General features: G+C 69.5%; 74 protein-coding genes and 4 pseudogenes (1 of these 78 running past the window's edge). 33 read left to right on the forward strand and 45 right to left on the reverse strand.

The annotated features are described in order from the left end of the window. Positions 1–516: 516 nt before the first annotated feature. Together NE236_RS25825 and NE236_RS25830 are read right to left on the reverse strand one after the other, a co-directional pair. Entirely contained in the window at positions 517–1,005 is a 489-nt protein-coding gene (locus tag NE236_RS25825) for a hypothetical protein (RefSeq protein WP_252844732.1), read from the reverse strand. 251 nt (positions 1,006–1,256) lie between these two features. After that, the gene (locus NE236_RS25830) at positions 1,257–1,994 is read right to left on the reverse strand and encodes a class I SAM-dependent methyltransferase (protein WP_252844733.1); all 738 of its coding nucleotides are present in this window, start codon (positions 1,992–1,994) and stop codon (positions 1,257–1,259) included. Between the two features lie 198 nt (positions 1,995–2,192). Between NE236_RS25830 and NE236_RS25835 the strand changes: the two genes are divergently transcribed. From NE236_RS25835 to NE236_RS25880, 9 genes are all read left to right on the forward strand, one after another. Then, positions 2,193–3,410, forward strand: coding sequence for a nucleotide disphospho-sugar-binding domain-containing protein (locus NE236_RS25835; RefSeq protein ID WP_252844734.1), 1,218 nt, complete (start codon positions 2,193–2,195; stop codon positions 3,408–3,410). Next, positions 3,392–4,777 carry an NDP-hexose 2,3-dehydratase family protein gene (locus NE236_RS25840; protein ID WP_252844735.1) on the forward strand — a complete coding sequence of 462 codons (1,386 nt, stop codon included), beginning with the start codon at positions 3,392–3,394 and terminating at the stop codon, positions 4,775–4,777. Before NE236_RS25835 ends, NE236_RS25840 begins: the two co-directional genes overlap by 19 nt. An 89-nt stretch (positions 4,778–4,866) precedes the next feature. Then, positions 4,867–5,925, forward strand: a complete 1,059-nt coding sequence (locus tag NE236_RS25845) for a glucose-1-phosphate thymidylyltransferase (RefSeq protein WP_252844736.1) — start codon at positions 4,867–4,869, stop codon at positions 5,923–5,925. Next, on the forward strand, positions 5,922–7,817 hold the full coding sequence (rfbB, locus tag NE236_RS44650; RefSeq protein ID WP_308209158.1) for a dTDP-glucose 4,6-dehydratase: 1,896 nt from the start codon (positions 5,922–5,924) through the stop codon (positions 7,815–7,817). Before NE236_RS25845 ends, rfbB begins: the two co-directional genes overlap by 4 nt. 8 nt (positions 7,818–7,825) lie before the next feature. Then, positions 7,826–9,667, forward strand: a complete 1,842-nt coding sequence (accA, locus tag NE236_RS25860; RefSeq protein ID WP_252844737.1) for a carboxyltransferase subunit alpha — start codon at positions 7,826–7,828, stop codon at positions 9,665–9,667. A 9-nt stretch (positions 9,668–9,676) separates the two neighbouring features. Continuing rightward, positions 9,677–10,186 carry an acetyl-CoA carboxylase biotin carboxyl carrier protein gene (locus NE236_RS25865; RefSeq protein WP_252844738.1) on the forward strand — a complete coding sequence of 170 codons (510 nt, stop codon included), beginning with the start codon at positions 9,677–9,679 and terminating at the stop codon, positions 10,184–10,186. An 11-nt stretch (positions 10,187–10,197) separates the two neighbouring features. Beyond that, positions 10,198–11,556 (forward strand): acetyl-CoA carboxylase biotin carboxylase subunit, encoded by a 1,359-nt coding sequence (locus NE236_RS25870; protein WP_252844739.1) that lies wholly within the window; start codon positions 10,198–10,200, stop codon positions 11,554–11,556. Positions 11,557–11,558: 2 nt separating this feature from the next. Further along, the gene (locus NE236_RS25875; protein WP_252844740.1) at positions 11,559–12,608 is read left to right on the forward strand and encodes an NAD-dependent epimerase/dehydratase family protein; all 1,050 of its coding nucleotides are present in this window, start codon (positions 11,559–11,561) and stop codon (positions 12,606–12,608) included. After that, entirely contained in the window at positions 12,605–12,895 is a 291-nt protein-coding gene (locus NE236_RS25880) for an antibiotic biosynthesis monooxygenase family protein (RefSeq protein WP_252844741.1), read from the forward strand. Before NE236_RS25875 ends, NE236_RS25880 begins: the two co-directional genes overlap by 4 nt. Positions 12,896–12,980: 85 nt before the next feature. Here NE236_RS25880 and NE236_RS25885 read toward each other — a convergent pair whose 3' ends face one another. Continuing rightward, on the reverse strand, positions 12,981–14,009 hold the full coding sequence (locus NE236_RS25885; RefSeq protein WP_252844742.1) for a sigma-70 family RNA polymerase sigma factor: 1,029 nt from the start codon (positions 14,007–14,009) through the stop codon (positions 12,981–12,983). 151 nt (positions 14,010–14,160) lie between these two features. On the opposite strand from NE236_RS25885, the gene NE236_RS25890 reads away from it, so the two are divergent. Together NE236_RS25890 and NE236_RS45220 are read left to right on the forward strand one after the other, a co-directional pair. Next, positions 14,161–14,739, forward strand: coding sequence for a dihydrofolate reductase family protein (locus tag NE236_RS25890; protein ID WP_252844743.1), 579 nt, complete (start codon positions 14,161–14,163; stop codon positions 14,737–14,739). 244 nt (positions 14,740–14,983) lie between these two features. After that, positions 14,984–15,202: pseudogene (locus tag NE236_RS45220) on the forward strand (MFS transporter); the annotation flags it as partial. Positions 15,203–15,291: 89 nt separating this feature from the next. Here the strand turns inward: NE236_RS45220 and NE236_RS25895 are convergent. The 4 genes from NE236_RS25895 to NE236_RS25910 all read right to left on the reverse strand — a co-directional run bounded on the left by NE236_RS25895 (position 15,292) and on the right by NE236_RS25910 (position 18,781). Further along, on the reverse strand, positions 15,292–15,507 hold the full coding sequence (locus tag NE236_RS25895; RefSeq protein WP_252844744.1) for a transposase: 216 nt from the start codon (positions 15,505–15,507) through the stop codon (positions 15,292–15,294). Positions 15,508–15,570: 63 nt separating this feature from the next. Then, positions 15,571–16,818, reverse strand: a complete 1,248-nt coding sequence (locus NE236_RS25900) for a class I SAM-dependent methyltransferase (RefSeq protein ID WP_252844745.1) — start codon at positions 16,816–16,818, stop codon at positions 15,571–15,573. 164 nt (positions 16,819–16,982) lie between these two features. Further along, positions 16,983–17,759 (reverse strand): ABC transporter permease, encoded by a 777-nt coding sequence (locus NE236_RS25905; protein WP_252844746.1) that lies wholly within the window; start codon positions 17,757–17,759, stop codon positions 16,983–16,985. Continuing rightward, entirely contained in the window at positions 17,756–18,781 is a 1,026-nt protein-coding gene (locus tag NE236_RS25910) for an ATP-binding cassette domain-containing protein (RefSeq protein WP_252844747.1), read from the reverse strand. Before NE236_RS25910 ends, NE236_RS25905 begins: the two co-directional genes overlap by 4 nt. A 241-nt stretch (positions 18,782–19,022) precedes the next feature. Here NE236_RS25910 and NE236_RS44655 point away from each other — a divergent pair, with 241 nt between their 5' ends. Continuing rightward, positions 19,023–20,210, forward strand: coding sequence for a nucleotide disphospho-sugar-binding domain-containing protein (locus tag NE236_RS44655; protein ID WP_252844748.1), 1,188 nt, complete (start codon positions 19,023–19,025; stop codon positions 20,208–20,210). Between the two features lie 10 nt (positions 20,211–20,220). On the opposite strand, the gene NE236_RS25920 is transcribed toward NE236_RS44655, so the two are convergent. From NE236_RS25920 to NE236_RS25940, 5 genes are all read right to left on the reverse strand, one after another. After that, positions 20,221–20,688, reverse strand: a complete 468-nt coding sequence (locus tag NE236_RS25920; RefSeq protein ID WP_252844749.1) for a MarR family winged helix-turn-helix transcriptional regulator — start codon at positions 20,686–20,688, stop codon at positions 20,221–20,223. 212 nt (positions 20,689–20,900) lie between these two features. Then, positions 20,901–21,314, reverse strand: coding sequence for an ester cyclase (locus tag NE236_RS25925; protein ID WP_252844750.1), 414 nt, complete (start codon positions 21,312–21,314; stop codon positions 20,901–20,903). A gap of 57 nt (positions 21,315–21,371) precedes the next feature. After that, the gene (locus tag NE236_RS25930; protein WP_252844751.1) at positions 21,372–22,523 is read right to left on the reverse strand and encodes a cobalamin-independent methionine synthase II family protein; all 1,152 of its coding nucleotides are present in this window, start codon (positions 22,521–22,523) and stop codon (positions 21,372–21,374) included. Next, a complete protein-coding gene (locus NE236_RS25935) occupies positions 22,520–23,386 on the reverse strand; it encodes a class I SAM-dependent methyltransferase (protein WP_252844752.1) in 867 nt (288 codons plus the stop codon). Before NE236_RS25935 ends, NE236_RS25930 begins: the two co-directional genes overlap by 4 nt. Before the next feature lie 115 nt (positions 23,387–23,501). Continuing rightward, a complete protein-coding gene (locus tag NE236_RS25940) occupies positions 23,502–24,551 on the reverse strand; it encodes a ketoacyl-ACP synthase III family protein (protein WP_252844753.1) in 1,050 nt (349 codons plus the stop codon). 151 nt (positions 24,552–24,702) lie between these two features. On the opposite strand from NE236_RS25940, the gene NE236_RS25945 reads away from it, so the two are divergent. The 3 genes from NE236_RS25945 to NE236_RS25955 all read left to right on the forward strand — a co-directional run bounded on the left by NE236_RS25945 (position 24,703) and on the right by NE236_RS25955 (position 31,941). Next, positions 24,703–25,671 (forward strand): acyltransferase domain-containing protein, encoded by a 969-nt coding sequence (locus tag NE236_RS25945; protein WP_252844754.1) that lies wholly within the window; start codon positions 24,703–24,705, stop codon positions 25,669–25,671. An 8-nt stretch (positions 25,672–25,679) separates the two neighbouring features. Beyond that, on the forward strand, positions 25,680–31,610 hold the full coding sequence (locus NE236_RS25950) for a type I polyketide synthase (RefSeq protein WP_252844755.1): 5,931 nt from the start codon (positions 25,680–25,682) through the stop codon (positions 31,608–31,610). Between the two features lie 70 nt (positions 31,611–31,680). Then, positions 31,681–31,941, forward strand: a complete 261-nt coding sequence (locus NE236_RS25955) for an acyl carrier protein (RefSeq protein ID WP_252844756.1) — start codon at positions 31,681–31,683, stop codon at positions 31,939–31,941. Between the two features lie 144 nt (positions 31,942–32,085). Here NE236_RS25955 and fabG read toward each other — a convergent pair whose 3' ends face one another. Then, on the reverse strand, positions 32,086–32,865 hold the full coding sequence (fabG, locus tag NE236_RS25960) for a 3-oxoacyl-ACP reductase FabG (RefSeq protein WP_252844757.1): 780 nt from the start codon (positions 32,863–32,865) through the stop codon (positions 32,086–32,088). Position 32,866: 1 nt separating this feature from the next. Beyond that, positions 32,867–33,310, reverse strand: coding sequence for a nuclear transport factor 2 family protein (locus NE236_RS25965; protein WP_252844758.1), 444 nt, complete (start codon positions 33,308–33,310; stop codon positions 32,867–32,869). A 177-nt stretch (positions 33,311–33,487) separates the two neighbouring features. Between NE236_RS25965 and NE236_RS25970 the strand changes: the two genes are divergently transcribed. Continuing rightward, positions 33,488–34,429: an aromatase/cyclase gene (locus NE236_RS25970; protein ID WP_252844759.1), complete on the forward strand. Its 942-nt coding sequence runs from the start codon at positions 33,488–33,490 to the stop codon at positions 34,427–34,429. Positions 34,430–34,492: 63 nt separating this feature from the next. On the opposite strand, the gene NE236_RS25975 is transcribed toward NE236_RS25970, so the two are convergent. The 3 genes from NE236_RS25975 to NE236_RS25985 all read right to left on the reverse strand — a co-directional run bounded on the left by NE236_RS25975 (position 34,493) and on the right by NE236_RS25985 (position 38,290). After that, the gene (locus NE236_RS25975; protein ID WP_252844760.1) at positions 34,493–35,761 is read right to left on the reverse strand and encodes a ketosynthase chain-length factor; all 1,269 of its coding nucleotides are present in this window, start codon (positions 35,759–35,761) and stop codon (positions 34,493–34,495) included. Next, the gene (locus tag NE236_RS25980) at positions 35,758–37,017 is read right to left on the reverse strand and encodes a beta-ketoacyl-[acyl-carrier-protein] synthase family protein (protein WP_252844761.1); all 1,260 of its coding nucleotides are present in this window, start codon (positions 37,015–37,017) and stop codon (positions 35,758–35,760) included. Before NE236_RS25980 ends, NE236_RS25975 begins: the two co-directional genes overlap by 4 nt. A gap of 358 nt (positions 37,018–37,375) precedes the next feature. After that, positions 37,376–38,290, reverse strand: a complete 915-nt coding sequence (locus NE236_RS25985; protein WP_252844762.1) for a LysR family transcriptional regulator — start codon at positions 38,288–38,290, stop codon at positions 37,376–37,378. Positions 38,291–38,669: 379 nt separating this feature from the next. Here NE236_RS25985 and NE236_RS25990 point away from each other — a divergent pair, with 379 nt between their 5' ends. The 3 genes from NE236_RS25990 (at position 38,670) to NE236_RS26000 (ending at position 40,123) form a co-directional block, all read left to right on the forward strand. Further along, on the forward strand, positions 38,670–38,963 hold the full coding sequence (locus tag NE236_RS25990) for a UBP-type zinc finger domain-containing protein (RefSeq protein WP_252844897.1): 294 nt from the start codon (positions 38,670–38,672) through the stop codon (positions 38,961–38,963). A 153-nt stretch (positions 38,964–39,116) separates the two neighbouring features. Next, positions 39,117–39,572, forward strand: a complete 456-nt coding sequence (locus NE236_RS25995) for a universal stress protein (RefSeq protein WP_252844763.1) — start codon at positions 39,117–39,119, stop codon at positions 39,570–39,572. 290 nt (positions 39,573–39,862) lie between these two features. Next, positions 39,863–40,123 (forward strand): hypothetical protein, encoded by a 261-nt coding sequence (locus NE236_RS26000; protein ID WP_252844764.1) that lies wholly within the window; start codon positions 39,863–39,865, stop codon positions 40,121–40,123. Positions 40,124–40,143: 20 nt separating this feature from the next. On the opposite strand, the gene NE236_RS26005 is transcribed toward NE236_RS26000, so the two are convergent. The 3 genes from NE236_RS26005 to NE236_RS26015 form a co-directional block, all read right to left on the reverse strand. Then, entirely contained in the window at positions 40,144–40,500 is a 357-nt protein-coding gene (locus NE236_RS26005; RefSeq protein ID WP_252844765.1) for a hypothetical protein, read from the reverse strand. A 153-nt stretch (positions 40,501–40,653) separates the two neighbouring features. Continuing rightward, on the reverse strand, positions 40,654–40,899 hold the full coding sequence (locus NE236_RS26010) for a lipopolysaccharide assembly protein LapA domain-containing protein (RefSeq protein WP_252844766.1): 246 nt from the start codon (positions 40,897–40,899) through the stop codon (positions 40,654–40,656). An 812-nt stretch (positions 40,900–41,711) separates the two neighbouring features. After that, a complete protein-coding gene (locus NE236_RS26015) occupies positions 41,712–41,873 on the reverse strand; it encodes a hypothetical protein (protein ID WP_252844767.1) in 162 nt (53 codons plus the stop codon). A 435-nt stretch (positions 41,874–42,308) separates the two neighbouring features. Here NE236_RS26015 and NE236_RS26020 point away from each other — a divergent pair, with 435 nt between their 5' ends. Next, positions 42,309–42,953 (forward strand): DUF5994 family protein, encoded by a 645-nt coding sequence (locus tag NE236_RS26020; RefSeq protein WP_252844768.1) that lies wholly within the window; start codon positions 42,309–42,311, stop codon positions 42,951–42,953. Positions 42,954–43,072: 119 nt separating this feature from the next. Here the strand turns inward: NE236_RS26020 and NE236_RS26025 are convergent, their stop codons facing one another. The 3 genes and pseudogenes from NE236_RS26025 to NE236_RS26035 form a co-directional block, all read right to left on the reverse strand. Continuing rightward, complete coding sequence (locus NE236_RS26025) at positions 43,073–43,453, reverse strand: hypothetical protein (RefSeq protein WP_252844769.1); 381 nt, start codon at positions 43,451–43,453, stop codon at positions 43,073–43,075. A gap of 544 nt (positions 43,454–43,997) precedes the next feature. Beyond that, entirely contained in the window at positions 43,998–44,249 is a 252-nt protein-coding gene (locus tag NE236_RS26030; RefSeq protein ID WP_252844770.1) for a hypothetical protein, read from the reverse strand. Positions 44,250–45,259: 1,010 nt separating this feature from the next. Then, positions 45,260–45,436, reverse strand: a pseudogene (locus NE236_RS26035) (tyrosine-type recombinase/integrase); the annotation flags it as partial. Positions 45,437–45,578: 142 nt separating this feature from the next. Here NE236_RS26035 and NE236_RS44660 point away from each other — a divergent pair. Both NE236_RS44660 and NE236_RS26045 read left to right on the forward strand, forming a co-directional pair. Then, positions 45,579–46,256, forward strand: a complete 678-nt coding sequence (locus NE236_RS44660; protein ID WP_252844771.1) for a pentapeptide repeat-containing protein — start codon at positions 45,579–45,581, stop codon at positions 46,254–46,256. Positions 46,257–46,502: 246 nt separating this feature from the next. Further along, positions 46,503–46,703 (forward strand): hypothetical protein, encoded by a 201-nt coding sequence (locus NE236_RS26045; RefSeq protein WP_252844772.1) that lies wholly within the window; start codon positions 46,503–46,505, stop codon positions 46,701–46,703. Positions 46,704–46,723: 20 nt separating this feature from the next. Here the strand turns inward: NE236_RS26045 and NE236_RS26050 are convergent, their stop codons facing one another. Further along, positions 46,724–47,785, reverse strand: coding sequence for a hypothetical protein (locus tag NE236_RS26050; protein WP_252844773.1), 1,062 nt, complete (start codon positions 47,783–47,785; stop codon positions 46,724–46,726). 381 nt (positions 47,786–48,166) lie between these two features. Next, on the reverse strand, positions 48,167–48,658 hold the full coding sequence (locus tag NE236_RS26055; RefSeq protein ID WP_252844774.1) for an FBP domain-containing protein: 492 nt from the start codon (positions 48,656–48,658) through the stop codon (positions 48,167–48,169). 71 nt (positions 48,659–48,729) lie between these two features. Between NE236_RS26055 and NE236_RS26060 the strand changes: the two genes are divergently transcribed. Together NE236_RS26060 and NE236_RS26065 are read left to right on the forward strand one after the other, a co-directional pair. Then, a complete protein-coding gene (locus NE236_RS26060) occupies positions 48,730–49,299 on the forward strand; it encodes a TetR/AcrR family transcriptional regulator (protein WP_252844775.1) in 570 nt (189 codons plus the stop codon). Positions 49,300–49,390: 91 nt separating this feature from the next. Next, on the forward strand, positions 49,391–50,548 hold the full coding sequence (locus NE236_RS26065) for a GDSL-type esterase/lipase family protein (RefSeq protein ID WP_252844776.1): 1,158 nt from the start codon (positions 49,391–49,393) through the stop codon (positions 50,546–50,548). Positions 50,549–50,592: 44 nt separating this feature from the next. Here NE236_RS26065 and NE236_RS26070 read toward each other — a convergent pair whose 3' ends face one another. The 6 genes and pseudogenes from NE236_RS26070 to NE236_RS26095 all read right to left on the reverse strand — a co-directional run. After that, complete coding sequence (locus tag NE236_RS26070) at positions 50,593–51,591, reverse strand: ABC transporter substrate-binding protein (RefSeq protein ID WP_252844777.1); 999 nt, start codon at positions 51,589–51,591, stop codon at positions 50,593–50,595. Positions 51,592–51,593: 2 nt separating this feature from the next. Beyond that, a complete protein-coding gene (locus NE236_RS26075) occupies positions 51,594–52,388 on the reverse strand; it encodes an ABC transporter permease (protein WP_252844778.1) in 795 nt (264 codons plus the stop codon). Continuing rightward, complete coding sequence (locus NE236_RS26080) at positions 52,385–53,143, reverse strand: ABC transporter ATP-binding protein (RefSeq protein WP_252844779.1); 759 nt, start codon at positions 53,141–53,143, stop codon at positions 52,385–52,387. The genes NE236_RS26075 and NE236_RS26080 overlap by 4 nt, the downstream gene beginning before the upstream one ends. A 111-nt stretch (positions 53,144–53,254) precedes the next feature. Continuing rightward, the gene (locus NE236_RS26085; RefSeq protein WP_252844780.1) at positions 53,255–54,613 is read right to left on the reverse strand and encodes an ADP-ribosylglycohydrolase family protein; all 1,359 of its coding nucleotides are present in this window, start codon (positions 54,611–54,613) and stop codon (positions 53,255–53,257) included. Positions 54,614–54,732: 119 nt separating this feature from the next. Further along, positions 54,733–55,722: a LacI family DNA-binding transcriptional regulator gene (locus NE236_RS26090; RefSeq protein WP_252844781.1), complete on the reverse strand. Its 990-nt coding sequence runs from the start codon at positions 55,720–55,722 to the stop codon at positions 54,733–54,735. A gap of 180 nt (positions 55,723–55,902) precedes the next feature. Then, positions 55,903–56,001 (reverse strand): annotated as a pseudogene (locus NE236_RS26095) (DNA-binding response regulator); the annotation flags it as partial. Between the two features lie 143 nt (positions 56,002–56,144). On the opposite strand from NE236_RS26095, the gene NE236_RS26100 reads away from it, so the two are divergent. Both NE236_RS26100 and NE236_RS26105 read left to right on the forward strand, forming a co-directional pair. Then, positions 56,145–56,309, forward strand: a complete 165-nt coding sequence (locus NE236_RS26100) for a hypothetical protein (RefSeq protein ID WP_252844782.1) — start codon at positions 56,145–56,147, stop codon at positions 56,307–56,309. A gap of 203 nt (positions 56,310–56,512) precedes the next feature. Continuing rightward, the gene (locus NE236_RS26105) at positions 56,513–57,292 is read left to right on the forward strand and encodes a COG4705 family protein (protein ID WP_252844783.1); all 780 of its coding nucleotides are present in this window, start codon (positions 56,513–56,515) and stop codon (positions 57,290–57,292) included. Between the two features lie 246 nt (positions 57,293–57,538). On the opposite strand, the gene NE236_RS26110 is transcribed toward NE236_RS26105, so the two are convergent. Next, positions 57,539–57,697 (reverse strand): hypothetical protein, encoded by a 159-nt coding sequence (locus NE236_RS26110; RefSeq protein ID WP_252844784.1) that lies wholly within the window; start codon positions 57,695–57,697, stop codon positions 57,539–57,541. Between the two features lie 39 nt (positions 57,698–57,736). On the opposite strand from NE236_RS26110, the gene NE236_RS26115 reads away from it, so the two are divergent. Beyond that, positions 57,737–58,003, forward strand: coding sequence for an SDR family NAD(P)-dependent oxidoreductase (locus tag NE236_RS26115; protein WP_252844785.1), 267 nt, complete (start codon positions 57,737–57,739; stop codon positions 58,001–58,003). Between the two features lie 160 nt (positions 58,004–58,163). On the opposite strand, the gene NE236_RS26120 is transcribed toward NE236_RS26115, so the two are convergent. Beyond that, a complete protein-coding gene (locus NE236_RS26120) occupies positions 58,164–59,084 on the reverse strand; it encodes a LysR family transcriptional regulator (RefSeq protein WP_252844786.1) in 921 nt (306 codons plus the stop codon). A 141-nt stretch (positions 59,085–59,225) separates the two neighbouring features. Here NE236_RS26120 and NE236_RS26125 point away from each other — a divergent pair, with 141 nt between their 5' ends. From NE236_RS26125 to NE236_RS26135, 3 genes are all read left to right on the forward strand, one after another. Beyond that, entirely contained in the window at positions 59,226–59,720 is a 495-nt protein-coding gene (locus NE236_RS26125) for a flavin reductase family protein (RefSeq protein WP_252844787.1), read from the forward strand. Beyond that, the gene (locus NE236_RS26130) at positions 59,717–60,010 is read left to right on the forward strand and encodes an acyl-CoA dehydrogenase family protein (RefSeq protein ID WP_252844788.1); all 294 of its coding nucleotides are present in this window, start codon (positions 59,717–59,719) and stop codon (positions 60,008–60,010) included. Before NE236_RS26125 ends, NE236_RS26130 begins: the two co-directional genes overlap by 4 nt. Positions 60,011–60,605: 595 nt before the next feature. Further along, positions 60,606–61,985 carry a ricin-type beta-trefoil lectin domain protein gene (locus NE236_RS26135; protein WP_252844789.1) on the forward strand — a complete coding sequence of 460 codons (1,380 nt, stop codon included), beginning with the start codon at positions 60,606–60,608 and terminating at the stop codon, positions 61,983–61,985. A gap of 90 nt (positions 61,986–62,075) precedes the next feature. On the opposite strand, the gene NE236_RS26140 is transcribed toward NE236_RS26135, so the two are convergent. The 4 genes from NE236_RS26140 to NE236_RS26155 form a co-directional block, all read right to left on the reverse strand. Next, positions 62,076–64,592 carry a beta-glucosidase gene (locus NE236_RS26140; protein ID WP_252844790.1) on the reverse strand — a complete coding sequence of 839 codons (2,517 nt, stop codon included), beginning with the start codon at positions 64,590–64,592 and terminating at the stop codon, positions 62,076–62,078. Beyond that, positions 64,589–64,762 carry a hypothetical protein gene (locus NE236_RS26145; protein ID WP_252844791.1) on the reverse strand — a complete coding sequence of 58 codons (174 nt, stop codon included), beginning with the start codon at positions 64,760–64,762 and terminating at the stop codon, positions 64,589–64,591. Before NE236_RS26145 ends, NE236_RS26140 begins: the two co-directional genes overlap by 4 nt. 109 nt (positions 64,763–64,871) lie before the next feature. Next, positions 64,872–66,431 carry a glycoside hydrolase family 30 protein gene (locus NE236_RS26150; RefSeq protein ID WP_252844792.1) on the reverse strand — a complete coding sequence of 520 codons (1,560 nt, stop codon included), beginning with the start codon at positions 66,429–66,431 and terminating at the stop codon, positions 64,872–64,874. A gap of 587 nt (positions 66,432–67,018) precedes the next feature. After that, positions 67,019–67,219, reverse strand: coding sequence for a hypothetical protein (locus NE236_RS26155; RefSeq protein ID WP_252844793.1), 201 nt, complete (start codon positions 67,217–67,219; stop codon positions 67,019–67,021). A 78-nt stretch (positions 67,220–67,297) separates the two neighbouring features. Here NE236_RS26155 and NE236_RS26160 point away from each other — a divergent pair. Continuing rightward, positions 67,298–67,528, forward strand: a pseudogene (locus NE236_RS26160) (hypothetical protein); the annotation flags it as partial. Here NE236_RS26160 and NE236_RS26165 read toward each other — a convergent pair. Both NE236_RS26165 and NE236_RS26170 read right to left on the reverse strand, forming a co-directional pair. Continuing rightward, positions 67,518–68,372 carry a hypothetical protein gene (locus NE236_RS26165; protein WP_252844794.1) on the reverse strand — a complete coding sequence of 285 codons (855 nt, stop codon included), beginning with the start codon at positions 68,370–68,372 and terminating at the stop codon, positions 67,518–67,520. The pseudogene NE236_RS26160 and the gene NE236_RS26165 overlap by 11 nt on opposite strands. 27 nt (positions 68,373–68,399) lie before the next feature. Continuing rightward, on the reverse strand, positions 68,400–68,738 hold the full coding sequence (locus NE236_RS26170) for a hypothetical protein (RefSeq protein WP_252844795.1): 339 nt from the start codon (positions 68,736–68,738) through the stop codon (positions 68,400–68,402). Positions 68,739–68,855: 117 nt separating this feature from the next. Between NE236_RS26170 and NE236_RS26175 the strand changes: the two genes are divergently transcribed. After that, positions 68,856–69,035 (forward strand): hypothetical protein, encoded by a 180-nt coding sequence (locus NE236_RS26175; protein WP_252844796.1) that lies wholly within the window; start codon positions 68,856–68,858, stop codon positions 69,033–69,035. A gap of 502 nt (positions 69,036–69,537) precedes the next feature. Here the strand turns inward: NE236_RS26175 and NE236_RS26180 are convergent. Next, the gene (locus NE236_RS26180; protein ID WP_252844797.1) at positions 69,538–70,521 is read right to left on the reverse strand and encodes an aldo/keto reductase; all 984 of its coding nucleotides are present in this window, start codon (positions 70,519–70,521) and stop codon (positions 69,538–69,540) included. Between the two features lie 570 nt (positions 70,522–71,091). Between NE236_RS26180 and NE236_RS26185 the strand changes: the two genes are divergently transcribed. Next, positions 71,092–71,256, forward strand: a complete 165-nt coding sequence (locus NE236_RS26185; RefSeq protein WP_252844798.1) for an SRPBCC family protein — start codon at positions 71,092–71,094, stop codon at positions 71,254–71,256. Between the two features lie 363 nt (positions 71,257–71,619). Here NE236_RS26185 and NE236_RS26190 read toward each other — a convergent pair whose 3' ends face one another. The 5 genes from NE236_RS26190 to NE236_RS26210 form a co-directional block, all read right to left on the reverse strand. Further along, complete coding sequence (locus NE236_RS26190) at positions 71,620–73,809, reverse strand: ATP-binding protein (RefSeq protein ID WP_252844799.1); 2,190 nt, start codon at positions 73,807–73,809, stop codon at positions 71,620–71,622. An 85-nt stretch (positions 73,810–73,894) separates the two neighbouring features. Further along, a complete protein-coding gene (locus NE236_RS44665; protein ID WP_252844800.1) occupies positions 73,895–75,223 on the reverse strand; it encodes an RICIN domain-containing protein in 1,329 nt (442 codons plus the stop codon). A gap of 78 nt (positions 75,224–75,301) precedes the next feature. After that, a complete protein-coding gene (locus NE236_RS26200; RefSeq protein ID WP_252844801.1) occupies positions 75,302–78,379 on the reverse strand; it encodes a hypothetical protein in 3,078 nt (1,025 codons plus the stop codon). A 235-nt stretch (positions 78,380–78,614) separates the two neighbouring features. Continuing rightward, positions 78,615–79,349, reverse strand: a complete 735-nt coding sequence (locus NE236_RS26205; protein WP_252844802.1) for a type VII secretion system-associated protein — start codon at positions 79,347–79,349, stop codon at positions 78,615–78,617. 103 nt (positions 79,350–79,452) lie between these two features. Then, positions 79,453–115,343 carry the 3' portion of a WXG100-like domain-containing protein gene (locus tag NE236_RS26210; RefSeq protein ID WP_252844803.1) on the reverse strand. Its footprint extends 14,479 nt past the window's final position, so 35,891 of the gene's 50,370 nt are visible here — the last part of the coding sequence; its start codon lies off the right edge, out of view — the gene reads right to left on this strand; its stop codon occupies positions 79,453–79,455.

The raw sequence follows: 115,343 nt of genomic DNA on the forward strand, positions 1-115,343 counted from the left end.
ACGGCAGCCCTTGTGAAGGAACACGAGTCTTGGCGGACCCGGGAACCCCTACAAGGGCTGCACCCATATCACCAGCCGAAACGCCGACGCTTGCGCCGAAGGTCAGACTCCTAACCGAACGGCATTGGGACTAGGCCGCGACGATGCAGTCTGCATATCGGGACCAGGCGAACGACCATGACAGCTTCGCCGAAATGTTCTCCGCGGGGACCGAGAACAGCCTCGTACCTGCTCCCACGCCTGGTCGGCCAGCAGCTTCGCCCTCACATCCGACCGCTTGGAGGAGTTCTTCGCGAACACCTCCCTGCGCCGCAGCATCCTGTGGACGTGCTCCAGCACGCAGAAGGCGTACGCCCCAACACAGCCGCAGGCCAGGACCCTCACGCCCTTGACGGGTCTATCATGATTTAGGTTATTCACCTTTTTGGTCTAGTAGTTGATGGCTGGTCTGGTTGGCCTACACTCGTCCGGCGGTGAGGCGGCAGTCGAACGAATGTAGGCGGAAGAGCCCTATTCTCAGCGGGTGTTGAGCGAACCCCTGGTTCGGCGGCGGGCCGGGGTGAACAAGCCGGGGACCTCCTCGTCCAGCCAGCCGCGTTCCACCAGCCGCTTGAGCTTCGACCGCGTGCCCTCGGTCTTCCCGGTCTCGGCCGGCAGCCCGATCCTGGGCACGATCTGCTTGGCGCGGACCGGCCCCGGGGCATCGGCCACCACTTCCACGATGTCCCGGTAGACCTGCGGGAGCACCTCCGACGTCATCCCGGGTTGCCAGTTCGGCACCGTCAACACCCCGATGACCTGGCGCTCGGCCTCCGCATACGCATCCGTCACCCCCACCACGGCAGACATCTCACCGGGCTCCACCGGCACCCCGGCCACCTCCGGCGCCATCCCGGCAAGCACTTCGGCGACCGTCTCCCGCGTGTTCCGCAGACGCTCCAGCACCTCTCGAGCAGCACCCAACTTCCCGGACAACTCAGCGAGTTCGGCTTCCAGCTCCTCCACCCGCACCCGGGCAGCCGCCTCGCGGGCGCCTCCAACTCCTCGAACAGCGAGCCCATCCCACTCCTCTCCCGCTCCCACGGTAGAGACGAACGGCCTCGCGCACAGCCCCGATCAGCGTTCCCCCAGCTCAACCCTTCCCTTCAACGGAACCGTGGGTGCCGGATGCGAACCGTGGCTGAGACTCCGTCCACATCGCCGCCCCCCGCCCGGGGCTTCGGGCGGAGGGCGGCACGGCAGAACGGCGTCCGGGCTCAGACCCGGCAGGCGAACGCCATGAAATAGGGGTCCACCGACACGTCGAGCACCTCGGGAAAGATGTCGTCGAGCAGTCCCCGGATGTCCTTGCTGGTGCGCAGCTGCGTCCGGTATGCGCCGGTGTTCAGCCGTCCACCCGACGCCCTGACCATGACGGCGGTCGCGAGGAACTGGGCCGTCCGGTTGAAATGCCCGACAGTGCCGTACCGGCATCGCTCGAACTCGTGGAACCGGTCCAGGATCAGGGCGTTACCGATGAACACGCCGCCGGGCTTGACGAAGGAGCGCAGCCGCTTGAGAACGTCCTTGACGTCGCCGAGGTGGTGGATCGCGTCGACGCAGACGACGAGGTCGGACCTTGCCAGCCCGTGGTCGGCCCAGAAGTCCCCCTTGATCAGGGTCAGGTCGTCGTGGCGGACTTTCTGCCGCGTCCGCTCGAGGCCCTGCTCGGAGATGTCGAGCGCGGTGATGCTCGAAACCTTGGTGAGCTCGGCGGTGAGCCGGGTGAATTCTCCGGTGCCGCACGCGAACTCCACGGCCGTCTCCGCATCCTGGGCGTATTTCTTGAAATATTCGCTGATGGTCGACTTCTGGTGTTCGAACTCGGCGTTGAGATCGGGATGCCGCTCGGCGGCGTCGCGGTCCCAGAAACGGTTCGCCCAATAGGCATTGCCGTTCGGTGGAATGCCGCGCAGAAGCATCTGCCCGGTCCGTGCCATGGCCTCGGCCAACATCGGGCCCCCTTCGTGCGGTTCGGCTGAAACGGCAACAGATTTGTTCGCCGGGATCGAGCATCGCTCAAGTTCCGCTCGGACCGGACGGGTGGAGCGGTTCTCGAGGAAATCTCAACTGGCCGCGAAGAACCTGGGAGGACTCCTCCGGTGGTGCCAGCCGGCATCCGAGGTCGATGGCGGAACAAGGGGTCTGAGCCGATGCGTGTTCTGTTCGTCACCTGGTCGGTCAGCGGGCATTTCAAGCCGCTCGTGCCGCTGGCGTGGGCGCTGCGCTCCGCCGGCCACGAGGTGCTGGTGGCCAGCCATCCCTCGTTCATGGGAACGGTCACCGAGGCCGGCCTTCCCGGGCTGCCTGTGGGCGCTGACGTCGATCTGCAGGCCCAGATAAGGAAGAACATGACGGCCGGGAGCAGGCAGGAGGAGACCGACGCCGAACGCGCCGCCCGGCAACAGCGCAGCCTGGCGCTGCGCCCCATGGTGCACAGCGCCGAGGCGATGGCGGGCGACCTGCTCGACCACGCCCGCGCGTGGCGGCCCGACCTGGTCGTGTACGAGCCCCTGGCCTTCGCCGCGCCTCTGGTCGCCCGCGCGCTGGGGATCCCCGCGATCCGGCACATCTGGGCGGTCGACTTCACGGCCGGCATGCCGACGATCGAGCGGGATCACCTCGGCGAGCTGTTCGACCGGTACGGGGTGACCGCGATCGGCGCGGTCGGGGACCTCACCCTCGATCCCTGCCCGCCGAGCCTGCAGATCGTCGACGGCCTGCCACGTCAGCCCATTCGCTGCATCGCCTACAACGGCCCGACGGTGCTGCCCGCGTGGCTGCGCGACCGGCCGAAACGCCGAAGGGTCTGCGTCACCTGGGGGAACTCGGCGGTGGAGGTCGGTCCTGCCGACACGTTCATGGCCCCCCAGGTCGTCGCCGCGCTCGGCGGGCTCGACGCCGAGGTGGTGGTCGCGGCGAATGCCGCGCAACTCGGCCGCTTCACCGATGTGCCCGACAATGTCGCGCACATCGGTCCCGTGCCGCTGAGCCTGCTGCTGCCGACGTGCGCGGCGGTCGTCCACCCCGCGGGCGGCGGCACGGTGATGACGGCGGTGACCGCGGGGGTACCGCAACTCACCGTCCCCTTCATGCCGGACACGAGCCTCAACGCCCGCCACGTCAGCGCCCTCGGCGCCGGGCTGCATGTGTGGGGCGAGGAGTTCACGGGCGATGCCGGAACGACCGCGCGGGATCTGGCGGACGCCGCGGTACGGCTGCTCGACGACCCGGCCTTCGGCGAGGCAGCGGCCAAGCTGCGCGACGAGGCGCTCCGGATGCCGACCCCGGCCGAGGTCGTTCCCGTGCTGGAAGGGCTGGCGCACGGACGGCCGGACGGGGAGAGTGCCGCATGGGCGGCCGGCCGGTGAAGGCCGGTACCCGCGGGATGTCGCGCCGGGAGTTCCAGGACTGGTTCGCCGCCCAGGCGGCGCGGAACCCGTTCGGCGTACGGCGCATTCCCTTCGAGGAGATGACGGGCTGGGGCTTCGACCGTCGGACGGGAAACCTCGTCCACGACAGCGGCCGGTTCTTCTCCGTCGAAGGCGTCGGCGTACGGGACGACTCCCGGCCGGCGCGGTGCTGGTCGCAGCCGATGATCGTGCAGCCGGAGATCGGGATTCTGGGCATCCTGGTGCGCAGGATCGACGGCGAGCCGTACTGCCTGATGCAGACCAAGATGGAGCCGGGCAACGTCAACGGCCTGCAGCTGTCACCCACCGTGCAGGCCACCCGCAGCAACTACACGCGGGTGCACCGCGGCAGGACCACCCGCTACCTGGAGTACTTCGTCCGGCCCTCGCCGGGCCGGATCGTCGCCGACGTCCTCCAGTCCGAGCAGGGCACCTGGTTCTACCGCAAACGGAACCGGAACATGATCGTCGAGATCGACGAGGACGTTCCGGTCCAAGAGGGGTTCTGCTGGCTCCCGCTGGAGCGGATCCTGGATCTGCTCCAGGTGGACGACCTGGTGAACATGGACGCGAGGAGCGTGCTCTCGGCGCTCGGCCGTCCCACCGGCGCGCGTCGGGGACCCGACACCGAGTTCGGCGAGGCCCTGGCCCGTTCGGCGGAGGGCCAGGGCGAGGTCCGCTCGATGGTCGAGGTGCTGAGCTGGTTCACCGACGCCAAGGCCAGACGCGAGCTGCAGGCGGGCCGGATCCCGCTCAACGAGGTCTCCGGGTGGCGGCTGCGGCCCGACCGGATCGTCCACGAGACCGGCAAGTACTTCAGCGTCATCGCGGTCGCGGTCGAGGCCGCGGGGCGCGAGGTGCACCGCTGGACCCAGCCGCTCATCGCGCCGCAGGCGCCGGGGATCGTCGCGTTCCTGGTCAAGCGGTTCGGAGGAGTCCCGCACCTGCTCATGCGGGCGGGATGCGAGCCCGGCTACCTCGACGTGGTCGAGATGGGGCCCACGGTCCAGTGCACCGAACTGAACTACCGCGACCTGCCCGAATATGAGAGGCCGCCCTTTCTCGACTACGTGCTCGCGGCGGCGCCCGAACGCATTCGCTATTCGGCCGTCCTGTCAGAGGAAGGGGGGCGTTTTTATCATGCGCGCAACCGCTACCTGGTCGTGGAGAGCGACGACGACTTCCCTTCCGAGATGTCGGCTGATTACTGCTGGATGTCCGTGCGCCAGTGCCGTGCCCTCCTGGCGCACAGCCACTACCTGAACATCGAGGCGCGCAGCCTGCTGGCCTGTATCCATTCCTTGACCTCGGGTGGACCGAGGTGAGCCGCGCGGCCGGCGCCCGCGAACCCGCCACCGACAAGGAGATGTGACATGGTCACCAGTTCGCATATCCCGATCCCCCAGGATTCGCCATGAAGGCCCTGGTCCTCTCGGGCGGCACGGGAACCAGGCTGCGGCCCTTCAGCCATTCGCTGGCCAAGCAGCTCATACCCGTGGCCAACAAGCCCGTCCTGTTCTACGGGCTGGAGGCCATCGCGGCCACGGGCGTCCGCGAGGTCGGGGTCGTCGTGGGCGAGCGCGGCGAGCAGATCCAGCGGGCGGTCGGAGACGGAGCCGCGTTCGGCCTCCGGGTCACCTATATCCCCCAGGACCGGCCCGCCGGCCTCGCCCACTGTGTGCTGATCGCCGAGGACTTCCTGGGCGACGACGACTTCATCATGTACCTCGGCGACAATGTCTTCCTCTCGGGCATCCAGGAGTTGACGGACGCCTACGACGCCGTACGGCCCGACGCGATGATCACCGTGCAGAAGGTCGCAGACCCGGCCGAGTACGGTGTGGCGGTCAACGACGCGAACGGCCGGGTGCGGCGGCTGGTCGAGAAGTCGCGGGACTCGGTCAGCGACCTCGCGGTGGCGGGGGCCTACGTCTTCTCGCCCGCCGTTCACCGCGCGGTGCGCGCGATCCCCCCGAGCGTCCGCGGCGAACTGGAGATCACCGACGCCCTGCAGTGGATGGTCGACCGGGACCTGCGGGTCCACTCCCACCGCTACGACGGCTACTGGAAGGACACGGGCAAGGTCGCCGACCTCCTCGACTGCAACCGCGCGGTCATCGGCGCGCTCGAGCCGTGCATCGCCGGCACGGTGGACCGGCGGAGCAGCGTCAGCGGACCCGTCGTCGTCGGGAAGGAGGCCGAGGTCGTCGGCTCGAGCCTGATCGGCCCGCTGATCGTCGGAGCGGGGTCCACGGTGCGCGGGAGCACCGTCGGCCCGCACACCACGATCGGCACGGGCTGCCTCGTGGAGGACAGCACGGTGGCCGACTCGGTGCTGCTGGACGGCGCGCGGCTCAGCGGCGTGGGCCACCTGCGGCACTCGCTGGTCGGCAGGGACGCTTGGCTGACGTCGGAGCCCGGCGCACACCGCCTCGTGGTCGGTGACGACAGCCGGGTGGTGATCGGCGCATGAGAGTTCTCGTGACCGGAGGGGCGGGCTTCATCGGCTCCAACTACGTGCGCGAGATCCTCGGCGGGCGGTTCGACGGGTGGGAGGAGGCCGAGGTCGTCGTCGTGGATCGCCTCAGCTACGCCGCCGCCCTGACCAACCTGCCGCTGGACCATCCTCGGCTCACGCTCGTCGAGGCGGACGTCGGCGACCCCGAACCGCTCCTGAGCCTGTTGCGGGGATGCGACGCCGTGGTGCATTTCGCGGCGGAGAGCCACGTCGACCGTTCACTGCGGGGCGCGCGCCCGTTCGTGTTGAGCAATGTGCTGGGCACGCAGAACCTGCTCGAATGCTGCCTTCGGACGGGTGTGCCGAAGATCCTCCATGTTTCGACGGATGAGGTCTACGGCAGCATCGCGGAGGGGAACTGGGACGAGGAGCAGCCGCTGCTCCCCAACTCCCCGTACGCCGCGTCCAAGGCGGCCGCCGACCTGTTCGCGCGCGCCTACCACCGCAGCCATGGCGTCCCCGTGGTGATCACCCGCTGCTCGAACAACTACGGCCCGTACCAGCATCCGGAGAAGGTGATCCCGCTCTTCATCACCAACCTGCTGTCGGGCCGCGACGTGCCGCTGTACGGGGACGGGCTGCACCGCAGGGAGTGGCTGCACGTCACCGACCACTGCCGAGGCGTCCACCTCGCGCTGGAGAAGGGCAGGCCCGGCGAGATCTACAACCTGGGCGGGGGGACCGAGCTCACCAACCGCGAGCTGACCGGACGTCTGCTGGAGTTGTGCGGTGCGGGCTGGGACAGGGTACGGCCGGTCGCCGACCGGCAGGCGCACGACCGCAGGTACGCGGTCGACTTCGGCAAGGCCCGCCGGGAACTGGGCTTCGAGCCGCGCGTCGGCTTCGACGAGGGTCTGACCGACGTGGTGCGGTGGTACCGGGACAACCGCGCATGGTGGGACCGGACCAGGTCGCCGTCCGAGTCCCGTCCGCGGCGCGCCGCTCCCCGTACGGGCAGGCGGCCGGCGGTCGTCGGCGCTTCGGGGTTCATCGGCTCCAGACTGCTCGACCGGCTCCAGGGCGAGGGCCGGGAGGCCGGTGCGATCGTCCGCGGCACACCCCTGGTCTCCGCGGGGGGCCCGCACTCCGAGGTGCGCGACGCCGAGATCGTCTACTACCTCGCGACGAGCGTGAACCCCGCCATCGCCGAGGACCGTCCCGATCTGGTCGCCGCGGACCAGGACGCCTTCGAAGGGCTGCTGGACGCTCTGGCGGATCTGCGAAGGCCACCGCTGGTCGTGCTGACCGGCTCCGGCGGCGCGGTCTACGATCCGTCCCGCCCGCCGCCCTACGACGAGCGGACGCCCACCCGTCCGCGCTCGGCCTACGGCAAGGCCAAGCTGGCGCTGGAGAAGGCGCTGCTCGAGCGGGCTCCGGCCGTTCCCGGCCTGGTGCTGCGGCTCGGCAATGTCTACGGGCCGGGCCAGCGGACCGGCACGGGCCAGGGGGTCATCGCCCACTGGCTGGAGTCGATCGCCGACCGCCGCCCTCTGCGGGTCTACGGCGACACGGACGTCCTCCGGGACTACGTGTACGTGGACGACGTGGTCGACGTGCTGGCCTCCATACGCCGGGGAGAGACGTCCGAGCCCGTCGTGAACATCGGCTCGGGAGAGGGAGTGTCACTCAACGAGCTGCTCCGCGTCGTCTGTTCGGTGGTCGGCGAGCGCCCCGCCGTCGAGGCCCGGCCCCCCCGTGCCTTCGACCGGCGGGACGTCACGCTCGACGTCCGGCTCGCAGCCGAACTGGGCTGGCGACCGCGCACCTCACTGGCCGCGGGGATCGCTTTCACCTGGCGCGAGATGCTGGCGGAGCTCGCCTCCGGCGCGGGCAGGGGGCTCGGATGAGCGGCGCGGTGACCACTCGGGCGAACGTCCGGGCGAACGGGGCCTGGCTGCGCTGTCATGGCTGCGGCGAGCCGATCTACGCCAAGGCCTACGCGCGCAACCTGGCCGTGTGCCCGATGTGCGGGTGGCACGGCAGGCTCGACGCCAGGCGGCGGATCGAGAGCCTGATCGATCCCGGCAGCGCGAAGTACCTGGACCCGCCCGGCACCGTCGACGACCCGCTGGCCTTCCACGACACCAGGCCGTTCACCGAGCGCCTGGCGGAGGCCCGCGCACGGACGGGCCTGGACGAGGCCGTTCTCGGCGCTTCCGGGACGATCGGCGGCATCCCCGTCGTGGTGGCGGCGATGGATTTCGGCTTCCTCGGAGGCAGCCTGGGGATCGCCGCGGGGGAGACGATCGTCCAGGCGGCCGAGACCGCGCTGCGCGACGGCGCAGCGCTCGTCCTGGTCACCGCGTCCGGCGGGGCGCGCATGCAGGAGGGGCCACTGGCGTTGATGCAGATGGCCAAGACCACGCAGGCGTTGGCCGCCCTGGACGAGGCCGGGCTCCTGACGATCACGGTCGTCAGCGACCCCACCTACGGCGGCGTGGCCGCGTCCTTCGCCGCGCAGGCGGACGTCATCGTGGCCGAGCCCGGCGCGCGCATGGGCTTCGCGGGTCCGCGGGTCATCGAGCAGACGGTCGGTCAGAAGATCGGCGAGGACTTCCAGACGGCCGAGTCACTGCTGGCCCGGGGGCTGCTGGACGACATCCAGCCGCGGCACCGGCTGCCGGGCTTCCTGGAGCGGCTCCTGACGGTCTGGCACACCGCGTTCACCCGGCGCGCGGAAGGTGAGCCACAGGCGGACGTCGAGCCGCCCGTGGAACCCGGCCCGCCCGCGAACGTCGGGGCGCGGGCGGACCGCGAGTCGTCCGCCGGCGCCGGGCCGCCGGTGGACCACGGGCCGTTGGGGGACCGCGAGCCGCCCGCACCTTCGTCCGGCGGCCGGATCGTACGGAACGCGGATGACCTCGCGGACAAGGACCCGTGGGAGACCGTTCGGCTGGCGCGGAGGCTGGACCGCCCGACCACGCTCGACTACGCCGCCATGATGCTGACCGGCTTCGTCGAACTCCACGGGGACCGGGTCGCCGAGGACTGCCCCGCGGTCGTGGCGGGCGTCGGCCTGCTCGCAGGACTGCCCGTGGCCCTGGTCGGCCATCAGAAGGGCCACGACGCCGGGGAGTTGTCGGCGCGGCGGTTCGGCATGCCCGCGCCCGCCGGCTATCGCAAAGCGGCGCGGCTGATGCGCCTGGCGGCCAAACTCGGCATCCCCGTGGTCACGCTCATCGACACTCCGGGCGCGCATCCGGGCCCGGAGGCCGAGGCGGGCGGCCAGGCGGCGGTGATCGCCGCCGTTCTCCGGCTGATGTGCGAGCTGAGAGTGCCGATCGTCAGCGTGGTGACCGGCGAGGGCGGCAGCGGCGGAGCACTGGCCCTCGGTGTCGCGGACCGGGTCTACACGATGGAGCACGGCTTCTACTCCGTGATCAGCCCGGAGGGGTGCGCGTCGATCCTGTGGCGTGACGCGGGCGCGGCGGCACGGGCGGCCGCGGTGCTGCGTCTACGGGCCGGGGACCTGCTGCGCCTGAGGGTGGTGGACGGTGTGATCCGCGAGCCCGGCGGCGGCGCGCACCGGTCGCCGGCCGAGGCGGCCGGCGCGGTCGCGGCCGCGCTGGCGACCGCGCTGCGCCAACTCCGCCGTATCGGACCGTGTGAACTGGTCGCCTCCAGGCGCGCCAGGTTCCGAAGCTTCGGCCTGCGTCCCGAGCCGCGAACGGCACTAACGGCTCACGAGGAAAGGTAGGGATCGGCGATGACCGTACCGGCCGCGTTCCAGGTGCCGGACTCCGCTGACGTTCCGGGCTCCTCTGAGGAGGCGGACCCCCTGGAACGGCTGCTGGGCGCCGTGCGGCACCACGTCGAAGGGCTCAACGGTCCCGGAATGCCGGCCCTGAGACGGCTTCGGGTCGCCTCCGGCGCGGTCAGCGTCGAGATCGAGTGGGACCCGCTCCAGGACGTGGTCCCGCCCGTGGCAGAGCCGGTGGACGCGCCGGACCCGCTCGGTGAGGTCTCCGGCCTGCTGACCGTCCGGGCTCCCGCGGTCGGCACCTTCTACCGTGCCCGCGAACCCGAAGCACCTCCGTTCGTCGAGGTCGGCGACATCGTCCAGGCGAACGCACAGGTCGGCATCCTGGAGACGATGAAGTTGATGAGCGCCCTCAACGCCGAGCGGGCCGGGCGGATCATCGAACTGCCCGTACCCGACGGGGCGCCGGTGGAGTACGACCAGGTCCTCGCCGTCATGGAGCCGGTGGGCGAATGACCGTCCCGCCGATGATCTCCTCCGTCCTGGTCGCCAACCGGGGGGAGATCGCAGTACGGATCATCAGGACGTGCCGGGAGATGGGCATCCGCACCGTCGCCGTCCATTCCACCGCCGACCGCGACGCGGCGCACACGCGACTGGCCGACGAACGGGTGCACATCGGCCCCGCCCCCGCCAGGCGCAGCTACCTGAATCCCGCGGCCATCCTGGCGGCGGCTCAGCACACCGGCGTCGAGGCCGTTCATCCCGGCTACGGCTTCCTGTCGGAGGACCCGGACTTCGCCGAGATCTGCGTGGACCACGGGCTCATCTTCGTCGGACCTCCGGCGCCGGTCCTGGCCGACCTCGGCGACAAGGCACGGGCCCGGGAGATCGCGTCGAAGGCGGGGCTTCCGGTGCTGCCCGGCGGCGGAACCGCCGTCGAGGACGTCGAACGGGCCAGGCGGACCGCCGACGACATCGGTCATCCGGTCATCGTGAAGGCCGCGGCCGGTGGCGGCGGACGCGGCATGGCGGTCGTCGACCGGCCCGAGGACTTCTCCCGGGTCTTCGAGGAGACCAGGGCGACCGCGCGGAACCTCTTCGGCGATCCTCGCCTCTACGTGGAACGGTTTCTTCCCGCCGCCCGGCACATCGAGGTCCAGGTGCTCGTGGACGCGTACGGCACCGGCGTCCACCTGGGCGCGAGAGACTGCTCGATACAGCGGCGGCGGCAGAAACTCCTGGAGGAGACCCCGCCGCCGGGCCTGCCCGCCGACCTGATCGAGCGGATGGGCGCCGCGGCGCTGCGGGCCGCGCTCGCGGTCGGTTACGAGGGCGCGGCGACCTACGAGTTCCTCGTCGACGAGGACGGCGCCTTCTACTTCATGGAAGTGAACTGCCGGATCCAGGTGGAGCACCCGATCACCGAGATGGTGACCGGCATCGACATCGTCCGCGAGCAGCTGGCCATCGCCTCGGGACGGCCGCTGCCCGAGTCCATCCTGCGTTCCGCGCCCCGAGGGGTCGCTATCGAGTGCCGCATCAACACCGAGGACCCGGTCCGGGGCTTCCTGCCCACCGCCGGCGCCCTGACCGACTTTCAGGCACCGGGCGGGCCGTTCGTCAGAGTGGACACTCACGCCGAGCCCGGCATGACCGTCACCGCCGACTACGACCCCCTGCTCGCCAAGATCATCGTTTGGGGGCCGGACAGGGAGACGGCGATCGACCGCATGGGGCGCGCGCTGCACGAGACGCGGGTGGCGGGAGCGGGCCTCTCCACCACGCGCGACTTCCTCGCCGAGGTCCTCACCGATCCCTGCTACCGGCACGCCGCCCACACCACCGCGTTCGTGGACGACAGAGCACACCGAAGATCGGAGTGAGCATGCGCATCCTGGTGACCGGAGGATCCGGATTCATCGGCGGGGCCGTCGTCGCGGCCCTGCTGGAGGCCGGACACGAGATTCGCGTCCTGGACCGGCGGGCCCCGGACACCGCCGACAGAGCCGGGCCGCCGGGGGCGGCCGTGGAATTCCGTCAGGCGGACATCGTGGACGAGACGGCGGTGACGAGCGCGTTGCGGGGCATGGACCTGGTCTGTCACCAGGCCGCGATGGTCGGCCGCGGGCAGGAGATCCTGGACGCCCCTCGCTTCGCGTACAGCAACGACCTCGGCACTGGGGTGCTGCTGGCGGCCATGACCAGGGCAGGGCTGGGCAGGCTGGTGCTGGCCAGCTCGGTCGTGCTCTACGGCGACTGCCGCTACTCCTGCCGCGAGCACGGCCGGGTCAGGCCGCCCCGCAGGGAAACCGCCGATCTGGAGGCGGGTCGCTTCGAGCCGCGCTGCCCTCAGTGCGGCTCCGAGGTGGTCGCCTCGGCGGTCGAGGAGGACGACCTCCCGGATCCGCCGAGGAACGTCTACGCCGTCACCAAGCTGGCGCAGGAGCTGTTGGTGTCCGCGTGGGTCCGGGAGACCGCCGGCGTCGCCGTGGCGCTCCGCTACCACAGCGTCTACGGGCCGGGCATGCCCTTCGACAGCCCGTACTCCGGTGTGGCGGCGGCCTTCCGGACCGCCGTCGGAAAGGGCCTGTCACCACGCGTGTACGAGGACGGCCTGCCGCGAAGGGACTTCGTCCACGTGCGGGACGTGGCGGCGGCCAACGTCGCCGCCCTCGACTGGACCGAGCCGGGCTTCCACCCCTTCAACGTCGCATCCGGCGCGCCGCACAGCATCTACGACCTCGCGCTGGCGCTCAGCCGGGCCGTCGGCGGACCTCCGCCCACCGTGACGGGCGAGTACCGGGTCGGTGACGTGCGGCACGTCTTCGCCTCACCGGCGAAGGCCGCGCGTGGGCTGGGCTGGCGGGCCGCCATCGACTTCCCGACGGGAACCAAGGAGTTCGCCACCGCATCGATGCGAGGGACCACCAGGTGATCGTCTTCGTGAACAGGTTCACCGTGCACGGGCCCCTCGACGAATTCGAGCGGGCGTTCGCCGAGACCGCGGCCTTCTTCGCGGGATGCCCCGGGTTCATCTCCCATCGGCTCGTACGCTCCACCGGAGACCCCCGGCTCTACGTGAACATCGCCGAATGGACCGACCAGGGTGCGCTGCGCGCGGCCACCGAGCGACCGCCGTTCCAGGAGCACGCCGGGCGACTGCGCGCGCTGGCGTCCTCGGATCCGCAGTTCTTCGAGACGGTGGCCGAGCGGCGCCCCTGACGAGCCCTACCGAGCGCCGTGCCCTCGACGCGCCGCCCCGTTTGCGGCAAGAACCTATGTAATGATCTGCCAGATTCGTACAGATTTACCCCAGCTTCCGGAGGCGAGGGAGCGATCGCGGTAGCCCGAACGATGGGAGCACGCTGTTTTCGAAGCGGGTCATGGCGCAGATCCGGTCGCCGGTGAGGGTGAGGACGAACAGGCCGGTCCCGTGGCGGATGCCGGTGGGGGCGCGCAGGTAGGCGCCGAACGCCGGCTGGCCGTTGGCTCGCGTCGGTACGAGGTCGAATCTCCGGCCCAAGCCGAACATGCGGGCGCAGAAGCCGGCCACGACGTCCCAGCCCTGGTATTCGAGGGGCAGCGGTGGCATGGACATGAAGACGTCGTCGGTCAGAAGGGCCAACAGCGCGTCGATGTCGGCCGTCTCCCAGGCGTGGACGAACTTCGCCACGATCGCATCCTCGGCGGACGAGTCGGCGGCGGGAGGCGGTTCACGGTCGGCGACCGTGAACCGTCGGCGCCGCAGGCCGGCGCGCGCCCGTTTGAGGGCGCTCTTGACCGATTCGACGGTCGTGTCCAGCATGTCGGCCACCTCGTTGGCGTGGAATCCGAGGACGTCGCGCAAGATGAGCACGGCGAGCTGGCGGGGCGGCAGGACCTGAAGCGCGGTCACGAAGGCCAGAGAGATCGATTCGGTCTGCTCGTAGCGGGCCTCCGGGCCGAGGTGCAGATTGATCGCACCTTCGAGGAGAGCGTCGGGATATGGCTCGAGCCAGACGACTTCGCCGAGCCGGGTCGGCTCGGGCGGTTGAACCCCGGGGATGTCCCACTCCTTGGCCGGGCGTCGGCTGGCCGAGCGAAGCGCGTCGAGGCACCGGTTGGTGGCGATCCGGTAGAGCCAGGTGCGGATCGAGGCGCGGCCGTCGAACCCTCCGAGACCCCGCCAGGCGGCCAACAAGGTGTCCTGGAGGACATCCTCGGCGTCCTGGAACGATCCGAGCATCCGGTAGCAGTGCACCTGTAGCTCGCGGCGGTGCGGCTCGGTCAGCGCTCGGAACGCCTCACCGTCCCCAGCCCGCGCCCTGCTGATCAGGTCGGCTCTCACCAACTCCACTCTCGCCACCTCTCTTGTGCACCTTGTCGCGCTTCCATCCTGTATGGACGCCGGCCGAGGGGCGAACGGGGCGGTTGATGAGCGCCCCCTTTCCCGACGTCGCGGCGTCTCGATCAGTGGTAGCCGACAACGCCAACAAGGGAGAACCGGCATGGGAAAGATCGTCATCAGCGAGACCGTCTCGCTCGATGGAGTCATCCAGGACCCGACCGGTGAGGAGGGCTTCAGGTTCGGCGGCTGGTTCGACCCAGCCACGGCGGACCGTGAAGCGTGGGCCAAGGTCCTGACCGACGAGGCGCTGGGCGCCGAGGCGCTGCTACTGGGTCGACGGAGCTACGAGTACTTCGTTGCGCGGGGATGGGTTTCCCGGAGTGGCGAGTGGGCGGACAGGTTGAGAAGCCTGCCCAAGTACGTCGTGTCCTCGACCCTCGAAGATCTCGACTGGAACAACTCAACGGTCCTGAAGGGCGAGGTGGTGAACGATGCCTCGAAGCTGAAGCAAAAGGTGAACGGGGACATCGTCGTCTATGCAAGCGGCCGGCTCGTGCCCACACTCATGGAGCACGACCTCGTCGACGAGTTGCGGCTGATCGTCTACCCGGTCGTGGTCGGGGCCGGCGAGCGCCTCTTCGGCGAGACCAGCGACCAGAAACCCATGCGCCTGCTTGGCACCCGCACCGTCGGTGACGGCCTCGTCCTCCTCACCTACCAATCCGTCCGGGACGCCTAGCTACCGCTGCGTCGGCTCGGCCGGCGAGCGCCTCCTTGGGGTCACCGCCCTCCGCCCTGCGCGCCTCACCACGCCCGCAGGGCGGAGGCGCTTGCCCCGACGACAGGCCCGCCCGGTTCGCACAGTCTGCCCATGGGCGGCCTGAACGCACACCGACATCACCGCCACTTCGAGAGGGCATCGCCAATGACGATGACAAAAAAGGCAGCGCTGGGTGCTCGCGCTGACATCGACGGCATCGCTGATGATATTGCTGGATGGGCTGGTCGTCACCACTGCCCTACACGCGATCGCGCTGGCTCTGCATGCCTCCATTGCCGATCTGGAATGGACCGTGAACGCTTACACTCTGCCCTTTGCCGTGCTGCTCATGGCCGGCGCGGCCCTGGGCGAACGATACGGCCGCAGGCGAGTCCTGGTGGGTGGACTGGCCCTGTTCGGGATCGCCTCCGCCGGTTGTGCGCTGACACCGAGCCTCACTGGCTGTTCGTCACATACACCGCGACGCTACGGCCAAAACGCCTCCGTCCGAGCCTGTGACCTGCGCGTTGTTCACCGGCTCCCGTCCGTACGGTCCGCCGCCTCAGGCGCGGTCCAGGGAACGGGCACCGTGGCCGCCACCACGGCGGCGACGAGGTCGAGGTGGGAGTTCATGTCCAGCTCGAACCGGCCGTAGGGGTTCACATGCGTCCAGAACAACGGGGACAGGGCCCGCCGGTCGGCGTCAGTGAGGCGGTCCTGCGGCTGGCGGATCGCGTCGTAGTGCACATCGCGGTTGTCCTCGAAGTCCGGCGGCAGATCATCCTCCGTCGAAGGCGTTCACCCTGGCGATCAGGCCTGCGCTCGGTCTCCGACGACGTCGATCTCGGGCAGGGGAAAGACCATCCGGCCGCCGCCCGCCAGGTAGTCGCGCTCGCGTTCCAGGAAACCCTGCCGGTGGATCCATGGAAGGACGAGCATCTGGTCGGGGTTCATGTCCTTTGCCTCCGACTCCGACACAATGGGGATCATCGTCCCCGGCGTGAAACAACCCGCTTTGTCCTGATTCACCTCGCCGATGCACGGCAGGTCGTCGGCGCCGATGCCGCAGAACTGCAGGATGACGTTCCCCTTTGTGGAGGCGCCGTATCCCAGCGAGAGCATTCCCGCCTTCTTCGAGGCGTCGAGGAAGTCACGAAGCCGGTCGCGCCGCTCGTAGGCCCGTTTGGCGAAGGCCTCGTACGGCGCCGGCGTGTCCAGGCCCGCCGCCGACTCCGACGCCCGGATCCGGGCCAGGCTCGCCTCGTCCGGTCGATGCCGGGAACCGGTGCGAGCCAGGATCACGCACAGGCTTCCTCCATAGACCGGACCGAGCTCGGCCTCGATGACGGTGAGGCCGGCCCGCTCGGCCATCCACTCGATCTGCCGCAGCGTGTAGTACTCCAGGTGCTCATGGCAGACGACGTCGTAGGCCGTACTGTCCAGCGCGGCAGGCAGGTAACTCTGCTCCAGCATCCAGACGCCGTCGTCGGCGAGGACGTCACGGACGTCGCGCATGAAGGTCATCGGCTCGGGCAGGTCGTAGAACATCGCGATCGATGTGACCGCGGTCGCCCGCCGGTCCCCGAACCGAGCGGTGAACGCCTCTTCGGAGAAGAAGTCGGGGATCAGCTCGGCGTCCGCCGGATAGCGGTCGAGGAAACGGGCGCCGACGGGATCGACCCCGACCCGTGTGGGTCCGCTGTCGTAGGCGCCCAGCAGCGTACCGTCGTTGCTGCCGATATCGAGCACGAGGTCGCCGGGGCCGGGGGCCACCCTCCGCGTGATCGCGTCCACCTTCGCGGCCAGGTGATCGACCATGAACGGCCGGATGCCCGAGCGGTAGCCGTAGCCCTCGTTGTACATCAGAGCGAGGTCGGCCGTGTGGCGGAGCTGGACGAGGCCGCACCCCGAGGGCGAGCACTTCACCAGTTCCAGGGGCACCTCGGGAACGCTCTCGTCCGGTGTCCGGGGAAAGACTCCCGTGAGCGCTTGCGGCCCCAGGTCCAGCAGCGGCAGCAACTCGCGGTTGCCGCAGACGCGACAGGCATCAATGATCATCTGTTCTCCCTCGGCGCGGGCGCGAGGCCGGCTGTTCCCGCAACGCGCTTTGGTCGAGAGCCTGTCGCTCCGGCCTTGAGAAGAGATCGATTCCGGATGCAGGCACGAGCCGGCCCGATGCGGCCGGGGCGGCAGGCCGACCCGGGCCGCATCGGGCCGGTGCGCTACACCGATCTGCGGTAGGCGCCGAAGGCGGCCGTGCCGAGCAGGGTGGTCACCACGGCGAAGGCCACGGTGAGTCCGACGTTCAGGAACACGTGCCCCCATTGGGGGTTGCCCGCCAGGGCCTCCCGCCCGCCCGACACCGCCCAGTTGACCGGGTTGACGCGTGCGATGTCCCGGATCCAACCCGGGACGAGCTCCAGCTTCATGAAGGCCGACGACAGGTACGTCAGCGGCATCAGGAGGAGTTGGACGACGCCGATGACCGATTCCCGCCGGCGCGTGGTGAGCGCGACGGCGTTGGAGAGCCCGGCGATGCCGACTCCGAGGGCGGTGGCCGCGACGAGCAGTACGAGCGCGCCGAGCGGACCTCCCGAGTACCGGGCGCCGAGCACCAGGCCGAGGACCAGGATGATCCCGCACTGCACGAAGACCACCGCGGCCTGTTCGACCAGCAGCCCGCCGAGGATCGCGCCGCGTCGGACGGGCGAGACGAGCATCCTGTCGATGACGCCGGTGTCCAGATCGGCCAGCACGGTCATGCCGCACAGGCCCGCCGAGAACATGGCCGTCATCACCACGATGGCGGGGGTCAGGAAGCCGATGTAGGACCCGCCGCCGAATCCGGGGATCTCCACGATCCGTTTGAACAGCGCGCCGAAGAGCACCAGCCAGATGATCGGCTGCAGGAGCGCGCTGAGCACCCAGATCGGCTGGCGGATGGCGGTGCGCGAGTACCGCTGCGTGACGTACCAGGTGTGGGCGAGTGCGGTCGTCATCGCGGCCCCCCGACGGTGGTGCCCGAGTGGTCGTAGGAATGGCCGACGTACTGCAGGTAGACGTCGTCCAGGGAGGGACGGGAGATCGTCGCCGAGATCACGGGCACGCGGTACCCGTCCAGCACGGCGAGTATCACGGGCAGTGCGGTGGCACCGTGGTCGACCTGCGCTCTGAGCTGCGTCTCCTCGACCGAGAACGCCCGCACGGCCTCGAGCTGCTCCAGTTCGGCCGAGAGCAGAGCGGGCAGTTCACTCGTGCCGAGCTCGATCTGGACACTGTCGCCCAGGAGCCCGGCCTTCAGCTCCTCGGGAGTGCCCTCCACGACCAGCCTGCCGCGGTCGAGGAGCGCCAGCCGATCGGCGAGCCGGTCGGCCTCTTCCAGGTAGTGCGTGGTCAGGAGCACCGTCAGCTCCTCCTGTTCCGACAGGGCCTGGATCTCCTGCCACATGTCGGCACGGGCCTCAGGGTCGAGCCCGGTGGTCGGCTCGTCGAGGAACAGGATGCGGGGGCGGTGGATGAGCCCCATCGCGATGTCTAATTTGCGGCGCATCCCGCCGGAGTAGGTCCTGGCGGCCCTGCCGGCGGCCTCCGTCAACCGGAAGCGTTCGAGCAGTTCGGTCGTGCGCAGTCGCGTCGTCTTCGCGCCGAGGCCGTAGATCCGGCCCTGCAGCTGCAGGTTCTCGACGGCCGTGGAGGCGCCGTCCACACCGGATCGCTGCGCGACGACGCCGATGACCCGCCGGATCTCGTCGGCCTCGCGGATCACGTCGAACCCCGCGACGAAGGCGTCGCCCTCTGTCGGCCTGCTGAGAGTGGTGAGGATCTTCACGGTGGTCGACTTCCCCGCGCCGTTCGGGCCGAGCAGCGCGAAGATCGTGCCGGGGGCCACGGTGAAGCCGAGCCCGTCCAGCGCCTTGACTCCGCCTTTGTAGACCTTCATCAGGCCTCCGGCGGCGATGGCCGCGCCCCGGGCCCGGTCGCGCACCGTCGCCGTGCCGAGACGCACCCTCTCGGTGCTCACGACCGCGCTCCGCATGGCGGCCGAAGGGAGAGAAAGATCATGTCGGGTCCTCTTTCGCGTTCGGTTCCGTCGGGGCCCACGGGGCCCACGGATAGTGACAGAGATGCTGGCACCTTGTAAGAACTCTGTCAACTTATAAGAAGCCTGTCAACATGCCAGAGCGTCTGTTATATGCCGGTTCGAGTTGGCCTTGAGTGCGACGGCGCAGACTCCGAGCGTCAGCCCACCCGATTGGAGAACCGTGAACGCGACCGGCCAGGACTCCCCGACCGTCGGATCCGCACAGCGCATCCTGATCACCACCTCGCCCGGCGCCGGACATCTGTTCCCGATGGTGCCGCTGGCGTGGGCCCTGCGGACGGCGGGCCATGACGTCCTGGTCGCCACGCCCGAGTCCTTCGTCGGCGAGGTGCTCACGACCGGGCTGCCCGCCATCGCCAGCAGCGGCCCCGTCCGCATGGGGGAGATGATGTCGCCGGGCAAAAGACGGCCCCCGATCCGCCACCAGGGGCCGGGGTCGGAACACGTGGGGCGCGGCTTCGGCAGGCTCGGGGCGTTCACTCTCGCGGGGACCGAGGCGATCGTGGACGGCTGGCGGCCCGACCTGGTCATCAGCGAGACCAGCGAGTACGCCGGTCTCATGGTGGCCGCCTCGCGCGGAATCCCCGTCGTCCGGCACGGATGGGGGCTGGCGATCACGCCCGAGGCCGACCGCTTCGCCGCCGACCAGCTCGCCGACGATCTCGCCCGCCTCGGCCTCGACGCACTGCCGGCGCCGACCATGGAGCTCGACGTCTGGCCGTCCAGCCTGCAGCTGCCCGCCTCCACCGCCACCGACCGGGTGCGCTACATGCCCTACAACGGCGCGCGCACGGTGTCAGGGCGGCTGCTGCAACGCGGGCCCCGCCCCCGGCTCTGCCTGACGCTCGGCACGACCGTGCCCCGGGTCCACGGCGCCGAGCTGCTGCTCCGCCTCCAGCGCGCGCTCGCCGCCCTGAACGTGGAACTGGTGATCGCGATCTCCGACGACCTGGCGCGCGAGCTGGACCCGCCGGGCGGCGACGTCCTGGCGGTGTCCTGGCAGCCCCTCGCGCTCGTGCTGCCCAACTGCGACCTGGCGGTCCACCAAGGCGGCGCGGGGACGACGCTGACCTCGCTGGCCGGCGGCCTGCCCCAAGTGATCCTGCCGCACATGGGAGACCAGTTCGACAATGCCGAACGGGTGGCCGAGTCCGGCGCGGCGATCCGAATCCCCCGCGCCGAGATCTCACCCGAGAGCGTCACGGACGCGGTGGTCGCCGTCCTGGAAGATCCCGCCTTCGGTGAACGCGCCCGTGCCCTCAGGGACGAGATGAGACGGGAGCCCACCCCCAAGGCGCTGGTCCCCCGGATCGAACGGCTGTCGGAGCGCGCCTTCGTCGACCGGTGAGACGGGTCGCCTACCGGGCGTCGCGCCTGGCGGCGACCTCGATCTCCTTGGCACTCTGCCGAATGCGCAGGAGGCTCGCCAGGAGGTCCTCACGCGCGGTGGGCGGCAACCCGGCCATCAGATCGCTCTCGACCACGGCCGCCAACCGCCAGGCCTCGGCGATCGCCTCCTTACCGCGCTCGGTCGGGAACAACTGCATGACCCGGCCGTGCACCGGATGCGGTGAGCGGTAGAGCATGTCGAGCTGTTCGAGCCGGTTCACGGCATGCGCCGAGCTCTGCGGTTTGACGCGGGCGCGCCTGGCGAGGTCGGCGGCGGACAGCCCCGGCTCCAGGGCGATGAACGTCAACGCCCCGAACAGCGTCATCGACAGGCCGAGCGACGAGAGATGCGTGTCGAGCGCCTGCTCCACCGCGTGCTGCGCCTCCCACAGCGCACGGGAAATCAGCGACTCGGGAGAAATGCTCTCTTCGCGCACAGGCAGAGGTTAGCAACTTGGAACGGCGGGACCGGTTCCGCTGGTTCACGGCGAACGCCTTCGTTACGCCGGCGTGGTCGCTCCATTCACGCGGTGCCGCCGTACGGCGGCCACCGCACGATCTCCGCTCGTCATCACGAACGATGATCATGCGGTGGCCGTGTCCGTTCTCCGGCGCTCCACCGGCCGGATCGCGATCTGCGGCCGGGGCCTCAGGCCGCCTTCGGAAGCCCGAGCTGCCGCAGGACCCCCAGATCGTCCCGCCAGTCCCGGTGGTACTCGACCTTCCCGTCCACGATCTTGCACAGGTGGAGCTGCTCGGCGTAGAAGGCGCGGCCGGTCGCGGGCCAGCCCACGAGGTCTCCGGTGTGCCTGCCGCTCATCACGACCCGGACGAAGAGCACAGGTCCGTTCTCGATGACCTCCAGCTCCTCGAAGTGCAGTTCGGAGAAGGCGTTGTGCAGCCAGGCGACGCAGTTGGCGAAGTGCTCGGGTCCGCGGGAGTCGGTCCGCTCCAGCGCGTCGGGGTTGAAGTAGCCGGGGTGGATGTACTCCTGGGCGTCGTCGATCTTGCCCGTCTTGTAGCCCTCGAACATGCGGCGCACGGAGGTGAGGCCGTCGCTCATCGGGATCTCCCTTTCCTGTCGTGTCGTTGGTTCGGCGAGCCGATGACCGGTCCGGCCTCAGCCGCCGGTCCAGTAGTGGTGACTCGCGAGCTTCGCCCCTTCGGAGACGACTCCGAGCTTGGCCCACGCGATCTTGGGGTCGACCAACGGCACCGCGGCGAAGGAGGCGAAGCCGCAGTCGGTCCCGGCGATGACCCGTTCGGGTCCCACCACGTCGGCGTACCGCCGGATCCGCTGCGCGACCAGCTCCGGGTGCTCGATGTAGTTGGTGGTCGTGTCCACCACGCCGGGCACGAGCACTTTGTCGTCGGGCAGATCGACCTCGGTGAAGATCTCCCATTCGTGCTCGTGCCGCGGGTTGGCGGCCTCGACGCACAGTCCCGCGGGCCGGGCCCGCAGTACGAGGTCGATGATCTCGATGAGGGGGAGGTCGTGGTGGTGCGGCCCCTCGTAGTTGCCCCAGCACACGTGCATGCGCATCCGGTCCGGGGGGATGTCCCGCGTGGCGTGGTCGATCAGCTCGACGCGCCGGGCGACCTTGTGCCGGAACTGCTCCAGCGTCGTGCCCCGCTCAGACTGTTCCCATCCGGCGGCCAGGTCCGGGCAGTCGAGCTGCAGGAGGAATCCGGCCGCCACGATGGTGTCGTACTCCTCCTTCATCGCGTCCGCCAGGGCCGCCAGGTACTCCGACTCGGACGGGTAGTACCGGTTGGGCATGAACATCTCGATCACGCCGGGCGAGGCCGCGGTCATGAACACGTCGGCGACCTCGCGATCGGCCGTCGCCGCCTTCAGGCCGGCCAGGTCGCGGTCGAGGGACTCGCGCCCCGCGTAGGACACCGGACCGTCGCACGAGGGCTGCGCCAGCGTCCTCGCCAACTCGGGATCGCCGAACTGACGGCGGGCGTATTCGGGAAACTCTTCGACGGCGCGTCGGGTGCGCCGTTGCGGCGGACCTCCGAAGCCGGTGAGACGCTGGGTCACGTAGCCCACATAGCTGGGCTTGGCCATCTCACCGTCGTTGACGACGTCCAGGCCCGCGTCGATCTGGGCCTGGACGATCGTGGTCACCGTCGTCGTCAGGTCACGCGGGTGGGCCTCGGAACCCGCTCCGGTCCCTTCCGCGGCGTTCTCCCCATCCGCCGACGGGTTCGGACGAGGCAGGCTTCCTACGTGGGTGGCCAGGAACCGGCCTCGGCTCACCTTCATCGCCGTCCCTCCCGCTCGGCCAGCACGTACCGGACGGGCGTCTCGATTCGGATACGTCCCTCGGCGTCCCGCTCGGCCTCGAGCGCGGCGACGATCCTCTCCTCCAGCCGTCGCGTGGGATCGGGCGACAGCCATTGCCAGAGCAGGCGCATACCCTGGGTGTGCGACCAGGCCACCCAGTCACGGCCCGACGAGACGTCCATGGGGACCACCTCGTCGAGGATGCGGACCTCGCGGAATCCCGCCCCCCTGAGCGTTCCGACGATGTCGGACTCATCCTGCAACCAACCGCTGACCCGCCTGGCGACGGCTCTCGGCCGCCATTCGTCGGGGATTTCGGAGAGGAAATCGTCGGTGATTATCTCGGTGAACATCGGGGGCAGGAACGGAAAGGTGTCCTCGGTGAATATCGGGCTGGTGAAAGCCAGCCTTCCGCCTGGGATGAGGAGCCGGGCGTAACGCGGCAGAACCGAGGCCGCCTCCGGCAGGAAGATGATGCTGAAACTTCCCGTCACCACGTCGAATGATGCCTCTTCGAACTCGGGACGCTCCGCGTCCATCAGCCTGACCTCGACCTGCCCGAGTCCGCGTTCCAGGGCCTCCCGGCGAACGTGCTCCACCATCCCCGGAGCGATGTCGATGCCGACGGCCTTTCCGGAGCTCCCCACGACCTCGGCCGCCGGGAAGAGGCAGGCGCCCCGGCCGCAGCCGACGTCGAGCACCCGCTCGGTCGCCCGGGGAGCGGCCAATTCGACGAGCCGGCGCCCCATCGGGGAGAAGAACTCCACACCGCCACGGTCATAACTGGGCGCGGCGCGGTGGAATGTCTCCACCACTTTTCCCTTGTATTCCCTGGTATCCATAACCCTTCCTCAAGGTCTGCCACCGAACCTAAGAGAGTTCCCTATAATCCGGCTAGAGTTCCGCTGCACGATCGGGCTCTTGGCGTCCTGTGCGGCCGTGGTCCGCTTCCGCGTTTCAGAACGGCCGATCCGGTCGCCGGGGCGCGCGGTCGGGTCGCCCGGTCATCTCGATCACCGCGGCGGACCAGGTGAATCCGGATCCCACGCCGGCCAGCATGCAGGTCTGCCCGGGAAGCAGCTTTCCGGTCGCCACGAGATGGTCCAGGCCGGCGAACTGGTCCCCGGCGCCCAGGTGACCGGTGCGGCTTCCCCACGCCCAAGTGGTGCGGTCGGGATCTATTCCAAATGGTTCGAAGAAATGCGTCTTCATGCGGGTGCGCCCCATGTTCGGCAGCACGAACCAGTCGATTCTCGAGAACGCGACTCCGGCATCCGCCGCGGCCCGTTCGAACGCCTGGCGTTGTCCGGACTCGATGCGCCGCAGCAGCGTCTCCAGCCCGATCTCACCGGCGACTCCGGCGGCGTGCGTGCTCAGGTTGATCGGTGCCCGCGCGCTGAGGGGCGCGTCACCGAACGGGTCGTCGCCTCGGCCGATCGTCTCCAGGGCCGGGTCGGAGACGGTCGCCAGGCCGCGGACCACGGCGTACCCGCCGGTCGCCGACAGCACGACGGCGGTCCCGCCGTCTCCGCAGATCGTGCTCGGGTCGGTGCGCCACCTGTCATACCCGGGAAGGCAGAAGCGATCGGCCGTGGTGATCAGGGCGGCGACGCGTTCGCGGTCCGCCAGCAGGTAGGCGGACGCCAGTTCCAGCGCGGCCAGCCCCCCGTTGGACAGCTGCCGCACCTCCATCGCCGGGCATCGGTTGTCCAGCGCGAAGCGTTGGACGTAGGAGGCAGGGGCCCACATGTCGTGCCCCTGGTAGTACGTGGCGGCGTGCAGCACGAGAGCGATGTCCTGCGGATCACACCTGGCCTGGTCGAGAGCGGAACGGGCCGCCATGACCGCCATTTCCGGGGCCGACTCCTTCGTCGCGACACAAACGGAGACCGTTCCCGTGTTCCAGACCCGCCTGCGCTCGCACAGCCCCGCACGTCCGGCCTCATCAACGGTCATGGGCTCGGGCAGCCATGTTCCCGTACCCGCGATATAGAGGCTCTCCGGCATCACTTTTCCTTCCCTCGCGCCACCCGGGCACGTCGCCCCACCGTAGAAGTTTCAGCGCGCCCATTCGAGGGTCACTCAAGGCCGGGTCGAGCAGAAAAGGCTTGAATCGTGCCCCGTAGGGCCTTCAATTCGGACGAACGAAGGAACGACGATGCCGAAGGTTGCTCTGCTCTTCCCGGGACAGGGTGCGCAGTACCCCCGGATGGCGGCGGGCCTTTACGAGCACTACGAGCCTTTTACCGCGATCATGGATCGGGCATTCGAGTCGCTCGGAAGGGCCGGCGACGGCCTCCGTGCCGCGTGGCTCTCCGACGGGCCAACCGAACCGTTCGACGATGTCACCCACGCGCAGCCGCTGCTGTACGCCATCGACTACGCGCTCGGCAGTCTCATGCTGAGCTGGGGTGCCGAGCCTGTCGCGCTGCTGGGCCACAGTGTCGGCGAGATGGCGGCGGCGACCTTGGCGGGGGTCTTCGGTTTCCCCGACGGGATGCGGCTGATGCGCGACCGCGTCGAGCAGTTCGCGAACACTCCGGTGGGCGGGATGCTGGCGGTCGCGGCGTCCGCCGCGGACGTCGAACCGCACCTGATCGGCCAGGTCGCGGTGGCCGCGGTCAACGCGCCGCGGCAGATCCTCGTGGCGGGCCCGCGCCGGGAACTCGCGGAGGTCGAGCGCACGCTGCGGGAGAAACGGTTCACCTGCAAGGCGGTGCGCGCCCGTCAGGGATTTCACAGCCCGGTGGTGGACGCCGCCGCGGCCCGCTCGGTCGACGCCTGGCGGTCGGTCGGCCTCTCCCGCCCACGCCGGCGCGTCTACTCGTCTCAGCTGGGAGCCGTTCTTCCACCGCACCTCGCCGTGGACCCGCTCTTCTGGGCCCGGCAGCCGGCCGTCACCGTGTGGTTCTGGGAGGCGCTGGGGCTGATGCTCGACGAGCACGAAGAACTCATCCTGGTGGAGGCCGGGCCGGGACAGGGGCTGAGCGCCATCGCCCGCCGGCACCCGGCGGTCAGGTCGGGCCAGAGCCGTGTGGTGCCCCTGCTGCCGGCGCGTCCCGGCCCGCCGCAGGCGGATCGCGAGGCGGTACGGCGGGCGGCCGCGCAGATCGGCGCGGCGGGGTGACGCCGGTCGTGGACATCGTGTCGTCCGGCGAACACGCCATCGCCGTCATCGGAATGTCCTGCCGATTCCCCGCGGCCCCGGACACCGCCTCTTTCTGGCGGCTGCTGTGGTGCGGCCAGGACGCCATCGCCGAACCGCCCGAAGCACGGCGGCTCGGCGGCCCGCCCGGCGCCTTCCTCACCGACGTCGAGGGCTTCGACGCCGAGTTCTTCGGCATTCCCCCGCGTGAGGCCGCCATGATGGACCCGCAGCAGCGGCTGATGCTGGAGTTGGGCTGGGAGGCCGTCGAGGACGCGCGCATCCGGCCCGACCGGCTCGCGGGAAGCAGAGCAGGTGTCTTCGTCGGGGCGATGGCGACCGACTACGCGGCCGTCGTCCGCGCTCAGGGTCCGGGTGGCAGCACTCCGCACACGTTCACCGGCCTGAGCCGTGCCGTCATCGCCAACCGCCTCTCCGATTTCCTGGGGCTGTGCGGGCCCAGTCTCACCGTCGACACCGGACAGTCCTCATCGCTGGTGGCGGTCCAGATGGCCGTCGAGAGCCTGCGCCGCGGCGAGTGCGACCTGGCCATCGCGGGCGGGGTGCACCTGGACATCACCGCGGAGTCCACCGCCGACTCCGTGGCGTTCGGCGCGCTTTCACCGGACGGGCGCTGCTTCACCTTCGACGCGCGGGCCAACGGCTACGCGCGCGGGGAAGGCGGCGGAGCCGTCGTTCTCAAGCCGGCCGCCCAGGCGATCGCCGACCGCGACCACGTCTACGCGGTGATCGTCGGCGCCGCGGTCGGCGCGGGATCCGGCCGGACCCTGACCACGCCGAGCGAGTCGGCTCAGGAGGACGTTCTCCGCAGGGCGTACGAGCAGGCGAACATCGACCCGTCCACGGTCGACTACGTCGAACTGCACGGGACGGGAACGAAGGTCGGGGACCCGGTGGAGGCCGCCGCCCTCGGCGCGGTTCTCGGCGCGGGCCGCCCGCCCGGCCGTCCACTGCTGGTCGGATCGGTGAAGACCAACCTGGGACATCTCGAGGGCGCGGCGGGGATCGCGGGCCTCATCAAGACCTGCCTGAGCGTCTCCCACCGGCGTCTTCCCCCCAGCCTCAACTTCACGCGGCCGAACCCCGGCATCCCGCTGGACGAGCTGGGGCTGCGCGTCGTCTGCGAGCCGACCGACTGGCCCTCCTGGCCGTCGGCCGGCGGTTCGCCGTCGGCGGGAGTGTCCTCGTTCGGGATGGGCGGAACCAACTGTCACGTGGTCCTGTCCGCGGCTTCGCCGCGTCCGCTCTCCGAACCCGGGAATTCCGCGCGCCCGGTGCCCTGGATGGTCTCCGGCGCGTCCCCGCAGGCTCTGCGGGATCAGGCGAACCGCCTCGCGGATCACCTGGCGGCCGGGCCCTCGCACGACCCGGCCGACGTCGCGTACTCCCTGGTCGCGACCAGGAGGGTCTTCGCCCATCGGGCCGCGGTGGTCGCCGAGCGGACCGGTGACCTGGTCGCGGGGCTGCGTACGATCGCGTCCGGGGGCGCCGCGACTCCCGACGGGCCTGGCATCGTGCGGGGGCGGCCGGTCTCCGGCGGACTGGCGTATCTGTTTCCCGGGCAGGGCGCCCAGCGGACCGCCATGGGCCGCGCCCTGCACGCGGCGTTTCCCGCGTTCGCGGAGGCGTTCGACGCCGTGTGCGCCGAGGCCGACGCCGCTCTGGGCCGCTCGCTGCGCGAGATCATCTGGTCCGGGGAGGCCGATCTGCTGAACCAGACGCGATACGCCCAGCCGGCGCTGTTCACGGTGGAGGTCGCGACCTACCGTCTGCTCGAATCCTGTGGCGTGCGCCCGGACATGGTGGCGGGACACTCGGTGGGCGAGATCGCCGCCGCCCACGTCGCCGGGGTCCTCTCCCTGCGCGACGCGGTGGAATTCGTCGTGGCCCGAGGCTCCCTGATGCAGGGTCTCCCGCCCGGCGGCGGCATGATCGCGTTGGAGGCGACAGAAGAGGAGGTCCGGCCGTTTCTGCGGCGAGACCGGGTGGCGCTCGCCGCGATCAACGGCCCGACCTCGGTCGTCGTGTCCGGGGACGCGGCCGAGCTGGCCCGGATCGCCGAGCGCTTCCGCCGGAGATCGCGCCGGGTCCGGCCGCTCGCGGTGAGCCATGCCTTTCACTCGCCGCTGATGGACCCGGTGCTACCCGAGTTGCGCGCCGTCGCCGGCCGGTTGACCTTCCACCCCGCCGATGGCGTCCTGCTGATGTCCGGCGTCACGGGTCGGCCGGCCGCCGACCCGGACCTCCGGTCGCCCGGCTACTGGGCGACGCACGCCCGTGAAGCGGTCCGGTTCGGCGACTGCGTCGCCGCCCTGCATGCCGCCGGTGCGCGCGTCTTCGCCGAGTGCGGTCCCGGCCACGCACTGACCCGGGCGGCCGGGCAGAACGTCCCGGTCTCCGGCTCGGCCTTCCTGGCCGGCGCCGATTCCGAGCGCGAACTGGTCACCCTGCTGGCCGCACTGCACACGCACGGCGGAGAGCCGGACTGGCAGACCGTCCTGGGCGCCGGGCGGCGCACCGTCGGGCTCCCGGCCTATCCCTTCCAGCGCCGACGGCACTGGGTGGACACGCTGTACCAGAGTCCGGCTCCCGAGCCCGCCGGGGCGCCCCGCGTGCTCGACCTGTCGGGGGACGCCGTCGCCGACCTGGTCGCCGAGCACAGCGCCGCCGTGCTCGGTCACCGGGACGCCGCTTCGGTGGACGAGGCCACCCCGTTCAACGACCTGGGCATGGATTCCCGGATGGCGATGGAACTGCGGGACCGGCTGTCCGCGGCGACCGGCCTGGACCTGCCGGCGACGCTGTTGTTCGACCATCCGACCCCTGCCACGCTCGCCGCGTTCCTGAAGACCGCGCGGGCCGCCCCATCGGAGCCCGATCCGCGGCCCGCGCCCGCCGCTCCGTCCGGGGAGCCCGTTGCGATCGTGGCGATGGGCTGCCGTTATCCGGGCGACGTTCGTTCGCCGGGTGACCTGTGGCGCTTGGTGGACCAGGGCGCCGACGCCATCTCGGACTTCCCCGCGAACCGGGGCTGGGATCCGGGAGGCGGCGGGGCGGTCACGCGCCGCGGCGGCTTCCTGCACGACGTGGACCGGTTCGACCCCGGATTCTTCGGCATCAGCCCGCGCGAGGCGCTGGCCATGGACCCGCAGCAGCGCGTCACCCTGGAGATCGTCTGGGAGGCGTTCGAACGGTACGGCCTGGACCCGGCCACTCTGCGCGGTCGGCCCGTGGGAACCTACCTCGGCGCGACGCACCAGGACTACGGGCCGCGCATGCACGAGGGCGCGGGCGAGATCGGCGGATATCTGCTGACCGGAAGCTCGCCGAGCGTGATCTCGGGCCGTGTCGCCTATGCCTTCGGCTTCACCGGGCCCGCCCTCACTGTGGACACCGCGTGCTCGTCCTCGCTGGTGGCGCTGCACCTGGCCGTACGCGCGCTGCGCGATGGCGAATGCACCATGGCCCTCGCCGGCGGGACCACCGTCATGGCCTCGCCCGGCATGTTCGTCGAGTTCGACCGCCAGCACGGACTCGCCCGGGACGGGCGCTGCAAGGCGTTCTCCGCGGACGCCGACGGCACCGCGTGGGCGGAGGGGGCGGGGGTGCTCGTCCTCGAACGTCTGTCGGACGCCCGCCGCAACGGGCATCGGGTGCTGGCACTCGTCGTCGGCAGCGCGACCAACCAGGACGGAACGAGCAATGGCCTGACCGCGCCGAACGGCCGCGCGCAGGAGGCGGTCATCACGCGGGCGCTCGCCGACGCGGGCCTGTCGGGCCAGGACGTCGACGCGGTCGAGGCACATGGGACCGGTACGGCCCTCGGCGATCCGATCGAGGCACAGGCCCTGCTGGCCGTCTATGGTTCCCGGCGGCACGCGGGCCGACCGCTCCGGCTCGGTTCGCTCAAGTCCAACATCGGTCATGCCCAGGCCGCGGCCGGGGTCGGTGGTGTGATCAAGATGGTCGAGGCCATCCGTGCGGGTGAACTGCCACGGACCCTGCACGTTCGCGAGCCGTCCCCGCACGTGGATTGGACGGCCGGTGACGTCGCCCTGCTCACCGAACCGGTCCCCTGGCCCCGGGGGTCGCGTCCCCGGCGCGCGGCCGTATCGTCCTTCGGCATCAGCGGAACGAACGCCCACGTCATCCTCCAGGAGGCGGACCAGGAGGAACCCGAACCCGAGCATTCCGGCGAACCCCCGATGCCGTGGGTACTCTCGGCGCGGGATCGGGCCGGGCTGCGGCGCCGGGCACGCCGGCTCCGGCGGTTCATCCAGGACGACCCGGCGGCCGGCGACGGCGACATCGCGTTCACCCTGGCCGGTCGCGCGGCGCACGAGTGGCGTGCCGTGGTGCTGGGAGAGGAACGCGCCGACTTCCTGAACGGCCTGGACGCCCTCGCCGACGGCACCTCCGCCCCGGGGGTGGTCGAGGGCGGCTCCGTCCGGGGCAGGACGGCCTTCGTGTTCCCCGGCCAGGGTTCCCAGTGGCCGGGGATGGCCGGTGATCTGCTGCGGACCTCCCCCGCCTTCCGGGCCGAGATGGAGGCGTGCGACGTGGCGCTCTCGAAGTGGGCCGACTGGTCACTGATCGACGTCGTCGAGGGCGCCCCGGACGCGGCGTCGCTGTCCCGCGTGGACGTCGTGCAGCCGGCACTTTTCGGGGTCATGGTCTCGCTGGCCGCCGTCTGGCGCTCGCTCGGCGTCGAGCCGGACGCCGTGGTGGGGCATTCGCAGGGTGAGATCGCCGCGGCCTACGCCGCCGGGGCGCTGTCGCTCGACCACGCCGTACAGATCGTCGTACGGCGAAGCCAGTCCCTGGTCAAGGTGGCCGGCACGGGCGGAATGGCCTCCGTCCCGCTTCCCGCCGACAAGGTCGAAGCGGTGCTCGGCCGGTGGCGGGGGCGATTGGAGATCGCCACGGTCAACGGGCCGGCGTCGACCACAGTGGCGGGAGAGCCGGAGGCCCTCGAGGGACTGATCGCCGAGTACGCCGCCGCCGGGATCGACGTACGCCGGATCGACGTCGACTACGCCTCGCACACCGTGGGCATGGAGCCTCTGCGCGCCGACCTGCAGGACGTTCTGGCCGGGATCGAGCCCCGCGAGGGTGACGTGCCCCTGTATTCGACCCTCACGGGGGACCTGCTCGACACCACGACCATGGACGCCGGCTACTGGTACGCCAACCTGCGCGGCACCGTGCGGTTCCAGGCCGCGACGCGGGCGCTGATGGAATCGGGCCACACGCTCTTCGTCGAGGTCAGCCCGCATCCGGTGCTGACGTCCTCGGTCCAGTCGACCGCCGACGAGCTCTCCGCGCGGGTCGTCGCCACCGGGACGCTACGGCGGGGGCAGGGCGGACTCCCCCAGATGCTCAGGTCCGCGGCGTCGGCGTACGTGGCGGGGAGCCCGGTGAACTGGCGCGCGCCGGCTCCGGCCGGGCGGCACGTGGACCTTCCGACCTATCCGTTCGCCCGGGAGCGGTATTGGCTCGACCTCACCTCGGCCGCTCCCCCGCCGGTCGACCTGCCCGGGTCCGAGACGCCTCCCGAGGAGACGGACCAGGAGACCGTGGCCCTCACCGCCCTGCCACCGGCCGACCTCGAGAGAGCCCTGTTCGACCTGGTACGCCGGAACGCGGCGTTCGCCCTCGGCCATCCCGACCCCGAGGAACTCCCCCTCGATCTGGAGTTCCGGGACCTGGGTTTCGACTCCCTCAGCGGGATGGACCTGCGGAACCGGCTGAGCGCGGCCACCGGGCTGCGTCTGCCGGCCGCCCTCATATCCGAGGCACCCACGCCGTCCGCCCTGGTCACGTTGATGCGAGAACGGCTCGGTGACGGCGATGACGACGACTCCGCCCGCATCTCCAGCGGGCCTCGAACGGTCGTTTAGGGCGTCTGTGGATCGTGGATTCGAAGACGTCCGATCTGTGATCACGGAAACGAGCGAAAGGTGCGGAGAAATGGGACAGTTCACGGTGACCGACCTCGTACGCACGATGCGGGCGGCGGCCGGTGAGGACGACTCGATCGACCTGGACGGGGACATCCTGGACCTGGAGTTCGACGAGCTCGGCTACGACTCGCTGGCGATGATGGAGACCGCCAGCGCCGTCGAACGGGAGTTCGGGGTGGAGCTTCCGGAGGAGGACACGGCCGAGCTGACGACGCCACGCGCGTTCGTCGACTTCGTCAACGTACGCCTGGCCGCAGCGGCCCGGTGAGCCCGCCGGGCCGGATGGTTCCCCGTCCTCCCGGAGACCCGGCCGGTGACCGCCGAACACGCCGGAGCGCCGCACGGAGACCGGACGCGCGGGAAACGCCCTCGCCGGGGCCGACCCGGCGAGGGCGTTCGCGTCGGTTCCAGGTCAGTAATTGCCCAGGCCGCCGCAGACGTTGAGCGCCTGGGCCGTGATCGCCGCGGCGCTGTCGGAGACGAGATAACCGGTGAGGCCGGCCACCTCTTCCGGAGTGGTGTAGCGGCCAAGCGGGATCTTGGCGTTGAACCGTTCGAGCACTTCGGCCTCGGAGATCCCCCAGATGCCGGCGTAGCCCGCGCGGACCCGCTCGGCCATCGGCGTCTCGACATAGCCGGGGCAGACCGCGTTGACGGTGATACCCGTCTTGGCCAGCTCGAGCCCCAGCGCCTTCGTCAGGCCGATGACGCCGTGCTTGGAAGCGGAGTACGGGGCACCGAGCACCACGCCCTGCTTGCCGCCGGTGGAGGCGATGTTGATGATCCGGCCGCTGGGCCTGTCGAGCATGCCGCCCGCGGTCAGCACCTCCCGGGTGACGCGGAAGACGCTGCCCAGGTTGGTCTCGATGACGTCGTCCCACGTCTCGTCGTCGATCCGGGCGGTGACGCCGCCGCCGCTGCGCCCGGCGTTGTTGACCAGCACGTCGACGGGGCCGTACCGGTCCACCGCCGCGGCCACGAACCGTTTGATCTCCGCGAGCGAGCGTACGTCGCACGTCGTCCCGTCGACCCGCAGATTCTCGCCGCGGAGCTTGTCGACGGTGGCCGTGAGGTTGTCCCTGTCGCGGGCGCAGATGTAGACCCGCATGCCCAGCTCCGCGAGGGTACGGGTGATCGCCAGCCCGATGCCGGCCGTCGCCCCGGTCACCAGCGCGGTCCTGTCGTCGGTCATGTCAGTTCTCCCCTCCGTCAGCGGCCGCCAGGTCGTCGCGCCGCACCGTGCGGCGGCGCACCCGCAGTGTTCCTTCGTCGCGAACCAGTACGTCCGCGCAGGTGGTGCTCATGTGAACGCTCGCCTGACCGCCCCGTGGGGTGCTGAGGATCAGCGCGTACGTCTGAGCGAACAGAGTGCCGTCCGGGCGTTCGGCGACCTCCAGCATTCCGAGCCAGTGCCGGCGTTGGACGCCGTCCGCCGCCAGTCGCTCGCTCGCCTTGCGGGCCCCCGACTCGATCATCTCCCGGCCGCGGAGCGGCTCCGGGTGGCCGTTGGCGTCGAACACGCCGTCGGGTTCGAATGTCTCGGCCCATTCGGCGACTCGTCCCTCGTCGAGGAGTCGCATCTGCCGGGCGTAGAAGTGGTGGATCTCCTGGTACACCGCTGACCGTTCCTCTGACACGGGGCCCTCCGAATCGCCTCGGTACGCGTTGGCCCCAGTTTCACCCCGCCCGCTTGAGGACGATTAGAGTCCCGCCTGCCTCCGGGAACGCGGCGCTCGAGTCGCCCTTGGCCGAGAGTCGAGCCGGGCCGAAGAGACTGAGAATCCACGCTGTTCCCGTGCAGAAGGGCGACCACCATGCCACCAGTCGGGCGGCATCAGACTCGGAGCGAGATCGATATCGCGGCTCCCGCCGACGTCGTCTACGGGGTCATCGCCGATCCCGTCCGCTGGCCCCAGTTCTTCGCGCCGACCGTTCACGTCGAACGCACCGGGCTCGGTGGCGGCCACGAGCGGCTCCGGATCTGGGCCACGGGCAACGGCGAGGTCCGCAACTGGACCTCCCTGCGGAAGGTCGATCCGGACCAGCGCACGGTCGAGTTCCGGCAGGAGGTGTCCGCGCCCCCGGTCAGGTCCATGGGCGGCACCTGGTCGGTGTCCTCCCTCGGCGACGGTGGCGTACGGCTGGTGCTGCTCCACGATTTCGAGGCCGTCGACGACGATCCCGAGGGCGTCGAGTGGATCAGACGGGCCACCGACGAGAACAGCGGGCTGGAACTCGGCAACCTCAAACGGCTCGCCGAGAGCTGGGACCGCCTCGGCGAACTGGTGTTCTCCTTCGAGGACTCGATCCACATCGACGCCGCACCGGAGGCGGTCTACGGATTCCTGCACGACGCGGGCGAATGGCCGAAGCGGCTCCCGCACGTCGCCGCCATGGAGTTCGACGAAACGCCGGACGGCGTGCAGACCATGGCGATGCGCACCAGGGCGAAGGACGGGTCGACGCACCTCACCGAGTCCGTCCGGGTCTGCTTCCCGGCGCAGCGCATCGTCTACAAACAGGTCGTCACGCCGGCGCTGATCGCGGCGCACACCGGCGAGTGGGTGCTGGAGAAGGTCGACGCCGGAGTCCTCGTGCGTTCACGGCACACGGTGACGCTGAACGAGAAGGCGCTCGACTCGGTGCCCGGGACGGCCGCGACACCGGCCACGACCAGAGAGGTCGTTCGCGACGCGATCGGCGGCAACAGCCGGGCCACGCTCGCTCTCGCCAAGGAGTTCGCAGAGACGGGATGACATACGCGAAGCGAAACGGCGGCCGCCCCCGCAGGGGCGGCCGCCGTTTCTCCGCGGAAGCCCTCAGGTGACGCGCGGGGACGCCGCAAGGACCAGCGCCGAATTGAAACCGCCGAAGCCACGCGCCAGGACCAGCGCGCTCCGCACGAGTGTGCGCCTGGGCTCGCCGCGGACCAGGTCCAGCCGGTCACCGGGCACCGGATCGGTCACATTGGTCATGGCGGGGATGACGCCGTGGCGCATGGTGAGCAGCGCCGTGGCGACGTCCACCGCGGAACCACCGGCGTACAGCCACCCCGTCATCGTCTTCGGCGCGGTGACCGGGACGCCGTACGGGCCGAAGACGGCCGTGATGGCGGCGGCCTCGGCGCGGTCCAGCTCCGCGACGCCGGCCGCGTCCGCGAAGACCACGTCGATGTCGCCCGGGGACAGGGCGGCGTCGGCCAGTGCGAGCCGGATGGCCCGCTCGAGGTTGGGCCCACGCCCCGATCCGGGCTTGGGATCGAAGGTGGTGCCGTAACCGACGATCTCCCCGTACGGCGTGGCCCCACGCCGCCGGGCCGCCTCGGCGTCCTCGACGATCAGGATGGCGCCGCCCTCGCCCGGGACGAAACCGCAGGCGGCGGAGTCGAAGGGCAGATAGGCCCTGGCCGGGTCGGAGCTCCGGCTCATCGCGTGGTTGGCCAGCTGCGCCGCCCAGCCCCACGGGCACATCGCGCTCTCCATTCCACCCGAGACCACGATCGGCAGCCCGTCCCGGACGTATCGCCGGGCGTGGGCCAGGGCGTCCAGGCCTCCGGACTGGCCGTTCACCAGGACGCTGCTGGGGCCGCGCAGGCCGTGTCGGATGGAGATCTGGCCGGTGTTCACGGCGTAGAACCAGGCGAACGACAGGTAGGCGCTCACGCGGCCGTCCCCGCCCCACAACTTCTGAAGTTCGCGCTGGCTGAACTCGTAGCCGCCGGAAGAACTCGCCGTGACGACGCCGACGTCGAAATCCGACACCGAGTCCAGATCGACTCCCGCGTCGGAGAGCGCCCAGTCCGTGGCCATCAGCGCCAGCCGGGTCACCGCGTCGGTCTGGGGCACCAGACGGCCGGGAAGGTGGTCGTCCGGCTCGTACGCGGGCACCTCGCCCGCCAACGTCGCCGGGTAGTTCGAAGGGTCGAAGCGGTCGATGCGGTGGATGGCGTTCTCGCCGTTCAGAGTCGCCGCCCAGTACGGCCGGGTTCCCAAGCCGTTCGGAGCGGCGATGCCGAGCCCGGTGACGACCGTTCTCGCCGACGTCCCCGTGCTCCTGCCGGCCTCCCGCGTCACGGGGGCCGTCGTCATGAGTCCACCTTCGTCAGCACCATGGCGCTCTGGAATCCACCGAAGCCGCTGCCGACGGTCAGCACGTTCACGGCGTCCACCTCCCGTGCCTCGAGCGGTACATAGTCCAGGTCACACTCGGGATCCGGCTCGCGGAGGTTGGCGGTCGGCGGCACCACGCCGTACTCCAGCGCCAGCGCGCAGGCGGCGATCTCGATCGAGCCGATGGCGCCGAGCGAGTGGCCGACCATGGACTTGATCGAGCTGATCGGCACCCGGTAGGCGTGGTCGCCCAGGCTCCGTTTGAAAGCGTCGGTCTCGTGCCGGTCGTTCTGCTTGGTGCCCGAGCCGTGCGCGTTGACGTAGTCGATCTGCCCGGGTGCCCGGCCGGCCATGCCGAGCGCCGCGCCGATCGCGGCCGCCATCTCCGCACCGTGCGGACGCAGGCCGGTCATGTGGTACGCGTTCGACCGCACCGCCCAGCCGGCGAGCTCCGCGTAGATGTGGGCGCCCCGCGCCCTCGCCCGGTCGAGGTCCTCGAGGACGAACATGGCGCTTCCCTCACCCAGCACGAAGCCGTTGCGACTCAGGTCGAACGGACGGCTGGCATGGGCGGGATCGTCGTTGCGCGGGGACGTGGCCTTGATCGCATCGAAACAGGCCACGGTGATCGGAGAGATGGGGGCGTCGGTGGCACCGGCCACCATCACCTCGGCAGAGCCCTCGCGGATCACCTGCGCCGCGTAGGCCACCGATTCGATCCCGGAGGTGCAGCCGGTGGAGACCAGCGAGGTCGGCCCCTCCGCTCCCACCGTCCAGGCGACCTCGGCGGCCAGGGCCGTCGGAACGAAACAGCCGAACAGGTGTGGGATCACATACTCGTGGTCCACGAGCCACGTGCGGCCTCCGTCGCTAACGACCGCGTACTCCTGGTCGAGCGTCATGGTGGCGCCGATCGCGCTGCCCAGGGCCACGCCGGTGCGCTGCGGATCCCGGTCGGACTCGGTCAGCCCGCTGTCGGTAAGGGCCTCCCTGGTCGCGGCCACGGCCAGCTGCGCCGTCCGGTCCATCCGGCGGATCTCCTGAGCGCTCAGGCCCTCGGCCGCCGGGTCGAAGTCGCATTCGGCGGCGATCTGCGACCGGAACGCCGACGCGTCGAAGAGGGTGATCGTGCGTGTGGCGGTGGTACCGGACGTGAGCAGTTGCCAGAACCCCTTGGTGTTCGCGCCACCGGGCGCTCGCACGCCGATCCCGGTGAGGGCGACCCGGCGGCTCATCGCTCTTCCTGGGCCGTGACGGCGTGGAGCGTGACGGCGTGGGACCTGACGGCGGGAGAGCGGACGGCTGCACGTGGAGGAGGGGACGCGGCGCTTGTGAAAGTGAACGTATGGCCGGACAAGACAGGCATCGACTCTCAGAGCCCCTCTCTCGGCGCCGGCGTCAGCGCGCCGAGCACGACCTTCCAGGGAACAGCTGAAGTGTCGGAGCCGCGGGTCGAGACTCTCTCGAGAACGGCTCGGCGGGTGCCGTGCCGTCTTGGCTGCCGACCGGCAGGACCGGCCACGTCCTGGGCACGGAAACCATGAACCTGAGCAAGGCCCATCACGTCAGCTGATGAGCGGGCGGCCCGGCATTTCAGCCGCCTGTCCGCTCCGAGATCGCCAGCCAGCCCAATCGCTGCGACGTCGCCCGGGCGCAGGTGATGATGGCGCGGACGTGATCGGAGGCGTCGGTCGCACGCCACAGAATCGACCACGGGTAATGGGACACCGGTTCGATCAGCGGCCGCCAGATCGTTCCGGGGAGGGCGGAGATGCAGGAGGAGGGAACGCAGTACAGGCACCGTCCTGCCGCGACCAGATCGGCGGCGGCGCGGATGCTCTCCACGGTGCCTTCGTACACGGCGGGCGTGAACCCGGCCGACCGGCACATCTCAACCACGAACTGGTTGAACTCCGGCGCCTGCACGTTCTCGGCGAGCAGCAGGGGCTCTTGTGCGAGCGTGGCGACCGGCACACCGTCCAAGGACGTGAAGCGGTGACCGTCGGGGACCAGTACTCCCAGCGGATCCTGGCGGAACAGGTGTGATGCCACCCCGGACGGGGCGAGCGCGGCCCGTCCGATGCCCACGTCCAGGCGGCCGTCGAGGAGTTGCTGGTACTGCTCGGGCACGCCGGCCTCGACCTGGTGAATCACCAGATCGGGATACGTGGCCTGAACCTCGTGCAGGATCTGCGGCATCGAGTCGTAGCTCGCGTCGATGATGCCGACGCGCAGGCTGGGAGACGCTCCGGCCGCGCTGCGGGCGACCTGCGCCGCCCGGTCGATGTGAGCGAGGATCTGCCGTGCCTCGACCAGGAACGCCGCTCCCGCCGCCGTCAGCCCGACGTGGTGGGTGCTGCGCTCCAGCAGGCGTACCCCCAGCTCGCGTTCCAGCCGCTGCACCTGCTGACTCAACGCCGACTGCACGATGTACTCCCGTGCGGCCGCCCGCCCGAAGTGCAACTCTTCCGCCAGGGTCACGAAGTAGCGAAGCTGGCGAACCTCCATGCCCGCCACCTCCACCTCACCGCTGGAACCAACCTGCCACCATGGCCCGGCGCGCCCGATACCCAAGTGCCGGTTCGCGCGCGTCATGTACAGGCTCGCATGCGGCGAAGGTCGGGATCCAGGTCTGTGATGAGGTTCCCGTCGGTCGCCGGCATCGCCCAGCTCCGGAGAGGTCGCCCGTTGTCCGCCGCAGAGGCGCCGCCTGGCGATCAGGGCAGGTGATGAGGCTTGTTCGGATTGCCGATTTCCATCCGGCCCCGATGCGGGTGGACTGGAAGTGATCAGCCCCGGCGTGACACCGCTGGAAGTGATCAGCCCCGGCGTGACACCGCGCAGACTCCGGGGAAGGGGGGCGCAGATGAGTGCGGATGGCACCGGCATGGCGCTCGATGCGCGAGGCGTCAGCTCGAACGGGTCGGCACCCCGATGTGAGCATCTCGATGCGCTGGTGCCGGTGGCTCCCGACTCGAGCACGTGCCGGGAATGCGGAGCCACCGGTGAGCACCGGGCCGGACTTGTGGCGTGCCTGACATGCGGCTGGGTGGCGTGCTCTGATGACTCGCCCCGTCGCCACGCTCGCGCGCACTACGAAGAGACCGACCATCCGGTGGTACGCGCGTTGCAGTCCACGTCGACCTGGAGATGGTGCTACGTCCACCGCCGCACGGTCTGAGCAGCCCCCCTCCACCATCTCGTCACAGCCGAAGTTCTCCGCCACCTCCACGCGGTCGGCCGGGCCACCGCGCCCAGATGAACCCGCACGGGACCAAGACCGGCGGACGACGCCGACGCGGCCTGAGACTCCAGAAGAAAGGACCGGACGACGATGTACAAGCGAATCCTCGCCGCGATCGATTGGACGGCGAGTACGGAGGCCGTCCTGGAGCAGACCCGGCACCTAGCATCGCTGACCGGCGCGACGGTCATCGTTCTGCATGTGCGGGCCACGGACTTTCCGTCCCTGCCGTCGATACTGGGCACCCTGGCAAGCCAGGCACTGGCCGGTGAACCGGCGGCGAGCGACGCGAACACCGTGGCCCGACGGATGGTCGACGACGCCGTCGCCGTCCTGTCCACGGCTGGGGTACACGCCGAGGGCCTGCTGCTGGAAAGCACGCCGGGATACACGCCACGAGCCGTACTGGACCAGGCGCGGGAGTTGGACGTGGACCTGATCGTCCTGGGTTCCCGGCAGCACAGCCGGCCGTCTGCGCTGTTCCGGTCCAACGTCGCCGACGAGGTGTGCCGGCACACGAAGTGTCCGGTCCTCATCGTGCCCTGACATGCATCCCTCCAGCCGCCGGCGCCATCCGGTCTCGTTCCTGACGCGCCCGGCTCACCACCTCCGGAAACCACGGCCGCCCCTGCGGAGCCTCTCGAGGAGGTGCACCCCGAACAGCGAGGTGACGGGCGCCGACACCGCGGGAAGCGTCGCCAGGCCGGTTCGATTGCCCTGGTTCCTGGGACGGCAGACGAGGGCACACTTGAGAGTGTCGGGGTCCGCGCCGACGAAGCGTCGACTACAGCCGGGTCGGGCCGCCCGCCTGGATTCCGCGCGGAAGGGGACCGGCCGTGCCTGACAACATCGTACTTATCCTGCGATTTCACCCGGTAGGCGGGGAAGATGTCTCCGTGGTGTGCCGGGATTTCACCGACGAGGATGAGGCGCTCGAGGCGGTCGCTCACGCCATCGACGAGCATCGCAGCCTGGTCTTGAACGAGGCGAGGTATGAGCGCGAGCCCGACGAGAACGGCGTGGTCATCAACATGGCCAACGTGGTGTCGATGCGGGTGTCGAGGACCGATAGCGGCGCGACGGGCCAGTACCTCTAACCGATCTTGACGTTGCCGGTTCAGCGCCGGCGGTCAGCACGGGTATGGCGCGGCTCGCGCCGAATCTTGACGGCCTTGGCGCCATCGATCTGACGGATCATGTCGTCCCGGACCTCCGCCACGGCGGTGCCCAGCCTGCGGGCGGCCGCGGTGGCCACCAAGCGGGTTTGCCCGGTGACCCGGCACACGAGGGTCACTCGCGGATCGATGCCATCGCGGTCCTTGATACTGAGGTCGAGTTCGACAGCCGTGTCGGCGAAGGAACGCAGCCGGGTCACGAGCGGCGCGAGACGGCGAGTCACCCATTTCGCCTCGGACTCGGCAAAGCCGGTTCCTAGTCGCGGTTGGCGGGCGAAGGTCTGCTGACGATGATTCATCAGTTCTCCTCATCAGTCGTTTCATTGCCGAACAGGTAGCCCGTTTCGGTGCCGCCGACGCCGAGCCCCGACAACCATCCGAGTTGAACGAGTTGTCCGCACACGTACTGGACGGCGAGGCCAGTGGACCGTGCGACCAAAGGCCGCGGGTTGCTACCGGCGGCGCCGGGCGAGACGGCGCACCTGGGTGATGCGGGCAGTGCCGAGCACCAGCGTGACCACGACCCCCGCGACCATGGCGATCAGCAGCCCGACCGCCAGCGGAAGCGCGCCGTGCAAACCGAAGAAAGACACCTGCACGCTGCGGGTCTTCTGCAGGATGAACACGATGACGGCGATCAGTACTATCGCGACGGCCCACGCGCCCGCCCACACCACACTGGTGCGGCTCGCAGACACCGCTCGTAGCGCCGACTCAGGCCGGGCCTCGCCGGGCACCGCGCCGGAGGCTACGAGTGTGCGTGGGTGGAGTAATCGGGGCGTTTGTATGGGTGCGATGCAGAAACGGCATGGACATCCCCTCTCAGGAGCCGGCGTGGCAGGCAGCCTCAAAATCGGGGTGTCGTCATTTTCCGGATACTTCGATTCTACGCTTATCGGCTTCCGATAACTAGCAATATCTGAAGCACACTCCGCGAGCGACTTTCCGATACTTCACCTCGACGGAATGACTGGCCTTAAACACAACTTCCGAGGTTTCGATCCCACATGCGGCCGGAGGCGTCCCAGCCGCCCCAGCACCGACCCTCGACGCGTCTCTGCCAGCCCGCGTTCACGCCCGGACGACGGCGGATTCCGCCGGTGACACGCGCTGGCCAGGAGGCCCCCCGTACCGCATCGCCCTCACCTGCCGTCACGAACCGCAGACACCGGCCGGAGCGGCCCGCGCGGGACCTGGCGGCCCACCGATGAGCATCGCACCGAAGCAAACCGAAAACGGCCCCGGTGCAGTCACACCGGGGTCGCCCTTTCGGGCCGCTACACGTGAGAGTGCATGGCCCACATCAAACTTATCGCAGGCAGGGTCTGATCGCCAGAAAATCAGGCCTGATCGGGTGCTGCGCGGCTCGAAAACTCGGCTCAGAATCTTGACGTGCGGCGTTTCGGCACGGCCGCGATGGCCCGGGGCGCACCGCCATGGTGCGCGCTGTACCTCACCATGGTGCGCGCTGCACCTCGCTCGTTACGCGTGAACGGGCGTGCCGTGGCTCCTACCGGCGACGCCGGCGGGCTAGGCGGCGCACCTGGGTGATGCGGGCGGTGCCGAGAACCAGCGTGACCACTATCCCGCCGACGATGGCGATCAGCAGCCCGACCGCCAGCGGCAGCGGCAGCGGCAGCGGCAGCGCACCGTGCATGCCCAGGAAGGACATGCACGCTACGGGGGTTCTGCAAGATGAACGTGATGACGGCGATCAGCACGATCGCGGCGGCCCACACCCCTACCCACGCGACACTGGTGCGAGTCGGGACACCGGTCGCGGTGCGGGCCTGACCTGAAGGTGCGGGGACCCGACGGGTGGGCGCGGTATCAGTCGTCCTCTCGCCTGTTCAATTCTGGAGTGGGTCCCAACACTTTGCGTCCGGCAGGCTCACAGCCCGAGGAAAACACTGTCGGAATTTTGGGGTTTCCTCCCCGGGACGGGGCATCGAACGGGGAATCCGAAGCGCATTAACGGTTCGTGCTGGATTTTCTGATGTACGATGAGATCACCGAGGACATTTCGCGCGCTAACGATCAAGTTGACGTCGTCCCGGGCGAATGAAAATCTGGTTCCTTCGTAGGGGCCAAGGACGGGGCCGATGTCATGGCACCGAACGTTGTTGATCGAATAGACGATCTTTCTTCCTCCATTCCGTCGGCGTCGCGACTGAGCCTGGATCCGGCGCTGAGGTGTCTGGGGATCCTCGATGGCGGCTGGTGGCCGCGTTCCCGCGACGCGGGCGTGGAGTTGCCGCTCCTCGTCTCGTCGCTGAACGCGCGGGTCGGCGCGGTCTTGCGTCTGGGCGTCGACGCACGCGACTGGGATGACATCCCGCGCCGCTTCACGTTCGGCGGACATGTGGTGCGGGTGGGGCGGTTCGCCGATGTGAACCACAAGATCATCGTGACGCGCGGTCCGCAAGACCACATCATGCTGCTGGTCATACCGCCCCAAGCGTCAACGGCTTCGGCGAAATCCGCGCTGGCGATGGCGGCGACCGGTAAGAGCAGCGGCAGGCCCGAGGAGATCCTCGCCGCCTCCGGCATCGACAACGAAGCCGGGGCGAACACGCCTCGGGCGGTCCCGGGCGACGATGATCGCCCGCGTGGCCGGGGACTGTCGGCGGACGCCGAAGACGTACGCCCTGTGGTGATCGAGGACGCCATACGAGACGAGCGAAGTCAGATCGGCCGCTGGCTCGACGACGGCGCACCCTCCCCGGACTTCTTGGCAAGGGACCCGAACTGATCCTGCCAAAGAGGGTGGGCCAGCCCATCCCTGGCAGCCCCAGCGGGGCCGTCTCCAATCGGCAGGCCGAGCGGCCTGCCGGGGCGCGGCGGCCCGATGCGAGACCGATGACGACGCTCCTACCGGAAGTCACGCTCCGACTCTGGCTCGGCACTCTCGTATTGGCCGATGTCGCCCTCGTAGTCGTCGTGGTCATCCGCCGCCTGTTGACGAGCCCGCTCCTGCCGGGGCGGCTCTCGGCGTGCTCGCTGTCTCCGGGTCGGCTCCTCTTGCGGCTCCTCGGCCTCCTCGCGCTGTCCGCCCTTCGTGACGCCCGGTCCGCGCATCGATTGCAGCTTCTCGCTGAACGAATCGATCCGGCTGCCCGCGGCCTTCTTCGCCACTGACCTGCCCGCGTCGGGGACTTTGCCTCCCGCGGCTGCCAGGAGCGCAAGCAGCGCGGCCAACCGCTTCTGGTGTCTACACCCCAGCAGGTAACCCACGACGACGGCAACCGCCATCCGACTTCCGCACTCCATGCCTTCTCCCTCCCGCGCGGCGCACGATCACCGGAACCCGGCGACGGTGTGCGAATGAGCGCACGCAGTCCGGACCGTCGGCCGACCGGAGAGTCGGCGAACACCACCGGGGCCTAGTGGATCTACGGGAGCTCCGTCCCACGGTCAGCTCGCCAAGGACCGGACGCCACCGCACTATTGGAATAGCGGCCGGACCGCAGGTCACCGCGTGTTCAGTTCGACTGTACCCCTGGGCGAATCACCGAAAATCGGGTCCTCCCTCCTGTTTCGCAGACTGCTTCACTCCGGCCCACTGGACAACCGGGTGCCTCTCTGTCCGGCTCGAGGCATGGAGCCATGCCCGGCCACCCCGTGCAGCGGCGCCTGGCCGGCTGCGCGTGGCGCGTCCTACTCACCGGGCAGCGATACCGCCTGTCACCAACAGTCGATTCGCGTGTGGCGGCCCGGTCGTACATCGGATGCAAGCAAACGCGCTGTGCGCTATGCCGGCATGAGTGCTTTTTCGGTCATTGCTGCGCAGCGACGGTCATTCGCTGCGCAGAGAGATGTCATCAGTCTCGGCGATGTTGTCGGCTTCAATGGCTCGAAGTCCGTTACCGAGCCGTTCACGAGCCTGGCGCAGAAGCTTCAGTGAGTTGGTGAATGTGCTCTGTTCAGCGGCGCGCTCCGGGTCGGCCCCGTGCTCTTCGAGGAGGTGTGTCTGCAAAGCTGCGGCGACTTCGTCGACCGCTTTGAGCGCCTGGTAGATAGCCCGTTCCCGCGCAATATCGTTGACCATACGGCAAGTATCCCGCCAGGCGGCTGCATCTCCCAGCTCATCCACTCTCGACCCGGAAGATCATTTCTGGTCACGCCAGACGCCTCAGCGCCGGATCCAGGCTCAGCCGCGACGCCGGAAAAGCCGCCGTGGATCGATAAGGCGCTTATCGTTCTCTGCACCCGGCGCCGTCAAGCAGGTCCTGAGGAAGGCCGCTTGGTCTACAAGACCCTGCCGATCACCTGGTGCGGGTATGCGGCTCGGTCAGCCGGAGAGCCGGTCGATGAGCAGCCGGACCAGGCGGTCGTTGTCGACGTCGGTGGCGAGCGTGACCGGACGGCGTCTCGGCAGGGTCACGGCCGGCGCGTAGACAGTGTCCGGGTCCCAGGTGACCAGCCCGACCCGGGCTGAGCCGGCTGTGCAGGTCGATGGCCGCCACCCGCGTGGTCGTGGTGGCCAAAGTGGGATCGAGTACCAGCTCCGACCCCGGAGGGCCAGTGCTGTACCCACGCACCCTTCGGGGCTTGCGACGCCACGGAAAGGTTGCGATCCTCACCGACCCCGGAGGGCCGGTGCTGTTCGGGAGTCCCTTGAGGACCTGGCGGCCTCGCTCAAGTTGCGATCCTCACCGACCCCGGAGGGCCGGTGCTGCCACGCGTGCGACGCGATGCGGTACGCGATCCACACCACCGTTGCGATCCTCACCGACCCCGGAGGGCCGGTGCTGGGGGTTCTTGGGCTGCGAACATACCGCTGTGAGCGCGGAACCGTAGCGGCCACACGCATGGAGATACTCGTTATGCCGGATTAGCACTTGAGAGCGGACCGCGTGTCGCGTGCCTGCCGAGGGTTCCTAGATCACAGCTGACAGGCCGTGACTCCCAGATGATGAGGGGCCGTTAGGGTCGATCTCTCGTGGGATGCCAGGCGTTCGATGTGGCCGAGGGCGCGGACGCCGACCTCCTCGCCTGCCATGGTCGCCTCGGAGCCTGTCAAACCCATTGAGACACCGCGGTGCAGCGTTCCCGGCGCTAGCGGTGACGGCGGACGGGGTCCTGCTGGGCGAAGGCGCCGGCGACGGCTTCGGCGCTGATGTTGACGTAGAAGATCAGGCTGCAGATATTGTCGTGGCCGCTCAGCGCCATCAGCATCGGTGCCGACCAGCCGTCCTCGGCCAGGTGGGTGAGCCGGGAGTGGCGGAGCTGGTGGAGGGTGAAGTCCCGCTATGCCCGTGTCTCGACCAGCGGTCAGAAGCTTGGAGCGTCAGCTCGACGCGCCGACCGTGGCCGTGTGTCGACGGATCAAGAGACGGTCCGCATCTGTGGTGATGCTCACCGATACGCTCGGGCAGTGCCGAATTCCCGTGGTGTGACTCGGCTTCACAAGCCGACTGCTCCCAGGCTCCCGCGCCAACTGACGCCCATCGCCGTCGCTGAGCAACCGGTCGAAGACGACCAGGCGCTGTTGTCCCTGGAACTCCATGGCAGCGGCTGGACCGGGATACAGGCCGAGGACGTCGAGGTGAATCGGTGCAGGTTCACCGATGCTCGGATCCCCGGTGTGGTTCTGCCGCGTGCCCGGCTCGAGGATGTCGAGATGACCCGCTGTGATCTGGCCAACATGCAGATCATCGATGGGCAGATGTTCGCCACCCATCTGGCGAATTCCAGGCTCACCGGGCTGGCGTGGATCGACTGCGGCATGCGCGATGTCGTGTTCACTGACTGCCGCGCCAACCTCGCCCGGTTCCGCATGTCGACGCTGCGGGATGTGACCTTCCGCGATTGCGACCTGACAGAGGCCAGCTTCCAGGCCGCCACCCTCAACGGCGTCCTCTTCGAGAACTGCCGCCTGACCGGCGCTCAGTTCTCCCAGGTGAAGATCATCAACGCCCGGTTCAACGATTGCGATCTGTCCGGCGTGGGCGGCGTCGAGAGTCTTCGTGGTGCCACCGTGTCGGCCGCCGACGCGCAGAGCCTCGTGTGGGCCCTGGCCTCCGCGTTCGGCATCAGGATTGAGGAGGCTTAGGAGCAGCCGGCCGTCGGCTGCAGCTGGCGTTCGCGGCGGGAGCCTGAGGGTTTCCGGCACTTCCAGGGTCGGCCCGATGACCGGAACGAGATTTCGTGGTGGCGTTATTCGCCCCTACGCTAAGACATTTGAGCTCTACGGATCATTGACCAATGCCTATGGTTTTATGTATGCGTTCGATGGCGCATGATTGGGAATGAGTCCCGGTACCTCGCTCCCCGCCGGAGCCATGAGGAGGGCACCGACATGAAGCGAAGAGCACTCGTCGTGGTCACGTCCGCAGCGGTCACGGCAGGGCTCGCGGCCGCGCTCGCCGCCGGACTCGCCGCGAACGCCGCCCAGCCGTCGCCCGGCGACGCCACGACCGGAGTCCGCTCCACCCAGAGCCCGGGCGACGTCGTCGGCTACTGGACCGAGGAACGCAAGCAGCACGCCACCGGCGGCTGACAGAGCGGACCGGTGCGGGGTCAGTGCGTGGAGACGTCGTTGTAGACGTTGATCGCGCCGTCGCCGTGGTTGGCCGAGCGTGCTTCGATGTTGGTCGGAATGCCGTTGGAGTCGACATCACGGTGGCTGTAGGCGCCGATGATGTAGCCGCCGCCCCACGAGGCCAGGTCCGTCAGCCATGGTCCGCCGCTGGCGCCGTGGTGCATGTCGCAGCTCAGACCGATCAGATCGTTGCTGCTGCTCTTCCGGTAGGTCTGCCCGGTGCAGTAGTACAGCTTGCTGCCGTTGGCCGGGAAGTCGGTGCGGTTGTAGCCGGACTGCGGGTAGCCGAAGGTGGTCACGGAGAACAACTGTCCGTAGTTGAAACGGTAGCCCTGAGCGCCGAGCCAGCTCTGCAGGTTGGTGCCGTTCAGCGGGTAGAAGGCGATCGCGGCGACGTCGTAGTGCAGGTCACCGCTGTTCGCCCACCCGTTCGTGGTGTTGGCGTACTTCCACGACCAACTGCCCCATGGGGCACTTCCGTTGTCGGTGTCCGGAACGAAGAGGAAGTTGGAGAACCAACCGCCGCCGCTGCCGGCGTTGACGCAGTGCCCGGCCGTCCAGACCGTGTTGAGGTTCGATGCGGTGATGACGCTGCCGGTGCAGTATCCGCCGCTGCCGTCCGTGCGGGTGAAGTAGATCTTCCCGGTCGTGATCGCGGGCATCTGCCCGTGCGGACTCCACAGTGCCGCCGTCGATCCGATCAGCGGGTGTACGGTGCCGCCGGTCTTGGGGCTGACGGCGTTCTGCGGACGCGCGGGCGCCGCCGACTTGGCCGGCAGCCGGTCCGGAACCGGCGTCGCCTTGGCCGCGGCGGCGGTGAGCTTCGGAAGCGGCTCTGGCGTCGCGGCGGCCATCCGCGCCTTCGTCCAGTACGTCGCCGCCGACCGCGCGCCGGCGGTCGTGTTGGCGATGCCGCTGGTCGCTCGTGGCGCGGCACCGTCGGCCGGTGGAACCGGCTTGGCAGCGGCCGCGTTCACGCCGGCGAAGATCAGCGAAATCGCCGTCCCCGTGATCGCCAGCGCCTTGGTGAATCTCCTCATGAAATGAAACCCCCGGTTTTCTCGGTCCCCTTTACCGAGAAATCGACATCAAGGGCAACTCAGTCAGACCGGGGCTTCACGGTCAACGAAAACAAGCTGGCCTGATACGGCCAGTCCAGATGCGGACAAATGATCGGAATATGTCGCTGACCGAATTGTGGGAAATCGTCACTCTGGGCCATGCCCGGTAAGTGCCATTCGCCACGACGCGGTCAGGGCAGCGAGGCGGACAGCGCGAGGGGCGCGATGCGCTCCGGACCGAGTTGCGGAGTCACTCAGCCGGCACCTGCGATCGACATCGATGACTTCTGATGTCACCGGCGGCCATGTGGCCCACGGACCGTACCGCTCCGGCACGTATGGCGTGCGTGGCCGATTGCTTCATGTGGTGACCTTGGCGATGAACGTGGCGAGGTTCGCGACGGTCCGCTGGATCTTCTCCTCCAGGGTGAGCGACTCGCGGAGCCGCGCGCCGGCGCCCGCATCCTTCTTGCCCCGCACGTACAGCGGGCAGGCGAGGTCGCTGCATATGTAGGCGCCCACGGAGTTGCCCTGCTGCCCGGCCTTGCCGGCTTTCCGGGCGACCATCAGCGAGACGCCGCCGGTGTGAGTCGTCATGCACAGCGAGCACATGCTGCGCCGCGTCTGCCAGGAGGCGGGGCTGGGGCAGCGCAGGGCGAGCGCCACCAGGCGGCCGTCCAGTTCGGTGGCGAGGTAGGCCCGGTCGGGGGCCTGGGGGTCTCGCCAGCCGAGGAAGTCCAGGTCGTCCCAGGGCCGCTCGGCCAGGTCACGGGGGACGGACAGGCGCTTCGCCTCGCCCTTGGTGCAGTTCACGAACGCGGTACGGATCTCTTGCTCGGCTCGCAGCTTCATGGACGGCAGGCTAATTTGCCTAAAGCTATTAGGCAAATACATAATGACTGTTGGTAGCTAGGAGGAGGATCATGGTTCGAGTGGGGCTGACCACGGAACGTCTGACCCGGGCGGGTGCGGAACTGGCCGACGAGGTCGGCTTCGACCAGGTGACCGTCTCGGCGCTCGCCCGGCGGTTCGACGTCAAGGTCGCGAGTCTGTACTCGCACCTGAAGAACTCCCAGGACCTCAAGACCAGGATCGCCCTGTTCGCCCTGGAGGAGCTCGCCGACCGGGTCGCCGACGCCCTGGCCGGGCGCGCCGGCAAGGACGCCCTGGCAGCCTTCGCGGATGCCTACCGCGACTACGCCCGTGAGCACCCCGGCCGCTACGCCGCCGCCCGGCTCAGGCTCGACCCCGAGACGGCGGCCGCCAGCGCCGGCGTTCGGCACGCACAGATGACGCGGGCGATCCTGCGCGGCTACGACCTGACGGAGCCGGACCAGACGCACGCGGTCCGGATGCTGGGCAGCGTCTTCCACGGCTACGTCAGCCTGGAGATGGCTGGAGGCTTCAGCCACACCGCCGTCGACTCGCAGGAATCCTGGGCCTGGATCTTGGATTCCCTCGACGCTCTGCTACGGAACCGGGCCACGCCCTGACCAGCAGGGGGCCGCACCGCCGGAGGCGGTCCGCCGCGTCGCGCACCGGCGCATCTGAACAATCCGGAAATCTGATCTACAGGCTGGGACGATGAACACTGAGCACGACTGGATCACCACACCTGTCACCGCTGACATGCTGCGCGGCGCCCTCGACGTGGAACCGACCGCGCACGGCCTGCTGCCGCATCGGCTGCCCGCTCGGGCTCGTCGGCAGATCCCCGACGACCAACTGGCCGTGGCCGAGGCCCAGCCCTCCGGCGTGCGGTTGGCATTTCGTACCCGGGCCGCCACCATCGAACTGGACACGCTGCCCACCAAGCGGGTCTACCGAGGTTTCCCGGCTCCGGCGGACGGCGTGTACGACCTGCTGGTCGATGGCCGTCTCGCCGCCCAGGCCACGGTGACCGGCGGTAACGTCCGCACGATCATCGACATGGCCTCCCAATCCGCCGAACTGCGCGAGGGGCCTGCCGGCACCGCCCGGTTCACCGATCTACCGGCGCGTGACAAGGACGTCGAGATCTGGCTTCCGCATACGGAGATCACCGAGCTGATCGCCCTGCGCACCGATGCCCCGGTCGAGCCGGCGCCGGACAACGGGCGCAGGGTGTGGCTACACCACGGCAGTTCCATCAGCCACGGCTCGAACGCCGCCCACCCGACCGCCATCTGGCCGGCCCTGGCCGCCTCCCAGGGCGGAGTGGAACTGGTCAACCTGGGGTTCGGCGGCAGCGCGCTGCTCGACCCGTTCACCGCCCGCGCGATGCGGGACACCCCCGCGGACCTGATCAGCCTCAAGATCGGCATCAACGTCGTCAACACCGACGCGATGCGCCTGCGCGCCTTCACCCCTGCGGTACACGGTTTCCTCGACACCATCCGCGAGAGGCATCCGACCACGCCCCTGCTGGTCGTGTCCCCCATCCTGTGCCCGGTCCAGGAGGACACCCCCGGCCCCCTCACGCCCGACTTCGACGGCGGGACCTTGCGGTTCAAGGCCACGGGCGACCCAGCCGAACGCGCCGCCGGGCGCCTGACGCTCAACGTCATCCGCGACGAACTCGCCCGGATCGCCCAACAGCGGGCGGCCGACGACCCGAACCTGCACTACCTGGACGGCCGAGACCTTTACGGCGAGAAGGACTACGCCGAACTCCCGCTGCCCGACGAGGTCCACCCCGACCCGGCAGGACACCGCCGCATCGCCGAGAACTTCGCGCGGCTCGCGTTCCAAAGGATCGCTTAGCTAATCAGAGACGCTGCCGACGACCGCGATGTCGGGTCGGTGGCTCACTTGCCGATGTACTGGTTGGTGTAGTACTCCGAGGGCGGCAACACCTTGTCGAGCTGGCCGGCGTCCTTCAATGCCTGGCCGAGCTGGGTCCACTGTGCGTCAGTGGCGGTGAACAGGCCCTTGGAGGCCTTCAGCGACGGGATCGTGGCCTTCCACTGCGCAAGGTCGGTGGCATATCCGGTGGTCTTGAGCTTGTGGAAGGTCTCGTACGCCTTCACTGCATCCTCCGGGTGCGCCATCGCCCAGTTGGTGGCGTTCGCGGTGGCGGCCAGCCACTTGCGGGCGATGGCGGGGTTCTTCTGCAGCCACCGCTTGTTGCCGGCGTAGTTCGCGATGGGGATGTCGGGTGCCCCGACGGCGGTGGCGAGCAGCGTCTCCGGCTGCTTGCCGGTCTCCTGGACGTACTGCGGGGCGGCGAAGTTCGTGGTGTTGGTCGCGACGTCGATCTTGTTCGCGATGAGCAGCGGGATGTCGCCGTCGGTCGCGGTGACCTGCTGGATGTCCCTGGCGGTCAGACCGGCGTTCTTGAGCACCACGCCCATCATCGCCTTGGTCCATGCGTCGTCGAAGACGCCGACGCGCTTGCCCTTGAGGGAGGCGGCGGTGATCTTCTTGCCGGTCGGGGTGAAGAAGCCCCAGTTGTTGGTCTGCGTCAGGTTCGCGATGGAGATGATCGGCAGGCCCTCCTTGGCCGCGAACATCTGGTCGGTCAACGTGGTCTGGGCGAGGTCGGCCTGGCCGCTGGCGGCGATTTTGACCGCCGAGGAGTTGTCCGGCGGTGGCACCAACGAGACCTGAAGACCTTCCGCCTTGTAGAAGCCGTTGCTGATGCCGACAGTGATGGGGATCCACGTGATGTCCGGGGCGATCCAGCCGGGGGCCACTTTCACCTTGGTGAGGCCATCGGCGGTCTTGGCCGCCGGGCCGTTGCCGCAGGCCGCGGCCAGCGAGAGCGGCAGCAGTGCGGCCGCGACCAACCATGGGGAGAACTTCATCATCAACCTTTCATGTCTGCGCTACGACGGAACCATCGGCGGGCCGTTCCCCGGGTTCGCCAGGGAGTGGAGAGGCGTTCGACGACGGTCATCAACAGGAATCCACCGAGGCCGACCGCGGTGAGCAGGAGGACGTCGGCGTACACACCGGCGGTGTCCAGCCGTGAGTTCTTCAACAGCAGGTCCTTGCCGAGCCCGGGGGTGATGGAGGCGGTCCACTCACCGATCACCGCGCCGGTGACGGCGTACGCCGCGCCGAGCTTCAACGCGGAGAACAGGGGGGTGAGGGTGGCCGGCAGGCGTACGAGCAGGAAGATCTTGGCTTCTCCCGCGCCCATGGAACGTGCCAGGTCGACCATGCCGTGGTCGATGCTGCTCAGCCCGTCCAGCACGTTGACGACCACCGGGAAGAAGACGATCAGGCCGACGATCACCAGCTTGGGCGCCAGGCCGTAGCCGAGAATGATCACTAGCGGCGCCGCGATCGCGACGATGGGGACGGCCTGGGTGGCGATCAGGATCGGATACAGGACGCGATGCACGATCGTCACGTGCGCCATCGCGACGGCGAGCAGGAAGCCGACGCCGGTGCCGATGACGAAGCCGACCACCGACTCGTACAGTGTCTGCCCCGCCAGCGAGCGGACGCTGGTCCAGTCATCCCTCAGTGCCTGCCACGTCTGGTGCGGGCTGGGAAGGATGTAGGACTGGATGTGCAGGCCACTCACCGCGAGTTGCCAGACCGCCAGCACCAGCAGGACGGCGAGCAGCGGCGAGGCCAAGCGGACGACCCTCATTCGGCCTCCGTGTGGTACAGGCCGGACAGCACCTGGCTCTTGAGATCCATGAACTCCGGGCTCATCAGGGTGTCGACGGTCCGCGGCCTGGGCACGGCGACCTCGTGGACGTCCTGGATGCGACCTGGCCGCGCCGACATGACGACCACGCGGTCGGCCAGGAAGACGGCCTCATCCACGTCGTGCGTGATGAACAGGACCGTGCGCCCCGAGTCGGCCCAGACCTCCAGCAGCCACTGCTGCATCTCCAGCCGGGTCTGCGCGTCCAGCGCGCCGAACGGCTCGTCCAGCAGCAGCACCTCCTTATGGAACGCGAGCGTGCGCATCAACGCGACGCGCTGCCGCATGCCGCCGGACAGCGCGTGCGGGTAGTGGTCGACGAAGTCGCCCAGGCCGTACCGGGCGGCAAGTTCGCGCGCGGCCGTCCGGTCCGACTTGGTGGCACGGCCGGTCAGCGCGGCGCCCAGCACGATATTGCCGGTGACCGTGCGCCAGGGGATCAGCAGGTCCTTCTGGAACATGTAGCCGACGTGGCCGGGCTTGCCGGCGATGTCCGCGCCGTCCATCATCACGCGGCCCGAGGTCGGCTGCTGCAGACCGGCGATGACGTTCATCAGGGTGGTCTTGCCGCAGCCGGACGGGCCGACGAAGGTGACGAACTCTCCGTTCTTGACCTCGAGATCGATCTTCGCCAGGGCGAGTGTCTCGCCGAAGCTGACCTCGACGCTGTCGATGGTGAGCTTGGTGTCCGTCATGACGGCGTCGCGAGGGTGTCGCGGACCACCGGTTCGGTGGGCAGGAGGTCCATCCTTGTCTCCGTTGGTCGAGAGGTTCGTTGACAGGGGGCCGTGCGGGCCGGGGGTCCGTCAGCCGGCCTGCGCGAGGCGTACCGTGCGCGCGGCCAGGTCGGAGATGACGGAGTTGTCGAAGCCGAACAGCGCCGAGCGGGTTCGGTCGTTCAGGGGCTCTATCAGGTGAGCCGGGAGCGCCGTCGTACCGGTGAGGATGCCGGCGACCGAGCCGACGGTCGCTCCGTTGGAGTCGGTGTCCCAGCCACTCATGACGACCTTGCCGACGGCGCTTGTGTAGTCGCCGTCAGACCACAGCAGCGCGGCTGTGACGGCGGCGGCGTTGTTGATGGTGTGAACCCACGAGTAATGGCCGTACGCGGACCGGATCTCGGTCAGCGCGGCCTCCCAGGTCGCGCCTTCGGAGCGTAGCCGGAGGACGTGACTGACGGCCTCGTGCAGCCGCGAGCGGGGCGGAACGACGGTCAGCGCGGCCTCGACGGTGCCCGCGGCGTCGGACGCGGTGAAGGCGCCGGCGACGAGGGCGGCGGCCCACATCTCCCCGTAGACGCCGTTGCCGGTGTGGGAGAGCGCAGCGTCCTGGTACGCGAGTGCGGCGGCGGCCCAGGGGTCGCCGGGGTTCACGTAGCCGAAGACGTCGCCACGGATCTGCGCGCCGATCCACTCCCGGTACGGGTTGCGGAAGCGGGCGACCTGCGGGACTCGGAGCCCGCCCACGAGGTTGATGTACGCCGCCCGCTCGGCGGTGTAGGTCTGCAGCAAAGGGAACAGCGTCGTCCATGCCTCGCCGACGTGCTCCGGGCGCAGCGCACGACCGTGCGTCTCCAACAGGTGCAGGGCGAGGAGCGAATAGTCGATGTCGTCGTCACGCGCGGATCCGTTGACCCGTCCGCGCGTGGTCTCTGGCCAGTTCTCCAGGAACTCGAAGCCTTCCGGCATCGGGTCCAGAACGGGGAAGTAATCCGTGAGCGGGTACGCGTCCGCGAGTACCAAGTACTCCCGAATGCGCTCCGCAGTCCAGATGTCGCCCTGCTCGACGGGCTTGCCGAGGTTACAGCCGGCGATGCGTCCCAGCCACCCCGCGTGCACCTTGTCGGGGTAGCCGTCGGAGTCGGCCGCGATCGCCGGCGCGGGGTCCACGGCGGCGCGGATGTCCTCCAGCGCGTCGGGTTCCTCGTAGGCCCAGCCCGGCAGGCGCCTGCTGTCCCCCATCGCGTCGACCAGAGCGAGCAGCGCGGCGCGGTCGTCCGGATCGGTGGCGTTCGCGGCGCGGACCACATCGTCCACGTCGTACCCGCTCTCGCGGCGCTGGGCGACCTCGTCTGCGAGGAGGTCCCTGGGCCGGCAGGCGTCCTGGGTGCTGTGCCGATACGCCTCGTCGAGCTCGATGGCGGAGCGGGGAGAAGTCTGAGTCATCGAATAGGGATCTTTCTGTCCGGCGTCCTGCGTCTCAGGAGCGCCCCGATTAACGTGCAAATCGTTTTGCATTCGCGCCGAGGGCAACGCCCGCGCCACGATCGGCTCGACCGACGCGGTCAGGCGGACTCCCTCACGACGAGTCGGGTAGGCAGGAGAGTGCGCCGGTAAGGCGCGTCCGGCCCGTTCTCGACGCGCCACAGGATGGTTCGAGCGCAGGCGCCGCCGACCGCGGAGGCGGGATTGACGACGGTCGTCAGCCGAGGTGTCACGAGGGCCGCGGTTTCGATGTCGTCGAACCCGACGATGGCGATGTCGTCGGGCACCCGCAGGCCGGCCTGGCGCGCGGCCTCGAGCGCACCGATCGCCATCAGGTCGTTGGCGCAAAGCACCGCGCGCGGACGATCAGCGCGATCCAGCAGGCGCGCCGCCGCCGCGGCTCCGCCGTCCCGCGCGAACGGCCCGTACTCGATCCACCGCTCCCGGACCTCGAGGCCCGCGGCGGCGACGGCCGCGCGGAACCCGGCCGCGCGGAACCCGGCCAGGCGAAGCGACTCGGTGACGGTTTCAGGGGGGCCATCGATGAATCCGAAGTCGCGCACGCCCTTGCGCGCGAGGTGGGCCACGGCCTCGGTGAGGCCACCGGTGTCGTCGGTCCCCACCCAGTCCGCGGGCATCTCGCCGGTTTCGTTCCCGATGATGACAAGCGGCATCGCCGGGCCCACGATCTCCCGCACCTCCACGGCGGACAGCGCCATGGGTTGCATGACCACGCCGTCCACACCGCGCGCCGCCATCTCCTCCAGCAGTCTCCGCTCCGTCTCGGCGTCGCCATCGGTGTTGCCGATGAAAGAGACGTACCCCTCGATCGCCAGCACGTCGTGGACCGCGCGGGCGACGGCCGGGTAGTAAGGGTTCGCGATGTCGACGAGCAGGAGGGCCACCGAGTGGGTCTTTCGGCTGCGGAGGCTCCTGGCCACCATGTTCGGGCGGTAGTTCTGCTCCTCGATGGCCTTCAGGATCCGCTCGCGCGTGTCCGCGGACACAGCCCGTTTGCCACTCAGCGCATGGGAGACCGTGGTGGGACTGACGCCGGCAGCGGCTGCCACGCTCGCAATGCTGGGGCGGTCTGGATCTTGCGACATCGCGTCACCTTCTCAGGCCCTGGCCCTGGCCCTGGGATCATGCAAATCGTTTTGCGGGTGATTTAGCTCGCTAAGCTAAGGGGAGGAGGGAACACCCTGTCAACCCCTGTTGGGTGCCCAGAATTCGGCCGGAACCGGTGGTACCAGCAGCTCCGCGAACCCGAACGGCTCGGTCACATAGTCGTCAGCGCCCGCCTCCAGGCCCACGACGACGTCCGTCTCCGCATCCCGCGCGGTCACGATGACCTGCACGCACCCCGGCGGGACGGCCCGGATCCGGCCCGTCATCCTCGACGATGAGCAGACGCGCCCCCCGCTCATTCTGGAAAATCCGCAGACCGTCTACTATCGTAATAGTAGAAATCTTCTGGGATGAGTAGGAAACGATGCTGGTCAACCTCCTGTTCGGCAGCGCCGGCCTGGTGTTCATCTGGCACCTTCAACTCGCGCCGCTGCTGATCGACCGGCACGGCCGAGACGACGCCGACGATCCGGCGGCGCAGCGTGCGGGTGACGCACCGCGAGGATCACGATCGCCGCGAGGGCGATGAGGACTGCCTCCGCCAGACCCGGACTGGTGCGACCGCCATAAACCGCCCGACGAGGGCGGAGGACAACACACAAAGAACGACCGCTAACCTTTCTCTAATCTATTGCTGGGCTTTGTGAAAATGTGCGACCGGACTGCTAGAGCTAGCGCATTGATATGCCGGATTGCGCCACCAAGGGGCGGCGATATGCCATCCTTGCCGACATGGCGACAAGACAACTTCAAAACAGCCCCAATACCGTTACTCGGCGGGCGATGAGCAAAGTCCCGGAAGTGACGGCCTACTTCTGGATCGTCAAGGTCTTGACCACCGGCATGGGCGAAACGACCTCCGACTACCTGGCCCATCGTCTCAACCCGATCGTCGCGGTCGCCCTGGCGGGAATCCTCCTTGCGGCCTCGCTGGCGTTCCAGTTCGGCGTCCGACGCTATGTCGCCTGGACATACTGGACGTCCATCACCATGGTCAGCGTCTTCGGCACGATGGCCGCCGATGTGCTGCACGTCGCCCTCGGCGTTCCGTACATCATTTCGACCGCATTCTTTGTGGTCGCTCTGGCCGGGATCTTCGCAATCTGGTACGCGAGCGAGAAGACCCTGTCCATTCACAGCATCGTGACGATGCGCCGGGAGCTGTTCTACTGGGCCACCGTCATGACGACGTTCGCGCTCGGCACCGCCACGGGCGACATGACCGCGGTCACCGCCCACCTCGGATACCTGGTTTCGGGCGTCATGTTCGCCGTCCTGATCGCGGTCCCGGCCCTGGCCTACCTTTGGCTGCGGATGAACGCCATCGTCACCTTCTGGTTCGCCTATGTCCTCACCCGGCCGCTCGGCGCATCATTTGCCGACTGGATGGGGGTATCGCGCGCTCGAGGCGGTCTCGCTCTGGGCACCGGTCCGGTCAGCCTGGCCTTGGCCGTCATCATCGTCGGCTTCGTCGGCTATCTGACCGTGACCCGCAAAGATACGGCACGCTGATCAGGATTACCTGCGCCGATCGGCGACCGGCCTGATGACGGATGCGAGGTTCGACGAGACCCTCGTAAGGTTCGCGTCCCGGTGCAGGGCTCGCCCGGCACCGGGACGGGGCGTCGCGATCACGGTCCTGTGATCGTCCGGACGGCCGCGACGTCGCCGCGTTGTACCGCCGGTGCGGATCTGCCCTGAAACGGCGCGTCGCGGCGCGGAGGCCCCGGACGATCCGTCCGGGGCCTCCGCGAGCGGTCACGCCGACGTGAGCGTGATCGATCCGGTGTAGGCGGCGCCCGGGGTGATGGCGGTCGCCTTGCCGTCCACCGTCAGGGAGACGGTCTTGCCCGCCGGAGCGACGACGGCGGCGTCCGAGGCGAGGACGAGCTTGCTCAGGTACGAGGTGCCGGTCACAGTCCACTTCGAGCCGCCGCCAAGTACAGCATCCTCGGCGTGACCAAGTCGTACGCCCAGGCGTTCGCGCCCAAGGTGCGGGTCAACACCTTCGCTCCAGGGTTCATCGAGACCGAGGCCACGCTCAACCGACAGGACTGGAAGTCCGGCCGCGCCGAGAAGCTGCGGTCGATGACGCCCATGAACTACATCCCGAAGCCCGAAGAGCTGGCCGGCACGGCGCTGTTCCTGGCGACCGACGACGCGTCGCACATGACCGGGGGCTATTTGGTCGCCGACGGCGGCTACAACATGGTGGGCGCCTGATCGGCGGCTCCGCCTGTCCGGTACCAGCCGGTGTCAGTGCTGCGCATCGACGACCGAGGTCGTACGCGGGCCCGGACCACGTACGGTGCGTGGTCTTCGAGGCCCGTGACGACCACGTGCTCGTAGTTCTGCGAGCGGGCGCGGGCCGGTCGGCGGAGTGTCACGGGCTGGGGGTGAGGCATTCGTGAATGGTGGTCGCCTGTTGCAGGAGCGCCCGGTGCAGGTCGCGGACCGCGCCGGGCATGCGGGGGGTGCGGCGGGCTTGGAGCAGGAGCCGGACCTCGGTCTGCGGCGCGTCCAGCGGGCGCGTGGTGATCGCCCCGTAGGTCTCCAGCGGGTCGCCGGTGATGCTGTAGTCGGGTAGGACGGTGACCCCGAGGCCCTGGGCGACCAGAAGTTTGCCCATCTCGGCGCCGTCGGTGGAATAGCTGTGCGGCGGGACGTCCCCGTCGAAGAGCCGGTGGACGTACCGGTGCATCAGGTACCCGGCTCGCATCAGGATCAGCGGCCCGACCAGCAGGTCCTCGCGGGACACCGACGGCTGCGCGGCCAGGGGGCTGCCGGCGGAGACGCAGGCGACCACGGTGCCGCGCAGCAGGAGGGTGCTGTCCAGGTCATACGGCGGGTCGTCGCCCTGCAGGACATTGACCAGGCCGAGGTCGAGGGAGCCTTCCAGCAGCAGCCGGTGGATGTCGGCCTGCTGGGCGGGCAGCACCTCGACGCTGGTTTCGGGATGGGCGTCCGCGAAGGCCTGGAGGGCTGGGGCCAGCAGCGACACGGTGGCGGCGTTGACGGTGCCCAGCCGCACCATCCGCTTGCTCTGATGCTGCTGGTGAGCGGCGCGTTTCAGGCGGTCGACCGCGTCCAGGACGTCGGTGAAGTAAGGGAGCAGCTCGCGGCCGTCGACGCTGAGGCTCGCGCCGGACCGCTTGCGGTCCAGCAGCTGTACCGCGAGCTCGCGTTCGAGGTTGCGGAGCGTCTCGCTCAGTGCGGGCTGAGAGACGTGCAGTTCCTGCGCCGCCTGGCGCAGCGACCCCAGGCGGGTGACCGCGGCGAGGTACTCCAGCTGCTCAATGCGCATGTGACGAAGACCTCCGAGTGTAAGGGCGGCCCTATCGGTCCCTCGACAACGCCTATTTGACGTTCCGTAAACCGCTTCCAATACTTCACATTATCCATCGAATTTGTAGGGAAAACCTCTCACCTGGCACGGAGCCTGATCATGACAGATGCCCCTCCCGTCTCGGCCGCCCGGCGGCTGCGTACGGTGTTCGGCGCGTTCCCCAGCGGGGTGACAGCCCTGGCCGCGCACGTGGACGGCCGGCCCATGGGCATGGTCGCCAGCTCCTTCACCTCCGTCTCCCTCGACCCTCCGCTGGTGTCGGTGTGCATCGGCACCGGCTCGGCCACATGGCCGACCCTGAGCAAGGCCACCCTCCTGGGCGTCAGCGTCCTGGGCGAGACCCACCAGGACGCCTGCCTCAGCCTGTCGGCCAAGGACAGCCCGGACCGGTTCGCCGAACTGGACTGGCACGCCACCGCCGAGGGCGCGGTCCTGCTGAGCGCGGCCGCCGCCTGGTTCGTGTGCTCCATTCACCGCGTCGTCCCGGCGGGCGACCACGACATCGTCGTCCTTTCCCTCCACGACTACGGCCGCGACACCGAGGTCGGCCCGCTGGTCTTCCATGGCGGAACGTTCCGGAAGCTCGCCTCATGAGCACCACCGACCCTGCACCCGCCCGCGCGGAGAGCGCCGATCCGCTGACGGTGGCCGCCGAACTGGCCGAGCACTTCGCCCAGGGCGCCGCCGACCGCGACCGCGACCGGACCCTCCCGCACGCCGAGATCGACACCCTGTCCAAGGCAGGCATGTTCGCCCTGACCGTCCCATCCCGCTACGGCGGCCCCGACGTCGACGTGCCCACCCTCACCGCCGCCCTGCACCATCCGGCTACCGGTGAGGTCGGAGATATCTCCCCAGGCATGGGAATGATCTTCGAGGATTGATGAGGAACCCCGGAAGATCATCCATCGGGTTCAGGGGGAATCAAAGTGATCTTCGCCGGGTCCGGGGTCTGTACGGTCTTCGGCTCTGGCCCACTTTCGGTGGTGACGGACTGTGATTATGAGCCACACCCCGAGTGGGTAGGGAAGGACTCCCTGGTCGGCGACAGATTCCCGAAGCTCAGGCCCGACGCGAGCATTCGGCAACATGGTGGGCGCCTGATCGGCGGCTCCGCCCGTCCGGTGTGGTCCCGGCACCAGCCGGTGCCAGTGCTGCGCATCGACGTCGACCGAGGTGAACTTTCGAGGAGTTCTTCCCGGCCAGTCTCTGCACCAGTTGCACGATCGTCGGGTCGTGCCCGACCTCAGCCACCTCTTCGACCGCCTGTCATCACGGCCGGCCACGACCTCGCCCCCGAGTATTGACACCCTTCACCCGACCCTCGGTCTGCCTCTCGATCGGCGATGCCATATCGGCGCCTTAGTCAAGTCTCCACTAATAGGAAACTTTCCAATATAATCTCGCGCAGGAGATCGAGGAGGTGACTTAATTCACACCTTAGGTTAAGGTCTATCCCCATGTGAGGAAGAGAGCCCCGTGAAATCTGAAAACTCCCGCCGATTCTGCCTCCGGTTGCTCGTCGCCGCCCTCCTTGCGGCCCTTCCGCTCATCGCTACCGGTTTCTCCGCCGCCTGGGCCGCTACAGGCCAGATCACCGGCTACGGCAGCAAATGCGTCGATGTCGCAGGTGCGAACAGCGCCAACGGCACGCAGGTCCAGCTCTATACCTGCAACGGAACCAGCGCCCAGCAGTGGACCGTCGGGACCGACGGCACCATCCGCGCCCTGGGCAAGTGCCTCGACGTCGCCGGCGCCAACAGCGCCAACGGCACAAAGGTGCAGATCTACGACTGCAACGGCACCACTGCGCAGACCTGGACGGCCTCCTCCGACGGCACCCTGCGCGCCCTCGGTAAGTGCCTGGACGCCACCGGAGCGAGTTCGGCGGACGGCACTCCCCTCCAGATCTGGGACTGCTATGCCAGCGCCAACCAGAAATGGACCCTGCCGAGCGGCGGCACCACCCCGCCCCCGACGACCAGCAAGATGCCAGGCGCGCCGTACCTCTACATGGGCTGGGGGAACCCGCCCAGCCCGGCCACGGTGATGAGCGCGACCGGGGTCAAGGCCTTCACCATGGCATTCATCAACTCCAGTGGCGGCTGCACGCCGGCATGGGACGGCACGAGGTCGTTGACCGGCGGCGTCGACGCCCAGGCCATCTCGGCCATCAAGGCGGCCGGCGGCAGTGTCGAGGTCTCCTTCGGTGGCTGGTCGGGCAACAAGCTCGGCCCGAACTGCTCGTCCTCGTCCGCGTTCGCCGGAGCGGTCCAGCAGGTCATCAACGGTGTCGGCCCGGCGGTCGTCGACTTCGACATCGAGAACACCGACGAATTCGAGAACGCGACCGTCCAGGACCGGATTCTCGGCGGACTGGCGATCGTCAAGCAGAACAACCCGAACGTCAAGATCGCCCTCACCTTCGGCACCAGCACCACCGGGCCGACATCTTGGGGCACCCGCCTGATCAGCCAGTCCAAGGCCCTCGGCGTCAACATCGACAACTACACGATCATGCCGTTCGACTTCGGTGGCGGCGCGGACATGTATCAGAGCACGGTGAACGCGTCCGAAGGACTGAAGAACGCTCTCAAGAGCGCATGGGGCTGGACCGACGCGCAGGCCTACGCCCACATGGGCATCTCCGGCATGAACGGTCTGTCCGATCAGCAGGAGCTGACCTCGGTGAGCACATGGACCCAGATCCGCGACTGGGCGAATTCCAAGGGCCTCACCCGTCTGGCCTACTGGTCGGTCAACCGCGACCGCCCATGCCCCGGCGGAGGGGTCCAGTCGACCTGCAGCGGCATCTCGCAGAACGACTGGGACTTCACTCGCGTCACCGCCGGCTTCTAGCCGGAGGTCGGCCGCCGCGGTTCAACCGTCGTCACAGTTAACGGCCACCGCCACCGGACCCCGGTGGCGGTGGCGGTGGCGGTGGCTTCACTATTTCGTGGGCGGCAGGTGGATCTCGTGCCGGAGTCGGATGTCCCGCGATCCGGTACCGAGCATGATGCGGTACGTCCCGCCGGTCACCGTCCACCCGTGCGAGGTCGTGTCCCAGGAGGCGAACGACCTGGAGTCGAGGGTGAAGGTCACATGCCGCGTCTGCCCGGGCCGTAGCCGGATCTTGGTGAATCCCTTGAGCTGGGCGGGTGGTTCGTCCGGCGCGCCGATGTAGAGCTGTGGCACGGCGGTGCCGGTCCGGTGCCCGGTGTTGGTGATGTCCGCACCGACCGTGATGTCGGTGCCGTGCCCGTGGACCGTCAGGTTCCGGTACGCGAACGTGGTGTACGACAGGCCGTACCCGAAGGGGAACAGCGGTTCGATGTTCTTCGCGTCGTAGTGGCGGTAGCCGACGCGCAGCCCCTCGGAGTACGTCGCGACGCCGTTCACGCCGGGGTACTGCTCCGGCGTGCTGGCCGGGGTGTCCGCCAGGCTCTTCGGGAACGTGATCGGCAACCGGCCGGACGGATCGGTGTCACCGAGGAGCACGTCGGCCATCGCGTTGCCGTCCTCCTCGCCCGGGTACCACGCCTCCACCAGCCCGGCGACCTTGCCGGCCCAGGGCATCGACACCGGGCCGCCGGTGTTGAGCACGACGATCGTGCGCGGGTTGGCCGCCGCGACCGCCTCGACCAGCTTGTCCTGGTAGCCCGGCAGCGTGAGGCTCGACCGGTCGATCGCCTCGGTGTCCTTGTTCGCCACGAACACCACGGCCGTGTCGGCCTTCTTCGCCGCCTGGACGGCCTCCGCGATCTGGACGTCTGGCGTGTTCGGCGGGGGCGCCCAGGACAGCTCGATCATGGCCTGAGCGGTGGGCTTGGCCCAGTCGACCCGCATCGAGTGCCGCTGCCCGGCCGTCAGGTGCACGGTGACCGACTTGGTGACGCCGGGGAAGCCGCCGTTGTTGTCGAGCACGCTCGCGCCGTCGAGGTAGAGCGTCGCGTGCGCATGGTTGGTGAGGTTGAAGGTGTAGTCGCCGTCGACCGGTGCGGTGAACGTGCCGGTCCACCGGATCGACCAGCCGTTCGGCGGCAGTCCCGGCGCCGGGATCCCGCCGGTCGGATCAGCGTCGATCCACGGATCGACGCGGGTCAGCTTCGGCTCGCCGGTCCACGTGGTGTTGTCGTAGTAGCGGGCGGTCCAGCCATGCCGGCCGTCCTCGGACGTCATCGTGTACGACGGAAGCGCGGGCTGCGGCCCGAGGTCCACCGGGGGCATGCCCTCGGCGTACTCGACCGTGACTCCGCGTTTCTTGAAGGCGTCCAGGGGGCTGACCTTGTAGAGCGGCGCGACGCCGACGCTGCCGCCACCGGTGGCGGCAGCGTTGCCCGCGCCCGGACCGATGAGCGCCACCGACTTGTCCTTGCGGAGCGGCAGCACGCCTCCGGAGTTCTTCAGCAGCACCGTCCCGGCCGTGGCCGCAGCACGGGAGACCGCGCCGTCCCGCCGCGCGTCGATCGGCCGCGTGGTCTGCGGCCGGTCGAACAGCCCGAACCGGAACATCGCGGCGAGGATCCGGTGCACGTGCTCGTCGAGCGTGGCCATCGGGACCTGCCCGGACTGCACGGCCGCCTTCAGCGGGTCACCGTAGTGCGCGCCGTTCGGCAGTTCGAAGTCCAGCCCGCCGGTCGCGCAGCGGACGGTCTCGTGGCAGGAGCTGAAGTCCGAGACCACGAACCCCTGGTAACCCCAGTCGTTCTTCAGCACGCCCTGCAGCAGGGCCTGGTGCTCGCACGCGTACGCGCCGTTGACCTTGTTCTTCGAGCACATGATCGAGCCGGAACGCTTCGCGGACTCCTCGAACGCCGGCATGTAGATCTCGTGCAGCGTCCGTTCGTCGATGTGTTCATCGACTTGGTCCCGATCGGTCTCCTGGTTGTTGGCCAAATAGTGCTTGGCGTCGGCGATGACACCCTGCGACTGGATGCCGTCGATGTTGCCGGAGGCGATCTGGCCCGCGAGGTACGGGTCCTCGCCATACGCCTCGAACGTCCGCCCGTTCAGCGGCGTACGTGCGATGTTGATGTTGGGGCCCTCCATCAGGTTGCGGCCCGTGTCGCGCGTCTCGCGCCCCTCGACGGCGCCGTATGCCCGTGCCATCGCGGGGTCGAAGCTCGCGGCGAGTCCCAAAGGCACCGGCAGCGCCGTCGTCTGCGCCTGTACGGGGCCGCTGGAGCCGACGCCGGCCGGGCCGTTGTTCAGCCGTAGCGCGGGGATGCACAACCGCGGGATCGGGAGCGTCTCGCGGTCGTGTGTGCTGTCGGAGACGGCGTGCATCATGCCGAGCTTCTCGTCCAGAGTCATCTGGGCGATGACCAGGTCGGCGCGTTCGCTCGCCGGCAGATGCGTGTCCATCCAGGCCGAGCAGTCGGCGGGATCGGCGTGGGCGGGGCCTGCCGCTGTCATCCCGGCGAGAGCCAGCATGACGGCGACGACCGCCCTGAGGGGGCGCCTCATCGGGCGTCCCCGTGGCCGACCGGGGAGCGGTAACCGACGTGGATCTCGTTGATCGCGAGCTTCTGGTGGAACGCCGCCCAGGCGGGGGCCGTGGTTCGGCGCGTGTAGGTGTCGGCGGCGACTGCGGTCAGGGACGGGGCCGCCATGCCGATGGCGAGTTTCCTGCGCATCGTTCTCGTTCCTAGGGGTGAGGAGTGTTCTTCGTCGAAGGGACAGGGATCGGGGACGGAAATCGTCGGCGCGACGTGATGACCGCCGGAGAGGCCTTTAGAGCGCGTGTCAGTACTCGGCGCGGGCGGTCCAGCGGAACGTGGCGAACGAGTGCGCCGGCACCGTCTCGACGAAGGACCGTCCGGCGAGGACGACGCGCACGCGGGTGTCGGTGCCGTTGGCGTTGCCGAGGACGGCGACGAAGTCGTTCGACCCGTGCCGGTAGACGACGTCGCCGATGCCGTTCGCCGTCGCGCTCGACTCCACCCGTACGTCGCCGGGGCTCAGGTACCGCGCGAACTGACCGATCGTGTAGAGCTCGTCGCGGACGCTGAACTCGCCCGTCTTCGTGTCGACCCTGACGAGGCGGTCGGGCCACTTGGTCGTCCGGCCGATCTCCTCCCAGTCAACGTTGTTGTCGCGCTTGTCCGTCCAGTGCAGCGTCCCGCCGTCCTGGTCCGTGGTCTGCGCCCACAGGATGTAGGAGCCGGCGTCCAGCCGGAAGTAGTTGAGGATCGTGTCCGGAGACAGATCGCTGGTCTCGGTCATCTGCACCGGCTTGCCGGTCTGCTCGTACGTGTCTCGCATGACCGTCGGGTCGCCCCAGTAGGGGTGGAAGGCGACGGCGTCGGCGGCCGCGCGGACCTGCGCGCCGGTCACCGAGCCGTCCGGTGCGTCCTGGAAGATGCGGTAGTAGTTCTTGGTCGCGGTGCTGGTCGGGTCCCGCCAGTCCCAGAAGTTGAAGTCGTGCACGTACAGCCCGGTGCCGAGCCTGGCGGCACGGAACTCGCGCTTGATCGCGAGCGCCAGCTTCTGCTGCTGCGCCACGGTGATGTCCATGGCCGGGTAGACGGCATCCATGCCGGGCTCGTTGAGCAGCGTGGTCGCGTCGATGTCGATGCCGTGCCGCGCGTACGCCTTGATGAACTTCACGTAATAGCGGGCGAAGACGTCGATGCAGTCGTCGCGCAGCCTGCCCACCTGGTAGTAGCTCGTGGTGCTGCCCGGCCGGAGCGCGACCTCGCCGGTGAACCGGTGGTTCGTCTTCATCCACGCCGGCGCGCTCCAGGCAGAGGCGAAGAACGTCGCGTGGGGGTTGTAGCGCTGGATCAGCTTGATGGTGTCGATGATGTGCAGGTCCAGGTCGTGCCGGATCGAGAAGTACTTCAGGCCGAAGTCCTCGGCGACGCCTGCGGGGGGCTCGTCCTCCGACCAGAACGGCAGGTGCTCGATGACGTCCGGACTGCCGATCGTCACTCGGAACCGGTCGAGGCCCGCGCCCTTCTTCGGATCGACGAGCAGCCGGATGGCCTCCTCGCGCTTGGCCGGGCTGAGCTTCCACAGGTTCGACACACTCGTCTCGTCCAGGGAGAAGCCGATACCGGTGTAGCGCTGGCGCGTCCGGTCGGGGTCGACGACGACGGTCGCGTCGGCGGGCGCGCCCTTGTCGTCCCCGAGGCGAACGGCGGGCAATGGCCGCCACTGGTGTGCGCCGCCGGTGGAGTAGGTGCCGGCCACGAACGGGTCGTGATGGACCGGCCCCGCCGTGGCCGTCGCCGGCAGTGCCACGGCGAGTACGGTGACCGTCGCGGACGCGGCGGCCAGCGCAGCGGTGATGAATCGCCTCACGGCGCCTCCTGAGAATGGGGGTCCTCACGGCAGGCTCCGGTGGTGGCCGTCGCCGCTTCGATGCGCAGTCGTGGATCGGGGCTCGTTCTCGGGCGGAGGAAACTTGCGGAAAAGGGTCCGGGGTTTCTGAAGCCTAGTTTCGCTGAGTCTTAAGTCAAGCCTTGAATTTATACCTAAGGCGTAGTCAGCCCAGAAGACAGTCGAGGGCGCCCCAACCGGCAGTTGCCGACGGGACTCAGCGGCCGACAGAGACCCCCAGGACAGGGCCATCGCCGTTCGTGATCGCGGTCCGTGGTCGAGCATGCCCCGCGCAGGCGGGGGCTGCGGGTGCTCGGTGCGTGCTCGGATACCGGTCGAGTAGCCGGGGGCATTTCAGCCCTGTGCATGCCGAAAATCTCATCCGTGCAGGTCAAGCGGCGTGCTCGTACTCGTTGAGGATTCCGCCCAGGCGTTGACGTCTTCGCACGTCCAGGCGAGCGATTCGGTCAGGATCAGTCGATCGACGGAGGCAGCGGATGGAACGCACGGTCGGCGGACGGCCCGGCCGCTTCGGCTTGGACCGGGCAGCGTGCCGACCCGCGATCAGGTCACGGTGCCAGCGCAGCACTGTGTCCGGGCGGACCAGCAGCCCGCAGCCGACGCAGCAACCCCGGCCTCAGACGGTGCAGCAGCGCCGCCAGGATCGCTCGGTCGGGTACGGCGAACCGCACCTTCCCACCCAGCTGGCGTTCCAGCACCGCGAGCAGCCGCGGCGGCCACCCGCCACGCGGCCATTCCGAAGTGATCAACCACTACCACCACGCCCGGAACCCGACGATCAACCTCCACCCGTCTCACCTGCACGGATGAGGTTTTCGGCAGGCACAGGCTCCGGGGGTGGTCGGCCCGGCAGTCACGACGCAGACCTCTGCAAGGAGCGCAACACCGTCGAGCGCCTGATCAACAAGCTCAAGGCCTGGCGAGGCATCGCCACACGCTACGACAAGACCCCGGCCGGTTACCTCGCCGGCCTCCACCTGCGCGCCTCGATGATCTGGATCAAGGACCTAACCCACACCACCGTTGATCACGACTCAATATCGCGGCCTAGGCCATAAGCGTGGTCCAGAAGTCGGGGTCTTCAGTAAGAGTGGTCGTGCGGCTGCGCTCGGAGCGGTTACCGGAGGGCACCCCAGCCATCGACATCAAGGGCATGCCCTCCCCCGTGGCCGCCGTTTCGCTCGCCTGGATGGCACCTGCTTCGCTCGCCTGGACGACGCCCGCTTCCTCGGCCGACCCGATCACACCGGCCGCGGAGACACCATCGAACCCGGCGACTCCGGCCATGAAGGGGCTGAGGGCTGGAATGCCGTTACTCGATCCGGACAGCACCGCGCTGGTGAGGGCCGGATTGCTCGTGAGGCTACCAAGGAAATGCGCGGGATTCAGCGAACCGGCCAGGTTCGTGCGATTGCCCGCAGTGGTGCTGTGTGCCGAGGTGGCGGACTTGGCCGATGAGCTCGCCCCTTGTTTCGCGATCGGCATCATCTTGAGTACGGCCGCGCCGATCTCAAGGGCCGCGGCGGCAGAGGCGGTCCCGGTGATCACCAGGTCCGCAGCCGCCTCGGGATCGCGCGACCCCGGCACGGGAGTGGGATACACCTTTCCCTGGAAGGGCTTCAGCGCCGCACCGTACGTGACGAGAGTGTCGCCGATGGTACTGAGTGCACTCTGAATACTGCTGCTGGACACCGTCAGATCGGTCATGGTGCTCTTGGCGTTGCTCGCCGCGACCCCGCTCCACGTCGTGTCACCCGCGAACAACTGCTGGTGGGCGGTGTCGATGGTGGAGCCCAGGGTTCCGTACAGGCTTGATATTTCCTTGATGGCGCCACCACACCCGATGATCGCGTCCGAGTCGATCGCCGCGAATAGCGACTGCGCTACTTCCGCGATTGGCACGAGCGAACCCCCTTGGAATCGTTCGTCTTATAGGTTGGGGATAATGGACTTCAGATGCGATATCATGGCGCAATTCTCGGCCTCGGCCGCATGGTACCGTTTCCCGGTCTCGGAAAGATTGTCGACGGTGGCCTGAACGCTTTTGGTGTGATTCTCATGCGCCACAGCCGCGACTCCAAGCGCCATTCCGATAGCGGCCGCGAGCTCTATTCCAGTGGGCCACATGCCGACGAGAGCTTCGGAAATTCCGAGACCTGCCAGCTGATTCGAAGTGCCGGCAAGCGGTTCGATGCCGTTTGACACGGTGCTCGCCGCGCCGTTGAAGACCGACCGATCCGGAAACTGTAGTTTTTCGCCTTCACTCATCGCGTCATCCTCGGGTGATCATCAGCTCCCGCTGGGACTGTGCCTGTGTTCCAGAGGCCATCGTAGTCTCTAATATACAGTCTTGTCTGTAAGAGAGTGGCCGACACTGGCCTTCGAGTGACCGTGCACGATCCGGGTGGCGTGCTCGACGAAGAACAGCACGTAGATCCGCTTGAGGAAGACCGTGTCGACGTGGAGCAGGTCACACGCGATGATCCCTTCGGCCTGTGCCTTCAGGAACTGCGCCCAAGTCGGGCCAGCGCGACGTGGAGCGGGGTCCCAGGCCAGCGCGTCTGAGGATGTCGCGCACGGTACTGGGAGGCACCCGGACGCCAACTCCGGCGAGTTCACCGCTGATCCGCGCATACCCCCAAGTCGGGTTCCCCGCCTTCTTCAAGATCGCCCATACGTCGACGGCGCGATCCTGCAGCCCAGACCGGCTAACTCCCCGGCGATCCTCCGATAACCCCAGCCGGGGTTCTCAATAGCCATCCGCACCACCAACTCGCGGATCGTAGGGCGCGTCGGCGGCCGACCAGAGTGGGTGCGTTTGCAGGTCCATCGTCGCTTGACCAGGTCGGCGTGCCAGCGAAGCACTGTGCCAGGGGTGACGAACAATCCGATCCACCGGGATGGGGGTAGCAGTCGCGCCAGCGCTGCGATCATCGCCCGATCGGCCAGCGACAACAACACCCCGAGATGGTCCCAGCCACGGCACCGATCCCGCAGCGAATCCCCAGCTCAAGGCACCCAACCGAGTTTCCGAGCGGGACACGGCCGATCATGATTCGGGGGATCGTCAGGCGTGCACCGGTGCCCGCTCGTCCAAAAGTCCTTCGCCTCGCAGATCGTCCCAGACCTGCGCAGGGATCTCCACGCCGAACGCTGCAATGTTGCGCCGTACCTCGTCCGCGGTACGCATGCCGACGACGATGCCCGAGACGGCCGGGTGGCGGAGTGGAAAGGCCATCGCCACCGCTGGCAGCGTCACACCGTGTGCCTCGCAGACATCAGCCATGCGATGTGCGCGCTTGAGCATCTGCAGCGAGGCGGGCGCGTAATCGAAGGTGGCACCCTCGGCGGGGCGGGCCATGGCGAGTAGGCCGGAGTTGAAGATCGATGCCGCAAGAAGCGAGACCCCCCGGTCCATGCATGCAGGCAGTAGTTCGTCGAGGGCGCTCTGGTCCAGAAGCGTGTAACGGCCGGACAGCATCACTACATCGACGTCCGACTCCTCGACCAGCCGGGTCAGCTTGCCGGGGTGATACATCCCCGCGCCGATCGCGCCCACCATCCTCTGGGCACGCAGTTCGGCGAGGGCCGGATAGCCCTTGTTCAACGCATCCTCGAAATGCTCCTCCGCGTCGTGCAAGAACAACAGGTCGATACGGTCGACGCCCATCCGCTCGAGCGAGTCCTCCACGCTGCGCAGAACACCGTCCCGCGTGAAGTCCCACACCCGACGGTGCGTCGCGGGCACCGCGAAGCTCTCGTCCATCCGGCCCGCCGGGTCCTGCGGGACCAGCAGCCTGCCGACCTTCGTTGACAGCGTCACCTCCTCCCGCGGCTTGCCGCGCAACAGACCGCCGATGCGGCGCTCGGAGTGCCCGATGCCGTAATGCGGAGAGGTGTCGAAGTAGCGAATCCCGCTGTCCCAGGCCGCCTCAAGGGCTCCCGCGGCGGTCTCGTCGTCCAGCGACGCGAAGAGTCCGCCGAGCGGGCCACCACCGAAGCCCAGCTCCGTGACGTGAACCTTGCTCTTACCAAGCCGGTTCCGCCTCATCCACCATTCCCCTCACATGGCTGGTAATGCGGGATCATCCTGCCGCGGCCCGCACCATCTCTCCAAGGGGATTTCCGCAGGGCATAATCCACCGGACATCGCCTAGTGCACGGTCTCGTAGAGCCAAGCCGAACCGACGTCAGCGGGCAGCACACGCCCCCATTCTCATCCGCTGGAAGCGTGTGGGTGCCCAGAATTGAGCCACCGGGCATGACCTGGAGTTTCTCGATCGGCGGACAGGCACGGCCGGGGCGCGGCAGGATACGGACTCGTGGCTTTGCGACTGATCACGCCGGATCGGACTGCTGGTCACCCCGGGCACGCTGCTGCGCTGGCACGCCGATCTGGTGAAACGGCGCTGGACCTACAAGCGCAAGACGCCCGGGCGCCCACCGACCAAACCGACGATCCACGCGTTGGTGCTTCGCCTAGCGGCGGAGAACCCCAACTCTGCACCGATCAGCCGGCCGGGTCATCACCTCCACCGTCCAGCAGATCAAGCACAACCAGTGCATCCGCTGGACCGGACCCGCGATCGGCAAAGGACTACGCATCGACCGGGGCGTCCACGTGTGGAACTTCATCAAGGTCAAAGGCGGTGTCATCGTCCGCACCGAAGAAAGCTGGACCGGCGACCAGATCGAGACCGACCCGGCCACCGCCATCACTTACCTCGCACCAGGCCTCGACGCCTGGCTGGCCGACCTCAAAGCCGCCGCCGAAGCCCGCTCTTAATCCGCTGGGCCGGCGTTCGAGTCCTCCCCTGGCAGCAGCCACGCCGACCGCCGGCGGCGCCATGCAGCACACCTTTTAGGCACTTCATAGGCATGCGATCGGCACCCTATGCCGATCGCATGCCTACATCCTCTCGCCGCCGAGCCTCGGCGCTCAATCTGAGAACCGCCGGCTCCCCCGACCATCGACAAGCCCGGGCATGACCTGACAGTGCTCCTGGAGTGCTCCCCATCCGTGCTCCCATGCTCCCTCCGGGCGCGGGGAGCACCGGGAGCACACATGATTGCTGAACCGTCCTGAACGGACGCCAAAGAACCTCACTGGTACCCGCTGACCGGCGAGGCAAGCGACAACGTTGTCAAATTAGCCGACGCGGGGTTCGGGGTCCGTCGGCCACGCGGAGTCGCCGGGCAGATCGGCGGGATCGCACGGATGGCCGATCCATCGCTCGAGCTGATCGAGCTGTCGGCGAGCCGTGTCGGCCGCGTGCCGGGCCTCCGCCCGTACGCCGGGATCGTCCGCCAGCGCCGCGGCGTGGTCGAACCAGAGCGCCGCCTCGGCGTGCTGGTCGTCCTCGGCGCAGCGGTTGCCGGCCGTGAACGCCGCGTCGACCAGCTCGTCACGGGCGACGAGCGGGCCGGCGGCCATGAGGTGACGAGCGGTGTGCACGGGATGGCGGTGCGGCAACTCGGCGAGCGCGCGGGCCGCGGCCGCGTGCAGCAACTGGCGGCGTGCCGGGGTGAGGTCCTGCAGCACCAGCTCGCGAACGAGATCGGGCATGAGGTACCGACCCTGGCGCCCGGGGGCGGTGCCGTCCTCCCAGTTCAGCACCCGAGCGGTGACGGCCGCGTCGATGAGGGACAGCAGCTCTTCGCGGCTGATCGTCCGGATCCGCAGGAGGAGCTCCGGGTCGAGCTCCCCTCCCGTCACCGCGATGGCCTGCAGCATCGTGAGCACGCGTTCGTCCAGCAGGTCCATGCGTGCGCGCAGCACCCTGCTGACGGACGCGGGAAGCCGTGCCCCGGGACCCGTTCGTTCCTCACTGGGCAGCTCGAGGATCTCGGTGATGAGGAAGGGGTTCCCCTCGCCTCGCCGATGCAGCGCGGCCGCCTCGCGCTGATGGAGCTCGCTGCCCGGTGCGCTCGGGTTGAACGGGGTGGACCGGCGCTGCATCAGCTCGTGGACGTCCGCGACGGTGAGCGGCTCCAGTGGCAGGAGGGTGGCGCGGGTCTGCCGGACGAGCAGGGCCAGGAGCTCGCGCAGGCCCGCGTCGTCGGTGTCCTGCGTCGTGCAGACGACGATGAGCGGCACATCCCGCAGCAGTGCGGCGTAGCTGCCGAGCAGGCGCCGGAAACGAGGGCCGGCCCGGTGCAGATCCTCGATGAGGCAGATGGTGGGCTGCTGGGTCAGCCGCTCCGCCAGTTCGTGGGCGACCGCCTCGGATCCGCCGTCCAAGCGGATGTCCGGGTACGCCATCGAGATCAGCCGGCCCATAGGGTCCGCGCCGTCGTCCGCCTCGGAACCGATGTCGATGCCGCACCGGACCCACACGGTCTTGAACCCGGCGTCCATGGCGCGGGACGCGAACTCCTCGGCCAGCCGCGTCTTGCCGATGCCGCCCTCCCCGGACAGCACCACCCAGCGTGTGTGGCCATGGCCCGCGTCGCTCAGGATCTCGTCGAACCGGGTCAGCTCGCCGGCCCGGCCGACGATGAACGAGAGCGTACCGGCCGGGCGCCCCACGAGCGGGACAGGTGCCGCATGCGAGCGGAGGGGAGCCAGAGCCGCCAGGTCCTGGCGGAGCACCGCCACGTGAACGTCGCTGAGCTCGGGTCCCGGTACGGTGCCCAGCTCTTCGGCGAGCAGCGTACGGATCGTCTCGAAACGCCGCAGCGCCTCCGCGGGCCGGCCCGCCAGGTACAGGGAGCGCAGCAGCAGCGCCCACGCGGCCTCGCGCAGCGGAGACCGCGTGGTGAGCTTCTCGGCGATGACGGCCGCCTCATCAGGATGGCCCTCGTGGAGGAGGACGGTGGCGTGCAGTTCACCGGCCGCGAGCCGGATCTCCTCCAGCCGGGCGATCTCCCTCTCGGCGAAGGCGTAGTTGGCGGCGTCGGCCAGAGCGGTCCCGCGCCACAAGGCCAGTCCGCGCTGGACCTCCCGGCGGGCCTCGGCAAGTCGTCCGCGCGTCAGCAGCCCGCGCGCATGGTTGACCGCCTCCTCGAACCGGGTCGAGTCCCGCGTGTGGGGCGGGGCGTTGAGCGTGTACCCCGCCGACCCGCTGAGCAGGACCGTGTGCCCTCCCCGCCGCGTACGATCCGGCTCCAGCACGGCGCGCAACCGGCTGATGTGCGAGTGGATGGAGGACAGGGCGCCCCCGGGCGGATTTCCCTCCCACAGGTCCTCGCCCAGGCGGTCCGCCGAGACCGGACGGCTGTCCGCGATCAGCAGCCGGGCAAGGAGGACACGACGTTTGGGCGGGCCCAGGTCCAGCCGGGCGTCACCCGACCAGACCTCCAGCGGACCCAACAGCACGAACCTGAGGTGATCGCTCAATCGCTCGCCTTCCACAGCATGGGCGTTTTCCCTGCTCGGCCAGCTCGGGAATGGCCTGTCGGGGATCGGCAAGGCCGCTGGTCGATCAGCCGAAGGTCCAGATGTGGTCGTCCTTGGGATCGCACGGGAAGAGCGTGAGCCGGGCGTCCTTCCCCCCGGACCCGTAATCGCCGGACACGTCCAGGCACAGCTTGTGACTGACGTAGTTGCGGATCCAGAAGTGGCCGCTGCTTCTCTTGTCGAGGTACCACATCTGGTTGTCGCTCAGCCCGGGATAGCAGAGGTTCTCCGACAGGGCGGTACGGGCGGGCGCAGGCCCCGCGCCGGGCACATCGAAGCAGTAGTTGTCCTTACTGTTGCGGATGGTGAACAGGTCGGCCCCGTGCGGTCCGCGGCCCTTCATATTGACGACGAGATCCCAGAGTTGGTTGTCACTGTCCGACCGGGTGCAGGTGAACTGGTTGATCGGGCCCTCGATGCTGCCATTGCCGTAGCCGGGAACGTCGGCGCACAGGCCGGTCATCGTGTTGTGGAGCAGGACGCGCGTGGTCGTGGAGAACTTCGGCCCGGTCGGGCCGCGTCCTCCGCCGCCCGTCACGCCGACCTTGCCCTTGCCCGCCTGGGTCCCGTGCTTTCCGGCGATGGCCTTGGACACGGGCTCGCCGGCCTTCGTGCCCTTCTTCGGGGACGCGGACGCCGACGGTGACGGTGACGCGGTGACGGTCGGCGAGGCGGAGGCGTACGCGCCTGCCGCGCCCTGCCCGTCGGTCATCACCCTGTCCGCCGCGGCGGTGGTGCGCTGCTTCCTGCCGCCGTGAGACTCGGTCCCGACGAGCAGGATCGGGATCGCGAGCAGGACGACTCCGCCGATCGCCACGGCGGCGAGTACGGGTTTGCGCGGCCGGTCCGGCGGCATCTCGTCGCCGGCCGCCGCAGCGCCGTCCGGGGACGCCGGCGCCACCGCGACGTTCCGCAGCCACGCGGTGCGCTTCTCCTTCTTGGCGGCCTTGTCGTCCTTCTTGCCGTCCTCCTCGGGGGCCTTGTCGTCGGCCGCCGGCTTCGTGGCCTCGTCCGGTGATGCCGCCGGTTCCTGAGCACCGCCGGAGCCTTCTTCCTCCGGCGCGGCCTCACCGGCGTCGGCGGTCTCCCCTCCCGCTGAGGCGGGCTGGTCGTCCCCCCGCTCGGACGTGGATTCAGAGGCCGGGGTCTGCTCCTCCGCGGGAGTAGAAGCGGACGCGGGAGCCTGTTCCTCCGCGGACGCGGGATCGGAGGCCGGCGCCGGCTCGTCCACGGACGTCGGACCGGAGGCCGGCGCCAGGTCCTCTGCCGCATCTATGTCCGCTTCAGGCAACTTGACCGGCCGGCGGACGCCGAGCGACTTCGTGGGTTCGCCGGATTCCGACTGGGAGGACACGATGTTTTCTCCTTACATGTTCGTAAATTAGAGTCACGGATGGGGCCGGTTGTTCGCCGTTTCTCGAGGCGGCCTCCATCACATGGCTCCACCCAGTGGCTCGGCGCAGCGGACGGGCCAGCCGACCGGAGACGCTCCCTCGGCCGCGGGCGGGTGCCGGCGCAGCGCTTCGCCGAGCTTCTCCAGAACGGCCTGATCGGCGGCGCCGAGCACGCCGGGCCGGTCGTCTGTTTTCGATCCCCCGCCGAGGACCTCGCTCAGGAGGACGATCGGGGCCTGGCCGTCGGACCGTACGCCGAGCACGCGGAAGGTGGTTCCCGGGGAGAACACGACCTCGTCGGAGCCGGCGCCGGATCCGGCGCCGGAGCCGGAGCCGAGCAGCGGGCGTACCCGCCGGCCGGTCGAGGACCAGATGACGTATCCACCCACCGCGGCGGACAGACCCGCGGCACCGCCGATCGGCAGCGCGCTGACCGGCACGGGTCCGCGCAGGACCGTTCCCGGTACGAACCGCTCCAGACCGGCGTCGGCGGACAGTCCGCCGCGAACCGCCGCCCCCCGGTACGACGGCAAACGGCTCAGACCTGAGGTGAGGCAGGCGAGGTACGAGTCGGGGAACCCGGGTCCGCCCGGTGATCCCGGCTCACGGCCGTACGGCTCGCCGAGCCCGCCCGACAGGTGGACGTGCACCGCGACGAGATCGATCCGTGCCGCGTCCACCTGCCCGCCGCGCAGCGCCGGCATCCGCGTCAACGCCCGGTTCACCGCGGCGCTATGCCGCTCCCAGATCGGTTGTACGAGGGACCGGAACTCCGCTCGTTCCGCCTCGGTGCTGCGGCGGAGGGGTTTCGCGACAGGTCCGGGCCGCGCTCCCCCCGCGACGGAGGCCGGACCAGGCTGTGGCTCGGCGGGCGGAGCCGACGGCACGGCCCGGTCGGCCGGGGACGGCTCGGCGGTACGGGAGGGCGTGACGGGATCGGAGGCGGCCGGGCCGGCGGCCGTCGTCGTCGACGGCCGCTCGGCGGCGATGGGCTCCGCGGGCGGCCGAGGGTTCGGCGGCGTTACGGGGGCTTGGGACTTCGCCGGCCGTACGGGGACCTGGGATTCAGCCGGTCGCACGGGAGCCTGGGACTCCACCGGTCGTACGGGTGTCTGGGACTCCGTCGGCCGTACGGGTGTCTGAGGCTCCGCCGGCCGTACGGGGGCGGCCGGTGCCGAGGGCTCGGCCGGTTCTCTCGGCGTAACGGGGGTCAGCGGGATCTTCGCCAGGTTCGGCGGGAGCGATTTCGCGTCACTCCCCTGCCGCGGCCCGGTCGGCGCCGGCGAATCGGTACGCGTCGGGTCCGTGACCGCGGAGGACGGGGGAATCGGCGGTTCCGGCGTGTGGGACGGATCGCCGTTCGGGGGCGGTGCGGAGCCTTCCGTCGGGTCCCCGGGGGGATTCGCTCGCCCGGGGGCCGCGGACTCTTCGGGTACAGGCGCGGGCGAACTCGCCTGCGCGGACTGTGGGAAGGCCACGCGATCGGGAAGGGGCGGCCGCGTGGGCGAAGGGAACCCGTCGGCAGCCGGTCCCGCGGCGTTGGCTCGTGCGGGCGCCGAGTGTTCGACCGCGAAGGCGGAAGCCTCCGCTCTCGCCGACGGTGGAGAGGCGGACGGCTCCGCCTGAGCCCGAGCCGTGTGCGGCGTCGCGACGGTCCGTACGGTGGGCGACGCGGGAGCGGGCGCGGCCTCGACCGGTTTCGGCTCCACGAGCGACACGTTGTGCTCGATGGCCAGCCGGAGCAGGCGGAACCCATCGTCGTCCGACCCCTCCGGCTGCGCGACCCGGTGCAGGGCGACGAACTCACGGACATCGGCGTCCAGGTCGGAGAGCACGCGGGACAGACCGGCGAAGAGCGCGTCGTCGGCCGGCGCGCCGCGGAGGTTCACCTCGATGGCCAGCTGTTCCGGTGCCACGGGCCGTCCGGCGAGGGTGGGCGGCTCGCCGTGGGGCCCCACGATCAGCCCGGACATCGTCACGGCGACCTGCCAGCGATCCGAGATGCGGATGACGCCCTTGTCCGTCTGGACGCCTCCGGAGAGGGGCGAACGCCAGCGGACCAGCCGGGGCGCGGCGGGACCGTCCGTGCCGTCGGCGCCGTACGGCCGGCAGGCGACGGTCTCGACGAACGGCGCCCAGGTCGGTTCGGCGTCGGCGCCGATCAGGACCGGCCGGACGACGGGCTCGGTCTCGGAGCCGACGACCAGCGGGAGGCCGGTCCACACCTCCACCTCGGCGCCCAGGATCTCCGCGGTGTCCTGAGCGACGGGCAGCAGATCCACGGGACCGCACGGGGCGAGACGTACGGCCGCACGCGTCGCGGCGGGCAGGGCCGACAGCAGGGAGGCGAGTTCCTCGGCCGAGAGTTCCGCGTCGCCGCTGAGCCGGGGGGCGCCGACCAGGACGGTGAGGTGTTCACCGTCCACCGGAACCGAGTAGCAGAGATCAACCGCCCAGTCTCTCGGCTCCCGCGCCGACCGTATGAGGATGCCGGCGGGAACCTGCTCCACGATGTATCCACCGGCGGTGCGGTCGGACAGTCGCGCCAGCGCGGACTGCCAGGCCGGGACCGGGCTGCGCGGCCCGAGGAGCGTCGGCTCCGCGCCCGGTGTGAACGATCGCCAGCCATGGCCTGGCACGTCCGCGCCGAGGGCGAACAGCGAGCCGCCCGGCAGGATCAGGACGCCCGCGTCCGGAGCGATCACCTCGATGCCCCACGCGTCGGCGATCCGCTGCGCGAGGGCGGGGCGGCCGACGCGCTGGCCGCCGGCACCCGACAGCACGATCCGAACCGTGGTGACCCCCTTGGCGCGGAGGGAGTCGAGCACGGTGCCGAGCCGGGCCCAGAGTTCGGCGCTCGCGTCGTCCGCGCCGATGACGAGGGTGAAGTACTCATCCGCGCCGGCGACGGCGCGGGCGAGCTCGGCGACGCCGTCCCGCCCCGGCGCCACGTCCGGGGCGGACCGCAGCAGGATCAGCCCGTCGAACTCGTCGACCAGCACCCCGGCCCGGCCCGTGGCGCGGGCAGCGCCATGGTCCCCCGCCCCGGGCGAGGTGGGCGCACTCTGCCTGCCTCGCCCCGGCCGGCGGATGGGCGCCCTTCTCCAGCGGGTCACGATCTACCTCCGGTGACGGCTTCGGTCGCGGGCGAAAAGATGGCCGGCCGTGGACCCGCCACCGGCACACCTTCTTCTCGTGACCGCACGGCGGTCCGCGGCCACCCCTCGGCCCGTACGGAGGCGACTCGGCGAGAGATGACCGTTGCTTACGCATACGAAGCAACGGCCGATCGAGTTCAACCGAAGTAACCGATTTTTCGCCGAGTGTGAATCTCTCCGTTCCCTGTCGGCGTCAGCCGTCCCCGGAGACCGTGCGGGTGACCGGGACGTCACCTCCGACAGTGGCCTGCCGCGACATGACCTCGTCGCCTTCGGTGCCGCCGTCGGCGGGCAGGCGATCCAGTGCTTCGCGGAGCATGGCGGTGTCCACGGTCATGCTCACCGAGGCCGAGGGGTTGAGATAGAGGACGTGGCCGGCGGGCAGCCGGTCGGCCAGTTCCCGGACGCTCATCAACTCGAACGCCAACCGGCCCGCCGCGTGCAGATAGGCCGGAGAGGTGAAGACCGGGACGACCCGCGTCCTGCCGTCCGGCGCGGTGGCGGGCAGCGGATCGCCCTCGGGGGTGACGAACACCGCGGCCTCCGGCAGGGCGGCCAGCGCCTCGACGACGGCCTCGCCGGGACCGTAGCCCGTCGCGGCGAGCTGCACGGTCGCGTCGACGTCATCGATCGGCTCCGGCCAGCCCAGCGTCGACGGCGACGGCTGATAGTCCTCGTTGTCGCGCCATTCGACGAGCTCGCCTTCGGGGCTCGAACGCCACTGGCCGACCACCGCCCACGGCGGAGGTTCGCCCTCCTCGTGCCACGCCGGGTCGACCATGCCGAGCCAGTGGTCGGGGGCGAGCCGGGCCGCCTCTCGGATGGAGTCCGGGATTGGAGGCATCCTCTCACTCGCGCCCTGGATCGTCTCTGCGCCGGCGATCGCCGTGGTCGGCTGCTCGTGCACGTCGCCCTGTTCGGTCGTCACTCTTCCTCGCTCCATGTCCGGTGAAGTCGGCGCTATCCGACCTTGGTCAGCGCAACGGTCCAGTCCCGCCGCAGACGGATCTCTTCGACCGCCACGATCACGCTCATCTCGTCCGGGACCGCGAGCCGGATCCGGCCGAATCCGCGAAGGTGACGTAAACGGGCTGGAAATAGGTCTTCAGCTCCTTGGCGGTGAGGGGATCGGGATGCATCGCGTTCCATGGGTTACGCAAGCGGATCATCCCCCTCGAATCAACCTGGACGACCTCATACGTGTGACCGTCGATGATGCCCTTAGGGAATGGCGGGCTGCCGGGCGGCAAGAGCTCCGGGGCCACGAAGATCGGCTTTCTCGCGCTGAGGAGCTCACGGAACCGATCAATGAGCCGCCGGTCGGCGCTCTGCAGTGAGCGCCTGGAGGATTCGGGGAAGGCATGGCCCATCGCCGGAATCCCGGTCAGCCGGGTGAGCGCCTCGGCCACGTCGAACAAGGACCCGCGTCGGTTGTAGCGCGCGTATCCGCCGGCCCCGCCCCCGAACGAATCCGAATCCGTATCCGGGTCCAACGCGTCGTCCATTCCAGCGAACGTCTTCTCCAGAATCGCCGGCCACGCCGCACCGCGCACTTGGGCGAACGCGGCCCTGCTCGGGTGCTCGGCGACGACCGGAAGGTGGGGAGTGACGGTGAGTCTGATGCGCGGTCCGGTCGGGTAGGCCAACGGCTGGTCATCCGACAGCGCCGTAGTGTGGAGGACCACTTCGTAGTTTCCGTCACCGGTCTCTCGTATCGCGTTCTGGATGAGGTCCGGGCGGTGCCCCGCGACGGCGCCGAGCATGCTCATCAGGAAGCAGTCGCCGAGCCCGCCCTGTTGGGCCTGTTCTCGGGCGGGCCCCCTGCCGAACAGCGGGACAGGCCTCCCATCGGCCCCCTGGAGGGGCGTCCCCCACCCCACGTTCTCCTGGGTGAAGGGAAGCTCGGGGAAGTCCACCAGGCCCACCAGATCGGGGCTGCGCAGGGCCGCCGGCTGACGGGAGTCGCCCGGCGCGTTCCACAGTTCCCTGCTCGGGTAGTCCGGCCGGCCCACCGCGTCCGGCAGCCACCGGCCGTGCCAGGCCGTCATCCGCACTCCGGTTCGGTCGCCGAGCGGCACCTTGACCGGCGCACTCACCTCACGGCCCGGCGACCCCGCCCACGAATCGAGCTCCGCGCTCCGCGAATCCCCGTGGACCGGCGCCCGTCGCGCCCGGTCGACGTCGTCGAAGAACACGTTTCCGGCGTCCCGCTCCTCCGACGAGACCGGCCAACGCCACTGCGGCCTCTTGTCCATCGGCTCGGCGAACGTGACCGCGCCAGGGGCCACGGCCGCCCGGCCGGCCTCTCCGGCCGCGATCGCGTCGGTGACGAGGCGTAGGCCCATGTGCCGGGCGGCGGCCTCCAGCGCCGCCGTCATCGCCGCCCGCGTCTGCGGGGTCGCCGGCATGGTCTCCATCGCCAGGCGGAACCGTCGCACGCGGTCGAGACCGTTCAGGGAGGACACAGTGAGCCGGCCGCCCTGCAGGATCGCCCGCGTCCGGTCCTCGGTCTTCAACGGGACACCGACGCGGTCCAGGACATCGATCGGAACCTGCTCGGCCTCGTCGATGACCGGCGCGGAGGCGGGCAGCTCCTCCTCCGTCAACGTCGCGACCAGCCGCTCGTACGGCCCGCCGGCCGGCGGGCCGTCGGTGCCCGGCTCGTCCCGGACCGGCGGCGGCGGCGCGCCGCCGTCGAGTGCCCGCTCCAGCGCACGGGCGAACGTCTCCCCCTCCTCCGGCCGGACCGCCAGTTCCACCAGGCCATCACCGGTCTGCGACGGGACCACGCGACGCGGCGTCTCTGGAATCGGACCGCTCCCGCGACCGGTGGCCTCCGGCGCGGGGCCGTAGTGGTCGACGCCTCCGTCAGCGCGGTAGAGCCGTACGAGTGTGGCCCGGCCGGCGGCGTCCGGCAGCAGGTTGATCCGACCCGGCGTCGGCGCGACCCGACCGGTCCCCTCCACGATCGTCAGGCCGAGGTCCCGGCTCACCGCGTGCAGATCGGCCGACGGCGGCGCGGTCGCGTCGTTGCACGGCAGCAGCAACAGCGTCGTGAAGCCCCGCTCGACGATGTCGCGGGCCCTCGCCCTGACCACACCGGCCGCATCCGGCACCTGCCGGCCGTGCCAGGCCAGCAGGGACACCCCGGCCCGATCGCCGAGCGGGACCTCGACCGGCGCACTCACCTCACGGCCCGGCGACCCCGACCACGAGACGAACTCCGCGCTCGGCACGTCCCCGTAGAACGGCGCCCGGAGACCCCAATCCGCGTCGTCGAAGAACGCGCTGCCGACGTCCCGCCCCTCCGACGAGACGACCGCACGCCACTTCGGCCCGCCTATGAGCGCGCGCGGGACGGCCCCGGCCACGGCGGTCCCCGCGTCGTTGACGTAGCCCGGGCCCGGGTACCAGCGGGGCTCGGTGCTGCGCAGCACGCTGATCAGCGCGTGCGCGTCCCGAAGAAGGCGGGCCTGACGCCGGTTCGAGCCGATCAGATCCAGGCGGCCGGCGAGTTCCCCCTCGATCGCCTCGATGGCGTGCCGTAGGGCCCTGGCGGTGGACCAGCCGGGGAAGCGGATGAAGTCGCTCAGCGCGATGACGGCGTCGGCCTGCAGGTTGCTGGTCGTATCGCCGCGGAAGATCGGATCCCGGACCACGTCCGGAGCACGCCGCGCCACCGAGTCCAGGAAGTCGCGGACGTCGATGGCGAGGTCGTGACCGAACGGCCGGTACTCGCTCACCTGGAGCACCGCGTCCATCAACGCCCGGTTGTGCCGCCGTCCCTCGGGAGTGGCGTTGTTACGGGCCACCCGCTCGGCCATCGCACGGATCCGCTGTTCGATCGCGGCGAACACCGCAGCCCTGGTGTTCGACTCGTCGAGGGTCACCCACGTGTGGCCGAAATTGCGCAACTCCAACCGGACCTGATCGTCAGGGCCCAGTTCATCGAAGTTCCTCCGGACGGTCAGCGCCTCATTCTGGTTGACGGAGACACGGAGCAGTTCCTCGGGCAGGAGCAGAGTGTCGGCGTAGTCGCCCAGCGTCTTGTCACCCATGGGCACCAGATATTCGAGCGGCCGGCGCAGCCACCTCCACTCGGGGTGACGCCGCCACTCCCGTCGGATGTCCTTCGCGAGGCGTTTCGTGAAGTCCTGGACCAGCGCCTCCCTGATGGGGTCGCGATTGTGCGTCAGGAACTCCCGGACGTCCTGCCGCAGTGATCTACGGATGGCGCCGAACGAGTCGCGCAGGACACCGTGCAACAGCTTCTTCGGCAGATTCCCACGCTCTTGAACCCGGGTGTGGGCCACGGCGAACGCATGGGTGTGCAGAAGCGTCGTCGCCGACCGTAGCTCCGCCACGCCCGGCACGTACTCCGCCGCGGGCACGGCGAACCGGCCGACGCGCCGCCCCAGCCGTTCACTCAGGTAATCCCGCGTCAGATCCCCGGCGAACCGCAGCCCGGCGTGGAAGTGATCCTTGACCTCCCCGCGCAACGAGAACCTCACGGTGCGCAGGAGGAAGTGCGTCGTGAACGCCACCGGGACGTCGTGGGTGAACTGCGTGTAGACGGTGCCATCGAATCCGGGCGGCACGAAGATCGTGACGTTGTCGGTCACCTTCGGCCCGAACTCATAGTCGGGATCGTCCTCGAACAACTCCCGCAGCGGAGTACCGCGGAAGCCGGGGCCCGCCTCACCGTCGCGGAACCGCACCGCACTGCTCAGCCGGCCCAGGACGTCACGCACTCCGGCCTCGACCACGGCCGGGTCGTACCGGTGGTTCGTGACGATCTCGGCCCTGTGGACGCTCACCTCGGTGACGTTCGCCAGCCCCGAGGCCCTCGCCGCCTCCTTCGATCGGAAGTAACGACCGCCGGCGAGGAACCGCGACTTCCTTCGGATGACGTTACCCGGGCTCCATGCCTCCGCCTCTTCCCTCGTATCGAAGTAACGACCGCCGGCGAGAACCATGTGTCCGGTGTCGATCGTCATCACCACGCCGGTGGTTCTGTTGCGGAGGAGAACGGGCAGGGCGGGACCGTCCCAGCCGTCGCCGTGCAGCACCACGACGACCTTGTACTCGTGCTCGCGTCCCTGGTTCCCGTAGGTGCCGTCGGCCGGCGCGAGGCGGAGGGCATCGACCAGGTCGGGTCCCTCTGACGGCATGCCCAGCGGCACCGCCCGGCCGGTCGCGTCCGTGACGATCACCCGTACGTCGCCGCCCGTCACCGGTGCGTCCCCGCCGACGGGGCGAACCCGCGCCCCGGCTCTGGCCTGCGTCTCCACCCAGAAGAGGGACCCGCCCTCGTTCCGCAACGCGAAGCCATGGCCCGGACCGTTCGGCGACGACACCAGCAGGAACGCCATCGCGCCCGGACCCAGCACGTCCACCGTGGGAACGAGGTCCTCCGGACGGCCGCCCAGCGGGCGCCAGTCACCGCCGAGCGCCGCCGCCAGTTCCTCCTCCGGGCGCCTCGAGCCGACCGTCGAGTCGTCCCGGACCACCGCCGAACCGCCGTAGTGCGCCCGCCGGACCGCCTCCAGCCGGGGCACGCAGTCCCGGGCCTTCCCGTTCCATTCCGGCAGGACCGACGCCACCCGGTCCTCCAGCCTCTGCGCCCGAACCCGGACCAGCTCCGCCACCGACCAGTCAAAAAGCCCACCGACCGCAGCACCGTAATGCTCAACACGCCCATCCGGACGCCGCACCCGAACCAACGTCGCCCGCCCCCCGGCACCCGGCAACAAATTGATCCGACCCCGCCTCGGCATGACCCGACCGGTCCCCTCAACCACCGACAGACCAAAAAGCCGAGCCACCCGCCCCAACCCCACCGAAGACACAGGCGCAGCCTCGTCATTACACGCCAGCAACAACAACGTCGAGAAACCCCGCCCGGCGACCTCGCGCACCCTCCCCCGCACCTCACCGGCCGCCGGCGCCTGCCGACCATGCCAGCCCAGCAGAGAAACCCCGGCCCGATCACCGATCGGAACCTCAACCGGCGCACTCACCTCACGGCCCGGCAACCCCGACCACGAGACGAACTCCGCACGCTGCAAATCCCCATAAAACGGCGCCCGCCGCCCCCAATCGCCATCATCGAAGAACGCGCGCCCGACATCCCGCCCCTCCGACGAAACAACCTCACGCCACCGCGGCCGACCGACCAGCCCACCCGGCACGCCGTTGACGAACTCCGATTCAATCGCCCACGGCCCCTCCGACTCGTAGGCCTCCTCGGGCGCTGGACCGCCCCATTCGGCGACCAGCCGGTCGAAGAAGGCGGCGCGTTGCGGCGCGTACGCCCGCAGGGTCGCGGGCTCCAGGAAATAGTATTTTGCCGTTTCGGACAAATCCTCGTGCGCGTTGGTCGCGCCATAGCGGGTGATGGGCCGTTCACCGGCGAAGTTCGGCCAACCCTCCTCGGTCCAACTGCCCACCATATTGGCGAACTCGGGCAAATGCCTTTTCAGCTCCTGGGCAATGCGCTTAGCGGCCGGCCGCGCGAGCTCATCGGGCCTGCGCTCGAACAGCCTCGGATACCGCTGCCTGAACGCCCCGACGGCCGCGGCGTGCATCGGCGATTCGGCGGCGATCACGTCCGGCACCAGCAACGACGCCTTGATCGAGGCCTCGAGGTCCTCGGCTGCGGTCTTGGCGTTCTTGTAGGCCGGTTCAACGCCATCGGGCAGTCTCGGCCGTCCATCCGGCCCCCAGCTTCCGAACGCCTCGGTGAACTCGGGCAGGACGTATCCGAGGAGACCGTGCGCCAGTTCATGGACGATGGTGCCTTCGATGTCCCGGTCACCAAGTCCGGAGTTCTGCCGAAGAAGAATCGGGGCATAAAGGCTCACCGTTTGATGAGACCTGATGCACTCCGCACGCGCATCATATTTGATCCCACGAGTTTCTCCATCGATGCCGAAGGAAACGGCGCCGATATGAGTGACCTCCTGGTATATCCCGGCACGGCTCGACCATTCCCGCCGATGACCGAGAATCGGCGCGTAGTGGTTGAAGGCGGCAGGTAGCGCGCTCAACTCCTCCGGCGCCCACCGACGCACCCGGACCCTCGCGAGGGTCGTTGCGCTGGCTCGCCGGTTACTCTCCCTGACCGCGGCCACCGCGGCGTCGGAGTCCACCTGGACACCGAACTCCCCTGCGATCCAGGACAGCTCATCATCTCTTCCATGCACGCCGTATGTGCTGTCGGTCCGTGCGAGACGCAGCGCGTCGACCAGGTCACCTCCCTGCGACGGCATGCCCAACGGCACCGCCCGACCGGCCGGATCCGCCACGATCACCCGCACATCACCACCCGTCGTCACCGGCGTGCCCCCACCCACAGCACGAACCCGCGCCCCGGACCCGGCCTGCGTCTCCACCCAGAAGAGGGACCCGCCCTCGTTCCGCAACGCGAAGCCATGGCCCGGACCGTTCGGCGACGACACCAGCAGGAACGCCATCGCGCCCGGACCCAGCACGTCCACCGTGGGAACGAGGTCCTCCGGACGGCCGCCCAGCGGGCGCCAGTCACCGCCGAGCGCCGCCGCCAGTTCCTCCTCCGGGCGCCTCGAGCCGACCGTCGAGTCGTCCCGGACCACCGCCGAACCGCCGTAGTGCGCCCGCCGGACCGCCTCCAGCCGGGGCACGCAGTCCCGGGCCTTCCCGTTCCATTCCGGCAGGACCGACGCCACCCGGTCCTCCAGCCTCTCGGCCCGGGCCCGGGTCTGCTCCACGCCCGTCCGGTGGGAGAGGCCCTCGCCGTAGTGGTCGACGCGCCCGTCCGGCCGGCGGACGCGTACCAGCGTGGCCCGGCCCGCGGCGTCCGGCAGCAGATTGATCACACCCGGCGTCGGCGCGACCCGGCCTGTCCCCTCGACGACCGTCAGGCCGAAGTCGCGCGCCACCCGTCCCATCTCGAGGGACGGCGGCGCTGTCGCGTCGTTGCACCCCAACAGCAGCAGCGTCCGGAAACCCCGCCCGACGGTCTCCCGAGCCGTGGCTCTGACCGCACCCGCCGTATCCGGCACCTGCCGGCCGTGCCACGCCAGCGAGGAGACCGCGGCCCGGTCGCCGAGGGGCACCTCCACCGGCGCGCCGACCTCACGACCCGGCACCCCTGACCAGGAGACGAACTTCGCGGTCCGCAGATCGCCGTAGAACGGCGACCGCGGAGCCCAGTCGGCGTCGTCGAAGAACGCGCGCCCGGCGTCCCGCCCCTCCGACGAGACCAGCTCGCGCCACCGCGGCCGGCCGGTCGGCGCGCCCGGCACGGACTTGCCCGCGGTGCGGAACTCGCCGCCGGCGACGGCGGTCCCCGCGTCATTGACGTACTGCGGACGTGGGAACCGGAGATGCGCGTACGCGCGCAGGTCCCTGATCAGTCCGTCGGCGCGCCGGAGGAGCTCCGCCTCAGGACCGCGCCGGGACCGTACCGCGTCCTGTCGCGGGTCGAGTGCCCACCGGATCGCCCCGACGGCGCCTCGTAGCTCCAGGGCGGTGGTCGCGTCGCGATAGATCATCAGGTGGTGCAGTGCGATGACGGCGTCGGCCTGCAGATTGCTCGTCACATCGCCCCGGAAGATCGGGGCACGGACCGTGTCCGGAGCGTGCCGCGCCACCGCGTCCAGGAAGTCGCGAACGTCGGTGACGAGGTCATCGCGGGCCGACCGGTACTCGCTCAGCTCGAGCACCGCCTGCGTCAATCCCGCGTTGTACCGCCGGCCCTCGGCGGTCGCGTTGTTGCGGGCGACCCGATCGGCCATCGCGTCGAGACGGCGTGAGAAGGCCGCGATCCGTCTGGCCGTGCGCTGCGCCGCGTCGAGGCTCTGGTCCTGCGGGCCGATGTCGCGCATCTCGACCCGGACCGTGTCGGGGGAGCCGAGTGCGTGGAAGTTGGTCCGGACACCGATCGCGTCGTCCTGGTCGACGTAGGTCCGCAGCTGTTCTCGCGGCAGGAGCAGGTTGTCGACGTAGTCGCCCAGGGCGTTGTAGTCGCTCCACAGCGGGTAGTCGAGCACTCTGAGCGGTCGCCGCCCGGCCGCGCGCTCGCGTCGCTCGTAGCTGCTGATCGCGTGAGCGAGCCGTCCTTCGATGTCCTCGACCAGCACGGCCCGAATCCGGTCGCGATGGGCGGTGAGGAAACCGCGGACGTCGGCGCCCAGCGATTCGCGGATCGCGGCGAACGCGTCCCGGGAGGCCCCGTGCAGAAGCTTCTTCGGTTGGTGACGGCCGGCGACGAATGCGTGGGCGGCCGCGAACGCGTGCGTGTTCAGGAACGTCGTGGCCGCCCGTACCTCCGCGGTGCCCGGAACGTGCTCCATCGCCGGAACGGCGAACCGGCCGACGCTCCGCCTCAGCCGTTCGCTCAGGTAACGTCGCGTCACGCCGTCGCCGAACCGCGCTCCCTCCCGGAAATAGACCTTGATGTCGCCGGCCGACGCGAACTGCCGGGTCCCCGAGAGGAAGCTCGGCAGGAACGTCGTCGGGACGTCCTCGGTGAGATGGGCGTACACCGTACCGGTGAACCCGGGCGGCCGAAGGACGCTGACCCGGCGGGCGCTCGGCCCGTAGCGGTAGGCGGGGTCGTCCCCGAACAGTTCCCGCAGCGACGAACCGCGGAAGCCTGGGCCGCCTTCACCGTTCCGGAGCCTCACCGCTCTCATGAGCCGTCTCTTGACGTCGCGGACACCGGCGTCGACCACCGCCGGGGCGTAGCGATGATCGGTGACGATCTCGGTGATCATGACGGTCGCCCAAGTCACGTCGCCCAGCCTCGATGCCTCCGCCGCCCGCCGCGACGCGAAGTAGCGGCCGCCGGCGATGAACCGGGATCCGCTCTGGACGACACCCCCGAGCCTCGACGCCTCGGCCGCCTCGCGCGTCTCGAAGGAACGACCGCCGGCGAGGTACACCTCTCCGTTGTCGTGCGTGACCTTCACGCCGGTCGCGTCGTTCCAGACGAGAAGATCGTCGTCGTCCAGGAGGTCCTCGTCGCCGTGCACATGCACGACGAAGCCGATCTCGTACTCCTGGCCCTGCTCCCCGTAGCTCCGGTCGCTCGACGCGAGCGTCACGGTGTCGAGGGAGTTCGGCGCCTTCGGCAGCGCGTCCGGCGCCACCTCGCGACCACGGGGATCCACCACGATCACCCGCAGGTCGCCCGCCGGCAACTCCGGGAGGTCGTCGACGGGACGGACCCGCGCCCCCGGCCTCGCCTGGGTCTCCAGCAGGAACAGGATCCCGCCTTCGTTGCGGTACACGAACGCGTGCCCCGGACCCGACGGGGCGGACGGCGCGGACGTCAGGACGAACGCCATCGCCCCGTCTCCCAGCGCCGTCAGCGGCGTGAGGATCTCCGCTTCGGAGTCGCTGACGGGGCGCCAGTCCCCGCCCAGGGCTCTGGCCAGCGCCTCCTCCGGACGCGCGGCGCCGACCGCAGAGTCGTCACGCGGCGCCGCCGGAGCCCGGTAGAACTCCCGCCGCACGATCTCGAGCCGCGGCACGCAGTCCAGCGCCGATCCGTCGTACGGCGGCAGCACCCGGACCAGCCGCAGCTCCAGCGCCCTCGCGACCACGTCGACGGAGGCCACGACCGGGCTCGGCGGTGTCCTCGTTCCCGTCGACTGCGGCTCCGTGGTCCGGTCCTGCGCTCCGAGGCCCCGCGGCACCGGCTCGGAGAGCCGCTCCACGGCCATCCGGTCGAGCACACCGGCGATGCCGCGCACGTCGTCTTCGGCGAGGTCCGGAGTCCCGGAACCGTCCTCGGCCGCCGTCCTCAGCGTCCGCAGGATCTCCGCGGCGCTCTCCTCGTTCGACTCCGCCTGGTGTGTCCGCTCGGACAACTCGACGGACCCGTCCAGCCAGTCCTCGTCCAGCCGTCGCCGGAGCCCCTCGGCCGTCTCCTTCCAGGAGGCGCGGGTCCGGGCGGCGCGCATGAGCAGTCCCGGCAGGTCGGCGTGGCCGGCGGCCAACCGCTCCCGTCTGGTCGTGAGCTCCTCGGCGACGGCCTGCTCGAACGTCTGCCGGCGTGCCTGGGCGGTCAGGTACAGCCGGCCCAGGTCGGTGTAGCCGAGACCGTAGGCGTCGACCTCCGCGCGCCCGGCGTCCGACAGGAGACCGTCCCGCTGCGCGATCGCCGCCGTGAAGTAGCGGTTCCTCGACGAGACCGGGTCGAAGAACCACAGCGCGCCGCCGATCTCCCGGCGGGCGCGGGCCGGGTCGAACGTGAAGACGCCGCCGTCGGGGTCGACCCAGGTCTGGTGTACGCGCCCGTCCGGGCCGGTGACGTCCACCCGCACGTGCGCGTTCAGTGTGTGCGCCACGTCGCGGCCGACGGCGACCGGGTCCAGGTCCCAGGCCACCGCCTCCCGTGGCAGAGGCGCGAGCCGGCCGGTCGGGTTGTCCGGCCGGAGCGCGTGCAGCTCGTTGACCGCGTTGACAATGTCTGCCGTCGCCGCGTCGATGGCCTCGGCGGAGCCGTGGGCGGCCGGGAGCAGCTCGTACCGTCGCAGCGCGGCGGGCGTCTCGAAGTCCGGGGAGGTCTCCCGGATCGCCGTCAGGTCGGCTCGCATCGTGCGCACCGCCCAGCGCAGCACCACGTCGTGGCTTCGTGCGGCGAGCGCGGTCTGGTCGGCCGTCAGCACGACCGGCCGCTCGGCCCCGGCCTGGGCGCGGATCCGGCGGGCGACCTCCCGGTACATCCGTATCGGGTCGAGACGGGCCTGAGCCGCGTCCTCCAGGAGCGGGACCAGGTCCATCCGCGGCGCCCCGTCCGTTGCGGGCCAGGGCTTCAGCCGGGGCTTGGCGGCCCTCCTGAGCTCCTCCGCGTGCCGGAGCAGGCCGTCGATCTGGTCCTGGTACAGCTTGGCGTACGCCTCGCCGGTGATCGGGTCGCTCTCGAAGCGGCCCGTCGGCGTCTCGTCGCGGAACAGGTGGTGCGTGAAGCGTTCGGCGACCAGCCTGCCGCGGAACCGCAGCCGGACGAGGTACAGCGGCCCCTTGTCCGTGCCCTTCGCCTTGCCGTGCTGTTCGTCGCGCTTGTTGACGTTGCCGGCGGTGCCGTCGCCGAAGGCGGTGGCGCGCCCCGCGGGTGTGTCGCCCGACCAGGAATGGGGTGACGTGGAGTCCCCGAGCGCCCCGCTCCCCGACAGGTCGGCGTCGGCCGTCACCCGCCCGTGGTCCGTACCGGCGCCCACGGCCGTGCCGCTCTGGAACTTGTTGTAGCGGCCGACGCCGCTGCCCTTGATCTTCCCGATCACCTGCAGGTCGAAGAAGTCGCCCCGCAGCTCGATGTCCGCCCGCCGGTGGGAGTCGCCCGGCTCGAAGACGCCTCCCGGCAGCGCGTACGTGTCGCCTCCGGTCGCCTCCCACAGGTGGTTGCCGAGGTGCATGCGGGACATCCACACCGGCAGGGACAGGACGGGCCGCTTGTGCGGGTCGTCGGTCGCGTGGGTGGCCTGCGGGCTGAGCAACCGGTCGACCAGGCCCGGCGGGAACGTCCGCTCGAGCAGCGAGCGCGCGATTCGCGACGTGTCCTCGAAGACCAGGCCGGTGATGAGGGAGTCGCCCGGCAGCTTGGGCAGCGGGGCCAGGTCCGGCAGCGGATACGGGCCGTACGTCCGGCCGGCCTCGGCGAGCGCGCGGGTCACCTCGATCACCAGGGAGCCCACGACCGTCACGCTGCTCTCGGCGCTGTGCCGCGTCAGGCCGTCGAACATGTGGTTGAGCCGGTTGTTCAGCGGCCGGTGCGTCGGGTCCAGGCGCCGCACGTTCACTGAGGTCTCGACGTCGAACTCGACGAGCCAGTGGCCGTCATAGCCGGCGTACTCGGTCTGCTCCCTGGTGTGGGTGTCGGAGCGGGTGGTGCTCCGGTGGTGGCCGTCGGCGACCTTCAGATCCCCCGCGCCGCCCGCGGTGGGCTTCTGCACGCCGCTCGCGCTGAGCTTGGCGAAGGTGAGGGCCTGCGACCCGTCCCGGGAGGTACTGGTGGACGTCCCGGTGCCGCCGTAGCCGTAGACCTCCAGCCCGGTGTTCGGCAGGAACTCCCGGACCCGCGGGTCGGAGATCAGAGCGCTGGGGATGTTGACCTCGACGACGTCCGACAGCAACCAGCCCACCGGGTTCGTCAGGTAGAACGTGTACCCGCCCTCGGCCAGGAACTCGTTCAGCATCGTCTGGTCCCGGCCCTTGGCGAGCAGGCCCTGCAGGGCGTCGACCCCGCCCTGCATCCGCCCGATGACCTTGCGGTCCTGATTCCAGATCTCCACCCCGGAGGCGAGCAGCCCCGGTGCGACCTTGTCGACCTGCTCCTTGACCAGCTGGTACGTCGACTTGCCGTTCTGGTGCTCGAAGCTCTCGATGCCGCTCGTCCCCAGGAAGCGTCCTCCCCGGTCCTCCCGGGTGAGGTACTCGGGAAGCTCCACGTCCTCGATGGGGACCGAAGGTCTCGGCAGTTTACGGCCGAAGGTCGCGTTGAACCGGTGGCGGAGCTCCTCGTCGCGGATCGGCGCCACACCCTGGGCGTGCCGACTCGACAGGGCCGCGGCCAGGCCGTCGCGGTCGGCCTGAGGCGTCGCCCCGAGGTCGGGCACCTCCGCGGTCCAGCGCAGCAGGGCCCCCGCCACGACGTCACCGGTGAGCGCCCGGTCCCGTCCACCGTCGCGCCAGGCGGCGAGGTTCTCCGCGAGCCACGCGTCGTTCAGCGTCGGGCCGCCCTCGGCGTACCAGCGCAGCAAGATGCCCGCCACGATCTCGTCGGGTGGCGCCTCGGTGCCGTCGCCCCAGCCGACGAATGCCTCGGCGAGCCGTGCCCCGTCCACCGTGGTGGAGCCACCGCGGGCGTACTCCACCAGGTCCCGGGGCACCCCGACGTACGGGTCCAGCGGCGGCGGGTCGGCGAGCGTCCACGGGGAGCGCTCCTCCTCGGCCACCGCACGCCGCTTTTCGAGCACGGTTTCACGGCCGGAGGCGTCGACGTCCGGTCGGGGCTCCTTCGGCAACGATTCGGTGATCTTCGCCAGGTTCAGGGAGTTCCGCAGGTTCTCATCTGCTGCCAGCCGATCCGGGTGAACCAGGAACGTCGCAACATCCCGGACGAGGAAATAGAAATGCTTTTTCTGGCGTCCGTAGCTGATCGTGCCGCCGCGCTCTTCGACCGACTCCACCGTGATGTGGCTGATCAGATGTGATTTGGCGAGGAGGTAGCGGTGGTCGGGACGTTGCAGGAATGTTCCGCCGCCCACCAGGCCGGTGCTCGTCGCGGTGATTCCGACCGAATGCGACTTGGTTCGGCCGCCTGACTGGTTCGGGGAGGTCAGCGCCGACTCGGTCACGTCTCCCGATGGCCCGCTGGAAACGGTCACGGTGGAACTGTTGGCATGCCGCGCCCGGAGGTTTCGCTCGAACTCGTGCGAGCTATCTATCCATTGTACGGCCTCGGCCTCGACTGGAATCGTCTTCATGGTAATGCGGCCGTGGGTGTCGGTCACGGGGCCACCAGGCCGCGCGACCGGCGGGGGCTCGTATCCGTCCAACGTGGAATCGAAAAATGCCTTGAGGAAGTCGGAGGAGAAGATATCACTCAGCGCTTCCGCTGATTCGGTGCCCCATTCGGCCAGCAGCTCTGGCCCGCTGAACCGGAGCCCCAGCCAGCTACCGCCCTGCTCCCTCAACTCCTCGAGGAAGCGTTGGTACAGCTCGCCGACGGCGAGGTCGTCGACATTGACGAGGACGACGTCGCTTTCCCCCATCATCTGTGGGGTGACGGCGAACGGCCGCAATGCGTGGCCTTGGTCGTCGACGGGGACCGGCCGGAGCGCCGGGTCGAAGGGCGGCACCTTGACGACCCTGCGGTCTTGGGCGATCTCCGTGGTCATGGCGCCGGACGGGCCGAACAGCTGGTTAGAGACCGCGACCCGTTGCTCCGCCTCGACCTGACGGGTATCGGCCGTCTTGCCGGTGCCGACGCCGTGAACAGCCGCCATGACGCGGCCGGGCAGTCCCAGGAGAAGGTTGTTGATGAACCAGGGGACCTGGACTACCCGCCGGAGCGATACTTCGAGCCTGAATTTCCCTTTGTACAGCTGGGACCCGCCGTTGAAGACGACGAGGTCGAATTTGCTGGGCCCCCCGGTGCGCGCAGCGGAGCCGCCACGCGTACGACTTCGGGAGTAGCCGACTTCGGGGTCGACATCGCTGACCCCGAGCCCACCGGGAGTTATGCCCAGGATATCGAACCAGAAGCCCCTCGAAGAGGAGCCACCGGACGACTCGATGCTCCAGTGGAAGGGGTTGGTGTACCGCCCGCCCGATAGCTCGTCGCGCGCTTCGTCATAGTGGAAGTCATCTTGCTGTGCGCCTTTGATGAACACATAGTAAGCAGAGTCGATTCCCACCGGAATCAGTCGTAGCCCGGTGCTCATCAGCCTTGATTCCAAGCTGAGCAGAGTTTTGGGGCTCAGCAACTCGCTCATCGGCTTCGTAAAGCGACCCTCCACCGACAGCGGAAGCTCAGAGAGGGGTTCATTCCCCGCCCGCGCCAACACCGCCGGCTCATTAGCGCGAAATAGGTCGATCACCGCGCCCACGAGTGGGTTCTGTTGGGAATTGTCGGCCCGTGTTCCGTCATCGGAGAAGGCGAACGACTGCGTACGTCCGAACATCCGCAGCCATCGAGGGTCGACGGACTGAGGACCGAGCCGCCCCGATGCGGAGTTTGACACCCACCGCAGGAGTTCGAGCGCGTCCGTCATCTTGATGCGGCGAACGTCCCGCATTTTCGCCGAAAGGCCATACGACCCTTTACGCTGGTACTCGACCTCAAGAGTGACGATGACATGCCTGAACAGATGACCGTGATTCGCAGGCGCGACCAAACTAATCTTACCCGAGGTCGCCCTGTCATATTGGGCTTCGCTCCGCGCCCGTCCGGAACCGAAGGACCGACCCGCGCTGGCACCGAAATGCTTTTTGATGCCCGCGTTGATTCCCAAGCTCAGCGAGTGCGCGCCTTTTTTCTGCGGCCCATACTGCAGCGCGGGCGTCTGCTCCCAGAAATCAAGCATCCCGCTTCTTACATGATTGGGGTTCTGGGTATTCGAGATCTGGGTCTCGAGCGTCAGGCGCAATACGAGAGGCTGGCCGTTGAAACGCCACGATACGGTCTCGGTATAGCGGCCGTTGACGCTGTGCGATATGAGGCCGAGTAGACGGCCGTCGTCGATGACCCAGTCGAGCACCGTCTCCAGACGGTCGGCAGGGAAGACTTTGGTGTCCAGCAGCATCGATGACAGTTCGTCATCGAGTTCATCCGAGACCGCCAGGCCGAGCAATCGGTCGTCCGGCTGCAGACGCTCTCTTTCCTCCCTCGGTACCCGGAATTCCCTGCGGTCGTGGCTGACGCGGACTCCGCTCGCCTCGTCGCCGACACTGGCGGCGACCCTGGGGAGCAGCAACTGTTCAGGCAACCAGGAGGTGATCGCCGCATTCTCGATATCGCGGGAAACGGTTATCGCATCGAGAGTCGCCGTGATTTTAAGGTCGACCCCACGCTTGTACCATCGGCTCGGGCCATCGATGGTCGGAAACCCGCCACCCACGCTCAGGGACGAGCTGCCCAGTTGGTCGATGTGTTGGCGTCCATAATTATATTTGAATTTAAGACCAATGGCATCGAGTACACCGCCGGTAGCCTCGTCTAGATCAAACCCGGCGGATGCGGAGGCACCGAGATTCATCGCTCCCGTCAGCGATTGCGCGGTGGGGGACGCGATCATCGTGCCCCGGAGCACCTCCACCTTACGGTCGCGGCGGATGCCGGTGGACAGCGTTTCGCTACGGCGGCCGGTGAGCTTGATCGTCACGCTGTGGCCATTCGGCAATTGCAGCTTGCGCCGGAATCCCCGAGACCTCAGCACCCGGCGACTCTGGGTGTTGGCACCGTCCCACCCGAAATCGACCACGATCTGCCGGTGCAGCTCGTGCCCCTGCATGGGAGTCAACGGGGGAAGGCCGCGTTGCTTGATCGCTTCCTTGCTGAGACCCATCACCGCCTCTGCGATCTCACGAGCGGACTTTCCGTCCAGCATGACGTAGCCGGGGCCGGCACCGCGGTTCTCATGGAGATGCGGGTGGTAGAGGGGCGTGCCCTGCTCCGCGGCCTCCTGCTGCTCCGCGGCGGGGTGGTCGGGTGCGACGAGACCCGGCCGCGGGGAGCCGGTGCCTTCGAGCTCCGTTTCAAACGCCGGAACGTCTTCCCTCGCCACCCGCCCGTACTCGGTCCCCGACTCCTGGAACGGGGGAGCGTCGTTCACTATCGACAGGTCGGAAACCAGCTCAAGCGTGAACCGTTGGCCCAGCTCGTAGGCGACGGTGGGCCCTTCCGTCAGGAGCTTCTGCCACAGCATGACCCCCCGGTCCACTCCCAGGCTCCGCGAGGAGCCGCCACCGGCGTTGCCCTTGGCATTGCCCCCCACGATGAACGACGGGCCGAAAGGTATCGTCAACCCGCCTGCCGAACTCCTCCCCGTGTTCCCGTAGAGGCTGTTCACCTCGATGGAGCGTTGCTGCATCCACGTGGTCATGTCGATATCCGCGCCTTGCAGACGGTGCACCGACTCGAGTTCGCTCTTCAGGACCAGACCAATCGGTCCGTCGATCCCCTCGAACGTGAACTCCTGCGAGGGATGACCGAGACCCGTGTGGTGGGTGTACAGACGCAGCTGGTGGCGTTCGCTCAGGAACAGCCGGATCTGCCGCATCGTCTCGCCACTGCGAGCGATGACGTCCGCGCCGAGCCGCTCAAGCAGGAACGTCTCCAGCTTCCCCCAGAGACGCTCCAGACCGTCGATCGCCTCCAGGGAGACATACGTCCACAAGACGTCGTCCGGTTTCTCCCCATGAAGGGTGATTTCTCGCTCCCGCTGCGGCACCGGCAGCCCATGGTCCGCGGGCACCTGCGGGACGTGCGAGTCGGGGAAGCCCACCTTCACGTCCAGCGGCTCCGAACGCACCGGCGGCGCGGCCTCGGCGGCAGCCTTGTACGGACCGACCGTCGCCCTCAGGCGGGCGCCCGTGTGGATGAACCAGACGGCATCTCCCGTCGGGGTCGTCCGCCGTCCCACGCTGATCGACGTTTCCGCGAGGCCATGGCTCCGTTCGCTCCCGGCGTTCACCGAACCCCCGGGGAGAAAGGGAATGCCGACGAATGACGCGATGGGCGCGGTCGACACTCCCCCGCTCCAGGAGGTCGACCAAGCCTGGGAAGCGGTGACGCGGAGGTCCGTCTCAGGGTCCCAGGCGACCCCCCACTTCTCTCCCTCCTTCGGATTATCCGGGCCGGCTACCCGGGCGGTCTCGCGCACGCCCTCACGCGGAAGTTCCAGCGTGACGTTGACGCGGTAGAAGTCGTCCCGGCCGGGCAGTTTGGCGATGGCGTCGACTCCACCGTGGGCGAGCCAGTCGCCCCACTCCTGGTCCCCCGCCTCCTGCCGGGTCTTGGCCAGCTCTTCCAGGGCGATGTTCACGAATTCGTCGACGTCCGTATCGGAGATTTCTTCGACGTCCGTGTTGAAAAGCGGCAGCTGCCGTACGGCCTCGCGTATGACCGTGTCCAGTTCGGCGATCAGGCCTTCCAGATCACCGATCCTGCCCGCCTCCCCGAAGCGCCCGGAAAGGGCCATCCCCATGGGCAGCCCCCGGATCGGGGCCGGCTTCTCCGGCGTGTCGGAGGGCGAGTCGGAGGGCGCACCTGCTCCCTCACCCGGTGGCGTGCGGGTTTGATCGGTGCCCTCGGCGTCGGTCGCCGCGTGTACGGGCATCCCCTCGGTATTGAACTCAACAGATGGCAGGTGCTCCGCCGCCACGCGGTCGTCGGCGCCATCGACAGACTCCAGATGGTTCTGCGGCGCCGCGACGTACGGGTCCAGGGGCGGCGGGTCGGAGAGCGTCCGCCCGAAGGCCTCGCCGAACTCGCGGCGCACGCGGGCGTCGAGCACCCGCAGGCCGCCCAGCTCGTGCGCCCGCGCCAGGTTCCGTCCGAGCTCGTCGATCACGGCGAGTCGCCTGCCCGGGACCTGCGCGCGTCCCGCGACGTCGATCCGCCAGCGGGTCAGCAGACCCGCCATGACGTCGCCGGTCACGGTCAGCTCGCCCTCCCGCCAGCGGGTGGTGACATCGGTGAGCTGACGGTCCGACAGCGGCACGTCCCGGCGCGCGTACTGCCGGAGCGCGTCCTGCTCCGCCAGCAGGAACCACACGGTGCGGCCGTCGAGCCGCTGCGGGTCCCGCCGGTCGATGCCCGTGGGGAGGAGCTTCGCGTGCTTCTCCTGCCGGCCCTGAACGGTGAAGTCCACCGGCGCTTCGAACAGGTAGGCCCGGTCGATCTTGAGCCTGATCATCTCGAGCGCGCCGCTCACCCCGCGGGTCCGGCCGGTGTTGTGCTGCCAGCGACGGCTCAGGTCGAACTCACCGGAGACGTTCGCCTGCCCGGCGACGTCGCCGAGGACGGCGTCGAGCTGTTCCCAGGTGACGCCCCAGGATTTGAACGCGGTGAGCTTGCTCTCCAGCAGCACCAGCGTGATGAGGCCGAGGACGAAGGGGTCGGAGGTCGCGTCGACGAACTTCGCGGGGCCCATCGAGCCGGAGATGTCCAGCGCGCCGAAGGTGTCGCGGAGCAGGCCGGGGTCGAACGGCCGGTCGGTCGTGTACTCGCGGTTCAGGATCTCCTTCAGGTGCGCCCGGACCACGGTGAGGCCCGCGAACGCGCTCACGTCTCCGTCCGCCGGTCCGGCCGGGCCGACCAGGTCCGGCAGTATCCGGGCCGCCGCCGCCCGCAGGCCGGTGACGTCCACGCCGAGGACGACGGCCTGGTCCAGGACGCCGGGCGGGGTGTGCTTCTCGGTGTTGAGCAGCTCGGCGACCGACATCATCGCGGGCGGCAGCGACGGATGCCGCTTGATGCCCAGCGGGGGCACGTACGCCTCGGCCGTCTGCCGCTCGAGCGTCGGCAGCACCCGGTCCCGCCGGCCCTTCGCGATCCTGCCTCTCGGCCCCGAATGCTGGTACTCGACCTTGACGATGTAGTCGTCGGTCATCCTGAGCTTCAGCGCCTTGCCGGCGACGTCCAGCAGCTCGGGCCGGTTGTGCAGGAAGCCGATCGCGTCGGTGGCGCCGACGGTCCGCTGCACCTCGGCGCCCACCAGGGCCGCCTTGAGGTAGTGGTACACGGCCTTGAACTTGAAACCCAGCGCCAGCTTCCGGGAGTGGTTCGTCGAGAACCCGGCGGTGTCCATGCCCATCGGCAGGTTGGTCAGGTGGAACGCGTCGGTGGTGTCGAGGTACTCCGGCGGCGCGTCCGCGCGGCTCCTGGCCCAGATGGTCACCTTGGCGGAGTCGACGTCCACATCGACGCCCGCGCCGCCGTGTCGCAGTCTGAACGTGAACTCCAGACCGTCCTGTTTCATCAGGTCGTAGTTGGTGAACAGGCCCTGCTGGGACACCTCCTTCTCGAGCAGGTCCTGGTTCTTCCAGCGGCTCTCGAGCTTGTTACCGTGTGTGTACCAGTGCTCTCCGGCGAACGGATCGTCGTCGTCCTCCGGCAGGAAGCCGTACGGCCGCACCTCGTCCGTGATGATGCGGCGAAGCTCCTCGACGGTCGACTCCTCCGGGAAGAGCAGGCCGAAGTGGATGCCCTTGCCCCGCAGGACGGGCGCGGGAACCGGCCCGGGACGCGGGTCCTCCGCGGGCTCGATCCGGGCCAGCCTGAAGAACTCCGCGTCGGCGTCGTCTTCGGCGACGTCCTCGACCGCACCGTCGTCCGGCACGGCACCCTTCCGCGCGACGTCGTCCCCGGTCCCGCGCACCAGCCGCGGATCGTACGGAACGGTGTCGCCGGTGGGAGGCGTCTTCAGGTTCAGCGCCTCCCGGTCCACCGGCAGGCCGTGCTCGAAGGCCTGCGGCTCGGGCACGCTGATCAGCCCCCGGCTCACCACCGGCTCCGTCACCGTCCTCGCCTCCGGTGACGTCTTCGCGCCTCGGGCCTTCGCCTCCGCCTGCAGCAGCAACTCGACGTCGTACGCGCCGGCGTGGCCCACCCAGCGCCGTACCTGGACGAGCAGGCCGACCCGGCCGGCCGACAGGGCGTCGACGTTCGTCTCGGTGTAGGAACCGCTCACGTTGAGTACCAGGCCCAGGTCGGAGAGGCCCGGGGGCAGCAGGCTGACGTCCACGCTCAGCGGGGTCACCGTGCTGCTGTTGGTGAGGTTGTGCGCTCCGCTGGTGCCGTCGATCGCGGTGCCGACGTCCTCGATGTGGCGCTTGTCGCTGGTCACTCCGACCTGCCGCGCCTCCCGCGGCGGGCGCACGCCGCGGATGCGCACCGACGCCACCGTACGGCCGTGGTCGTCGTGCAGCGTGAACCGGTAGCCGCCCTTCTTGTCGTTGACTGCCTTGGCGAGGTGGGTGTTGGTGTGGAGCACCTTCTGGTAGAGCTCGCTCCGGGTGCTGCCGCCGATCTTCAGCGTCAGGCCCTGCGACTCCAGCGTGCGCACGATCCCGTCGAAGAGCTTGGGGAGTCTCGTCAGGCCGGAGGCGTAGAAGTGCGGCGGCAGCCGGTCGGCTTTGACGCCATCGCCGGTCGCGGTGACCTGGTTCCCGGCCGGGTCCTCGACGTAGTTGTCCGCCAGCCACAGCTTCAGGCTCTCCGTACCCGGATCCGCGATCCTGACCGGCTTGATGTTCTCCCAGTCGGGCGTGCTCCCGTCCGGCGACGTCGTACGGACCTTGACGGAGATGTTCGGGCGGTGGGCCACCAGGGTCTCGGTGATCCGGTTGACCTCGACGTGGCCGCTCTCGGCGTCCATGAGGTGGCCGGTGCTGCGGTTGGACTGGTTCGCGACACCCCTGATCGAGACCCCTGCCCTGATGCCCGCGCCCGCGCCGATCCCGAACGACGCCGACAGCGCACCTGCGGTCCGCCCCGTCTGACCCGTGAACGTGTCCACGTGCGTCCCGGTCGCGAAGGTGGCGTTGACCGTCTCGAAGCCCTCCGGCGGCGGGGACCCGATCGTGGACTCCGCCGTCTCGTCCGCCGTGTCGTCGCGGACCTGCGGGTCGCGAGGGTCGAACGTGACCAGGAGCTCCGCCTCGCCCAGCTGCACCATCAGGCCGCTGGTGTTGGCGTCGTCGCCGCTGTCGCCGATGGTGTACGGGAACCTGGCGAGCAGCTGCTTGACGAGCATGCTCAGCTCGGTGTCCGGAACCGTCACCCCGCGGGCGGCGAGCTCCGTGGTGACCGCCCTGAGCAGCGCCGGCATGTACGGCAGGCCCTCTCGGGGGACGCCGCGGGACCGCGCCATCGGGTCGATGTCCTTCGGCGCCGTTCCGGCGAGGCCGGACGGCGCCGGCGGCATCCCGAGCGGCCCCGGCGGCGTCCCGGCCGGCGTGTCCCGTACGAGCTCGGGGGTCAGCACCGAGTGCACCGGCGTACCGACCGGCGTGTCCGGCTCGTACAACCGGAACCGCCCTGTCCCGGCGTCGGCCCGGGACGCGCCGTCACCGGCACCGGATGCCTTGCCCTTGCCCGGGCGCCGGTCGCCGGCGGACCGGGCGGTCAGCGTGCCCCTCTCGGGGTCGTAGTCCACGCCGTACGGTGCGGTCGGCACCGGCCCGTCGGTCACCTCCGCGAGCCGCCGGGCCAGTGACGCCGAGCCGGCGTCCAGCAGGAACGGCTGGTACCCGGGCGCCTCGGCCGTCAGTACGGCGGTCAGCACGTCGATCGGGACGGCCTTGTCGCCGATCACGACGTCGCCGTTCCGGATCCGGGCGATGACGAACACGGTGTCCGGGGGCACGATGGCGCCCAGCAGCCGGACGGTCCCGTCGTCGAGGGCGGGCAGGTCCGCCGGCGCGTCCGGGAACCAGATGCCCACCGGGCGTCCGTCCGTGGCCGAGCGCGTCTCGACGCGTTCGAGCACGTCCGCCAGCTTCATCGGCGCGGCCGGCGGCGGCTCGGCCTCATCGACGGGCACGGGGGGCTCCGGCGCCGTCACCGGCTCGTCCTGCCGGCTCTCCGGAGCCGTGGAACGCGATCGGATCGAGGGGAAGTGCTCACGGGCGAATCGGCGGAGCGCCGGTGCCTTGTACCAGCGCTTCGTCGTGGCCGGGGTGTCCTCACCTGGCGTGACCGGCGTCTGGTCGCCGGACGTGACGGGGGCGGCGGAAGGGTGCTTGAGGTTCTCGATCTTCTTGTGGACGAAGGCGCGGATCCGCTTGGGCTCGTACCAGCGGCGCTTCAGGGGGGTGCCGGCGACCGGCTCCGACGTCTCCGGGTTCGGGCCGAAGAGGTGAGGCAGCCGCGTCTCCAGATCGTCGGCCAGTCGGCGGCCTCCGGCCGGGTCGTCCTCGAGCGGGAGCATGCCGTACAGGCCGTCGGGCGCGTGCACCCGGATGATGCCGCGAGGACCGGCCAGGTAGACGTCGACGTCGAACCTGTAATGGCGGTAGCTGCGGGTGGCCTCCTTGTTCCGCTCCTCGGTCGCGCCGAGCTCACCCGACTGTTCCTCCGAGTGCTCCTGGCCGTACTCGCCGAGGCCGATGCCGAGCATCTTCGCGGACCCGGCCTCGCTGCCGCCCTCGGGGCCGAACCTCAGGTGCCAACCGGCGGATTCCTCGTGCTTCTCCTTGCCGGTCTCGCTCTCCTGGGTGTAGATCCGTCCCTTGAACGGTGTGCCGTCGACGGGTCCGATGACCTCTGCCCGGGTGATCTCCGCTCCGACGATGGTCTTCCGCCAGAAGACCGGCACTTGGTACGCGTTGCCCAGGACGTGCTTGATGTAGGGCCGGAGCATGCCCTGCCCAGTGAAGTGCTGGTAGCGCAGGCCCGCGATCGTCGTGAAGTCCAGGCCGGGAACCCGCCAGGCGCCGGGAGTCCGCAGGTCCCTCGGCCCCCCGTACGGTGAGGCGACCGGTCCGGCCCATCGCTCGACGGCGCCCGCGAACGGGACGCCCCACGGATGCAGGTTCTCGATGAGGGCGTTCACCGCGCCGGCGTCCTGTCCCTGCCAGGGCCCGTGCTCGACCCACTGCGGGTCGGTCCCCAGGACGGGCGCGGGGGCCTCCGCCGGCACGTCCAGCATGGCGATGTGGTTCGGGACCAGCAGCCGTACGTCGCCCTTGAGGCCGTCCGGACCCGGTTCGTCCACGTGGTACCAGACGAACGGTCGGAGGTCGTACCAGAGATCACCGAGCTCGCGGGCCTGCGTGAGCCAGCCGAGGCCGGTGACCACCCCCTTGACGCCGCGCACCGGAACGTTCAGGATCTCCGGCGGCTCGACGCTCAGCCCCATCTCAAGCCGGAACTCCAGCGGATGCCTGTACTCCTGCGAGCCCTCCCGGGTGCCGGCGCGGTAGATCTCGAGCTTCTTCTCGCTCTCCTCGGAGCCGTGCCCGGACCTGCGTTCGTAGCCGCCGCCGATCTCCGGCCCCGCGTGGCCCTGGCCATGACCCTCCCGGCCGACCCGGGCGCGAACGTCGAAGCCGAGGTCCCACCCGAACGAGGAACCCTCACTCTCGGTCAGCTCCGCCTGTCCCTCGTTGCGGAGGGTCAGCTTCACCTCCGGCCGATCGAGCTGTTCCGTGGCGACGCCGGTCCGCGCCGTGAGGCGTATCCAGAGGTAGCGGGTGGTGCCGAAGGGCAGCGGCAGGGGCACCCAGCGGGTCACGCCCGACCCGGTCAGCTCGCCGTTGTACTGGTTGCGCAGCCCGTCGGACGCGTAGGCCGACTCGATGATGCGCCACAGCAGGTTCGGCCGCTCCTCGTCGTCGAAGAACGCGCGCAGGAGGCCGCGTTCCCGCAGCCGTTCCTTGATCCGGTCGAGGACGTCCTCCCCGCCCAGGGTCTCCGGGTAGGACATTCCCTTCAGCAGCGGGGGCGGTACGTGACTCGTCGGCGGATGCGGAACCGGCGGTGTCACTCCCGGCGCGGTCAGTCCGAGGTCGAAGATCCGGCGCTCCGGGACGAGCAGGTCCATCGCGTCCGTCACCCGCAGGTAGCGGGTTCCCATCGTCCGGCGGGACCTGCCCTTCCACCGGAAGAGCGTGACCTCGAACACCGGGTCCATGCGGTAGGTGTGCGTCTTACCGCCGTACGTGGCCCGGCTGATGTCGACCGGGCCGCGTTCTTTGCCCTTCTCCCGTTTACTCTCCCACTGCGCCCCGCCGTGGCCGGTGACCTGGACACGCGCGCCGAGAGGATGGTCCTTCTCCACCGAGGAGTCCTCGCCCCCGGTGTGGTCCGGGCCCCCCGCCAGGTCCGGCACGTCCCCGCCGAACAGGCCGTCCTCGGGGCTCAGGGAGTGCGGGGGCTTTGCCTCAGCGCCCAGCCGGAACTGCGGTCCCGCGCTGAACATCGGGCCGCCGCCCCACTTGTGTTCACCAGAGGCCTTGTGCTGGGTGGTTCCCTGCGCGTACTGCTCGATCTCCGTGCCGTCGTCGGCGTTCACATGGCGTGGCCGGTAGCCGCGCAGCCGGATGCGCAGCGCCTGCTTCATCCCGTCCGCGCCTCGCGGCAGGCCGACGAAGCGGCCCGACGTCCCGGCGAGCGCGGGGAAGAAGGCGGCGAGTTTGTCCGGCTGGGCCATCTCCTTGAGCTCGAGGGGCCAGTTGGCCTCATCGGCGAGCCAGTCGTCCGGCAGGCCGTTCGCCCTCGCGTACATCCTGGCCGCGAGGCGGGGAAGGTGCGGGATGACGAAAAAGGACGGGTACAGCCCGGACGTCCCGCCGGCCCAGAAGTCGGCCTTGGGCTCCTGCGGCCAGTACCGGATCACGGCAGCCCGGCCGGCCGCCCGGATCTGCTCCAGGGTCAGCGGCACGGCGGGCCGGTGCTCGTGCGGTACCACGACCCGCGCGGTGACATCGTTCGGCCGATCGATGAACCAGGGCTCGGCGTGACCGCCGACCGCCCGCACGGACAGCTCGTAGATGACGTTGTAGTTGTGCTCGTCGACGTTCTCGGTGGTCTCGGTACGGCGGTAGGACTTGGCGCCCCCGGAGAAGTCTTTCTTGGGGCTGTAGGCGTAGCCGCCGCGCACGCCACCGGCACCGATCGCGACCCGCAGCCAGTCGAACGCCCTGACCCGCAGGCCCGCACCGGCCGCCGCCCGCACGCCGAGCTCGGTCTTGCGGTGCCCGGCCGCCGAGGCCGCCATCAGCGCCCGGCCGTTGACGGTCATCTTGTAGACGCCGTCGCGGTTCAGCCGCTCCATCAGGTGGGCCTTGGCCCTGAGCACGTACTTCCGGCCGCCGAGCGTCACCGTGTGCTCGATCGCGGCGATCAGGGGGTTGAAATCGGACTCCAGCGCCGGCCGGCTGTACCAGGTGGCCATCTCCAGGTCGACGTTGGACCAGTCCGGCTTCTGCTTCCGCGGCCGCTCCGACAGTGAGTCGTGGTGCAGCCTGGCGAGGACCCCCCGCAACTGCTCGTGGACCAGTTCCGAGCCGGGCAGGGTGACGCCCATCCCGAAACCGATGCCCTTGCGCGCCGCGAGCGCCAGCGGCTCGAGGTGACCCGGATCGACCTTCATCGTGCGGCCCAGCCGCTTCGGCCGGACGTACGCGGGCCGCGGCGGCAGACCGGTCCGCGGCGGCTCGAGCACACCGACGTTCGGCCGCGCCGGCACCGGCGCCGCCGTGTCCTGTCCCGCGCCGTCCTGCGCCACCGTTGACGTGTGGACGCCCTCCTGCGCCAACGGCGAGGTCTCGGTCCCGTCCTGCGCCAACGGTCGGGTCTGGGTGCCGTCCTGTGCCAGCGGCGAGGTCTCGGTCCCGTCCTGCGCAGGCCGGGGACGCAGCTCCGGCGTCTGGACGGCGCCGGTCAGCCGCTCCTCGAAGTCGGCGGCGTCCCGCTGGGCGACGCTGACCTCCGACTCGACCACGGTGCTGACCCGCTCGAGGTCGTGGGTGGTCGACCGGATGTCCACGGTGAGCTCCAGCCCCGACCGGTAGCGGGACTGCGGGCCCGTGGTGTTCAGGACGGTGTGGCCGAGGGCCTGCTCGGTGGCGCCGTACCCGGTACCGCGTGAGAACCCGAAGGCGACCGCGGGGCCGTGGACGAAGCCCTTCTCGCCGTCGTCGTGGTGGCTCGGGTCGGCCAGTCCGGCGAAGCTGAGGTCGAAGCCGATGAACGCCTTGCTCTCCGCGAGCCGGCCCGGCTTGACGGACAGGCCCGCACCGGTGTCGAACCGTACGGGGGTGTCGCTGTCACCGATGTACTGGAGGCTGGCGATCCGCGCGCCGATCGAGAAGTGCCCCTTGAAGAAGCCCTTCGCCATCTTCACGCGGAGCTGCTTCGTCGGGATGCCGCTGCTCAGCAACAGCCGGCTGCGGTTGCGGACCGACGGCTCGGTGAGGTGCTCCAGAACCTCGGTCATCACCTGATGCACGGACTTGGCGGGCATCTGCGCTCCGAGGAGCCGGCGCTGCAGCGCCGTCACGGCCGGGATCGTGTCGACCGCGTTGATCACTTCGGTGGCCTGGGACGGCCGCTGCCCGGCCTGCCCACCGCCGGTCCTGGGCACCGTACGGTCGGGACGCGGGGCGTCCGTGGCCGTGAAGGACTCGGGGAAGTCGACGTCGAAGCGCGTGGGCAGCACCACGTCGTTCGGACGTTCCTCGCCGTCCACGAACACCCGGACCGCCATGCCGCTGCGGAAGCGGGTGTTCTTGGCCACGAAGAGCTTGCGGCCGGCGATGAGCTGCCGCTCCCGCTCCACCTCCCGCGCGTGGGCCGAGCCCGCGCCGATCATCGGCACACCGGGGATGAACACCGACGCCACCGCCGTGCCCAGGCTGATGAAGGTCAGCAGCATCCCGTCGAGCCCGGTGGAGACCTCGCGGGACGTCTTCCCGCCGGACGACAGCGAGGCGAACGACACCGCGAACTCCCGGACGCCGCCGCTCGGCTGCGTCCCCAGCGTCACGTCGCTCAGGACGGGCCGGAGCCAGACCAGACGGCCGTCGGCGACGGACAGGTGCCCCTTCTGGAAGAGGAGCCGCCAATCCTCGGGGTCATCGGTCCGGAGCAGGTCCCGAAGCCCCTGCTGGATCGCCGCGCTCAGCTTCGGGCCGTCGTCCGCGTGCCTGGCGGCGCTGCCGACGTGGTGCGCCCAGAACTGGACCTGGTCGGCCGACCACGGGTCGACGCCGGTGAACGTCGCCTCTCCCAACGCGTCGGTCTCGACGTACCACGGAGCCTGCTGGACGGCGCGCGACTGCTCGCCGCCGTCCTCCTGCTCGAACCCGGTCTGCTCGAACCCGGCCTGCTCGGTCCCGACCGGCTCGGAACCGTCCTGTACGGGGACGAGCGCCGTCTCGGGTGCCGTCTCCGTCTCCGGCGCTTCAGACGATGTCGACGCCGCGTCGCCCGGCTGGTGAACGATCCAGCGGTCGGCCGACACGTCCTCCGTCTCGGGAGTGAGGACCGGGCCGCCCAGCCGGACGGCGAGTTCGTCGGCGAACGACAGGCCGCCGCCGGGCCTCGACGTCGCCGTTCCGTGCACCGGGAGCAGCAGCGGATCACCCGGCTCATAGGCCGTGTTCTTGCCGACCCAGCGTGCGATCCCCTCGGGGGTCCTCGGGCCGCCTTCGAAGAACAACGTGAAGGCGCCATGGTCGTAGGATCCACGGACGATCAGCGTCTCCCGCGATTCGACCGGAGCGATCTCCTCCATCACCAGGTCGCCGCCCTCGTCATCGGCCCAGCGGACGCGCTTCGCGCTCGGCCCGGCGTCCAACCGACCTGGTGCCATGAAAACCCGGTTCCCGCCGAGAGCCGTGTCTCCGGTCTCCGCCGTGGACGTGTGCGCGCCGGACGACGTTCCGGAAGGCGGCGCCCCGGCGGCTTGCGAGGGCGGCCGGTGCTCCGTCTGGGCTCCGGTGTACGGGTCGACCACGATGACCCGGCGGTCGACGTGTGCGGCGAGCCGGTCGGCGAAGGAGGACGCGCCGGCCGCAGTGGACGTCCCGGCACCGCGCGCCATCAGCATCACGTGATCAGACTCCGTGCCGGCGAAGTTCCGGGCGATCCAGCGCGCCGTCTGCCGCGGATCGCGGGCGTACCCGGCGAACGACACGGTTCCGGTGCCGGGATCGAATTCTCCGGTCACGATCGGGGTGGCCACGGCACCCGGAAGCCAAGGTCGCTTCCCCCCGGACTCCCCCATGAACTCCCGGAGGGATTGGTAACTCCGCTCCTCCGCGTAGGTCTGCAAGATGGGATTGGCCTTGTTCATGCCTCCACCCGGCCCGTAGAGCCGCTCCAGGAGTTCGACCATCTCCGTCGACTCGTGGGCACGCACCCACTTGGGCCCGTTGTTGCGCGGCAGGAGGGTCTCGGCTCCGATCCCCCCGTTCGTCCCCAGCCAGGCGTTCGTGAGCTGGGCGAAGTACTCCTTCTCATGGGTCGCCGAGTAGTTCAGACTGCCCGGTATTTTGGGATTGGCGAATGGCCCGTCCGGCCATTGAACCTTGGCCCCGGCCTTCTTCTTGGCCGCGAAGTCCCGGGTGATGAGCCGCCTGTCCTTGTCACCGAGCGTCTTGTGGACGACGTGGGCGAGTTCGTGGATGACGACGGAGTAGTGCATGGGGTAGACCGAGGTGAACGCGCTGATCTCACCGAGGATGTTCTCCTCCGGCATCGTGACGAGACCATCGACCTCCATGCCGCGATGATCCTCGAGAGGCTTGCCCTTGAGACGAGTCCCGGCGTACTCACGGAAACCATCCAAGGACGTTACCGGCTCGTTTCGCGGGATTATCACCGCCCTTCCGTTCTGCTCCGTGAGCACTTTCTCCGCCACTTTCGAATTGTGGCGGAGCACCCGGGTGATGATGTCGTGCAGCGCCTGCCGCGCCATCGCGGGCCGCTCGACGCCCGGCGGCACCGCGATCATCAATTGCGCCACCACGGACGCGAAATGCTCCGGCTCATCCCGGGGCAACGAGCGGCGCAGTTCCTTGACGAACTCCGTATTCCGGGCCCACCAGCCTCGTATCTCCGCAGGCAGCCCCGCCACCATCCCGAATCGGTCGGCCGGCGGCAGTGCCGCCAGCCCCTTGGCCGCCTGCACAGGCTCCGTCTCCGGGGCGAGCGCCGAGGCCATGTTCCGGACTCTGCCCTTCAGGCGTTTCCAACCCCGCGAGAGCGAAGACGCCGAGGATCCGGAGGCGGCGGCTTCGGCACGCGGCGCACCGGCCGACGAGGTCGGTGTAGGCGCGGGGGCCAGGTTGGCGCCGTCCAGCGAGGGAGCGTCGGTCATCTCGACGTCGCGCGGAGGAGCCTCCGTCATCTCGACGTCACCGCCGGCATCGGGCCGCACGGCCGCCGGGTAGGGGGCGGAGCTCCGGTCGGTCGATCGGGCGAGGCCCGCGGCCGGACGCGCGGTGGTCGTCCGCCGTACGTCCGCCTGAGGCAGCCCGTAGGAGTCGATGGCTCGTTTGAGGTACTTGGCGAGGGGACCGGTGACGGAGGTATCGCCGCTTCCCGCCTCCGCACCCCCGGGAAGCCGCTCCTCGCCGATCCCTATGGTGCGGCCGTACAAGTCGGCGCGTACCTGCTCGTACGGCCCGTCTCCCTTCTTTCTTCCGGCGAACGCCCTGAATTGGGGCAGAGAAGTGAGCCGCTCATTCTCCCCGATGACCACCACGCTCACGCCCGCGACCGCCATCCGCTCCGCCACACCGGGCTTGGCGAGCATCCGGGCGATGACCTGATGTGCGTTCCGCCGGGCGGTCGCGGCCTCCGCAACGCTTGGGGAGACCGTCAGCATCAGGTGCGCCGCCGCCGACACGAACTCCTCGGGGGCCGACGACAGGGCGGCACGCAGGGCACGGACGAAGTGGGGATCGCGCGCCATGACCTCGCGATCCGCCGGGGACATGGACCGGAGCCACGCGGACCGGTCGGCCGATGAGAACGCCGCCACCTCGTTCGCGCGCTCGACGAGCTTCCTCTGCGGCCGGGTGAGCCCATAGGCGTGGACGGCATCGCCCAAATGCCGGGCGAGGGCCTGAGGGCCACGGCCTCCCGTGGTCGCGGCGCCGAGAAGAAGCTCCTCGCCGATCCCGATGGTGCGGATCTGCCGGTGTACGCGCGCCTCGTCGTACCTGACCGGCGCCTTCCCAGCTCGGGCTCTCTGCTGTCTTCCGGCGAGCGTGCTGAAGGCGTCCACGGACGTGAGCCGCATGTCTCGCGGGATGATCACCACGCTGACGCCGTCGCTGATCATCTTTTCGGCGAGCTCCGGGTGGTAGAGCATCCCGGTGATGACCCTGTGGGCCGCGCGCCGGGCCTCCGCCGGTGACTCGACCCCGGGCGGCGTCTCGATCATGAGCTGCGCCACCGCCGACGTGAACTGCTCCGGGGGCAGGTTGCCGCGAAGGGAGGCCAGGAACTGCGGATTGCGCGCCAGGCCGCCCCGCTCCTCCTCCGACATCGACTCCAGCCGCGCGAACCGGTCGGCCGGCGACAGCGCCTTCAGCCGCTGGGCGTTCCGCAAGGCCTCTGCCGCCCGGTCCAGCAGAGCCCGATTCTCCGCCGCGTTCCTCGCGAGGCTCGCAGCCGACCGCACGTTCGGCAGGGGTCGGCCCGAGCGCGGGGATTCCAGGCTGCCGCCCCCCTCGTCGGCCCAGCGGACGCTCTTGCCCGCGTTGAAGTAGCGCTCCTCCGGGAACTCCGACGCCGGCACGTCCCAGGTCAGCGTCTCCTGCGCCGGGAAGTCGGCCAGGCGGCCATCGGGACGGGCGACCCGCCAGACGCTCGGCCGGCCGTCGGCCCGCGGCGCCAGGTGCATCGCCGACCGGGTGACCGCCACCTGGGTGAGGAACCGATGCGAGACCATGCCGGTCTCCCACACCGGCGGTCCCACGACGTCCTCCCCCTCCCGCACGACAGGGCAGGCGAGGATCACGACGTCCGAGTACCCCTGGTCCGCGATGGACCGCGCCGCCGCCCCGACCAGACCCGGATCGAGGTTCCGGCCGTGCCCCGTGATGAAGGCGGTCGACTGCGGGTCCCGGTACGGCGGGGTGAACCGCGCACCTTCCAGGCGCCCCTCCGACCGGCGCCACAGCACCGCGGGCATCTCCCGCAACCGGCCGTAGTCCGGCGCACGGAGCGCCCATTCGGCCGGAGGGAACGCGTGCAGCCCCACAAACCGCCGAAGCCCCTGAGGATCGAGGGAGCCGAAGGTCCGCCACGGCCCGGATCCGTCGGCCGGCAGCGGCACGGACCGAACGGGCGGCGACCACCCGCCCGGCCGGTAGGAATCGCGGGTCGCCGGTATCGGCTGAACGCGCCCGACCGCGAGCGGCTCGCCGAAGACCCGGTCGAGGAGCCAGGCCATGAGGGGTTCACGCATCCGCAGGACTTCCGGAGCGTTGAAGTAGTCCCGTACGAGCTTGGCGAAGAAGTCGACGATCTGGGCGCTCACCCTGCGGTCGGAGATACCGGAGCCACTCAGGTCATCGAAGATCGCCGGCCTGTCGTATCCGGCGCCGCGGCGCACCGCCGCGCCCGTGGCAGAACCTCCCGCGCGGGAGGTCTGTTCCTGCCGGGCCAGCTGACGTCGCCGGTCCTCGGCCGAAAGGCCGGGGATTCCCCCGGTCCTCGTATCTCCCGCCCCGAGACGACGACCACTGCCCTGGAAGGCCGTCGTCCCTCCGTTCCGCTGGGCGGCGTCCGCCTCGGCGGCCCGGCGTGCGACCTCCTCGCGCTGCTCCTGGGTCAGTCCCTTGCCGAGGATGAGAACCGAGAGGTACCTCAAGATCAGCAGATGGCCGTCCGGACCACCGGGGACGCCGTCTATCAGCGGCTCCTCGCCGAGCAGGTCCTCCTCGGAGACGGCGATGTGCCCGGACGGGTAGTCGTACGCACCGCGGGCCTGGTCGGCGCGGTTGGGGAGGGGCAGGGCGGTCAACCCCCCGCCCGGCCGTTGCACCCAGATGTGCGTGTCGGACGCGTGCTCGCGCCAGTGGGGCAGGGAGGTCAGCCGCTCACCCCGCGGGATGATCCACACCCGCGCGCCGGAGGCGGACGCCAGCACCCGCAGGGCCACTTCCGGATTCATCAGCATCTGCGCCAGGAAGTACTGCAACCGCTGCCGCGCCGCCTCCGGCTGCTCGACCCTCGAAGGCACCTCGATCAGCAACTGCGCCGCGGTCGCCGCGAAGTCCCTCGCCGTCAGTTCCCGGCCCACGGCCAGCGCGAGCGTGCCGACGAACGCCCGGTCGGTCGCCAGCGCGGCCCGCTGGGGGGCCGGCATGGACTGCAGGGCCCACGCCCGCTCCTGCGCCGACATCGTCACCAGGTGCTGTGCCAGAGGCGACGAGGGCGGCCGGCCTCCCATCACTCGCGCGACGGTCTCGGGCGGCAGGGCCTCGGTGACGATCTCCCGCTCGAAGCCGGCCTGCCGGAGGCCGTCCTGCGCGAAGACCTCCTGGCCCCGAGGCTCCTGCCGCAACGCGTCCTGCCGTTGCAGGCCCGGTACCGGTCCTCCCTGCCGTGCCCCCCGCCTCCTGGAGGACCTGGGCTGCACGTCGCGGGCCGCCTCCGATTCTGAAGGCGGCGGCGCGAGTGCGTGGTCCGGACGGTGCCCGTTCCCGCGACCGACCTCGGTGGGATCGCCGGACGAGGCCGCCTCATTCGGTGCCACGGTGTGGAGCGCCGGGGAGGATTCGGCGGCAGCGGTGTCGCCGGCCGGAACGTGGGCCGGGCTCGACGGTGCGGTGGACGACCGGCCGGCGTGCTCCCAGAACTCCCGGTATTCGCGTGTCACCTCGTCCGCCGGCGACGTCGCGTCGACCGGCGGTGCGCCGTTCAGGGAGTCCGGAGCATCGAAGGTCCAGTCCAGGAGCGGGAGTATCGGTTCCTCGTGCCGGCGCACGTAGTCCAGGCCGGTGTTGCGCGGCAGACCCGTGGCAGGGTCCGCTCCGGGTTCCAACCCCAGGTAGGCGCCGACCAGCCGGCCGAAGTACGCGCGCTGGTCCCGGTCGGCGGCATCGGCGCGGAGGTAGTTGGCCATCCCGGAGTAACCGTGGGGCCATTCGACGGTTGGCCCCGACGTTTGCGCGAAGCGCTTCTCGCCATGCCATTCGACGACGTCCCACCACTGCTTGCTGGTCAACGCCGTGACCTTGATGAGGCTCGCGAGATGGGACGTGGCCCGGGAGTATTCGCCGCCGAGGATGTCCTCCGCGGCCACGGCGGTCATCCCGGGAACGAGGTCGAACTCACCGTCCGAGGCACCGCGAACGACGTCCCCATCACCGCGTCCCGCGCGATCGCGCCAGGGCGGCAGGGAGGTCAGCGGCCTGCCCTGCGGGATCACCCAGACCCGCGCCTCGCTCAGCAGGGCCTTCTCGGCCACCAGCGGGTTGACGAACACCCGGGTCAGGAGTGCCCGCAACCGCCCGCGCACCAGGTCCGGCCGATCGACGCCCTCGGGCATCTCGATCATCAACTCCGCCGCGACCGCCGCGAACTCCCAGGGCCGGAGCGCCGCCCGCAGGGTGCCCACGAACCGCCGGTCCTTCGCCAGCGCGGCGCGCTCGTCGCCCGGCAGGGACTGCAACGTCCACGCCCGTTCCGCCGGCGACAGTCCCACCAGACGCTTCGCCGGAAGCGACGAGGAATCCGGCCACCCGCTCACCAGCGACCAGAAGGCGGGGAGACGATCATTCTCTTCCCGCGTCTTTTCGACCGGGTTGGCCTCCATCGGATCGTCCCGGCCCCCGAGGAGCCGTTTCAGGATGGGAAGCAGGGGCTTCTCGTACGTCTCGACCCACTTCATCCCGTTGTTACGCGGAAGGCCGGTCCGTACGTCGACTCCCTTGTTCACCCCCAGGGCCACGGCCCCGAGCTGCGCGAAGTATTCGAACTCGTCCTGGGCCGAGTAGTTCTTGATCTCAGGTCGTTGTGGGTGCGTGTACGGACCGTCCGGCCACTGGACCGGAACCCGACCAGGACCCTTCGCCCTCAGGAACCTCTCCGAAAGGTTCTTCCTCCGCTGGAACCTCTCCCAGATGAGACGCTGCTCGTCCTCGGGAAGGTGCTCGTGCAGCCAGTGGAAGATCTCATGGGCGCCGGTGGAATAGCCGTCCGGATCGGTACCTCCGATGAGGGATTCCTCCCCGAGGAGATTCTCCTCGGGGATCGCGGTCATTCCCGAACCGTGCTGGTGGGCGCCCCGGAGCCGGTCCCAGGGCTCGCGTCCGGGGATGGGTTGACCGGCCCGCCTGCGCCAGGGGGGCAAGGACGTCAACCGCTCGCCCCTCGGGATCACCCATGCGCTCCCAGGGCCGAGCAGCAGCCCTTCGGCCATGTCCGGATCCGCGAGCAACCGCGTCAGGAGCGCCGCGAGTGCACCGTGGGCCGCGAACGGCCGTTCCACCTCTCGCGGCATCGTGATCAGCAACCGCGCGGCGACCGACGCGAATTCCTCCGGATCCGTGAAGCCCTCCCGTAGCTTCGCCACGAAGTCCACGTTCCTGAGCTCGATACGGTCGTCGTCCGGCATGATCCGCAGCTCCGCCGCCCGCTCATCCGCGGACATCCGCACCAGACGCGCGACCAGGCCGGCATGGTCCAGAGCGGCGGGATCCCATAGCCGCTTGAGGCCCTGATAGGTCTCGCTCTCCTCAGGGGCCTCCTCGAACAGGTCGAGTGTCGCCCGAGCGGGGTCCTTTCCGAACAGCCACTTCATGAGGCCGTAGAGCGGCCGTTCGTGAGCCCTCACATAGTGCGGTCCGTCGTTGGTGGGGAGGAGCGTGTTGGCGTCCAGCCCGGCGTTGGCGCTCATGTGCGCGGTCACGAGCCCGACGAAGTACTGCCGGACATCCACGGCAGTACGGTTCACGTCATCCCGCTTCCGGGGATCGGGGTGCTCCGGACTGCGGTAGCGCCCGTTGGGCCATTGGACGGCCTCCCCGAGGTATTCCTTCTCGGTGAACCAGCCCTCGACCGCGTCCCGCTGCTTCCCGGTCAGCGCGGAGTCGTACATCAGCTCGGCGATCTGATTGACGATCACCGAGAGGCCGTCCGGATCGAGGACTATCTCCTCGCCTACGACCATCACCGGGTCATCGTGGACCTCGATGTGGGTCCGGGCCGTGTCCCAGTCACCGATGCCGGCGAGATGGCGCCACGGCTCCAGAGAGGTGAGCGGCTCATCCCTCGGGATCACCCACACGCGCGGGCCGGCGAGCAGCAGACGTTCGGCCACGACCGGTTTCACGAGCATCCGCGCGAAGATGCCCTGCAGATCCTGACGCGTCGCCGCCGGCCGCCTGACGCCCGCCGGCACCTCCAGCAACAGGTGCGGTGCCAGGTCCAGGAACTCCCGCACCGGCAGTTCACGACGCATCCCGGTCACGAAGGCCCGGCTCACGAGGCGACCCGTGGGGCTCCGGTCGAACATGAGCCGTTCACGATCGCGGGCGGGCAGGGACTCCCACTCCGACACCCGGTCGTCAGGCGACATCGCCGCCAGGCGCGTCACCATGTCCCAGGGGACGATCGGCGCGGCGCTCGCGGTACCCGGGGCGTGTCCCGGACCCGCCGGCTGGGTCCCGGGGGCCATCGACGACCGCTCCTCGGCCTCCGGCGAAGCCGATGCGTCGGTCATCCGCGTGTCGCCGTGGGGATCCGCCGTTGTCGCGGCGTCCGCGAGGTCCGAAAGGTCGCCGCCCCGTACGGCGTCGGTGCCGGCGGGTGGGATGTTCCGCTCTGCGACCTTGGCGAGGATGCCGGTGGCCCACTCGTTCGCGTCCTCCCGGTCGGCTCCGGTGGTCGCCATCGTCAGCAGCGAGACGATCCTGTGCATCAGGACGGAGGCGGCCGCCCCGTCCGGAAGGATCTGCG

It is taken from the genome of Actinoallomurus purpureus (genome assembly GCF_024055795.1).
GTDB lineage: Bacteria > Actinomycetota > Actinomycetes > Streptosporangiales > Streptosporangiaceae > Actinoallomurus > Actinoallomurus purpureus.

What these genes read in the sequence shown, in the direction of transcription:
- NE236_RS25830 (WP_252844733.1), bottom strand. Translation starts at nt 1,994, where the DNA reads ATGTTGGCCGAGGCCATGGCACGGACCGGGCAGATGCTTCTGCGCGGC.
- NE236_RS25835 (WP_252844734.1), top strand. Translation starts at nt 2,193, where the DNA reads ATGCGTGTTCTGTTCGTCACCTGGTCGGTCAGCGGGCATTTCAAGCCG.
- NE236_RS25840 (WP_252844735.1), top strand. Translation starts at nt 3,392, where the DNA reads ATGGGCGGCCGGCCGGTGAAGGCCGGTACCCGCGGGATGTCGCGCCGG.
- NE236_RS25845 (WP_252844736.1), top strand. Translation starts at nt 4,867, where the DNA reads ATGAAGGCCCTGGTCCTCTCGGGCGGCACGGGAACCAGGCTGCGGCCC.
- rfbB (WP_308209158.1), top strand. Translation starts at nt 5,922, where the DNA reads ATGAGAGTTCTCGTGACCGGAGGGGCGGGCTTCATCGGCTCCAACTAC.
- NE236_RS25865 (WP_252844738.1), top strand. Translation starts at nt 9,677, where the DNA reads ATGACCGTACCGGCCGCGTTCCAGGTGCCGGACTCCGCTGACGTTCCG.
- NE236_RS25870 (WP_252844739.1), top strand. Translation starts at nt 10,198, where the DNA reads ATGATCTCCTCCGTCCTGGTCGCCAACCGGGGGGAGATCGCAGTACGG.
- NE236_RS25875 (WP_252844740.1), top strand. Translation starts at nt 11,559, where the DNA reads ATGCGCATCCTGGTGACCGGAGGATCCGGATTCATCGGCGGGGCCGTC.
- NE236_RS25890 (WP_252844743.1), top strand. Translation starts at nt 14,161, where the DNA reads ATGGGAAAGATCGTCATCAGCGAGACCGTCTCGCTCGATGGAGTCATC.
- NE236_RS25900 (WP_252844745.1), bottom strand. Translation starts at nt 16,818, where the DNA reads ATGATCATTGATGCCTGTCGCGTCTGCGGCAACCGCGAGTTGCTGCCG.
- NE236_RS25905 (WP_252844746.1), bottom strand. Translation starts at nt 17,759, where the DNA reads ATGACGACCGCACTCGCCCACACCTGGTACGTCACGCAGCGGTACTCG.
- NE236_RS25925 (WP_252844750.1), bottom strand. Translation starts at nt 21,314, where the DNA reads ATGAGCGACGGCCTCACCTCCGTGCGCCGCATGTTCGAGGGCTACAAG.
- NE236_RS25930 (WP_252844751.1), bottom strand. Translation starts at nt 22,523, where the DNA reads ATGAAGGTGAGCCGAGGCCGGTTCCTGGCCACCCACGTAGGAAGCCTG.
- NE236_RS25935 (WP_252844752.1), bottom strand. Translation starts at nt 23,386, where the DNA reads ATGGATACCAGGGAATACAAGGGAAAAGTGGTGGAGACATTCCACCGC.
- NE236_RS25940 (WP_252844753.1), bottom strand. Translation starts at nt 24,551, where the DNA reads ATGCCGGAGAGCCTCTATATCGCGGGTACGGGAACATGGCTGCCCGAG.
- NE236_RS25945 (WP_252844754.1), top strand. Translation starts at nt 24,703, where the DNA reads ATGCCGAAGGTTGCTCTGCTCTTCCCGGGACAGGGTGCGCAGTACCCC.
- NE236_RS25955 (WP_252844756.1), top strand. Translation starts at nt 31,681, where the DNA reads ATGGGACAGTTCACGGTGACCGACCTCGTACGCACGATGCGGGCGGCG.
- fabG (WP_252844757.1), bottom strand. Translation starts at nt 32,865, where the DNA reads ATGACCGACGACAGGACCGCGCTGGTGACCGGGGCGACGGCCGGCATC.
- NE236_RS25970 (WP_252844759.1), top strand. Translation starts at nt 33,488, where the DNA reads ATGCCACCAGTCGGGCGGCATCAGACTCGGAGCGAGATCGATATCGCG.
- NE236_RS25975 (WP_252844760.1), bottom strand. Translation starts at nt 35,761, where the DNA reads ATGACGACGGCCCCCGTGACGCGGGAGGCCGGCAGGAGCACGGGGACG.
- NE236_RS25980 (WP_252844761.1), bottom strand. Translation starts at nt 37,017, where the DNA reads ATGAGCCGCCGGGTCGCCCTCACCGGGATCGGCGTGCGAGCGCCCGGT.
- NE236_RS25985 (WP_252844762.1), bottom strand. Translation starts at nt 38,290, where the DNA reads ATGGAGGTTCGCCAGCTTCGCTACTTCGTGACCCTGGCGGAAGAGTTG.
- NE236_RS25990 (WP_252844897.1), top strand. Translation starts at nt 38,670, where the DNA reads ATGGCGCTCGATGCGCGAGGCGTCAGCTCGAACGGGTCGGCACCCCGA.
- NE236_RS25995 (WP_252844763.1), top strand. Translation starts at nt 39,117, where the DNA reads ATGTACAAGCGAATCCTCGCCGCGATCGATTGGACGGCGAGTACGGAG.
- NE236_RS26005 (WP_252844765.1), bottom strand. Translation starts at nt 40,500, where the DNA reads ATGAATCATCGTCAGCAGACCTTCGCCCGCCAACCGCGACTAGGAACC.
- NE236_RS26015 (WP_252844767.1), bottom strand. Translation starts at nt 41,873, where the DNA reads ATGTCCTTCCTGGGCATGCACGGTGCGCTGCCGCTGCCGCTGCCGCTG.
- NE236_RS26020 (WP_252844768.1), top strand. Translation starts at nt 42,309, where the DNA reads ATGGCACCGAACGTTGTTGATCGAATAGACGATCTTTCTTCCTCCATT.
- NE236_RS26025 (WP_252844769.1), bottom strand. Translation starts at nt 43,453, where the DNA reads ATGGCGGTTGCCGTCGTCGTGGGTTACCTGCTGGGGTGTAGACACCAG.
- NE236_RS26030 (WP_252844770.1), bottom strand. Translation starts at nt 44,249, where the DNA reads ATGGTCAACGATATTGCGCGGGAACGGGCTATCTACCAGGCGCTCAAA.
- NE236_RS26045 (WP_252844772.1), top strand. Translation starts at nt 46,503, where the DNA reads ATGAAGCGAAGAGCACTCGTCGTGGTCACGTCCGCAGCGGTCACGGCA.
- NE236_RS26050 (WP_252844773.1), bottom strand. Translation starts at nt 47,785, where the DNA reads ATGAGGAGATTCACCAAGGCGCTGGCGATCACGGGGACGGCGATTTCG.
- NE236_RS26055 (WP_252844774.1), bottom strand. Translation starts at nt 48,658, where the DNA reads ATGAAGCTGCGAGCCGAGCAAGAGATCCGTACCGCGTTCGTGAACTGC.
- NE236_RS26060 (WP_252844775.1), top strand. Translation starts at nt 48,730, where the DNA reads ATGGTTCGAGTGGGGCTGACCACGGAACGTCTGACCCGGGCGGGTGCG.
- NE236_RS26065 (WP_252844776.1), top strand. Translation starts at nt 49,391, where the DNA reads ATGAACACTGAGCACGACTGGATCACCACACCTGTCACCGCTGACATG.
- NE236_RS26070 (WP_252844777.1), bottom strand. Translation starts at nt 51,591, where the DNA reads ATGAAGTTCTCCCCATGGTTGGTCGCGGCCGCACTGCTGCCGCTCTCG.
- NE236_RS26075 (WP_252844778.1), bottom strand. Translation starts at nt 52,388, where the DNA reads ATGAGGGTCGTCCGCTTGGCCTCGCCGCTGCTCGCCGTCCTGCTGGTG.
- NE236_RS26080 (WP_252844779.1), bottom strand. Translation starts at nt 53,143, where the DNA reads ATGACGGACACCAAGCTCACCATCGACAGCGTCGAGGTCAGCTTCGGC.
- NE236_RS26085 (WP_252844780.1), bottom strand. Translation starts at nt 54,613, where the DNA reads ATGACTCAGACTTCTCCCCGCTCCGCCATCGAGCTCGACGAGGCGTAT.
- NE236_RS26100 (WP_252844782.1), top strand. Translation starts at nt 56,145, where the DNA reads ATGCTGGTCAACCTCCTGTTCGGCAGCGCCGGCCTGGTGTTCATCTGG.
- NE236_RS26105 (WP_252844783.1), top strand. Translation starts at nt 56,513, where the DNA reads ATGGCGACAAGACAACTTCAAAACAGCCCCAATACCGTTACTCGGCGG.
- NE236_RS26120 (WP_252844786.1), bottom strand. Translation starts at nt 59,084, where the DNA reads ATGCGCATTGAGCAGCTGGAGTACCTCGCCGCGGTCACCCGCCTGGGG.
- NE236_RS26125 (WP_252844787.1), top strand. Translation starts at nt 59,226, where the DNA reads ATGACAGATGCCCCTCCCGTCTCGGCCGCCCGGCGGCTGCGTACGGTG.
- NE236_RS26130 (WP_252844788.1), top strand. Translation starts at nt 59,717, where the DNA reads ATGAGCACCACCGACCCTGCACCCGCCCGCGCGGAGAGCGCCGATCCG.
- NE236_RS26140 (WP_252844790.1), bottom strand. Translation starts at nt 64,592, where the DNA reads ATGAGGCGCCCCCTCAGGGCGGTCGTCGCCGTCATGCTGGCTCTCGCC.
- NE236_RS26145 (WP_252844791.1), bottom strand. Translation starts at nt 64,762, where the DNA reads ATGCGCAGGAAACTCGCCATCGGCATGGCGGCCCCGTCCCTGACCGCA.
- NE236_RS26170 (WP_252844795.1), bottom strand. Translation starts at nt 68,738, where the DNA reads ATGAGTGAAGGCGAAAAACTACAGTTTCCGGATCGGTCGGTCTTCAAC.
- NE236_RS26180 (WP_252844797.1), bottom strand. Translation starts at nt 70,521, where the DNA reads ATGAGGCGGAACCGGCTTGGTAAGAGCAAGGTTCACGTCACGGAGCTG.